Here is a 115,343-nt window from a genome sequence, read left to right as displayed (position 1 = left end):
TATCGGTAGGGGAAGTCATATACGAACCTAATATTACAATTAGCTATGTTTATTTTCCCACGAGCTGCATTGTTGCCCGGATATATCAACTTGAATCCGGTCTCTGGAGGCAGGTTTCCATGATTGGCAAGGAAGGCGTAACCGGAACGTCTCTCTTGTTGGGTTGCGATAGTACTCCTGCTACGGTCATAGTACAAAGCCCGGGTTATGCTTATCGTATTAAAGCGAACATTCTGAAGAAGGAGCTCAAGCCGGGAGGGACCTTGCAGCGGCTGCTGTTGAGTTTTACCCAGGCTTTGCTCCTTCAAACAGAACAGTCCGCGGTTGACCACCGTCAAACTATCATGAACCAATTGTGCCGGTTCTTATTGATGACCGAAGACCGGTCATCGGGCAGTTCATTTCCCATGACACATGAATTGGTGGGTAATATGTTAGGAGTGCGCCGCGAGAGCGTGACGACAGCCGCGCTAACGCTACAAGCGGAGGGGGCAATTACATATAGACGCGGGCATATAACGGTGGTAAATCGGGAACTGATGGAAGACCGCGTGAGCGAGGCTTACGCAGGACTTAAAAAAGAATACCATCGTTTGTTGTCGAACAAGCCTGAGACAGAAGACCGTTATGTAGCCAATGTCATTCCAATCAATAAAAACCCGAAGCCCATCTACGGGAACGAAAGCGGATAATGGAAGGAATTTATGGGGTGCATGAAAATCAGAACCCGCCAGGGTTGCCTCTGCCACCATAGCTTGCGGTTATGCCAAATAATGATTCCGGCAACTCTATTCCACTACCCATATTGGGATTCTATACAGAAGAACTCGTGATTTCATATGTTTGCTTCCGTATAGAGGTTTTTAATTTTACAACGTACCATGCGCTCATCTCTGGTTCTTAATTCCAATAAATTGGGATAAGAATCCAAAATAGTCGATAGAAATCACCTAACGCATTTCAAGTTTTTGGAGAAAATATTAGATATTTGTCATAAGGAGGTTTGTAGCTTCAAACAATGATCCAAAGTAATGAACAAAAGCAGGGTAGCCCCGGCGCTCATGACCCGGATAATCATATGAGCGGAATAACTTCATCCTTCAAGTTAAGCTTAACGTCCAATCCTCGAAAATATTAGTTCTTTCTGACTAGTCTTATTGACAATAATTCTCATTTACATAAAATGCAAATTCGTATCGCGTAGTTTCCTCGCTCATTCAAGTCACCTGCTTAGGTGACTGAAACAGACGAGTAAATCGCTATATCGGTTTCCCGCCAGCGGTCGGATATTCTCATCTGACCCGCCAGCTGCCCATGAAGTCTTTTGAAAGAGAGACTTCAGAATCATCCAGCCAGCCAATCCTCACGATTTAAGCCAGCTCAATAAAAGACGCAAGTGCGCGCTCGGTTATGTACCGCATCGATATGTTGCAGGTATGTGCCGGGTTACGCAACGAGCGTAGGCATATTTAATTCATTCATACTTGGAGGGTTTTAACGTGAAATTGAAAACGATAAGTTTAATTGCCGGTCTGCTGCTTGCGGGCCCGGCCCTTGCCGATATCGCCAACGGGCCTGATCCTTATGCTGCGGGTTTTGGTTTCGACAAGCCTGATGACGCCACTGCTGCATGGGGCGGTTGGACACGCGGCGACACGGGCACTGCGTATGCGGAGTGGGACAATTTTCTGGGCGGTACGCCCGGTACGCCATATTCCACGGTTTATGGCTCATCTGGCGTGAGCAGCAGCACATTCACCTGGAATGTCGGCACCTTTGCCGCAAGCTCGGGGAATCTGTACAGCTTCTCCGGTACCGAGATATTTGATCTCGATATCACTCCTTCTGTCGCGTTCAGCGGCCCCGTTACCGTGGCGTTGCAGTTCGAGACCTGGGGCACCGCAATGGATTACAGCACCATTCAGCTGAATGGTGTAGCGCCAACCAGCGGTGCCATAACTTATACCGACCCAGCGTTTTCCAGCTCCATGGGTCCGGTCGAGCTGAATCAATATCTCGCGGTGTGGACACTGGATACAGCGCCCACTAATTTCCACATCGATCTGCAAAGCACCGGCCCACACCAGAGCTTCGCGCAGGTTGCCGTGGATATCGCCGCTCCCATACCGGAGCCCGGCGAATGGGCCATGCTGCTAGCCGGACTTGGCTTGATGGGCACCATTGTTCGGCGACGGAATACCCCGAAAAGCGCCTAAGGCATAGCAAAGAGTGATTGCGTGCGGCCCAGCCAGATGCTACACGAATGTAAAGTTCGCCTTCTGGCGGCTGCGTTACTGATGCTTGCGTGTGCAGCATACGCCGAGACGACTATTCAGCCGGGCTCTACTTCTTCTCCATGCGGGGGACGTGAATCTCAAAGTCCAGTCGTTCCCGTACCCCCGAAATCCACCCCCGAGACCGGTTCCCAACCGGTCTCGGGGGCTCCGTGTGCTGATTCACTACCAGGAGAGGCAGGCGATACCGGGAATGTGCTCCGCACGATCTCGGTATCCGCTCCTCGAGCGGAGCGGGATATGAAAAACGTGCCCGTCACGCTAAACGTCATTTCTGCCGAAACGATCAAGGAGCAGATGGTCACGTCCATCAAGGATCTGATCCGCTATGAGCCAGGCATTTCTGTTGGCAACAATCCGTCCCGGTTCGGCATAAGCGGCTTCAACATCCGTGGATTGGATGGCAATCGCATATTGATCCAGATGGATGGCATCCGCCAGCCGGATAACTTTGTTATTGGTGGTTTTTCGAATGCCGGCCGCAACATGGTCGATGTCGGCATGCTTTCTGGTGTTGAAATCCAGCGGGGGGCCGGTTCTGCATTGCAAGGGTCAGAGGGGTTGGGCGGGGTCGTCTCTTATCGCTCGCCTGAACCGGAAGACTTCCTTAAAGGCCGCTCGTTTGCTGTGAGTCCTGAAACCATCTACCAGAGCGTGGACGGGTCGCTGGGGCTTATCGGCACCGTTGCCGCTGGAAATGAGTATCTCAAACTGATGCTGCGAGGAGTCCAGCGCAACGGTCACGAAACCGCCAACATGGGGACGGTGGGGGGTGCCGGCATCAATCGCACGAAACCAAATCCCCAGGAGATCGACACCATGAATGGACTCGCCAAGCTTGTCTTCACACCGTTTGCCAGCTACAGGGCGACCTTTGCCGCAGAAGGTTTCGAACGCATTGTGGACACCGATATCTTATCGCTTCCAAGAGGCCTGACGGTAGGAATCACGGCAAAAGATACCTATGAGCGCAATCGTATTTCACTCGACCAGCGCATAGCGAATACACCGCTGGGCACGATCAATCTTAAACTCTACCAACAAACAAGCAGAACCGGTCAGCATACGTTTGATGACCGCCTGCTGCGATTCGCCAACGGTACCCAGAGTCTTCGGGTTGAGCGCTTATTCGATTTCAAGCAAGAGCTTACCGGCGCGAAGCTGCAAAACGAATCGATATTTGAAATGTGGGGCGCCCACAGCCTGACCTGGGGAGGTGAGGCCTTTCGAACGGATACAAAGCAGGAACGTGACGGCATGGAAAGTAATCTCACGCTCGGCACACAATCCAAACAGATTGGTCCGGATTTGCTGCCGACGCGTGATTTTCCTCCATCAAGCGCCACCCAGCTGGCAGCATTTTTTCAGGATGAATGGTGGTTGTCTGACCGGATCACTATTATCGCCGGCCTGCGCTACGACAATTATTTCCTCAACCCCAAGCCCGACGCACTCTTCATACAGCGCAATCCTGGCGTGGACACAGCGGATGTCAGGCTGAGCGCATTTTCACCCAAGCTTTCCGGCATCCTGCACATGGGTTATGGCTTATCGTTTGTTGCCCAATATTCACAAGGTTTCCGGCCTCCTCCATACAATGATGTGAATATCGGTTTTACCAATTTAGGCGCAGCGTACACAGCGGTCGCCAACCCCAATCTCAAGCCTGAAGTCGTGCGTGGTGTCGAACTATCGTTACGTCATAGCAGCGATAGGGGCACCGTATCTTTTACCGCCTACGATAACCGGTATGAGGATTTTATCGACTCTTCGCGCCCACTTGTCTGTCCGGGCGATCCTCTCTGTGTGCCGGGATTGCAAACATTCCAGTCTCGTAACCTGCCAAAGGTCCGCATCTATGGCTTTGAAGGCAGACTGGACCAGCAGCTTTACCCGGGCTGGCGTTTGCGGGCCAGCTTCGCCTGGACAAAGGGACGCGATCTGGAAACCGGGCTTCCGATTATTCAAGTCAATCCGGCGACTGGCGTGCTTGGCTTGTCCTATGAACGAGGATCATTACGCATTGAATCACTGGTAACTGCCGCGATGCGCAAAACCGCCCATGAATCAAGGGGGGTGGAACGTCTGTTATTGCCGCCAGGTTATGCTGTGGTGGATCTGCTCGCTCATTGGAAATTCGCGCGAACCGGCAGGCTGTCCGTAGGGATATTCAATCTGCTGGACGAGAAATACTGGCAATGGGCAGATGTGCCGGTTAGAGATATACACACGGCAGATTCGATCGGCGGACCTGATCGCTATACGCGGCCCGGTCGCAACTTCTCCGCGAGCTTAAGTTATCAATTCTAGATTATGGAAATTCCACGGACCAAAACGGTATACCCTCGGTGTGGCTGTTAGTAACAGCTTTGTGGTTCTAACAGACCGCGTCATTCCGGTTCCGCAACGCAAATGGCCATTCCCAGCGTACTCATATGCCTGCCCTTCACCGGGCATCCGACAGCGTCGATGTTCGTCGGCGTTCGACATGGCCTGCGAGACAGGAATGGACGCAGACGGACTCCCCCGCACGTATTCCTGCCATAGCGGCAAATTACCTATCCTGCATTAGCGCTGACGGCAAAGAATGACGTATCCGGTCAGGATTTTTTTTGCACGGCTTCAGCAATAACGCGGAGCTACCCGGCTCCGCCCTCCTTACTGCAAGCCCGGTGAACGAAGGCGTAACCGGAACGTCTCTCCAATTTGGGCTGCGATAGCCCTCCCGCTACGGGGGCAACATGTTAGGAGTGTGCCGTCAAAGTGTTGCCGGCGCCGCACTAATGCTACAAGCGGAGGGGGCAATTACCAAGTTGCCATAACTGCACTCCGGGTTCCGTACAAATTTTTACCGCATCCGATAGTGATGGCAGATAATACCTTGTACGGAACGTTGTTTTATTGGCAGAGTTTTATTTCATACACGCAGGATAACGCGATGCAGCCTTCTTCTCCTCCCGTCACGTCATCCATCGACGCCGCGCGTTTCCGGCTGTTCATCGATAGCGTGAAGGATTATGCCCTCTACATCCTGAGCCCGGAAGGCTTTGTCAACAGCTGGAACGCAGGCGCCCAGCGGTTCAAGGGTTATACGGCCGACGAGATCCTCGGGCAGCATTTCTCCCGGTTTTATACGGAAGAAGACAGAGCAAGCAATCTTCCATTCCGGGCGCTGCAAATCGCGCTTGAAGAAGGCAAGTTTGAAGATGAAGGCTGGCGCGTGCGCAAGGATGGTAGTCGTTTCTGGGCGAGCGTCGTCATTGACCCGATTAGGGATCAGGAGGGTACGCTGCTAGGTTTTGCTAAGATCACCCGCGATATTACGGAACGTAAGCAGGCAGCCGAGGCCCTGCATGGCAGCGAAGAGCAGTTCCGATTACTGGTCCAAAGCGTAACCGACTATGCGATCTACATGTTGTCGTCCGATGGCATAATCACCAACTGGAATACCGGTGCGCAGCGCATTAAAGGCTTTTCTCGTGACGACGTCGTGGGCACACATTTTTCCCGGTTTTATACAGAGGAGGACAGGAATACCGGATTGCCCATGACCGCATTAAAGATTGCGTCGACGGAAGGCCGCTTTGAGGGAGAAGGCTGGCGCATTCGCAAGGACGGATCCAGGTTCTGGGCGCATGTGATAATCGATCCAATTAAAAACGAGCTCGGTGAATTGATCGCCTATGCCAAAATCACGCGTGATATCACGGAAAAGCGTCAGGCAGCGGAGAATCTACGGCGCGCCCAGGAAGCCTTGTTTCAATCCCAGAAACTGGAAGCAATCGGCCAGTTGACCGGGGGCATCGCCCATGACTTTAATAACCTGCTTAGTGTCATCATAAGTGGCATTGGAATTCTAGCCCAGGAAATACAAACGCCCACCTCTGCCAAGATTCTTGAAGGCATGGAGCGTGCCACCACACAGGGTGCGGACTTAACGAGGCAGTTATTGACGTTTGCCCGCAAACAGCCGTTAAAGCAGGATAAATACAACCTAAATCACATCATAAATTCTTTTGAAGTGGTACTTCACCAAGCTCAGACAGGCTCGGTGATCTTTGACATTAAACTCGACCCGCGATTGCCGCCCGCCATGGTCGATGCCTCGAAATTTGAGGCCGCATTATTAAACTTGGTGGTGAATGCGCGTGATGCCATGCCCGAGGGGGGAACCATCACGCTGAGCACTGAAAAAGTCGAGGTGTACCAGAACAATATCGATGGATTGCCTGCAGGATGCTATGCGAAAGTCACCATCAGGGACACTGGTACGGGTATGCCGCCTGACGTGGCCAAGAGGGCAACAGAGCCTTTCTATACCACGAAAGAGGTTGGCAAAGGTACCGGCATGGGATTGAGCCAAGTGTACGGCACAATCAAGCAATTCGGCGGTGAGCTGATTATTGAAACGGAAGTGGGGAAGGGCACAGCTATTTCCCTTTTTCTGCCCGCACAGGAAGGCGACGCGAATGAAGAATTGGCGTCGAAGTCCGAAGGGCAGTGAAAAAGCGCTGGGAGTCGACGATCAGTCGGAGGCTTTCAACGTCGCCATCGAGCTGTTTCGCAGCATGGGACCGGATGTCGATGTGCTTTTCAGCGGTATCATGATGCCGGGGATGAGCGACATTGACCAAGCCCGAGATGCGTGCAGCCTCAATCCCAATATTAAAGTGGTCTTGGTTTCGGGCTATGCCGCATCGGCCCGACAAAGGGAAATAGCAGCACGGAAGATTTTAAATTCATACAGAAACCGTATCGCATGTCGGGAATAGCCAAACTCCGCGAATGGCAGCTTAGTCATCCGTCAACGGCGTTCTACCCCTCTCCTTAGGGAACCATTGACAGGATAAGCTGGTGGGTTGGGGTTACGGACTGAAAGTCCAGATACGCGTCAGCTGAACGGTGCGTCTTAATCGGATTCCATTTTGAAATCATCGTCCGACTTCGGCTCAAAATGATGCTCCAAATACTGCTTGATCATATCTTCCGTCATTTGCCCTACCGTGGCACAAAAATATCCTCTCGCCCAAAAATACTTCCCCCAATATCTCTTCTTCAGGTGCGCAAACTCTTCAAACAGCTTGCTCAATGTGCGACCCTTGATTCGTCTCATGATCTCGCTTGGCGAGGATGTCATGCTCGGGCGGTGACTCTTTGATGATTTTGAAGGGCCGTGCGTTAACCGAAAGCATGGCCGACAATTCCATCTGGCGCGCCAAGATTTCTCATTCCTGTGTCGTTGGGACCGGTAATGAAGGCGTGGCCACAAACAAACGCTCATTGATGAGGTTGGAACCACCTGGCATATAAGCACTAAGCAAACTGCTTTTTGCGGCGTCCCATGCAAACGATCAGTCCCAATCCAGCCAGCATCAAGATATAGGCTTCCGGTTCGGGAACTTGGGGAATTGCTCTATCGGTTAGTGCAATTACTTGTCCCTTGTTATTGATTCCATAAGCGGCGTTCGCATGGGGGTCCGTAATGAAATAAAGATCGGTCAATCCCATACTGCCGGGACTCGTTATGAAGGCATGGATGGAATTATTTGAGGTTTCACTCCATCCTACGACTGCTCCGGCATCATTGATCCCATGAGCTACGCTGTAATCCCCGCCGAGCGTGCCAAGATCCGTCATCCCCCTACCATTGGGTCCGGTGACGAAGGCATGGGTAGATCCATCGATAGTTGTGGAAAACCCTACGACCTGTCCCGAATTGTTGATGTCGTAGGCATGGCTTTCCCGTCCGCCCAGCGTGCCAAGGTCGTTCATACCCTTCCCGTCTGGACCCGTGATGAAGGCATGGTAAGAACCATCTGGCAGATCACTTTCTCCCACCACTTGCCCGGAATCGTTGACGCTGGCGGCGTTGCTGTAGGATCCTCCCAGGGTGCCCAAATCCCTCATCCCCATGCCGTTGGGACCCGTTATGAAGGCGTGACCATATCCATTACCTGGAACCACACCACTGCCTCCCACTACCTGTCCGGAAGCGTTAATGGCCTGAGCTGCGCTAGAATCCCCACCCAGCATGCCAAGGTCGCTCATTCCTGTTTTGTTGGACCTGATAATGAAGGCATGAGTATATAAACTGGCGTCTGGGGTGAAGCTACTGCCGCCCACTATTTGTCCGGAATTGTTGATGCCCCGAGCGTAGCTATAATCTCCACGCAGCGTGCCAAGATCAGTTATCCCGATCCCGTTGGGACCTGTTGTGAAAGCATGGTCAGAAATGTAAGCAGGGTCAGAACCACTGGGGAGTTCACTTTCTCCCACCACTTGTCCGGAATCGTTTATGTCGGAAGCGAAGGAGGAGTATCCGCGCAGCGTATCAAGAAACCTCGTCGTGCCGTCAGGATTTATGATGATGGGGGCATTACCCAAAGTCTGGGATAAAGCCGGCGATGCAACGCTAACGCCAAGGGCTATCGCAAGGATTAAACTGCTGGTTCCCACGAGACGGGTCGTTTTCATAAGAGAGTGCTATGAAGAGGGGTGGAGGCAGGTCAATTCACAATTACTGGCGATTCTCGTGAATATGTTGAAATTGAATATTCGTTTCAGCGCATTCTTGCTGGGCCCTGCTGCTGTTTTTTCCGCTGATCAACGGGCTCCTCTTCCTCGCCGTCAAGAAAGCCCGATAATGGGTTCAGCGCGGAGGATTAGTTAATGTACAGCCAGTACGCCAAGAGCCCTTCCAAAAACGTAGCGGCAAATTGTCCATTTATCCTTCTTCCAATACAGGATGGGAAAAAAAATAAGTCCCGAGGCTAAATAAATGGGCTGATGAAGTGTTGATTTTTTTTAATCGGTGCCGGGTGAATAAGAAAAATTCAAGGGGGACGAAAAAATCATACTCCTTCCGAATAGCTGTTTTCAAGTTATTCTTGACTAAAGCATAAATAATTTTGATAACAATGTCCCAATAAAAACAGTAATATAGATAAAAGAGGACTCAATTTCTTGTCAATACGTTACGAACCATTTTCGTACGCACACTAACATCCTTACATCTACCATTCATTGGCGTCATTTAGGGTTGGCAATAATAGTTATTTAGATAAAGAAAGCCGCCAAGGCAGCATTTGCAACCAGACTGCTAATCGGGTCTCAACGCGCCCAGGGTATTCGAACAGATTCCGCAAGAACCGCGCCGTATCCTCCCCACTTTGGAGACCGGAGTGGCGTTTCTCCTTATGCATCTTCAGCCCGGCGTTTGAACGTGGCACCATCCATGTTGTATCGTCATATTCCTCATGCATGAAGTGCAAATCTGAAAGAGGAAACGAGCGCGTGAGAATTTCTCCCACAGCACCACCTCACTATTATTTCGGCAGAGAAAGCATATTCACGGGACGCTAGATCAGAGAACCGGCAGTCAAACCGGCGGGGAGAACGCAGCTATCGCGCATGAAGGCAGTGAACGACCCTCCAGCTAACGCATCGCGTTATTATTGATAAAAGACGTTATCATGGGTAAAAATAGCAAAAGGGGAGAGGCAATTTTCTTTGTGATCGCGGGATAATTATCCAGCTCAAAAATCAGGGCGATTCAACAGGTGCTTACAATCTATAATAAGGCCAAGTGCTCAAACAGTCGCGCGACCGCTTCAGCACCTGGATCAGCGTGACCGACCAAATGCTTGGCATTGACATAGGAAGCGCGGCCCGCATTCGCCTTGCTCATTTGAGCGCTGCGATCGGCGCCCGCACGCGCGGCTTTCGCTGCCTCGGTCATGCTCTCATCCAGCACATCAAGGGCTGGCGCAAGAGCATCGACCATGGTGCGGTCACCCGGACGTGCCCCGCCGATCTCCTGCATTCTCCGCAACCCGGCCTGCAACGCTTCGCGCATTGGCAAGCCGCTTGAGGCGGCGTCGCCCGCTGCGGCGAAGAAGATCGCGAGGAGCACACCGCACGAGCCTCCCATGGTTTGGGAAAGCTCCAAGCCAATGGCTCGATAGAGCTGGGTATGGTCGGCAAGTGGCAATCGGTCCACGGCACTGATCAGGGCGCGTGCCGCGCCGGCTAGCGTGCTGCCGGTGTCGCCATCGCCTGACTTCGCGTCGAGCGCGTTGAGGTCGTTCTCGGCGGCAATCAGAACCTCGCAGCAACTGGTCAGGAACTCCCTGGTCGGCTTGTGCATCGAGGGCATCGGAACGACAGGCGTCAGGCCGTCCGGAAGTGCCTGAATCGAGACCTGGCCTAGCCGGGAGACCCGCGGCCATGCTGCCAGCGGCGTATGCTGCTTGAGCAGGGCGATCTCGGCATCGTCGGCAGGATAGGCTGAAATCGAGAAGCCATGCATGTCGAGAGATGTCATCATGGCCGCCGGCCCGATGACGTGGGTTATTCGCTCGCCAATCGCTGACCGCCGGATTTCGTTGAGGATGATCGACATCTCGATGACCGACGTGCCGCCGAGATTGTTGATCATAGCGACATGCGGCTTTTCTTCCATTGCAGCTGACAGGCGCTCGACCATGGTAGCGACAGCTTTACTCGCGTCCTTGAACTCGATCTGCTCAACCCCGGCTTCACCGTGGATGCCAAGCCCAAGCTCGGCCATGCCGGGCGGAATGCGATCCTCCTTTGGCGAACCTGGGATGGTGCAGGTGCTTAGCGAGATGCCGATGCTTTTTGTCTTTGACACGACCTTGCGCGCGGCCGCGGCGATGTGCGCCAAGTCGGCACCATTCTCGGCCAACGCGCCGGCTATCTTGTGCACAAAAAGCGTGCCGGCGACGCCGCGGGCTTGGGGCAAGTCGGGCAACGCCACATCATCGGCGACGATGACTAGCTCGACATTCAAGCCGAACTGGCGAGCGCGTTCGGCCGCCAGCCCGAAATTCAATCGGTCCCCAGTATAATTCTTGACGATGAGCAAGCAGCCGGACGATCCCGTCACGGCAAGGATGCCTGCCAGTACCGCGTCGACTGTCGGCGAGGCGAAGATGTCACCGCACACCGCAGCCGTCAGCATCCCTTCCCCGACGAAACCCGCATGTGCCGGTTCGTGGCCCGATCCGCCTCCCGAGATCAACGCGACCCTGGACTTGTCCCAGTCATTACGTACGACCACCCGTATGTGCGGATAGCCGTCGAGCCGCGCCAGCTTACCGCCAGACGCCGCGACCAGACCATCGACTGCTTCGGTGACGATGTTTTCTTTGGTGTTGATGAACTGGGCCATGTTTTCTCCTATCTGACTGAATTTTTGCTGGATCAAAAAGCTGCGCATGCAACATTCGTTGCTCCAAATTCGATGACCCCGTTCTTCCTTCTTATCGGATGTATTGATAAAGGGTTTTCCGGCTTATCCCAAACTCCTTCGTCAGCTTTGTCCGGTTTGTGCCAGCTGTAACCTGTGCTCGCAGCCGAGGATTTAAGAAGTCCTCAGGATGGGGTTCCTGCCAATTACCATACCCATCTTGTATACCCCCCATCTTGCTTTCCCTGGAGATACTTGATAAACATATCAATGTTATTTCCGTCATAATCGCGGGCTTGGGCCTTAAGTCATACTCTCCAAGTAGCTTAATGGTCGATTCGCGAACACTCCAGGGCTTTAAATCCGCATTGTTACGAAGAGTAAACCACGCCGATTCATACTGTTTATTGAGCGCAGCAGCCTGTTTCGCCGCTTGCTTTAAATCGTTGGTTTTGAGGTTTACCTTGATGTGTTGCTTACCCCCATAGCGGTCCAGTAGGGCTAGGGGTATTTTCCTCTGGTAATAGTAGGTGTTACCGCGCGGATAGATACTTTAAATACGCTTCCAAGGAATAGTCGCGCGTGCGGTACCACCAAAGTACCAACACAAGGACAAGATCGGCTAGATAAGGTATTGAACAGAAATAAGTAAATTCCTTATCACTGGTGCCGGGAGGGGGAATCGAACCCCCATGACCTCACAGTCGCGGGATTTTGAGTCCCGTGCGTCTACCAATTCCGCCATCCCGGCAATGCCTTTTCAGGAGGGGGCATTATTACTGAAAACACAGCTTGCGGCAACCAAGGCAGGTGAAGCCAAGACACATCGGTATAATACGCGCGATGAAAGTTCAGGATTTCGATTTCAATCTTCCCTCCGAGTTGATCGCGCAATTTCCAGCCAAGGAGCGGGGCAGTAGTCGTATGCTGCATCTGGAGGGTTCGAGCGGTCTGCTGCGGGATGCAATGTTTTCCGATTTACCCCGATATTTGCGCGCCGGCGACGTGATGGTATTCAACGACACCCGCGTCATCAAGGCGCGATTATTTGGGGTAAAGGGCAGCGGCGGCAGGGTGGAGGTGATGGTGGGGCGGGTGCTGGACGCGCATTGCGTGCTGGCGGTCATCCGGGCCAGCCACTCACCTAAACCTGGCTCCAGGTTTCTTCTTGAGGATACAATCGAGGTGACGGTGTTGGAGCGCGAGCAGGAGCTCTATACCTTGCGCTTCGATCATGAATGGTCAGCGATCGAGTTACTGGAGCGCTACGGCAGTTTGCCGCTGCCGCCATACATCTCGCGCACGGCGACAGAAACGGATGAAGCACGCTACCAGACCGTCTATGCGAAACAGGCGGGTGCTGTTGCAGCGCCTACGGCCGGGCTCCATTTCGATAAAAGCATGCTGGCTACATTAAGCGGAATGGGTGTGGTGATTGCGCATGTGACGCTGCATGTCGGCTTGGGTACATTCCAGCCCGTCCGGGTGGTAAATATTGCCGATCACCAAATGCACAAAGAGATTTTTCATGTCCCGCCAGAAACGGTGGAATCAATCCGGCGTGCGAAAGCTGCCGGTGGACGTGTACTGGCAGTCGGAACAACATCGCTGCGAGCGCTGGAGGCGGCGGCTGTGGCAGGTAAAGGTGAACTGCGATCGGGTCATGGCGATACGGATATTTTTATCACACCGGGTTACCGTTTGCGCGTGGTGGAGCGTTTGATAACCAATTTTCACCTGCCTCGCTCAACCCTGCTCATGCTTGTGTCCGCCTTTGGCGGGATGGAGAATATCCACCGCGCTTATCAACACGCGATAAATGAGCGCTACCGCTTTTTCAGCTATGGCGATGCCATGCTGATCGAAAGGGAGCCATAGAGCAGAATCCTCTTGTATGATCCGGGGGCGAACAATAAACATCATGCGGGCGGAACCCGGATGCAGTAGCGTGCAAAGCAGGCCACTGCTGGTTTAGCCTGGATTTTTGGTCAAAGTCTGGAATGGGGAGACATGAGGAGACTTAAGGTATTTTCCCGCCAGATAAAATAGTCCCCCATGCTCATCAATCATCACTTATAAAATCACTTCACTCAATTGCCCGTTTAACATGAAATTTCAACTGCATCGCAGTGATGGCATGGCCCGTCGCGGCACCCTGACGCTGACGCATGGTGTGGTGGAGACGCCAGCGTTCATGCCGGTGGGGACTTATGGCGCGGTAAAAACGATGTCGCCTGCGGAATTGCAGGAAGTTAACGCGCATATCGTGCTTGGCAACACCTTCCATTTGTGGCTGCGTCCCGGCCTTGAAGTGATCGAGGCGCATGGCGGGCTCCACCGCTTCATGGGTTGGAACGGGCCGATACTGACGGACTCCGGTGGTTTTCAGGTATTCAGCCTGGGAGTGTTGAACAAGATTACCGAAGAGGGAGTCAAATTTCGTTCGCCGGTGAATGGCGATGCGTGTTTTCTTACGCCGGAGGAATCGATGCGCATCCAGCGCATACTCAATTCGGACATCGTAATGATATTCGACGAGTGCACGCCTTACCCGGCGGACGAGCGCATAGCGGGTGAGTCCATGGAATTGAGCTTGCGCTGGGCGGAACGCTCAAAACGCGCGCATGATAACGATGGCGGCAATTCCAATGCATTGTTTGGCATCGTCCAGGGGGGAATGCACGAGAATCTGCGCGACAAATCACTGGCGGGGTTACGGAATATCGGTTTCGACGGCTATGCCATCGGCGGGCTTTCGGTGGGCGAGCCCAAGGAGGACATGCAGCGCATTCTTAAGCATGTCGCCCCCCAGCTACCCGCCGAACGGCCACGTTACCTGATGGGTGTCGGAACGCCGGCGGATATCGTCAATGCGGTAGCCCAGGGGGTGGATATGTTCGACTGCGTGCTCCCTACGCGCAATGCGCGTAATGGCTGGCTATTTACGCGCAACGGCATAATCAAGCTGCGCAACAGTCAATACCGCCTGGACACGGCGCCGCCGGATGCCCAGTGCGGCTGTTATACGTGCCGTCATTTTACTCGCGCTTATCTGCACCATCTGCAACGGATCAATGAAATCCTCGGTGCCCGTCTCAACACGCTGCACAATCTGTATTACTACCAGCAGTTGATGAGTGAAATTCGTGCCGCAATCGAGAGGGGCAAGTTCGAAGAATATGCGCAAGAATTTCAAGCCCGCGCCGCATCATGCTAAAATCGCATTTTTTTAACCCGGATAATCTATTAGAAAGAGAAAGCGAGATGCTGGCGGGCAGGTCGTGAAGCAGTTTTGCCGGTTGGGAAGAGTCCATGGCTTGATCCACGGACGCCGGGCAAGCGGCAAGAATGGACGCAAACTGACTGTCAGCACTCGATAGGCTCGGAGAGTCGTCTAATGGATTACCGGGTTTAACTATCATCGGAGAATGTCATGCTGATTAATGAAGCTTTCGCCCAGGCCGCCGCTTCCGCCCCGACCGGTGCGGATTTTATGAGCCTGCTTCCGCTGATTGGCATCTTCGCCGTATTTTATCTTCTGCTCATTCGTCCTCAGGCAAAACGTGCCAAGGAACAGAAGCTGATGATAGAGGCGCTGCAAAAAGGCGATGAGGTAGCGACCACAGGTGGTCAGTTAGGACGCGTGAGCAAAGTCAGTGGTAATTACGTAATACTCCAGATTGCCGAAAATGTACAGATCGTCATTCAAAAGGCAGCCATACAGACCCTGTTGCCCAAGGGAACGTTGAACAGCATCGAGAAGGAATAATCACGTTCCGGTAAGGCAAGACATGAGGGTGCGGCATCGTCCTTTTGTACCTTCTTTTCCTTAGTATCCATCCCAAAACCATGAACCGCTACCCTGCCTGGAAATACCTGATTATCGCGGTTACGATACTGCTGGGACTGCTCTATACCCTGCCGAATTTTTATGGTGAGTCGCCCGCAGTACAGATATCCCCCTTACGCACTGCCGCCAAAGCCGATACTGCGTTGCTGCAGCGCGTTGAGGACGCGTTAAAGAAAGCTAATCTCACCACTACTGGAATGTTCCTTGAAACGGGTGGTGTCAAAGTTCGCTTCACCGACACCGATACGCAGATCAAGGCCAAGGATATGCTGCAGTCAGTGCTGGGTAACAGTTATATGGTAGCGCTGAATCTTCTCCCCAATTCTCCCCAGTGGTTGACGCACATCGGCGCATTGCCCATGTATCTGGGGCTCGATCTGCGGGGTGGCGTACATTTCATGTTGCAGGTGGATATGCACGGGGCGCTTTCCAAAGCGCTTGACCGTTTCAGCGCCGATATACGCAGCAGCTTGCGTGAGCAGAAAATCCAGTATATCGGGCTCGAGAAGGATAGCTCGATGATCACCGTCAAGTTCCGTGATCCCGAGTCGCGCGCCAGGGCTGAGGCCGAGATCAAGAAGGCATATGCCGATCTGAGCTTGCGCGAGCGCAGTGTGAGGGATGAGTTTCATCTCACCGCTACCCTCAAGCCGGAAGCACAGAAACTCATCCAGGATACCGCCGTGCAGCAGAACATCACCACGCTGCGCAATCGTGTCAATGAACTGGGTGTGGCCGAACCCATTATTCAGCAAGCCGGCGCTGACCGCGTGGTCGTGCAATTGCCCGGTGTACAGGACACCGCCAAAGCCAAGGACATTCTGGGACGCACCGCCACGCTGGAAGTGCGAATGGTGGACGAGGAGCGTGATCTGGCCGCAGCATTGCGCGGGCAGGTTCCGTTTGGAACCGAGCTCTACAACGAGCGTGGCGGGGGTCCGTTGCTGGTCAAAAAGCAAGTGGTGTTGACGGGTGACCGCATCAACGACGCGCAGGCGGGTTTCGATAGCAACAATCAGCCAGCGGTGCATCTTAACCTCGACAACAATGGCGCGCGAATTTTCAGACAGCTGACGCACGATAATGTCGGCAAGCGCATGGCTATTTTGCTGATCGAGAAGAATCAGGCGGAAGTCGTGACGGCACCGGTAATCCGCGAGGAGATCGGCGGCGGGAGGGTACAGATCAGCGGACGCATGAGTACCGAGGAAGCCAGGGATGTGGCGCTGTTATTGCGTGCCGGGGCGCTGGCCGCACCGATGGATATCATCGAGGAGCGCACGGTGGGGCCGAGTCTCGGTGCGGACAACATCGCACGCGGATTTAATTCCACGTTGTATGGCTTTCTGACGATCGCCATTTTCATGATGGTCTATTATCTGATGTTTGGTGTCATTTCCGTAGTGGCGCTGGGCGTGAATCTGCTGCTTTTGATAGGCCTTCTCTCTATCTTACAGGCTACCCTGACGCTTCCGGGCATGGCGGCGATTGCGCTTACCATAGGCATGGCAATCGATGCAAATGTGCTGATCAACGAACGTGTTCGCGACGAACTTCGCAACGGCATGTCGCCGCAAGCCGCGATTAATGCGGGATATGAACGGGCATTTGGCACCATACTTGATTCCAACGTTACCACCCTGATCGCCGGCATCGCTTTATTTGCATTCGGTAGCGGCCCTATCAAGGGATTTGCCGTGGTGTTGTGTCTGGGTATTTTGACTTCAGTATTCAGTGCCGTGATGGTTTCGCGCGGTCTGGTCAATTTGACATATGGCGGCCGTCGCAAATTGGACGCGGTTTCCATTGGACAGGTTTGGAAGCCGGAAGTGACAAGCGCTGATGCAGGAATGAGTAGGCCGGAGCGGCCTGCCCGACTGAAAAAATAAGTGAAGAATAAGTAAAAAAATAAGTAGAAAACAGGCAGAAACGAGCGGGAGATAGGACCGGATGGAATTTTTCAGGATCAAGCGCGATATCCCCTTCATGAGCTGGGGGAAATATACCACCACCATTTCGTTACTGACTTTTATTGTGTCGGTATTTTTTCTCTTTACCAAGGGCCTGAATCTGGGTGTGGATTTTACCGGTGGCACGGTAATGGAAGTTGGCTATACCCACTCGGCGGACATCAACAAGGTGCGGAACGTGCTCGTGAAACTGGGGATGCCGGATGTCAGCGTACAGAATTTCGGCACATCCCGGGATGTGTTGATAAGACTGCCAGCCAAGCCGGATATGTCCAGCGCCAAGTTGTCCGAAACAGTGATCGCCGCCCTGCGTCAGGATGACGAGACCGCGGAGATACGCCGGGTAGAGTTTGTCGGCCCACAAGTGGGCAAAGAACTGGTGGAGAATGGTGCGTTGGCATTATTGATCGTATCGCTTGGCATCGTGGCCTATCTGGCAGTACGTTTCGAGTGGAAATTCGGTGTCTCCGGGATCATTGCCAACCTTCATGACGTCGTGATCATTCTCGGTTTCTTTGCCTTTTTCCAATGGGAGTTCTCACTTACCGTACTGGCGGCCATATTGGCGATCCTTGGCTATTCGGTAAATGAATCGGTGGTGATATTCGACCGGATACGGGAAAATTTTCGCAAGATGCGCAAGGCCCCCGTGACACAGGTCATAGATAATGCGATTACCCGTACCATATCGCGCACTATCATCACCCATGGCAGTACACAGATGGTCGTGGTCTCCATGCTGCTGTTCGGTGGCGAGGCACTGCATTACTTTGCGTTGGCGCTGACCATCGGCATCCTGTTTGGCATTTATTCCTCGGTGCTGGTGGCAAGCCCGCTCCTCATGTTGCTGGGTGTCTCACGCGAGGATATTGTCAAGCCTGAAAAGAAGAAGGAAGAGGCAGAAGCGATACCTTGATTTAGCCTTGATTTTTTAGGCACTTACCAGTTTCGTCGCAGCTCCGGTCCCGTTTTGCCTAAGGCTCGTTTTGGAACTTCTCACCACTTTTATCGATATCATCCTGCATCTGGATCAGCATCTCATCTGGCTGGTTCAGAATTACGGCAACTGGATTTATCTCATTCTGTTCCTGATTATCTTCTGTGAAACCGGGTTGGTGGTGACACCATTCCTGCCGGGAGACTCGCTCCTGTTCGTTGCAGGCGCGATTGCCGCAAGCGGCGCCATGGATGTTCAATGGCTGGCGGCCCTGCTCATGCTGGCCGCATTTTGCGGCGACAATACGAATTACTGGATTGGACGTTATTTCGGTCCCAGGATATTCAGCCGCGCGGATTCACGTCTATTAAATCGCGCCCATCTGGAAAAAACTCACCGATTCTATGAAAAGCATGGCGGCAAGACCATTATCTTCGCACGCTTTTTGCCCATCGTGCGTACCTTTGCACCTTTCGTGGCTGGCGTTGGGCGCATGGTCTATCCGTATTTCATGGCGTACAGCGCCTTCGGCAGTATTTTCTGGATCAGCTTTTTTGTATTTGGCGGCTTTTTCTTCGGCAACGTACCGATAGTGAAAAACAATCTGACCTTTTTCATTTTTGGCATCATCATTATTTCGATTTTGCCAGGCATTATCCAATTTGTACGCAGCCGCTTGGGCAATCGCGGCCAGAAAGCCTAGCATCCTGCCGGACTCTACTTTGCCGCTCCCATCTCCAGCGCCCGCCGCTGCGATTGAGTCAATTGTTCTTCTGAATGTTCCAGACCCAGCCATCCCTGCAAATTAGCAAGCGCGATGTCGGCCAGGGCCTGTATCCAGTCGTCACGTTCGTTAAGACAGGGAATATAATGAAACTCCTGACCGCCAGCCTGGATGAAAATGGCTTTGCCTTCCATGGCGATTTCTTCCAGGGTTTCAAGACAATCGGAAACGAAACCGGGACAGACGACATCAACGCGCCGGATATTTTGTTTACCGAGTTGTTCCAGCGTTTTTGCAGTGTAGGGTGTTAGCCATTCTGTTCGCCCAAACCGCGACTGGAAACAAATCTGGTATTCATCCGCTTGGAGTTCCAGTGCCTCGGCCAACAATCGCCCCGTTTTCTGGCACTCGCAATGGTAGGGGTCGCCTTTGTCCAGGGTGAAGCGCGGCACGCCGTGAAAACTTATCACCAGCTTGTCGGGTTTACCGGCTTTCATCCAGTAATCCTGCACATTTTGCGCCAACGCGGCAATGTAACCCGGATGGTCGTGATAATGCTTCACGGTGCGTATGGCAGGGGTGTTGCGCATCTTTCCCAGCTGCGCGAAGACCTCGTCGAAGGCTGAAGCGGTACTGCTGGAGGCATACTGGGGGTAGAGCGGCAGCACCAGGATACGTTCACAGCCTTGCTGCTTCATCTGCCCCAGCACTTCCGCGATGGAAGGGCTCCCAATGCTCATTGCATATTCGACCATCGGTGCGGGATGAGTGTGATCCACCAGGGCATTACGCAGCAGCTGAGTCTGGCGCTCGGTATGGACTTTGAGCGGCGAGCCCTCCGGCATCCATACTTGTGCGTATTTTTCCGCCGATTTTTTCGGACGGGTATTGAGTATGATACCGTTCAGAATCGGCCACCATGCCCATTGCGGCATTTCAATGACTCGCGGGTTGCTCAGAAATTGCTTGAGATAAGGTCGTAGCGCCTGGGCGGTGGGGGCATCAGGCGTGCCAAGATTGACCAGCAAAATACCTGTCCGGCTTTGGGTGCCATGCTCGTGAGCGGGTTCGGGGGAAATCAAGTTATTCCAATCCTCATTATTGATCAGGCAAAGAAATTACCATGAATTTCTTTGTTCCGGGCCTCACCCGCAACCCAGTCCGACCCCGCAATGGAATGCCTGGAACGCCACTGGATACCGGCTTTCGCCGGCAGGGCGCTTATACTGTGTAATCGCCGGATTAATGGAAGCGACAAGCTTTTAAATCTATAGATACTGTCCTCATCGCCTTGTTCGGTTTTCTGACGAGAAATAGCATTGGATAGCGGGCTCAGGAGGTAGGAACGGGTCGCTGGTTCAAGGGCGAATGCGGGATAATCAATGCTGCGATAGCGCGCTGGAAAGCAGTCTGGCGGTGGCATCCACAATCGGGATGATCCGTTCGTAAGCCATGCGAGTGGGGCCGACCACCCCAACGGTCCCCACAATTTTTCCCTCTACCTCGTAAGGTGCGGTAACGACGCTGAATTCATCCAGCGACAACACACCCGACTCATCGCCGATGAAAATTTGTACACCTTCCGCCTTCCGGCTGAATTCCAGCAACTGCAGCAATACGGTTTTACGTTCGAACAGGTCGAATAGCTTCTTCAGGCTGGTCATGTTGCTGGCTAGATCATGCACATCGAGCAGCTTGCGCTCACCCGCGACCACCACCGCTTCGCTGTTTGCCTGGACCGCTTCGTTACCCAGTTCTATGGCCGCGGTCATAAGGTTGGTCATATCGTGGCGCAGTTGTTTCAATTCGCTTTGAAGGCGAACGCGAATTTCATCAAAGGTACAACCGGCGTAATTCTGATTAATGAAATTGGCGGCTTCAATCAACTCCGCCGGACTGTAAGGTCTGTCGGTGAAAAGCACGCGATTCTGAACATCGCCCTCCGGCGTTACGATGATCAGCAGGATGCGTTTCTCCGACAAGGCCATGAACTCGATATAGCGGAATACCGCACTGCTCCGCTTGGGAGTTACCACCACGCCGGCAAAACGCGTCAATTCCGACAGCAACTGCGAAGCGGAGTTGATCAACCGTGAGGGATGATCCGGGTACAACTGATCTTGAAGCTGGTGGATTTCGAAAACGTCCAGGGGCTTGACCACCAGCAGTGTATCGATAAAAAAGCGGTAGCCCCGATGAGTCGGGACGCGTCCGGCTGAAGTATGGGGGCTGGCTACAAAACCCATTTCCTCAAGATCGGCCATCACATTGCGTATGGTAGCCGGGCTCAGATCCAGGCCGGAAAATTTGGAAAGCGAGCGGGAGCCCACGGGCTGACCTTCACTGATATATCGTTCTACCAGTGTCTTGAGCAGAATTTTTGCGCGTTGATTAAGCATGAGTTTATTTTACACCAGGATTCAGCTTGCCGGCTTTGGGATTGCGTTATTCGGCCCAAGGCAACAAGTAGCAACAAGTCAGTGTATCAAAGCAATTGCCATCTTTAGGTCGTTACTGCTCACTTTATTTGACCTGTAGCAAAAAATTCTGTTCAATCAGAAAGTGGCAATGGACAGGTGGGTCATGATGCTATTTTTGTTTTCATCGAGAAACTTGTTTCCATCCAAATCGGGCAGGGGGTCAACCCGCGGATTAGCGTGCAATTTATCTCACTGTGCTGGAATCTTTTGTCACCCGAAGCCCGATATGGTTTAATCTTGAAAACAACGATCAGAGAATCTTTGAGCAAATTTTTTTTAGACCAGCTATTCAGACGTTCTTAAACAGCGGGTCGTTCCCGGCAGTGTGGCGGAGTTCCCATCTTAAATTCATTAATGAATTCCTCGTTCAAAACAATAGCTCTGATCGGCAAGCACAAGAATCCAGAAATCGTGACTCCGTTATTGCGCCTGGGCCGATATCTGGAAAGCCGTGATGTGGAAGTATTGTTGGATTGCCTGACCGACGCCAATGTGGCAGAAAAGAAATATCCCGCTGTCACGATGGACGAGATTGGTGTACGCGCTGATTTGGCTATCGTGCTGGGGGGAGATGGCACCATGCTCAATATCGCCCGGAAGCTCGCGCCTTTTAACGTGCCATTGGTTGGCATCAATCAGGGCAGGCTCGGATTCCTGACGGATCTTTCCATCGATTCCATGGTGGAGACGCTGGGCGCTATGCTCGATGGCCGATATGTCATGGAGCGGCGCATGCTGCTATATGTTGAAGTAACGCGCAATAATTCCAGCATATTCAGTGCCTTGGCACTGAATGACGTGGCAGTGAACCGAGGAATCGGCGGCAACATGATAGAGTTCGAGGTGCGTATCAATGGTGAATACGTTTACTCACTGCGTTCCGATGGCCTGATCGTGGCCACCCCGACCGGCTCGACCGCGTATGCATTGTCGGCGGGCGGTCCGATCCTTCATCCCAGCCTGGACTTGATCGCGCTGGTACCTGTTAGTCCGCACACGCTGAGCAATCGGCCTATCGTGGTGGAACCCGATGCCGTCGTGGAAATCCTGATGCATCGCACCGCGGTTGCTCGTGTGCACTCCGACAGCCATTCCCATTTCGACCTGCAGGAACATGACAAGGTGGTAGTACGCCGCTCTCCCCATGAAGCAACGTTGCTGCATTCTTCGGACCATAGCTATTACCGTATGTTGCGCGAGAAGCTTGGCTGGAGCGGCTTACCCAGAAATCCGATGTGAATCTTTTATCATGCTAAAGTTTTTAAGCATTCGGGATTTTGTCATTGTCGATCGCATGGAGCTGGAGTTCGTACCCGGCTTTACGGTGCTTACGGGCGAAACCGGGGCGGGAAAGTCTATTCTGATTGATGCGCTTTCACTTGTTCTGGGTGAACGCAGCGATCCTGCCGAGGTACGCAATGGGCGCGAACGCGCTGAAATCAGCGCGGAGTTCGATATTAGGGGACTGCCGGGGATGGAAGACTGGGTGCGCGAGAACGGATTTGAAAGTAATGATGACGGCGGCGTATGTCTGATGCGCAGGATAGTGGATATTAGTGGAAGGTCGCGTGGTTTCATCAATGGATACTCCGCCACCTTGCAGCAATTACGCGCAGCAGGAGAAAGACTCGTGAACATCCATGGTCAGCATGCGCATCAGTCTATGCTGCGCAGCGATGCGCAACGTGAACTGCTTGACGCTTTCTCAGGCAACCATGGATTGCCGCAAAGTACGGCGGAAGTTTATCGTCGTTGGCAGGGCTTGCAGCAGCGGCGGCTGGCCTGGGAGCAGAATGCCACCGCTTTCCTGCAAGAGCGTGAGCAACTGGAGTGGCAAGTCAATGAACTCACCGCATTGAATTTCTCGTTTGATGAGTGGCAAACATTGCAAGCCGATCACAGCCGTTTATCGCATGCAGCAAGCTTGCTCGAAGCGGTGCAGATGGGGCTGGAAGCGCTGTCGGAAGGAGAATCGGCTGCGCTCGCGCAAATCAATTCGGTTATTTCGCGTCTGCACAACTTGCTTGATTGCGACACTGATCTTAGTACTGCTCTTGATTTGCTGGAATCGGCGCAGATTCAGCTACAGGAAGGCGTATACGAACTAGGGCGCTATCAACAGCGCCTGGATCTTGACCCGCAACGTTTGCAGGAGATGGAGGAACGGTTGTCGGCGATTCACGCTACCGCCAGAAAATATCGTGTTACCCCCGCCGAATTGCCGGATCTATCGAGAACTGCGACCGACCGGTTGAAAGAGCTCGATCAGGGGGACGACGGCGAAACGCTGGCGAAGGAAGAGGCGGCAGCGCGAAACGAATATTTCAGGCTTGCAAAGAGACTAAGTGAGGCGAGGCAAGAAGCGGCCATAACGCTTGCCCAACAAGTTACCGCGGCCATGCAAACCCTGGCGATGGCGGGTGGAGAGTTTTCGGTGGCGTTACTCCCGCTTGAACAAGGCAATGCACACGGTATGGAGCAAATCGAATTTCAGGTTTCGTCTCATCAGGGACTGCCGCTACGGCCGTTGGCAAAAGTCGCATCGGGCGGCGAGCTGTCGCGGATCAGCCTGGCAATACAGGTTATCACGAGCAAGCTCGGTGCGGCACCCACACTCATATTCGATGAAGTAGACGCAGGCATAGGCGGACGCGTGGCGGAGATCGTGGGAGGGTTACTGAAAAAACTGGGTACCGAACGGCAAGTTATGTGCATCACTCATCTGGCACAAGTCGCATCGGCGGGAGACCATCAATGGCAAGTCACCAAATCCGTCGATCCCGGTAATGGAGGGAAAGTATCGAGCCGCATCACTGTGCTTGAAAAGCAGGAGCGAGTTGAGGAGATTGCCAGGATGCTGGGCGGCGAGAAGATCACCGAAACCACGCGTAAGCACGCGGCTGAAATGTTGCGTGGCGGGAGGGATACCGGATTAAGGATATAGTGCGGCGAGCATTCCTATCCGTTATGGATTGCCTTTCAGGCTTTGCAGTAAGAGGGAATCCAGCTGCGTTCAATCATATGATCGGGCAGTTTATTAAAATCGAAAGCGATGCCATCCTCAATCATCTGACCTACATTGAACAATTGTTTGATTTCGGGAATATCATTGAAAAACAGCGTATAAAAAGGTCTAACCAGCGCTTTTGAAACCTTCATGCCCAGTGGGCCGATGAAATTTCTTCGTTGTCCTACATGGGCGACTTCATCAATCGTAATTTCATCCAGAAGTTCTTTTAAACGGCCGCAGACTTCCGGCTCGTCAACCAATATGTCGTCAAACAGGCGGTTCAGATGACAGTAGTAAGTGACACCCATCAACTCAGTTACAAACGCGGGCGAGTCCATTAGAAACCCAGGAAATTTGGGAAACTGTTCGTAGATTTTTTCCTTGATGGGTCCTAGAGGCACCCATTCGATCCTGTCCAGGCCACATGTCACCAGCATTTCATGGAATAGGCGTATGTGACAGAATTCTTCGGCTAAATGCACACGGCTGATTTTATCTTCCACCCTATATGAATTCGCCATATCGGGAACCGAATCCCATGCGCCCTTTATCCCTACCCACTCGTGCCGGGCAAATTTGTACATTCCCGTCAACATCAGTGTCATGCGATCGAGGGAATTAGGATCATCCCGCATTTCAACGTAGTTTCGATAAAAGCTCTCGGGATCAGCCAGCGGCCGCCGTAATTTTACCGGGTTGTCCTGAAAATACTTAAGGCGAGTCCGTTTCTTGGCCAAATCTCTATCATCTTCAAAGAGTTCGCCACCATGATGCTGAGTAAATTCCCAGTAATTTTCGAAATTCTCTTTTCTTTGCTGTTTCGTCGCGGGAGAAAAAATAGAACGATATTTGCCTAACTTCATAAGCTTCTGCCTCTCAATGGGTTAGTAATTTAGTTCTTTCGCGCTTCACTTGAGAATAAAACGGGCGAGAAGAGTTATGGTTGACAAAATATGCTTGTGATATTCCAGTGGGATAGGTATTGAATCCGCATGTCCAATGTTTAATCTTGGATATAGATGAGCAAGTTTATTTGTATATTATTGCAAACGGATGTAAGGGTACCGTATTGGGGCTTAATAAGTGGGAGGTTCTGGGGGATCAGCGGGCTGTCTGTTGCTCTGCCAATGCCAGGAACTCCGCTCGCTGAGCGGCATTGGTTTTTAGATCGCCGAGCATTGCGGATGTGACTGTTTCTTCACCCGCAACTGCGATTCCTCGTGACTCCATGCACATATGACGACAGCGAAGAATTACCCCAACCGCCTTGGGTTGCAGATGCTCGAGCAGGGATTGCGCAATCTGCTGGGTTAGGCGTTCCTGCACTTGTAGTCGAGCAGCAAAGCAGTTGACCAGCCGTGTCAATTTTGATAGCCCGACAATATGTCCGCTTGGGAGATAGCCCACCGTGGCATGGCCGAAGAAAGGTGCCAGGTGATGTTCGCAATGCGAGTAAACCGGTATCTCTCTGACAACGATCAATTCATCGTAGCATTCGCCCCCATCGGCGAACGTCTTGAGAATCGTGGCCGGATCCTGCTTATAACCACGTGTCCAATGTGCCCAGGCTCGGGCAACCCGGTTCGGGGTCTCGACCAGGCCTTGACGCGTGGGATCTTCGCCAACCGAACGCAACAGCCGTTGCCAATCAGCTACGCCAAATTCTGAGTCATGTGAAGTGGTCATCGTTACTATACCTTTGTTTAGATATAAAGGATTGTCCCAAGTATCGAAGGGACTTACTCACATCGGCACCGTCCCGGTTAAAGGGTCTATTCAGGTGCTGGCAGGAAACCAACGCAATGATTAATAGCGGCGCAGGGGATTATGGATGATCCCCCTATGTCTCCGTGAGACGAAAGACGTATTTTGCCATACGTCCATATCCATAATAGCACAACATAAATATGTAACTATTCAGTATTAGTAATGTGGTGTTACCGGAAAGATGGGTTTAGGGGAAAGAAACGTGATAATTCCCGGAATGAAAGTTAAAATAAGCATCGGTTTTCTCGCATTACCTGGGTGTCCAGAAGAACTGCATGCTCAGAATTTAGTGGCTAGGACAAAATTATTGCATTCGGTTTGTTCAGCTGTAACGGTGTCAATGAATCCGCCGGCGAGAACGACATCGATGAAACGTTCTTGGTAGGGAGATGGTAAATAATGGAACTAATTATCGGGATCAATCGCGACTAGCGAATTCAAGCTTAAGCAGTTTGTGTCAATCCAGCGAAGAAATTACAGATAATGAAAATTGCCACATGGAATGTCAATTCCCTTAAGGTTCGCCTCCCTCAGGTTCTTGATTGGCTGGCGATAAATCAGCCAGATGTGCTGTGTCTGCAGGAAACCAAGCTGCAAGATGAGAATTTTCCCATAGCGGCAATCGCGGAAGGGGGTTATCACACCATTTATGCCGGTCAAAAGACTTATAACGGTGTTGCCTTGCTCAGCAAGCAACCGGGAAGTGAAGTTATTACGGCGATGCCCGGTTTCGATGATCCTCAGAAACGCGTCCTCTCGGCTATCTACGAGGATGTGCGGGTAATTTGCATTTATGTGCCCAATGGGGAAAACATCGAGTCGGAAAAATATCAATATAAGTTGAAGTGGCTGGCCGCACTCAATGGATGGCTGCGGAATATGCTGAACCAACACCAGAAATTGGTGCTGCTGGGTGACTTCAACATCGCGCCGGAAGACTGCGATGTGCATGATCCGAAATTATGGGAAGGACAAGTTCTGTTCAGTTTGCCGGAGCGCGAGGCATTCCGCGACGTACTCAATCTGGGTCTTCTGGACAGCTTTCGCTTGTTCGATCAGGCGGAAAAATCCTATACGTGGTGGGACTATCGCATGATGGCCTTTCGTCGTAATATGGGTTTGCGGATAGACCATATTTTGTTGAGTAATGAGCTAGCAAAAATATGCACCGCATGCGTCATAGATAAAGCGACACGCAAGCTTGAGCGGCCTTCCGATCATGCGCCGGTAATGGTGGAACTAAGGACTAAGCCACTGGGGCTCAACGCGGATGTTTCATAAATTTATGCGCGTCTCCCTGAAATGCCATGCTTATTTATTTGCACGGGGCTGATGTCCACGCTAGCCGCTCACGAAATACTGCAGGGCGCGATAGGTCCCATGGAGAGGGCGCGCGAGATTGCCTGCTGACGGTTGACCACGCCCATTTTTTGCGCCGCATTCTGGAGATGAAAAGTCACCGTTCGTTCCGAAATGTGGACAATGTTGGCGATTTCCCAACCCGTTTTGCCCTCCGCCGCCCATAGTAAGCACTCTCTTTCCCGTTCCGTCAAACTGATTTTCTTCAGGGGCAAGGGACCCTGGCTAAGTACAATACGCTGTACCGCCTCGTGCAGATAACAGGTTAACAGCTGAGCGTGGCCCATCATCGCCAAAATGTCATTCTGCGCTTCGCGGGACTCCCGTGAAGTGGCAAGACTAAGCATTGCGGCTTCACCGCGCCCTCCATGAACAGAGAAGCTGGCACCGCTCACCAGGCCGGAATCCTTTGCTTCGCTCCTTACCCTGGCTTCCTTGCGTCCTTTGAAAACCTCGTTCTTCCAGATAACCGGAATAGTGGTTCTGGCGCAGTGTGATACGGTAGGATCGATATTGGCATAACCCTCCTCATCATAATGCTTACGCCATTCTTCCGGATAACAACTGAGGATGAATCGATAGGGACGGGTGAGCGAAGTATTTACCTGCACTCCATAAAGAAAATGTTCAAATCCCATCTGGCCAATAATGGCAGTTGTATTGCTATGCAGTTCTTCCACAGTGTTGCAATTTAGCAACGATTCGAGCAGGCTTAGATCATTCATGATTTTTCCCTTTCATGATTTATTCCCTTTGTTTCCCCAGAGGGCCCCAATAAACCATTATTTTAGTCAGGATGATTTATAAAAGATTCATATATTACAATATGTTATTTACAGATCTGTGGAGACTTTTTCAATGGCTCAACAATCTGTTTGTTAATCATACCGCGATTCAGGGCTTCCACAATATGACTATTCGCCTGTATGGACTAATTTAATTGGTCCAAAGTAGCTATTTACGCAAAACATTTATTGTGATTGATATTCCGGAAAATCAGGGAGGGATGATTATGAGCGATAGAGAAATGTTTTAATGGATTTATAGGAAAGATTCGATCGTTCTTTTCATCCGCTAATCTTATTGAGCATAGCTGGAAAATGATTGCGTTCTACGCCAGAATTTTCTCGTATCGCTCTTTCTCAAGACGAAATTCTGGGTTTTGCGATGACTGATACTCGTGAGTGTCAACTGATCGAGCTTGCCTTGTCTCGACATTGACCATAAGGGCGCGAACCAATTCCGTTCCAGTTCTTTTAAACTTTCCCGCCAACCATAAGCGTCCGCATACTGGGCCCTGCCATGCAGCGAATCAAGTACGATAAAATGATCGCCAGGTACGGCAGATTCACGCCATGCGGTCGCATCCAAGGGTAACCGCATGTGGGTTATACCTGATGCTAGCGCGAGAGCGGCGGCAAGCACATCATCGCTCCATACATGGGTATAGGGAGAGGTCATAGACTGCGGCATGACTCCACCCCCCCAAAACCAGGTACCGTTAATGGCAGGTTCGCCGCGTGCTTCGCGTGATTGGTTAAGAGGATGTTCGTGCAGCACCATCTGAACTTCGTTGAAGAGAGCATGCCAGGATGTATTGTTGGTACCGAATGGCAATAGCTCATTGATACCCTTGTTGACAACCTCGCTAAGCAAATGGGTTTCCGCCGGAGGTATTGCCGTTGCGCGTAAATACCAGCGATCGGGCCGTATCGGAACAAATACCATCTCCTGGCCACTCCCGGCAAAGTGCTGGTTAAGCAAACGAGTGAATTGTTCCGCCTCTTCCATCGAGATCCGGAACACACGGCTATCGCCCAGCAGGATCTGATCACGCTCGATGCGCAGATGCACAGGGTCGGCGCGAACCCAGTAATCGCCCCCAACCTTTATGCTTCCCGCGCCATCGGTATCGAGGGTAATTGGCGCTACTGGCCAGTCCCGTTGTTTCGGTACCCCGAAAGCCCGGCAAAGCCACGCCTCGACGGGTACTGGTTTATCCTCAGTCCGCAAACTTTTGGCTAGTAGACTTTCCAGTCCGGGCAGCGGCAAATCCCGGTAAATCTCAGGTAGGGACGCATCTGGCCAAAAGAGGGAAGGAATAAGCAAGTGTAGATTTAGGATCATCCTGAATCCGCAGTTGGGAAAGGGTGGGTACGGAAGCGGACGTAGCCGGATACGATGGTTACCGGATCAATACAAGAAACCGGACGAGCTAACGGTGGAAATAACCGGGGGAAGCAGCACTATTCTGCGGTGAGCCTTTTTAACCGCCCGCCACTGTCATCCTGTCTATCAGCAGCGACCCGCATTGTTTAGAGCCACGTATTATCACATCGCTACCCACCGCGGAAATACCGAGCAACATGTCCTTGAGGTTACCGGCGATCGTGATTTCCTCAACCGCATAACAGATCTCCCCACCTTCTACCCAATAACCGGCGGCTCCACGAGAGTAGTCTCCGGTAACAGCGTTCACACCGTGCCCGAGCAACTCGGTTACCAACAATCCTTTCCCCATTTTCTTGAGCAGTGCAGAAAATTCGAGGGCCGCACCATTATCCAGAATCAGATTGTGATTGCCCCCGGCATTGCCGGTGGTGCGCAACCCAAGCTTGCGCGCGGAATAGCTGCTGAGAAAATAGCCTTGTAAGACGCCATTTTCTATCAACCTGCGTTCATGAGTGGCGACACCCTCATCATCGAATGCTCCGCTCGCCAAACCTTTTTTCAGATGAGGCAGCTCCCGCATCTGTATATCCGGCGCAAATACCTGTGTGCCTACACTGTCCAGCAGAAATGACGACTTTCTGTAAAGACTACCACCGCTCACGGCGCTAACAAGATGCCCTATCAGGCTGGAGGCGATTGGTGCTTCAAACAATACCGGTACTTCACAGGTAGCGATTTTTCTTGCGCCCAGGCGCGCGACACTGCGCATCCCAGCTTTTTTGCCGACACTATCGGCCTGCTCCAGATCAGCGGCGTCACGTACCGTGCTATACCAATAATCACGCTGCATGGCCTCATCCTGGCTCGCGATCATCGCACAACTGATGCTGTGGCGAGAGGAAGGATAACCACCCATGAAACCGAGACTGTTGGCGTGAACGAACTGCGATTCGCTCAATGACACACTCGCCCCCTCGGAGTTGCTAATACGTTTGTCAACCGCAAACGCGGCCGCTTCACAAGCCTGAGCAAGCTCGATTGCCTGTTCCACAGGCAATTCCCAAGGGAAGTACAAATCGAGATCGGGAAATTCCCGCGCCAGTAAATCAGCATCGGCCAATCCCGCGCAATCATCGGCGGCGGTGTGTCCGGCGATGGAGAGCGCTGCCGCCACGGTATCACTCACAGCCTGGGGAGAAAAATCAGAAGTGCTCGCATGACCGCGCTTCTGGCCGATATAAACGGTCACCGAGAGGCCTTTGTCCCGATTGTATTCAATGGTCTCCACCTCACCCCGGCGCACTGTGACATTCTGGCCGAATCCATCCGAGACATCGGTTTCACAAGCGGAGGCGCCGGCCTTCTTGGCATGGTCCAGCACATCCCGTGCAATATTCTGGAGTACTGTAAAAGGATAGGAAAAACGTGGCGAAGACTTTGCGCTTTCGTTCATGGCAGCTTTATGGAAATAATAGTGGATTGGTTATTGAATGACCCCTAGTTTTCTAAGCAAGGGTCAAGTTCGGCAGGATCAAATTACATTATGGTTAAATGACGCTATGATAGCAGTTTCTTAACGTTGCATTAACCAATGCCGCCATGCAAAAAAACCGGGTAAACATTTTGGGGCAGCCCGAGCTGGAACCATCCCCCAGCAAGACCCGCCGCAAGCAAGAAATGCACGCCCTGCAGGATATTGGCGAACAGTTGGTGCAACTCGATCTCAAACGGCTGACGGAGCTGGATTTGCCGGAGGCGCTAACGGACGCCATACTCGAAGCCAGGCGGATACATAAACATGAAGCCCGCCGCCGGCAGATGCAATATATTGGCAAGTTGATGCGCGACGTTGACGCGGCGCCAATTTTGGAAAAATTTGACTTATGGAGCGGCGTAACCCTGCAAAATACCGCACGATTGCATCTGCTGGAACGCTGGCGCGATCGGCTGCTGGCGGATGAACAGGCTTTCGCTGAATTTGCGCAGAAACATCCAGATGCTGACTTGCAGCATCTGCGTGCACTCGCACGCAACGTGCGCAAGGAGAAGCTTGCGAATAAGCCACCCAGGAGCTTTCGCGCGTTGTTCCACGAATTACAGAAGATTATTCCGGAAGAGTCCAGGAAGATCGACGCAGACGACCTGGCGGAAAATGAATGACGGATATTCCAAGCGCGCAGCGGATAGGGCGAGCAACGGGTGTCAGTTTGAGCAGGGTGGATGGATGAAGCCTAGCGTATACATCCTACGTTGCGACTAGAATTTGACGCCGGTGCCGACCAATTCCGATGAAACTATTTTATAAATGAATTCCGCTGGCTCCAGGCTGTCCTGTAAATGACCGGCGACCTCAGCCTGGGGGTACATAAAAAACGGGAGCTCGCCCAATATGCTATCTTTCGCCAAGTTAATATCTCTGCCATGATTGAAGGCCACCCAATTCATTTCCCAGGCACCGAACAATTTCTCGCGCAGCGCGGCCACGCGCGGATTACTGATGGGTAAATCCTCGTCCAATGCCAGTTGGCGCACATCAGCGGGGTCCACGGGTACCCACCCCAGGCCGGCAAGATAAAATTCGGGACGGCAGTGCTGGGCGCTGGACACATCGCCTGATTGACCTAGCGTTTTATGCGCGGCGGACTCATCGATGCGAATTCCATAATTATCCCGGGCGGGCACACCGGCGGCCCGAGTGAGGCCTACAAACAGGGCATTGAGGTCGGCGCATTTTCCGCCTAGATTGCCGGATTCCAGCATGGATTTGATGTCGCCCCGTCCGCAGCCCCGCGTTGCCGGGTCGCGATAGGAATTTTCTACGACCCAATCGTATACCGCCTGGGCTTTCTTCAGAGGTGTTTGGGCATTGGCCTCTTTGACGATGGACAACGCGGTCTTGCGCACGATGCCATCCAGCGGAATATGTTTGGTCGGTTGCAGATAACGTTTCACTTCCGCCGGGATGCTGGCCGCGCCACTCTCGGTATAGTGACGCAAATCGACGACGCGATCGGTAGTCTTTATAATGCTGCTTACCGCGACGCTGCGCGGACCCGTGCCGCGCCACTCGGCATAAAACATGGGCGACGTCGTTCCCGGAATGTTGTCAAACCGGGCGATATCTGCGTTACCGCTCCATACGCTACCCTGGGAAAACTGATGGGCGGTATCGTTGGTGTCCGGTAACGGCAACCATAGACGCGCCTTTTTCCCCTCGTTGGGAAGGTCGACTTTATAGGTCAGACGGTAGCTGCGCGATCGCGGCCGGACAGCCTGTTGACCGAATACGGATGATGGAACCGGAAATAATACGGCGCTCATCCCACCGATCCCCGCTAGTTTGATAAAATCCCTACGCTTCATGATCTTCCCCCGCTATTCTGGTGCATCTTAACAATCGAAAGCGCGAATCTAATCCCGCCTTTCGGCTAAGTCAACCCCACATTTTCAACTCTTATTTCAAATCCCTTTTTTATCAATGACTACTTCTCCCACAGGGTTGCTTCCCGCCGTCGAACTTGAAACCGGAGTTCGTCCCACATACGCGGTCTTGTGGATGCATGGTCTCGGAGCCGATGGCAACGATTTTGTTCCCATTGTGGATGAGCTTGCATTGCCGTCCAGTCTCCACATCCGTTTTGTGTTCCCGCATGCACCCATGAGGCCGGTGAGCATTAACCGGGGCTTGGTGATGCGGGCATGGCACGACTATGACATGATCGATCCAGACTCCGGCGTTCATGAAGATATGATGAGCTTGCGCGATTCGCAACGGGCAATCGAAGCGCTGATAGGCCGTGAGAAGCACCGTGGTATCGAACCGGGAAATATCGTCCTGGCAGGTTTTTCCCAAGGTGGGGCCATCGCACTGCAAACCGGCTTGCGTTACCCGGAAAAACTTGCCGGCATCATGGCATTATCGTGTTACTTGCCGGCGTCGCAAATGCTCGCGGCGGAGGCGCATCGAGCTAATTCCGGCATATCGATTTTCATGGCACATGGCAGCGCCGACAACATCGTACCCAGGACGCTGGCAGCGGATTCAAGCCGGCAATTGCTTGAATCCGGCTATGCGGTGGAGTGGCATGAATATCCGATGGCACACTCTGTTTGTGCAAAGGAAATAGCCGATATCAGTGATTGGCTGAAGCGAATTTTGATGTAGCTCCGCGGAAAGCAGGACGTAGGGTGTAATAAGCGAGGCGCGTTATGCCATCTGCCGTCCCAATTTAATCCCTATTCAAACGTACCTTCATCGCACCCTCCCCAATCTGCTACGCCATATGGCGCAATGGGTTGCGCCCTGCGGTGTCGCCAATACGCGGAAAAAGGGAAGACTGCCTCAATACGGCACACGGCACAGCAGCCCCTGACATCATTTTAATCCCCGCCCAACTGCAATCTTAACGAATTCTTAACTTGCGCCTGACGCTGCCTTCACACATACTATATTACCCTCCTAACAATAGGGTATTTCCATACATATATAACAGAAACGGAGGAGACTAAAATGCATGCCACTCTTCAACACTCAGAACCGGGCAAACTGGCGGGTCAGCGGTCGAATCCGGTACTTGCAGAAGAAGATTCTGCGAAACAACGGATTGCTCATGTCGATGACGATCCGGATATCCGGGATACGGTAAAGCGTATTCTGAGCGCCAATGGATATATAGTCGATAGCTACCAGACAATGGGAGATTTCTTGGAATCCCTGCGGGAATCGGAAAATCCGCCGGATCTGGCAATTCTCGATGTGATGGTCGAAACCATGGATGCCGGTTTGGAAGCTTTTGTCGAAATCCGCAAACGCCTTCCACAGCTTCATATGATATTCATGACTTCTCTCGGGGAAGAGATCCGTCCGTATTTCACAGGCGTATCCGACGAATGGATTCTGATCGTGGAGAAGCCGGTTGAGCCCGCCAGTTTCCTATCGATTATTCGCAGCCGCCTTGAGAAGGCGAATGCGGAAATCTAAAGTGGGCGCCGTCTAGAGAACCCAGCCATGGCCATTGCCGAATTTTCCTGGGGTGAATCCAGGAGTCGCTTTGCATTCTCCGGGGTAACCGGCTCGAAGCTCAGCGATGAAGTATTAATCGGCAACGCCCGATGGTTTATTATTTTTCGATGGGGTGTGATCGGCATTCTCATCCTTTTTCAGATAGTAGCGGTAATTGCTTCAGATACGCTTACCGAAGCGGGCATCACTCATCAACAAGGATGGCCGCTCGCTATCACGCTGGTATTGTGCATCGCGAATATTGTCTGCATCTATGCCCTGGATTCCCGCCGGCAATCCAGTTATAACTCCCCGTCGATAAATATCTGGGCACAAATCATTATCGACCTTTTATGCTTGTCGGTTGTCGTCCACTATGTTGGCAGCATCGCAACACCTGCTCCGTTTTTTTATGTGCTGCACATTGCCCTATCGTGTATTTTCTTCTCGGCAATGGAAAGCCTGATAGTGACGATCCTGGTTTGCATCATGTATGCAATCGTTTTAGTGATAGAAACCCCGCTTCTTTTTCTCTCTCCCCAATCCGTGCTGATTGGTTCCGGCACATCCGGCATAAATCCGCATAAAATTGATATCCTTTCATGGATGTTTACCCTTGACGTACTGTTTGTCATTGTCTGGTATGTGGTTTCACGGCTTGCTATCGTGGTACGTACACGCGAACGCCAGCTCCTCGATGCTTACGAACAGATCAGCCGAGCCCAAGTTGAGAAAGATCGGTACGCAGTTCTGATGACACACCAGCTTAAAGCGCCGCTCGATGCGATTCGCAGCAAAATCAATCTGATAAAGGGCGATTATTGCGGAGAAGTTTCACCTGAAATAAAAGATGTCATAGCAAAAATCGATTACCGTGCTTCCGGTATGGCAGGCCTGATTCTGGATGTACTCAAACTTGAACGATTGAAAGCGGCTGCCCGAAGTGAAAATGCGCGAGAACATGTCAATATCGAAGCGGTGATCCGCAAGTGTGTCGACAAATTACACCCTATCGCCAATTCACGGCACATCGACATCAAAGTATCCGTTGAGGACTTTGTGGTTGAAGGCATTCGCAATCAGCTGGAAATTCTCTTCGAAAATATCATTTCAAATGCCATTGCCTATTCATACGATGGTGCATCGGTGGAGATTGCATCGATTATCGACAGGCAAAGTTTATCCACCATGGTAACGGTCACCGATCACGGGATTGGGATCGGAGAAAAAGACTTGCCGCATATTTTCGATGAATATTTTTATACACCCAGAGCCGTACTCCACAATAGAACATCAAGCGGAATAGGGTTATCGATAGTAAAAACCGTTGCGGAAAATAACAAACTGCAAATCAAGGTTTCCAGCGAGCCCAATAAGGGGACAGCCTTTTCCGTTGTCTTTCAGGGCGAGAAAAGTGCCTCGGTTGCGGAAAAGGGCGTGCAAGAACCTGGAAGTCCGGTTGCGCATCCAGCGAGCCCGCAGGCGGGGTCGCTGGAACCAACCGGATAGAAAGGGGAATGTTCACTCGGCGCCACCCACCCATTCGCGGCACAAATTGCCTGCCTGCTCCGTCATGAGCCATCCGAGCCAGGTTCGGTCGATAATTTTTTTCTCGACGTCTTAAGCTGTCCCCGCTGTATTTTGCTGCCGAGCCTCCTTGCCTGCGAGCTACGGGTCGGTTTGGTCGGTTTACGTATCCGGAGTGCCTGGGTTACGCTATCGATGAGTTCATATAGACGCTCCAATGCCTCCTCGCGGTTCTTCTCCTGGCTGCGATACCGTTGCGCCTTGATAACGACAACGCCTTCCTTGGTAATACGCTGATCCTTCAGTTTCAGCAGCCGTTCTTTGTAAATATCGACTAGCGATGAAGCCTGAATATCGAAGCGTAAATGAATCGCGCTGGAAACTTTGTTTACATTTTGTCCGCCAGACCCCTGCGCCCGAATTGCAGTTATCTCGATCTCGTTTTCGGGAATGATAATAGCCATATAGATTTTTTTCGCAACTTCCCGGTAATCTGAAATATCTACACTTGTTGAAACTTGGAGAGACTCACTTCCCTGGATCCTCCCAACGCGGCAAAAACGGCCTCGGTGAAAATCCAAAATCACGCGTCGCATCGGTGTGATCGAAACACAGATCGACATTCATGCGCATCGCCATTTCCGGCGTCATGTTCCGCTTACCGGGCAGTAGCATGATGACACGTATCGCACCTCGAAACAGCCACGCGGGAATGATCAGAAAACGCGCAGACTTACCAAGCGAATTAAAAATTCTTTCAACCATTTGACGGTAACTTAACGTCTCCCCGCCACTTACGTTATATGCCCGACAGAACGTAACAGGCTGACCAAGCGCGATGATGCATGCCTCCGCCAAGTCATCGGCATGTACCGGTTGCCGTAATCCCGAGGCTTCCCCCAATAATGGGAAGAAACCATAGCGCTGAATAAAGCGTGCAATTACCGCGATATTCTTATCGTGCACACAATCGTAAACCAACGTTGGACGAAATATTGTCCAATTTATTTCCAGACCACCGCCAAGCTGCGTAATAGATTCTTCCGCTGCAACAAAACGCGCTACCAGCTGTTGTTCACCGGCATCGGCAGATTTGATTTTGCTAAACAGGCTGGTTGAACCAAAGCCGATCACCCGCGTGATCCGTAGCGAACTCAAAACGGGCAGCAACGGCGGCAGCAGCCAAAGCGGAGCGAGATGAATAAGCGCCTGCGCGTTGACCCCGGGCAATTGCTCCGGATGCGTAATATCCAAGGGATACCAGAACATCCTCTTATCGATTTCGTCTGGATTCTCACGGTAATTGCGGCTGATGGCATGTACTTCGTAACCCGCATCAACGAGCCGGGGCAGCAAGAAACGTCCAATGATACTGGTTGCTCCAGTGACAATAATTTTGGGAGGAGAGGCAAGATCAGACATTGAGACATTAAACGCCAGGTTTGAGTTGAGAAAGCCCGTTCGCGGGAGGCGGTCCAGGAAGGCAGAAAGTTTGGCTTATTCCTGCCTGGATCCGGCAATGCGGCGGGCGGAGTAATATGCCGCCACAGCCGTAAAGCGCAACCATACCCCCAGCGCCACCAGCCACATCAAAACACCGGGATATTGAGATTGGAAGAATTTGCGATAGAACCGCATCATCCCTTTATGCTTGTGCCATTCCACAAAGATGGGACGAGACCGGCTGCATACTCCCTTATGATGCATAACCGGAGCATCGGGTACAAATAGAATTTTCCAGCCTTTCTGCCGAAAGCGCATGCACCAGTCGAAATCTTCACAATGCAGAAAGTAACCTTCATCCCACAGACCTACATTATCGATTGCCTCTCGCCGCACCAGCATCAGCGCACCGGAAATCGCTTCCACCTCAATCGGGTTATCGGGCAGAGCGTGTTTGTGCAGATGAAAATCAAAAAACAAACGAGGCCAATATTCCGCAAACCGATGCAGCCCAAAGGCACGAACAAAGGAGCGCCATGGGGTGGGTACCGCACGACGCCCTCCTGCCTGCTCGGTACCGTCCTCGTTGGTTAATAGCCCACCCACCATCCCGGCGTCCGGGCTGGTCTCAAGCACCTGGATCATCCGCCGCAATGAACCTGCACTCAAAACACAGTCCGGGTTCAGGAACAGCGCATAAGCGCCCATAGCCTGCGCGATACCGATGTTGCAGGCCGCGGCAAAACCGAGATTGGTCGTATTGCGAATGATCTTGAGTTTCGGTTCCTGAGGAAAGTGTTCTGTACAAAGCTCAAGACTTAAATCTGTAGAGGCATTGTCCACCACTAGCACCTCATTCACCTCGGACAATGCCGAACCAATGCATGCTGTCAGGAATTGACCAGCGTTGTAATTGACGATGATGACTGAGATTGAGGACTTATCTGAGTGAGTACCTATCTCAATAACCATTGGTATCTTTCATTTGTCTTCGCGACTCTTTTTAAGAAGAAGCAGGTGCTTATCCAGCAATCGCGATTTTCAGCACCGTAGCAACTCATGCCTTGCGTGCGGCCGTGCATTATGTAAATGCCAATCAAAAGATTTCCCTTCAACTGGTCAAGCTATCACGAAGATTTTGTATCTGTATTGTACGCCCGCATCTTTTCTCTCAATAACTCACTACTGGCAAGGATCAGATCCGTATAATGGCTATTTTCAACGCCCCAGATGGTGGATTGTTGAGATTCTTTGTGCCCCACAAGAAAGGGCTCAACAGTCAATACTTTTATGGATCCGTGTCTCTCAAGGTAGCGATCAATAGTGTTGGTTATTACATCATGGTTGGTTTCATCCCACCGTACGATAGTGTCGAATACTCGTTGGTGGTAGACGTTGAAAACTGTGCTGATTAATTTATCAATACTGGCAAAGTTGTGGCCTTGATAGATATGCGTCTCCAAGATACGCACATCCTTATCAAGATTGGCCATCAGCCCCGAAAAGATATCCCAATTCGAATTCTCATCGTTCAAGTGATGCTGTATGTCTCGCCATCGCGAGGCGAAATCGGGTGGAAACTCGACGTCATCTTCGCAGATGGTTACTTGTGGCAAACACTGTTGGCGTGCCAGCATGATTATCAACTTATAACTCATTGCGCAACCGAGCCAGCTTTGAGTGTGCCGCAGTCCTGGAAAACATGAAAAACTGAAGTGATTATCTTTGTTAAACTCATCCGTGCGTTCAACATATTCAGGCAATGTGAGGCAAATTTTGTCACTGGGTAATTTAACTTTGTGACCAGCTTGGTGCCAAAAATCTTTAAAGGTGATGTTGCCTGTTGCCAATAGAAATCTGTAGAAAAAGTAATCGAATCGATTGGGTTGCTCTTGGAGCAAAAGGCGATTCTCAGAAATACGCTGCTGACGTAAGCTGTCGTTGTCTAGCCAATAGCGTACACGTGCAACCATACCTGATATATCATCAATATCCACGAAATCAATGATCTGCAGCAACTCCCCATGTTGATCCATGTCGCTGGAACGTTCTGAGATAATGAGCTTATTCAATGATAGGCATTCCCAAATTCGGGTCGTTTCCAACAACGCCCCAGCATAGTAGTGAATGTTCACAACTATGCGAGCGCGCGCCAAGGCAGCATGAAGCGATTTCCCAAAGAGATCATTAACTATTTCTACGCGAAAATGTTTTTTAAGTTCGCGCAGAAATCCCTGCCGCCGCTTGTTTTTTACATCCCCATAAAAAATTACATCACAATCTTCCAACGTATGATCCGGCTCGGGCCCATAATTAGCGATGTAACCTATGGGAAGATAGTAGATTTGGCGCGGGCTCAAGCCCTTAAGCGTGAGGAAGCTGATATTGATCGTAGAGTAGTCGAGGATGGCGGCAGAATTTTCTAAGATACGCAGATACTCATCATTAAACCAGCGTGAACTGACCGATTGCTCCATCTGTAATGCGATGTATAAGGGCGGCAGTGATGCAAACATTTGGGGACAAATGACAAAGTAAAGCTCATCGTTGTAGCCGTGACCAGGGCGCTCATTGATGATTTGAGTTTCGACCCCAATTCGAGACAAGGCAGCCGAGATGGCATGGGCCAAGTAGAGACAATGTGGAGTGGTAAGAATGATTGTAGGCGCCACCGAATTCGATCGCAAGAGAAGTTTGGGTGTGGTGCCGGTGGGCATGGGTCCCTGACGCAGTTCTCCTCGTTTGACAATTTCAATTGCGCGACGTAATGAGTTTAGCATACCCAATTTCCGCGCGTGTAAGGCGTAACCGCGCAGAATTTCAGGGTGCTTCAGCAAGTATTTTATTGTCCCAGCCTTACGAGAAAATTCAATCCACACCTTTCGCATCAATCCACCCAAAATGTGTAGTGATCTAGTCTTGGCAGGCTCATTTCGTCAGGTCTTGCAGTACGACAAGAACAGTTTCAGCGGAAAACAGAAATCCTGAATCGTATCAGCATGATCAGAACATGGTTTTGGCAGGCGTCCCCACATCCCGGTTACTAGAAGGAGATGGAAATGTTATCTGTTTACGATTGCACTAAGCTGAAAGCGGCTCTATATGTCCCTTTAAGAGCGTCGGTTTAATTCATTTCATAAAGACCGCGACTTGTTTGAAATATATTAATAATACGCCATAACTCATAACGACTATTTATGTGATTGCGACGAAGGAACTCATAATATGCACCATTTGACTGATCGATATTCTTTCCATGATGCACAATTATGTCATCAATAACGCCAACAGTGAGTTCATGGGTCGATGCCAGCTTGCCCATGAGAAGATCGAGACCAAAGCCGCTGACACTGTAGAGGAAATACGGTAAAAAGATATCTCTTGCACGTCTAGACAATGCTGGCATCATGATTTCAACACTATTTGTTTTCCGACTCCCGGTCTTCTGGACATTGAAAAATGCTTGCCATATACACTGCGATTCAGCCGATAGTGAGGGCTGCGCTAAATCAAGCATTGCATCTTCCATTTTCTTGAAAAATGTTGAGATATCCTTAAAATTGAAAACAAGATCGTCATCGATAAAAAGAATATTGTCGTATAGATTGAATATCTCAGGCCAATGTAGCCAGCAGTTAAACATTCCTGTGAACTTTGTGCCGGCCTGCTCGCAAACATGTTCCGCGTTTCTTGTTTCGGGGAAATCGCCAGCATAGCAATTTAGAAAAATATCCCAATCACGTTTCTTTTTTGCATCAAACCACGACCAAAATTCCGTGTTTTTGGCGCACTGAACAAATACTAAATTTCGACCTTGCAGGGGCTGGGTACGACTTTTTAAAAGAGATGGTTTGATTTTGCGACGAAATTCCCGTTGGCGGCGTACTAGATCCGTATCATCGTTGGTAACAGCATTGACCATACGGCAATCAATATGTCCGGCAGCAAGCAAATGCGTTAGGATGGTTCCGTCACCCAAGTGCCCATGAACTCGGGAGAGGGCAGTCATGTCGACCTGTGGACATGGGTCTCGGTACTGTTTCCCACCGATTTCGAGATAATGGAGGAGTCCACAGCCCGTCTCGCTAAAATCAGGATTTTGCCATTCATACCAATCCAGATCAAAAAAGCGAGAAGGGCGGCTTTTCCTACCAGCTGAGTCTGTAACAAAGTGCTGGAGACTTGATTTGTCGGCGCCAAGCTTTATCTGTTGCCGGTAAAAGCCTGGATCAAAAAGAGGATTAGGCCAATCACCGCGGGCCTCACCTTCACGCACATAGTAAGCTGCAGCATCAGCTCCGGAAGAAAAGCGGCGACCTGATATTTTTCGATACCACGGCAGGTCGATGTAGCGAATCAGGATGCCAGGATTGGAGCTCATCCGCGTAGAATTCGCCTACAATATCGAACAAAACTAATAATCAGCGGTGGGACTCGATCATGAAATGCTTGCAGTTCACCGTGTCTTATTGTCGCCATAGCTTCCCCGATAGCACGTTCACCAGCTAGACGAAAAAAATTATCGAATGACTTCTTGCAAGTTTCAGAAGAGTTTATGATTTGTAATAAGCGGATTATTGGGTTTTCTAAAGCAGAGCCGAGCGCAATAATGCCCAGTCCATGCGTATGAGTAAAGTTGAAACTTACATAGTCATCCTTGATTTCATCCCAGAGTTTCCAAACTCCAAAACCTCTCTCCCTTACGTCAGTATCATGAAATAGGATAACGCTATTTTCAGATGCTTTTGGGAGCCACGTTTCATAGTCGTTCTTAACAGCCTCATAGGTATGCAGCCCATCTATATGGATGAGATCAAGGGTATGATTCTTGAACTCGGCTGCCGCTTCATTAAAATCTTTTCTAATTGCATGACCAATGCCAGTATATTTATTCTCAAGTATCCATTTAAACCGTTTATAGACATCTTCATCGTACTGCCCAACATGCTCATCTCCCAACCAGAGATCGACAGCGGTCGGCGAACAATCTATTTCAAATTTTCGTATCGCCTGGCATACGGCAAAAAAGCTAGCCCCATAGTGTGTACCGAGCTCTAGATATGTGCGTGGACGCATATAGTTCATGAGGCAAAACATGAATGGTATGTGTCCACCCCATGCGGTCGGTGTTAGCGTTTCAATTGTTGTTCCGGACGGCTCCAAAAATTTCAGCAGTTCCCCAGGCTCTTCACTCATATATGTCCAATATGCTTATATAAATTATTATTGGCTTTGCTACCTGCTAAATCGTAACGTATGTGTTACAGGATCCAAACTAATTTTCTTGGAGCCTTCTGATTCGCTCGTCGTATAGGTGGAAGAAACCGTTTCTTCCTTAATTTCGTTATCGAGGGCGAGTTTAATATCGCAAAATGAAGTCATGAGTTGTGTAAAACAAACATCCATTCGCATTTCGCTATAGCCCTTCTCCCTTAATTCATCTATATCTCTTTCATAAGGTGGGCTTAATGAATCGCCGTATCTAGATGCAATTCCCGCCATCATCTCATTCGTAAGGCTGCTGGTCTCAATGATTTGATTAATTTCGTCCCAATGAAAACCGAGATCAGTCGTGCGATCCTTACCCATGCGACGATATGACTCGACACCATGCGAAATTTTTTCGCGTAGCTGGTGTTTTGTTCTTATCGGTAGATGGTAGATGGGGAAGGCGTTTTCCACGGGGAGCCTTTGCGAGAACTTGTCTCCCATGAGGAGGGCATGGTTACCCTGCGCAACAATGTAATCGTCTAAAGGGATAAGACTAGGCTGGAAAGCAATCTTGCAGTTGAAGGAAGGCGTTGGTGGTTTCAGGAATAGCTCGTCAATTACTCGACCAGATTCCATGTCTAAAGGAACAAGATTGAGCCATGGCATTGAAATAATTGGAAAGGATCTGAATTTAGAAAGCATATGATCAAACTCTTCCCTTGACCTAAAGGGCAAGAATTCGTCCGCATCGAGAAAGAACACCCATCCTGGCACTTCGTTATCCACAACATTTCTGGCAATCCAGGTCATCAACTCCGATTGATAGTAGCCGGGTTCTTCGAAATAAAAATACTCAATACTTGGGTGTTTTTCCGAAAGGAGTTTTATGTACTCTCTAGTGCCATCAGATGAGAGGTGATCGATAAGAATAACTTGATCGAACAACGATAACGCGTGCGCACAAAAGGCCTCCACAATACTTTTCTCATTCCTGATCATTGAAATGAGTGTTATTTTCTTTCTAGTCTGATCTATAGGCTGGTTAAGCGTTTTTGGCAATTGAGCCGTAGACCGAGCACCTGAGGTAGTGATCCACGATTCATCTACGCGTGCGCTTATCGCGGTCATGACCTTCAATCGGGCGGCTATCTTAGAGACGGTCTCGTTAAGCCCTCTTTCTCGCAAAGAGGTAGCCAGAATTTTGAAATTATTGCTTATCCTATTTGGAGGCGACTGCCGCCAATGTACTGCTCGATTTAATACCCTTAAAGGCCGGGTAATTTTCCATGATCTACTTGAAAATACGCGTGCGAGAGTATTTCGAATATCACCTAACTCGCCACGGGTTTCACCTAATTCACGCTGAGTTTCTATAATCGTCTGGTTGAGGCTTGTGATCTGCTCTTTCTGCGTAGCTAGAATCTGGCTAAAGCTAGTGATTTGTTCGTTGTGTGCCGCTATAGCATTATTTGAAGAGTTGCTAATCAATAATATTGATAAATTGCGACTATAAGCCTTAATTAAATCAATTTCGAAAAAGTCCTCAGCCGGAATAATTTTCTTCTGATAATCAGCACTTTGATTTAGTAGTATTAGTAGTTGATCATTTAATAAGAAACGCTTGAGTTGATCATTACTCAGGTTCTGCACAAAATTTCTAGCATCAAGATAATTTGTTATGATTTCATCGGCGATTTGTTCACCTGTCTTTTTTTCGTTGTGCCGTCCCGAAAAATTGTAGTACTCGTTTTCTTGAAAATTATCTTTTGACAGATAGCCGCTGCCGCCAAAATGGTCATAAATATAAATGGGCTTTTTTATAGCTAGCCCATATTGCACTGTTTTTCCAATAGTAATAACCGCATCATAATTGTTCAAAAGATTCGGAGTAACTCGCACCGTTAAATGCTGATCCGTCCCAATAAAATTCACCAATACATTATTTTTTTGCAACAACGATGCTGCTTCTTTCAATTCAGCGGGTGAATGATTAGAAACGATAACTACTCGACTTAATCTTTCCGAATGTGTCCTATCACATTCCTGGGCTGCTTCATAGAAATCGACAGGTGCTGGATTTTGAAATAACTTAATCTTATCTATAGAGTCGCTGAAGTAGTTTCTTAATACATCCAATGTCTCTTGAGAATTGCATAAAATAATATCTGCTAATTTCTCTTCTGCTGCTGACACGACAGGATATTCCAGCTGTTCATAGGGCGACATATGATTAAATGTCATCCACGGCTTTTTGCCACCATGGGCAAGAAAATCAATAAAGCTTTCCGGTAAATGCTGATGATGAATCCAACAGAAATCGAGGTTGGGATAGATATCAATCAATTCTGAATCAGTTTGATCGGTAAAAACCACAACATTAGAGCCTAATGCTAGAAATTCCTGCGCAATAGGATCCTCAAATTCCGATGTAAAAATAGAGACTTTCCAATTCTGTTTGGCAAACCACGACGCAACCTCATACGTCACGATCTCGCTGCCTCTAAAACCTCTGAGCCAGAGAGTACAAATTAAAATATTTTTTTGGTGCATATCCTTTGAGTTATCCAGCGGACTAAGCGAAGAATCACTCTTGTAAAGAGATTCACTGAGATTGAATAAGTTTTCTGTTTCAATAATTTGATGTAAAGGCTTATTAGGAAACGAAAATACCGCCGGATATCGCCAAGATGTTAAGCTATTCCTCGCCTGTTTAATAAAATTTTCATCGGCGGCGCTGCTGGTATTAAGTAATTTGGAGATAAAATCTCTACGTACAAAATTCATATGGTGCATGCATATTTCATGCTCATCAAAGAATTTAAACTTGCCCCCTGGAACCGAAATCCTTCGGGTCGGATCAACAGATTCGGCAGGGAATTCACCAGCAAAATCAAATGCTAATTTATCGGTAATTTTTGCGATGAAACAAACGTTCGTTGTATCTACATCCAAGGATCTGTAAGTTGGCTTATGCACATAGAAATAAGAATGCACGCAACTATAATCGATATTTTTTTCTTCGATAACATTTTTTGCACTTTCAAATTCGGATGGAAGATAGAATTCATCAGCATCCATTAGTAGAAAATGCGTGGCCTCCTCGTCTCGAGCAATTCGCAAACCCTCACGCCGTTTTAAGAACTCATTTTTAGTTGCTGGAAGACTGAGATCTGGCTGGTATTTAATCCAGTCATCCACTAGATTGTGAATTTTTAGCTGTTCTAAAATATTAAGAGCTTCCGTACTTATCGGATGCCCGTAGTTGGAAACTTCCTGGTATATGATGGATAAATGGTCAACATAAGGGCGTATGCATTGCACTGCTTGAAATAAGGTTTCCTCGCTGTTAAAAAAATTGATGCTAGCCGATAATTTCAATTGCAATTTCCTCAGGTAAAATGTCCTGCGAGTCCGAGCGGTTTTTTATTTAATGGATAACACATATATGGGCTTATCGTTAAAATTGCTGGATATTAATCGTCTATTTGACTCCAGTAATGCTTGCTCCATAGGATTCCTTCACTAATTGGTATACCTTTTGTATTTTTTGGCGTTTCGAGATTGAGTTCTGCGCAATAGTCGGCCTTATCGTAACTAAACATCCCATGTTTATCTGAAATGCTGACTGTAATAAAGTAGCGACCCTGTAAAAAATTATTTTCGGGAATAATCAAATTAAAACAGCCTTTATTTCTTTCAACATCCATATCATCTCTTATTGTATTAAACAAAGTGACCAAATGACCCTTCTCATCAAAGATCAATACACCAAACGCAAAATCGCGAATGTCTTTATTGAAACCGAACTGAACCGTTAGTTTTATTTCTTCACCTGTTTGATATCGTTCTTTACTGAGTTCTACATTCGAAATATAGATGCTTTTTGATTTTTGTTTGTTAGCCTCTAATGATCCTTTGCTTAACTTGATATTTGATATTGATTTTTTGTTAAATTCATCATATTTCTCGCAAATGGCATGTGCATCACCTTCGTCAATAATCTTTCCTCCATCAATCCAGATTGCACGGTTACAAAAATTACGAATGCTGGGCAAGCTGTGACTAACAAAGAGAATCGCGCGCTTTTGTGAAACCATTTCTTTCATCTTTGTAATGGATTTCTCCTGGAAAGCCATATCGCCGACGCTTAGAGCCTCGTCAACAATGAGCACATCAGGTTCAACATTAATAGCAACAGAAAAAGCCAAGCGAGCGAACATACCACTGCTATAGACTCTTATGGGCTGATGAATGAATGCACCGATATCAGCAAATGCCACAATGTCATCCACACATGCGGCCATTTGTTCGCGAGAAAACCCCATCAAAGCACCTTGGAAAAAAATATTTTCAATCCCGGTGTATTCGGGGTTAAATCCTGCCCCCAACTCTAAGAGAGAAGCAATACTTCCATTGACTTGTACAGTACCTGCCGACGGTGTGAGTACACCTGCAATTATCTTAAGTAAGGTACTTTTGCCGGCGCCGTTCTTTCCCAATATTCCAATGGTTTCTCCCCGTTTCACGCTGAAATTGATATCACTCAAAGCATGAAAGTCTTGATGATATCTTTTTGCTCCTGGATGCAAAGCCTCTTTAAGCCGATCTATAGGCTTCTCATAGAGTTTAAATATTTTGCTGATTTGTTGTACACAAATAGCCACATTGTTGTAACTGTCATTTGCTTTTGGCATCAAATGACATCCGAAAAATGAGGGCGCAATTTTTTAAAAACAGTCGCTCCTGTTACCAACATTACCAGCGTAATACCCCAAAAAATCATGGTCTCGAATGGTTTTTCCCAGAACCATATTGGTTGAATAAGAGCTTCCCGGAAACCATTAACAATATAATAGATAGGATTAAACATAAATAACCAGCGCAGTCCTTCTGGGACGAGATCTATTTGCCAAAAAATTGGAGTAAGCCAGAATCCAAATTGTGTTGCCATGGCAATGAGCTGGCTCAAATCATTAAAGAAAATTACGACGCTACTTGTTAACCAGGCTAATCCAACTAGAAAAATGCTCGCGCATAAAATGTAGTAAACCAGTTGTAACCAATGCCAAGACGGTGAATAACCATATAAAACAAGTATCAGCAACATAAAAGACACAAAAAATAAATGAATAATCAGTGCCGAGCTCTGCTTTACAATTGGCAGCAAGCTCACTTTGAATACAATCTTTTTAACTAGAAAAGAGTTTTCTTTTACTGCTCCGTACGTACTAGACATGCTTTCAGAAAAATAAAACCAAGGAATTAGTCCGGTAATTAACCATAAAATAAATGGCACATCATTCACCGGTCTAGCTCTAAAGCCCACCTCGAAGACAAACCATAGAATTAGAACGGTAGCGACGGGTTGTATAAATGCCCAAAATATCCCTAGAAAGTTATTTAGATATTTAGTACGAAGATCATTCTTCACTAATGTAAATAAGAGTTGTTTATTGCTTGTCAGTGCAATTAGCAGTTCAAGAAATTGTTTAATCATTATTTCTTTTCTTGGTATTTGCTAAATACAGCCAATCAAGCTGGTGAGTAGCCGGGCAGGCAGACGTTGGGCAATATGCGTAATTAACGCTAAAGAGAGTGGTTCCGCATGGTTTGACTTCCAACGACATGTCCTTGCATTGGTATTTGTAACACTTGGTCATGCGGCTTATTAAGTAAAAGGAGTGTTCTCGCAGTTTTTTTATCTGATAGGGATTCCAAGGATGTCTATCCTCGAGCCGCGATAGGTCAAGTAAATAACTACATACATGTTAATCAGCGCGATAATCAGGTTTGATTGCGCCAGAAGTTGGCGGTCATTTCTGCCGCGATACGGAAAACGGTCTCTATGATCGGCTCAGTTAGTCAAAAATCAGCTGTTTGAGGGTACCAGATTTCTCGACACCGCCGATTATTCCACATAACACTTTTCGCGTACATTCCGCCGGGTCCTCAATAGATGTGTCAATCGTCATATAAGGCTGACCAGGCGGTGCATGAGGCGCGCTCACGCGGGTAATTCGAGGATTTCCCCTGCCTTCACATATAAGCGATCCGCGTCAATGATTAGCTGCGCCAGCCCTCAGTCGCCATGATAGGGGGAAAGCCATGATGATCACTACCCCGCATCTTTATCAAATGTGCCACTCCTGCTATGTGGTAAATGTTCCCAGCGCGTACTTGATAAGACCCCTGAACCCTTGCTCGACAAATGCCGGATACTACTCTCCGTCAAGTACATAGCGGCTATGACCTCAGATTGGTCAAATCATGTTTCAGCGCGAATGCCAGCGTAGATTTGTCGAGTGCGCGTTCTGTTCAATATGTACCTTGATTTTACGTTGACTGTTAGCCAGATAAGCCGCCTATACTTGCCTGATGCTTTCGCCGTCGCAGTGCCTTTTCAAATTTTTTTTATTTGATCTTGCATTTCCCCTAAAAGTGAATATAATTACGAATCATTCTCATTAATAATCGCGGAAGGAGCACCGAATGGAAAAGTCAGGCGTAGTTCCGGAAGTAGATGTTAATAAAAGGAATTTTGTCATGCTGGAGCAGAATGAGCGGATTTACAGTGATACCTTGTTTCAGCATGGCGACGAAGTGTTTATTCAGCATCAGGGTGAGCAATACCGTTTGCGCCGCACCCGTAACGGCAAGTTGATCTTAACTAAATAGTAGACTTGGGTCGCTTATCATGTATATTTGTGTCTGCAAAGGTGTAACCGATTCTGCAATCCGCGAGGCTGTTCACAACGGCGCTGACCGGATGCGGGATTTGAAGACCTGCCTGGGTGTGAGTGGGCAATGTGGAATATGCGCCTGCCACGCGAAGGAGGTGTTGGAACAAACGCTGATGCAGAAAACGCTGGCGCAATACCAGCCCACATAAACCCACTCGCACATGCGAGATCTCGCCTGAGGAGGCAAACATGAAAAGCAACGCAGATATCATCCAGTGGCTGAATCGCCAACTGCAGCACGAGTTGACAGCCATCAATCAGTATTTTCTCCATGCCCGTATGTACAAAAGCTGGGGCTTCAATAGCCTGGGCAAGCATGAATACGAAGAATCCATCGAGGAAATGAAGCATGCCGACGCATTGATCGAGCGGATCCTTTTTCTGGAAGGGCTGCCTAATCTGCAAGAGCTCGGCAAGCTCATGATTGGCGAAAAGGCGGAAGAATGCGTCGCTTGTGACCTCAAGCTTGAAATAATTTCCCGTGAAACCCTACTCGGCGCCGTTGCCGCGTGCGAAACCGCCAAGGACTATGTGTCGAGAGAGATTTTCGAGGACATTCTGGTAGATACCGAAGAGCACATCGACTGGCTGGAGACACAGTTGGATGTAATGCAGAAAGTAGGTATTCAGAACTGGCTACAGAGCCAGATGTAATTTATTCGTCGCTGCCGGCTTCCCTAAATCCGGCGGCGCTTTGCCAGCCAGCCCTCTCCCGGGCAAGCCAGCTATTTTTATCGGATTTGCCGGGGAACGGGCTGTGATGCAGCTTAAAAAAATAATTTCAGGCGCTATCGCCCCTTTTCCGATTGCGGCAGGATCGCGCGACGAGAAAATCCTGCTGGCTCATCTTCATGGCTTGGAAGCCATGTCCATGCATTCGCTACCTGGGTTGCTACGTGACACCATCAGTGCGGCCTGGCGCCTTGACTTCCCCACCGTTTGTATCCAGACGTTGCTGGGAAAGAAAATTGCCCATATCAAACAATTCTTAACGACCAGCTGGATCAATGGCATCCGGTCATGGGCTGAGGTACCGTTTGTCCGGCAAATTCGTACAGTAATGCGTCATTGTAAATGAGAGAGAGTTAATCGGGTGGGAGCATGAATTCCAATTACGCAGGCAGGATCACCGCGCTGATAGCTTTTGTTATGGGCTGTTGGATGTCGTTTCCGACGCAGGCGGCAGTGAGGGAGTACTGGATCGCCGCGGAAAAGACGACATGGAATTACGCGCCTTCCGGACGAAATCTGATCAAGCCTGATGCCGGGCTTGGTGTTTGGGGAGAAACTCCCGCATATACCAAGTACCGTTATATAGGTTATACGGACGGCAGCTATGCCAAGCCGCTGGCACAGCCCGAGTGGATGGGGATTCTGGGTCCTCAACTTCGGGCCGTGGTGGGGGATACCCTCAAGATTCATTTTCTGAACAAGACAGACAGACCGCTTTCCATGCATCCGCATGGGATGCTTTACGATAAAAACAGCGAAGGGGCGGATGGGTCCGGCGCGGGAGCAAGCGTCCCACCGGGCAAATCCTACACTTACACATGGGTTGCGGATGAGGACGCCGGCCCCGGACCTGCTGATCCCTCATCGATTGTCTGGCTTTATCATTCTCATGTAATGGAAGAAGAGGAGCCGAATCTGGGGCTGATCGGCACCATCGTCATTACACGCAAAGGAATGGCCCGTTCCGCCTCCAATCCCGCGCCTAGCGACGTGGATCAGGAATTTACTTCCCTATACATGATTTTTAATGAAGAAGAGGGGAAAGAAGGTGGGATGAAGCATGCGATCAACGGCCGCATTTTTGGCAATCTGGATGGTTATGAAACCCGGCTTGGCAAGCGCGTTCGCTGGCACATCGTTGCATTGGGTAACGAAACGGATAATCATACCGTCCACTGGCATGGACAAACGGTGCTAGACCATGGACGCCGGACCGATGTGATTGAGGTACTGCCCGCCAGCATGACTTCGGTCGATATGGTTCCCCGCTCCGCTGGCCACTGGCTTTTCCACTGTCACGTTGACGACCATATGATGGCCGGGATGGCCACCCGCTGGCGCGTCCTGCCGTAAAAGATACGTATGAATCATTCTCGGCATGATGTCTACGTGGCGGATGTAGATGGGGGAAAGCGTAGCGTACTCACAATAATCCAAATCGGGAGGGAACGATGGATTGCGCTTCGCTCCACTCATCCCGCTAATATTGGAGCATAAAATGCATTGAGCCTGGATAAAATAGAAAGAACGCATAGAAAAAATACAGGATGGGTGGAGTGAAGCCCACCCCATCAAAACCCATTGAGAAGGAAAAGCGTTATGAAGTCCACACACATTATATTTACTGCCATCGCCGCCATCGTTGGCGGTCTCTTTAGCTTCAATGCCTCGGCCCATGCGCTTTGGCTGGAAGGGGATGCCAAATCAACCAAGCTTTATTTTGGTGAATACAGCGAGAATTTGCGTGAAGCTTCGCCCGGCAGGCTTGACAGCATTGTCGAACCGGTGGCGGTGGTGATCGAAGCGACAGGGAAGGAAAACGCGGTCGCACCCATCCGCGAAAATGGTTACTTTGCGATTCCCACAGGCCCTACGGGTGCTGTGGGCGCCACAGTGCTGGTGCAGGCGCTTAAACAGCCTATACGTGAACCACAGGGAGAGAATCCCGGCCCTGTTTCAAAACGCTTTATGTATGCGCGTCTTGGCAAGGGCGGCAGTTTGCCTCTGGATATAGAGAACGCCGGCGATATCCTGCGCTTAAGTTTTATGGGAAAGCCTGCAGCCAAAGCCGAGATTATTATTATCGCGCCAAATGGCTGGGAGAAGCATTTGAAGACGGACGAGAAAGGAGAGGTTTCTTTTCCGCTGCCCGAATCCGGTCTTTATGTGGTTGAGGCGAAATATGAGCTGAAGAACCCAGGGGAATTCGAGGGTAAGTCCTACGCCATCGAGAGCCACAAGGTCACCCTTAGCATTTACAAATGAGTACGTTGCAATCCGGAACAGGCGAGCCCGGGTTACGGCCAACCGGAGCACGTTTAACCGAGTCCCATATAGCCGAGCCGCGCGCAGCTGATCTACCCCCGCCGCCTCCCACTGAGCCGCGCGGCTACCTTTTTCTGTCGCAAGGCATGAAGCGCGGCCGCTTTCTTGTCTGGCTGCGCCGTATGCATGCCTGGATGGGGCTATGGGGGGCGGCGATGGGTTTGCTGTTCGGCGTGTCCGGTATTCTGCTCAATCATCGCACCGAGATGAAAATTCCGCTGGCCAAGCAGGAAGAAACTCGCCAGGTGCTTACCCCACCCGCTGCCAGTCTGCAAACCCCCGAAGCATTGGAAGCATGGTTACGGGCGGAATTCAAGCTGCCCGATGCGAAATCCCGCGTGCAGAAAAAGCCTGCCGGCCCCGTTCCCTGGGGGGGCGGGCAAATCGAGCAACCGGAGAACTGGCGCATCACGCTCATCGCGCCCAATCTGAATGTGACTTCAGAGTACTGGAAAGGGGACGCGGAGACACATATTGAGCAGAAGGAAGCCAATCTTTGGGCGACTCTCGCCAACTTTCACAAAGGCAGCGGGATGTCCAACGTGTGGATATTACTCACCGATACATTGGCCGGCGCACTGCTTATTCTGGCGATAACCGGGACACTGTTGTGGAGCCGCCTGCACGGCCCGCGCCTTCTGGCGGCGGGCCTGGTAGGTACCACGCTTACTGCGTTATTGGTTCTCATGCTGAATGCACTCTCATTATCGTGAGGCTGCAGTTTCTTATCGATCGAAGCATTACCATGAAGTATCTATACAAGTTTCATCCTTCCGCTTTTCACATCCGCCAGGGGGCGTCCACAGCCAGCCAGTAGTCTTGCAGCTTCTAGTCTGCAGCTTTAGCCAGCCAATAACATTAAAAAAATAGAGACCTATCAATGAAACATCTGTCTGGATTCAGATTGAGACATATCCATTTGGGCAAATATCCTTGTTATTAGTATGGATATTATTGCCATTGCCTGCGGCGGCCCAGGAGAATGCCGGCAAGCAGGCAATAAGCGACGGGAAAAGTGAAGCAAAAGCCGCGGCATTGCCCGAAATCAAGATAACCACCGGCCGGGTTCGTCCCGGTACACTGGAGGATATAGCCCGAACGGGAAGCAAGACCGATACGCCATTACGCGATATTCCCGCCAGCATTGCGGTCGTACCGGCCTCCGTGCTGCAAGAGCAAGGCGTAACCGACATGAATGATGCCATGCGCAACGTCAGCAGTGTTCAGCCTCTGATGGGCGGCGGTTACGGATTCGGCAACAGCTTCACCTCGCGGGGGCTGGCGTTGAGCTATTTGCGCGACGATTTGCCCGACGGGGGGGCGCAAAACAGCTATTTCCGCACTATGTACGATGTCGACCGCATCGAAGTATTAAAAGGTCCGGGCTCCGCGCTATTCGGCGTTGCCGGCCCCGGCGGCAGTATCAACATGATTACCAAGAAACCGCAATATAATTTTGATTTATCAGTGGGTACCATGCTCGGCAGTTTTGGTACGCGTAATGGATATCTGGACCTGACCGGCGCTATCCCGTATATGCCAAACATGGCTGGACGTGTGATTGCCAATATGGAGCATACCGATGGTTTCCGCGGGCTTGAGCGTAATATCGTCGAGGCCTCTCCCAGCTTTATCTGGCGTTTGGCACCCAACAGAACTCTCTTGATAGACTTCGATCATCGGGAGATGAAAATCAAACCGGATAATTACGGGATACTTTTTGATTTCAATTCCAATATCGCCAACGTTTCCCGGGAAAGCCGCTATTACAGTCCCTTTAATAAAACGGATCATACGATCAATCGTCTCGGTCTTATCCATAACTGGGCGATATCCGACGTTCTAAGTATGCGTACGGCATTTACATTCGATGCCCGGACACTTGAGATAGTAAGAAATGGGGGAGGCAATCAGGGCAATGCGGCAGGTATCAGTACCGGACGCGATGCACGCTCGCAATTCGATATTGCGGGTTACACGCAGCTGCAAAACGAGTTTATCTGGAAAACGAATACCGGCCCGGTCAAACACACATTTCTCGGAGGGTTCGAATACAAGAATACAGACATCACCACCACCCGCAGTGACTTTACTTTAGCTAACGTCAATATTTTCAACCCGGTCAATATGGAGACTTCATTAAACGGACTTACCCGCAGGCCAATTTTTGACCGCAGAATCAGCAGCGACCAGACTTCTTTCTATGCCCAGGATCAGATTGATTTAACAGACAAATTCAAGCTTCGTCTCGGCATCCGCAACGACTTGGTCAAGTACAGCGACAAGGGTTTTCAATTCGTTTCAGGCAATTATGGGTATCGGGAAATCGTGCAGACGAAATCGTTGACCACCTATTCGACAGGGGGGGTATATCAGCCCACCAAGAATTTGGCTTTTTACGCGGGCTATAGCACGGGTGCTTTCATTAACCTGGCAACCGAAGGTCAAGCGGTATCCACGGCGCCCGAGACTTCGGATCAAATAGAGGTGGGAGCCAAAACCACGCTGCTGGATGGCAAAGCCGATTTTAACGTGGCACTGTTCCAAACCAGCCGCAGCAACTATTTCATCACGTTGCCCGGTTCCGGGGGGCAAGCCACCCAGGATGGCAATGACCGGTCGCGCGGGGTGGAAATGTCTCTCGGTGTGCGTCCGATGCCCGGCCTGAATATTATCGGTAACGGGGTGTGGATGGATCCTGAAACATTATCACGCAATGTGGCCACCAATGCTGTACTTGGCATAACGAGAAGCGTTTTTGGAACCCGTCCTGCTGGCGTTGCAACCCATATGGGCAGTTTGTGGGGCACCTATACGCTGCAAAGTGGCCTGGCACGTGGCTTAATGCTTGGTTTCGGGGTCACCTACAAGGGTGATAGTTATGCCGACACCTTGAATCTTCTGAAGATACCGTCTTATGTCGTGCTTGACGCCGCCGTTTCTTATCGCGTCAAAAGGGTGGATCTTGCCGTCAATATAAAGAATTTGACGGATGCAACTTATTATACCAACCCCACATTTGCCGGGGCATTACCGGGTAATCCACTTAGCGCATTCGGCTCTATCCGCTTTAATTTTAATTAGAAATCACGTTCGACAGGGATTAAATACAGGTATCGTCGCTCGCCCCGCCGCTGGCGGGCGGCGAGCATACGCTTGCCTGCAATCGACCCGCATAAGGCATGGATGTAGCAGGTGTGTAGGGCGTAATGCGCTTCGCTTGTTACGCCCTACGGTTTATGACACCTTATGCGCGTGGAGATCTTTGACGCAAAAGGTAGGATAAACCTAAACATCATCTTATCCGAGCCTCCTTTCCCCCACAATTTCAGCAAAAATCCGGCTCGATATGGCTCTTGTGCAAAAGCCGGTAACCCGCTACAGATCGTGCTTACAGCAGGTATCTTCCGTTTTTTCCTGTAAGATTCTACAGCTATCCGGGGCCTTCATTCCGTTGTCTCATAGCACCGTCATTAACAACCTAGACGGGGCAAAAAATGGGACAGATCATGCTAGCACGGCACGGAAACGGTTCACTGGATCAACGGGCGGTGATGGGAATGTATCGGCTGAGACACGAGGTCTTCCATGATCGGCTGGGGTGGGAGGTAACCAACGACAATGGCATGGAGCATGATGAGTTCGATCATGCAAACCCGGTCTATGTCCTGGCAAAAAGCGATGAGGATGAGGTATTGGGCTGCTGGCGGCTGCTTCCTACTATGGGTCCCAATATGCTGAGGGATACGTTTCCACAATTATTGCATGGGCAACCGGCGCCTCGGCAGGTGGACGTGTGGGAATTGAGCCGGTTTGCTGTGACCGTTCCAAAGTATGAAAGCGCGGGATTCGGGTTTAGCGATATTCCTGTACAAATGATGCGGACCTTGTTTCTTTTTGCGCAAAACAATGGGATAAAGCGCTATGTAACCGTAACTACCGTTGCCGTGGAAAGGCTGATACGCAAACTTGGCGTCAACGTCTCCAGATTGGGGGCGCCCATCAAGATTGGGCGGGTTCTAACCGTTGCCTGTTACATTGAGATCGACGCGACTACGGAATTTGCGCTGTTTGGTACGCTTCCCGAGAACGCGCAAAGGAAGGCCGCATGAATATTCTTCTGGTTGGAGAGAGACAGGACACACGGCGGATCGTGCAACTGTTGCTTGAGAAATCAAAACACAGGCTGGAACGAAAATCGCTGGAAAGCTTCCCTGAGCCGGACCTGGAAGCTTACGACATGGTCCTCGTGGATGGAAATGTATACGATTGCGCTCAACAGGCAACTCTATTGCAATGGATTCGGGAAGCCCGGCGACGCTATCCCCATTTACCCGTGGCAGTCATGAATGATGTGGGGTCAGACGGAGCACCCAAAAGTTATGGGGCGGGGAGCGAAACCTTGCGTACCTGTGGTGTTTTTGAATCCAGCGATGGCGTATTGAATATGCGCTGCCGCCTGCAGGAGATGGCCTTGGGTGAGACGGCCGCGTTGATGCGTGATGGATGCGAACGAACCCCGATGGAGCCGGTTACTTTTGAATATTCAGGCCCCAAGTGGAATATGATGGAAATTTCAAAGAAGCAGAGTTAGACGGATTTAATGGGCAGGACAGGGGATGCCGCGAGCGCGTTCAAGGTCCGATCCCGCTTCGGATCACATCTTCCTGCGGAGGCACTGCTCCGCCTGCGTGGCTGCACCATTCCGCGTCGTTGTATCCTGCCCTGCACTCCAAAAACCGCACATTTCATCCTTCCACTGCGGCTGGACTTAGGACTATTTTGGTTGTTTGTAAAACCTTCATAAAACTTTCATTGAAACGCCATCTCTGCCGGTTAGGCTTAACGTGCAATCAAATTTACGAATAGATCCTGGTTTAGCTTTGTATATCACAGGAGGTGACATGAAACCCGAACTATCCGCATTGGTGATGCCCGTATTATCCGCGAGTCAGGCTGATCAACCTTTGCTTAACGGGGGGCCCGGACAGGACTCACCGGCTATGAGAAATGAAGTCGGCTGCTTGAATGATACCAGTAGTACATTCAATGATCCCGATAACTTCAAGGATTCGTATCCTGGTAGGGCCCTCGGCATACGGAATTCCAACAGTTTTAACCGGCGCATTGATCATGCCGCGTGCTCCGTTATGACCAAGAAAAAGCGCTTCGGCTAGGTTTTGTGGGATATGCGCCCATATGACGAACGCCAAGCTGATGCATTATATGTACATAACCGGTTTTTGATGATTATCCGCACTAAAAAGAGGCGGGCATGAACCCTGTTGAAATCACCTTACAGTCGTCTGAGTCCGCTGACATCTTTGATGCGAGTCCTGTCGGTGCACTGCACGCGCTAATGAAACTCTACGAATCCGACGAGATCCTTGATGAAGAGGAAAGCGAGGTAGATTTGATGATTCAATTAAGCGGCATGGTGATGGTATACAACGATTTGCGAAGCGACGAGTAACTCTGCTTCATATCAGGGAACCCGGGATGGATGCCTGAGAACCCGGGTCCGCGTTGAAAAAAGCGGCTATTTGGCGGGCTCGTATACTCCTGTCTTACCCGTCCGGCGCAGCATCTTGTTGACCTCGTCGGCGTGCATTTCTTCTTCGACGATAAGTCCTCGCGCATAATCTTCCAGCAGTACCGATTTGCCTTCAGTGAGTTTCAATAGCTGATAGTAGGCCGCGCAGGCTTCGCCTTCGTGCGCAAGGGATTCCCTGAGGATGTCGCCGATGTCGTGATGATGTGTCTCCAGCAGTGGACCAATGGAAAGAGAAGGATATCCTCCTAGCAATGTAACCAGCTCGCCCGCCTTGTGGGCATGCACCAACCCCTCTTCGGCCTCTTTTTTGAGCCATTCCACGACAGGAATACGGTTGTAGCCGAACACCATCAAAGAATAGTGCGTGTAACGCACCACACCGGCCAGTTCAAGTTCCATGATTTTGTTCAGCAATGCAATGACTTTGTCTTTATCGAAGTTCATATTTTCCTCCTTTTGATTGCAAATAATCCGCGCGCGGCAGCATATTCATGGAGATAGTTCGTCATTTCCCGAGCAAAGCAGAATCCAGGGACTTCTTCCAGGCATTTGACGGTCTCTATAATAGCTTTCGGATTGCCGCGCTTAATTGGGTCATTAGATCAAAGTGCTTCTGCGTGCGCGCCCAGATATTCGGCTACGCCCTCGGGAGATGCCTTCATGCCAGGATCTCCCGTTTTCCAGCCGGCAGGGCAGAGTTCGCCGTGGCTTTCGTAGAATTGCAAAGCATCCACCATACGCAGCATTTCATCCACGTCACGTCCCAGCGGCAGGTCGTTGACTACCTGGTGACGCACGATGCCATGCTTATCGATCAGGAAGGACGCACGTAGGGCGACGTGGTCTGGGTGATCGACGCCATAAGCATGCATCACCTCGCCGCCCACGTCCGCCACCAAGGTGATGCCCACGGGACCGATGCCTCCTTTGTCCACGGTGGTGTTGCGCCACGCATAATGAGTGAACTGGGAATCCACCGAAACCCCGATTACTTCCACATTACGTTTGCGGAACTCTTCAACCCTGTGAGAGTGAGCAATGATTTCCGAAGGGCAGACGAAAGTGAAATCCAGCGGATAAAAAAACAGCACGGCATATTTTCCGGAAATCTCGGTATGAAGATTGAAAGCTTCATTGAAGTTTCCATCCGGCAGGACAGCGGGTTTGGTGAAGTCGGGTGCGAGGCGTGTGACAAGTACGGACATCGATATCTCTCCTTGTGATAACTTTAAAAATTAGGTTTGACTCAGATTTTTATACTATACATGTAAAAAACTATCGCATCTGTGCGGTGTCGCGCATGAGATGAAGTTTGTACGAAGATAGCTTATGGGCAATAAATGCCCAGATATTCCGCGATTGGCGGGTCCATTAATTCAATCTGGAATCCATCTGGTTGCTTCCGTGCCCCTTTCTCTAAAAGTCGGCGGCCAGGAATACGAGCGGGAATTGGATTTGGTCCGGCGTATGGACAGGACACGTCCGTCATCTGCAGTGCCGACCAGATGGCACAAGCCCTGTACTATAAGACCGATGTCGAGCTATTCGGGAACGAAGCCGCGCACATTGCCTCAACGGCATAGCACAATGGGTGCCGCAGGTTTTGAGATCTTAAGTTTTCTTTGGCGACAAGGTCAGGCCCGAATGAGCGTGTGCCTTTTTGTGCTGCCGACGACGACAGTGCAATATCCAATTTCTCTCCACCGGCCCTCAAGAATCGTGGATCCACTGATTCAACAGGTAGCGTGCAGCATGCGGGATTTCCGAGGCGGTCATTCCCACCGGTCCGCCCTGTTGTTTGAGCAGCATATCCGCCGCGGCTCCGTGCAGATAAACCGCCAGCAATAGTGCATTGTCCGAACTTAGTCCCTGCGCCAGTAAAGCACCTATGATGCCGGACAATACATCGCCCGTTCCCGCACTGCTTAAGCCAGGATTGCCGCTGGTATTGATATAGCGTTTGCCGCCGGATACAGCGCAAATGCTGCCCGAGCCTTTCAATACCGTTCGGCAGTTGAAGCTCTTCGCCAGATTCGCCGCAGCGGCCATGCGGTCATTCTGAATCGTCGGGGTATCCGTATTCAGAAGCCGTGCAGCTTCGGCAGGATGGGGTGTGAGAATGGATGGACCTTTGCGCTCCCGTAGCAGAGTGGCAATTCTGGAATGGGTGGCGATAAGATTCAGCGCGTCGGCATCCAGTACCAGAGGCAAGGTGGACTCCAACGCTGAACTCAGCCAGAAACAGGCATCGGCTTGCATTCCCAGCCCTGGGCCGACAACCAGGCAGCTCAGTTGATCGAGCTTGAACATTTCATGTACCGGGCGCAGCATCAGCTCAGGCTGCGCAGTGTCCACCCCGAGCGCGTTGCCGGCAATCAGACCGAGATAAACGCGCCCCGCGCCCAATTTCAATGCCGCTGCGCCCGCCAGAAGTGCGGCACCCATCATCCCTGGTGACCCGCCAATTATGCCGATGCTGCCATATGTGCCTTTGTGGCTGCTGGCGAGGCGGGGCGGCGGCAATAACTTTTGAGCCAGAATCTGATCTATCATCCATGAGCCGGGTTCTTTCAGCGAAAGTGTATTGAGATCGAGATCGTGCAGGCAAATTTCCCCGCAATATTCGGGACCCTGATGAGTCACGAGGCCGGGTTTGAGGCCGATGAACGTAACCGTCACGACTGCCCGGATCGCCGCGCCGCGTACTAGACCGCTGTCGCTGCCCAGGCCGCTGGGAATATCAATGGCCAGCACAGGCAGGTTCATGCGATTGACGGCATTGACCAGAGCAAGGTATCCACCCTCAAGTTCTCGTCCTTCATGGCGATCGAGGCCAATGCCAAATAATCCATCTATCACCGCATCCCATTTTTCATTTTCCGGGATTTCGGTATATATCTTGCCGCCTGAAGCGACCCAAGCATCCAGCATGTGCCGCGCATCGCTGGACAAGGTTGAGCGTTCGCCGGTGAACACAAGCGTTACCTTGAACCACCACCCTTGCAAATGGCGTGCCGCCGCGAAAGCGTCACCCCCATTATTACCCGGTCCGGCGAGTACCAGTACCCGGATTCGCCCGTGGATCAGCAATCTGTCCCGCGCTTCTTCGGCTGCGGCAAGACCGGCTTTCTCCATCAAGGCGGGGGGGTTAGGCAAGGTAGCCACAAGTTGCTCGATCCCGCGGATCTCGGCAGTGGTATAAATGGCGGTGGAGTAGTTACGCATATTATCGTTTATCAAACGTTTATCGGGCTGCGGCCAGCTTGTCTTCTCGTGTAAAATTATATTTTCAACTTATTGATACATTTCGCCGGATGCTTCGACTTCGTGGTGGCAGTGCGCTTTCTCCATTCCGCCTGGAAAAATTAGCGAGCGCACTTAAAATTGCTGCTCCGCAAGTTTCCCACATTTACGCAGAATATTGGCATTTTTGCGCACTCAAGCGCGCTCTGGGGCCAAACGAAATTGCCATTCTTGAAAGGCTACTCAAGGTCGCTCCAAGGGAAGTTCCCCCAGGGAGAAGTACCGGGCAGCAGGCCGATCCTCCCGCGGGGGAACTGCTGCTGGTGCTGCCTCGCCCCGGCACCATCTCGCCATGGTCATCCAAAGCCACCGATATCGCGCATCATTGCGGACTGGAAGCGATAGAGCGGCTGGAGCGCGGCGTGGCATTTTATATTCGGATGGCAGATAAGCCAGTTGCCGGACTCTCGGCCGATGGCAGGACTGCGCTGGCTGCACTGATACACGATCGCATGACTGAAGCGGTGTTCAGCTCATTCGACGATGCGGAAAAGTTATTCAGCCATTTCGAGCCCGCACCGCTCACCACTGTGGATGTGCTGGAGGGTGGATGCGATGCATTGCAAAATGCCAATAACGCGATGGGGCTTGCATTGTCGCAGGACGAGATTGACTATTTTGCGGCCTATTTCGCACGGATCGGGCGCAATCCCACCGATGTGGAATTGATGATGTTTGCCCAGGCCAATTCCGAGCATTGTCGTCACAAGATTTTCAACGCTGACTGGATGATAGACGGTGAGGCCCGGGCGAAATCGCTATTTTCGATGATACGCAATACTCATCAGCAGAATCCGCAAGGCACAGTGGTGGCGTATGCGGATAATTCTTCCATTATCGAAGGAGCGAAGGTCGTCCGCTTTTACCCCGGCGAGAATAATGCTTACGGTTATGCCGAGGAGGAAACGCACATCCTGATGAAGGTGGAAACACATAATCATCCCACTGCGATTTCGCCTTATCCGGGGGCCGCTACCGGCGTGGGCGGGGAAATCCGCGATGAGGGTGCTACCGGGCGTGGCGCCAAACCCAGAGCGGGCCTTAGCGGTTTCTCGGTTTCCAATTTGAACATTCCCGGATTTGTTCAGCCTTGGGAAGCGTACCAGCCGTCGGGGAAGGAGTCGTCCTACGGCAAGCCATTGCGCATCGCATCGGCCCTGCAAATCATGCTGGAGGGTCCTATCGGCGGCGCGGCATTCAACAATGAGTTCGGGCGGCCTAATCTGGCGGGGTATTTCCGCACCTTCGAGGAACTCGTTGCCGGCGAAATGCGCGGTTATCACAAGCCCATCATGCTGGCCGGAGGCATCGGCCATATCGCCGAACGCCATTCGTTCAAGGAGGAGTTTTCAGCCGGTGCATTGCTGGTTCAATTGGGCGGACCGGGGATGTTGATAGGTCTCGGCGGCGGTGCGGCTTCCAGCATGGATACCGGGGTGAATACGGAGAGCCTCGATTTCGATTCGGTACAACGCGGCAATGCGGAGATGGAACGGCGCGCGCAAGAAGTCATCGACTATTGCTGGCAGATGGAAAGGCAAGGCAAGGCTAATCCGATTCTTTCGATTCACGATGTTGGCGCCGGGGGTTTGTCGAATGCGCTGCCTGAGCTGCTGCATGGTTCCGGCCGAGGGGGGTGTTTCAATTTGCGCGATATTCCCTCGGAAGAATCGGGCATGTCGCCGATGCAAATCTGGAGCAACGAAGCGCAAGAGCGCTATGTGCTTGCAATCAGACCGGAGGCGCTAGCGCTGTTCCAGTCGATTTGTGAGCGTGAACGCTGTCCGTTCGCGGTGGTAGGCACAGCGACAGCGCAACAGCAGCTTACCGTGACCGACCCGATATTTGGCAATCAGCCGGTTGATATGGATCTCTCGATATTGTTGGGCAAGCCGCCAAAAATGATCCGCGATGTGAGCCATATCGAGAGAACGCTGTTGCCGTTCGACACGGCGGGGCTGAACTTGCGAGAAGCCGCCTATCGGGTGTTGCGGTTGCCCGCGGTGGCGGACAAGACTTTTCTCATAAGCATCGGCGATCGTACCGTCGGCGGTATGACCGCACGCGACCAGATGGTGGGGCCGTGGCAGATACCGGTAGCGGATGTGGCGGTGACGCTGATGGGTTACCGGACTTGTCGGGGTGAAGCCTTCGCCGTGGGTGAGCGCACGCCGGTGGCACTGATAGATCCCGCTGCTTCAGCACGCATGGCGGTAGGCGAGGCGATCACCAACATTGCGGCCGCACGGATTGAACATATCGGGGAGATCAAGCTTTCCGCCAACTGGATGGCTGCGGCTGGACACCCAGGTGAAGACGCGGCGCTGTTCGACGCCGTGCATGCGGTAGGCATGGAATTCTGCCCCCGATTGGGAATCAGTATTCCGGTGGGTAAGGATTCCATGTCGATGAAGACTGTGTGGGAATCGGAATACAGCCATGGCGGAGCGGGAATCAGAAAAGAGGTCACGGCGCCACTGTCGCTGATTGTTTCCGCCTTTGCCAGGGTAGGGGATGCGCGCAAGACCCTCACGCCGCAGCTACGCAAGGATTGTGGCGCGACGGAACTCATCCTGATCGATCTGGGTGCCGGCAGGAACCGTCTGGGCGGTTCCGCGCTCGCGCAAGTTTATAAACAGGTGGGAGATGACGCGCCGGACTTGGAGGGTCTGGAGGGCGCGGAGAAACTAAAGAGTTTCTTCGCCGCGATGCAGCGTATGAATCATGAGAACAAGATCATTGCTTATCATGACCGCTCCGATGGAGGTGTATTCGCGACATTATGTGAAATGGCATTCGCTGGCCACGTCGGTGTGACCATCAATCTCGATCAGCTGTGCTTCGATATGCTCGCGAACGACGTCGATGGCAATGAATTACGGCCGGAAGCTCTGGGTGGGAGATTCCTGGAGCGCATCATATCCGTTCTGTTCAATGAGGAACTCGGGGCGGTGGTCCAGATAAAAACTGAACACCACCGTGATGCGATGGCTATCTTGTCGGAGGCGGGCCTGCGCGATGCGTGTTTTGTTATCGGTGAGCTTAACGATAAGGATGAAATTCAGTTTCTGCGCAACAATAAGCCGGTATTCGCCGAGAAGCGCGTTGACTTGCACCGCGCCTGGTCGTCCACTACTTACGAGATGCAGAAGCTGCGCGACAATCCTGAATGCGCGCAGCAGGAATACGATCGCATTCTCGATGTCGCCGATCCCGGTTTGCATGCACAACTGAGTTTCGATGTGGATGACGATATTTCCGCACCTTACATCAATAGCGGCATCCGGCCCCGAATCGCCATTTTGCGCGAGCAAGGCGTGAATGGTCATGTGGAAATGGCTGCCGCCTTTGATCGGGCGGGGTTCCTGGCAACCGATGTGCATATGAGCGATATCGTCGCGGGACGCGTTTCTCTCAGGGACTATAAGGGATTTGCCGCATGTGGCGGATTCTCGTACGGCGACGTGCTGGGGGCGGGAGAAGGCTGGGCCAGCTCCATCCTGTTCAACCCTCGCGCACGCGACGAATTTGAAGCGTTTTTCCAGCAAGCCGATAGTTTTGCGCTGGGTGTCTGCAACGGATGTCAGATGATGAGTAATCTGCATGAAATTATTCCTGGCGCCGAGCACTGGCCGCGTTTTGTGCGTAACAAATCGGAGCAGTTCGAGGCGCGATTCGTCATGGTGGAAGTCCAGGAAAGCCCATCGCTTTTTTTTAGCGGCATGAGTGGAAGCCGAATGCCTGTCGTTGTTGCACATGGCGAAGGTTATGCTGAATTTACCGGCCAGAACAAGGTCTCATCTGTTGCGTCACCGGTTACGTTACGTTTTATCGATAATCGGGGCCAGCTCACCGAGGTTTATCCGCTCAACCCCAGCGGCTCCCCCCGAGGTATTGCCGGCGTGACGACTGAAGATGGGCGTTTCAGCATACTCATGCCGCATCCGGAGCGCGGATTTCGTGCCGTCCAGCATTCGTGGCATCCCGGTTGGCGAGACGATGCGCCGTGGATACGAATGTTCAGGAACGCACGAAAATGGCTGGGGTGATGTGTCGGTACAGCGGTGGTGTGGTGCGACTATAATTATCCAGATACGGATGAGATGAGTTCGATAATTCATGATAAGGGAGTGTCCGGCTTGACAATATTTCAAAGTGCTCTGTCCAGGCGTGCTCTGTACAAAGGGGGATTCCTGGCGGCCATGCTATTTGCGTTCGCCGCCGGTCCGCACGTCGCTTGGGCTCAAACCAAAGCGGGCAACAAGGAAAATGTGGACTGTGTGCCGATGGGAAGCTGGATCACGCCTGGCGGGGGAAAAATATCCGGTGCCGACGTCATTGCTCGCGCGGCAAAGAACTCGGTGGTGCTGCTGGGTGAAATGCACGATAACCCTGAACATCACCGGTGGCAATTACAAGTGCTGGCTGCGCTGCATGCAATGCGTCCCGACATGGTTATCGGTTTCGAGATGTTCCCGCGCAGAGTGCAGAAGGCACTTGATCAGTGGGTAGCGGGGGAACTCTCGGAAGCGCAGTTTCTTGCTGCCGCGGACTGGAACGCCGTCTGGAGTACAGATGCGAGTCTTTATTTGCCCTTGTTTCATTTTGCGCGCATGAATCGGGTGCCAATGGTGGCACTCAATATCGACACGCGTTTGCGGCGGGCGATCTCCCAGAAGGGTTTCGATGGCGTTCCGGAGAATGAGCGCGAAGGCGTGATGCCTCCCGCTGCGCCAAGCACCGCTTATCTTGATTATCTGCTGCCGTTCTACAGTGAGCATGACCGTGGTGGCAGGAAGAAAGGGGGGAGCGGCCGGGATGATCCGGATTTCCGGCGCTTCGTGGAAAGCCAGCAACTCTGGGACAGGGCAATGGCGCAAGCCATACACTCGGCGCTGGATCGGCCGGGGCGCCCCCTTGTCGTGGGGATCATGGGCTCGGGACATATCAAATATGGTTATGGGGTTCCCCATCAGTTGAAGGACCTCCGTGTTACCGATATCGGCACGTTGTTACCATGGAATAGCGGCACCCATTGCGCACAGGTGATCGGGGGGCTGGCCGATGCGGTATTTGGAGTTAACTCGTCTTCGTTCGTTTCGCACGAGCCGCCGCGCCAGCGTCTGGGTATCCGCTTTGAACTGGCGCAGGACGGCGGTGCCCGCGTGCTGCAGGTGGAGAAGGGCAGCATCGCCGAATTAGCCGGTATCCGCGACAGTGATCTCATCACGGAGGCCGCAAGTGTCACGATCAAGCGCATGAATGATATTGTGGACATCGTCAAACGCCAGGCCCCGGGAACGTGGCTGCCCCTCAAGCTAAAACGTGGCGGGGAAACGATGGAGATTATCGCCAGATTTCCAGCGGTGCCGGAATGAGTCCGGTGATGGACGGGGTGCGTATCCGCCGTATCTGGAGAAATACCGCATGGTTTTTGCTCCCGCTTTTTGTTGCAACCGTCGCGTCGGCCGCATCCACCCCGCCTCCCGTGGCGGAGGCCGCGGAAATCGACTATGACATTACGGTGCGGATTGATCCGGTTAAGCGCACCATTGAAGGGCGCAGCATCATCACGGCGAAGACATCGGAGGAGTTGACTCTGGTGCTGGGCCGCCGTTTCGAGGTGCCGCGCGGGCGTGTCGATGACTCACCGCTGGGCCCGTCCGCGATTACCGGCAAGATGCGCGCCTGGCGGATCTCGGGCGACAAGCAGATCCCGCGCCGTATCGAAGTCCATTGGCGTGGCGAACTTTCAGCGCTTGATACTTCGCTTGATCATCCGCAGACACTGGGAAGGAATGAACCGGCAAGTGGGAGTGCGGGTACTTTCTTGCCCGACTCGAGCGGCTGGTATCCCTACATAGCGGAAAAACTTGCAAGCTATCGTGTGAACATCGAACTTCCGAGCGGACAACGGGGTCTTGTCGCAGGCCGTCTTGTCGAGGAATCCGAGTCGGATGACGAATATCGTGCACGTTTCGAGTTTCTCGCGCCAACCGGCGGTATCGATCTCATGGCCGGTCCCTACAAAGTGGAAACAAACACGATGCGCGGCGCGGGTGGCAAGCCAATCGAGTTGCGAACCTACTTTCATCCGCAGATTGCGGATCTTGCACCCGACTATCTCAGTTCGGTCAAGGGTTATATCGAACTCTACGAGGCGTGGATCGGAGAGTATCCGTTTACTGAATTCAGTGTGGTATCGAGTCCGACGCCGACAGGTTTCGGTATGCCGACACTCACTTATCTTGGCATCGAGGTGCTGCGTCTGCCGTTCATCCGTGCCACTTCGCTGGGCCATGAAGTATTGCATAACTGGTGGGGAAATGGCGTATATCCCGATTACGCGCTGGGCAACTGGTCAGAGGGGCTGACCACGTTCATGGCGGATTACGCATACAAGGAGCGTGAAAGCCCGGGAGCCGCGCGCGAAATGCGTCGTGGCTGGCTGCGCGATTTCGCTGCGCTGTCACCTGGTCAGGATGCGCCGCTTACCACTTTCACTTCGCGTACTCATGGGGCTTCGCAGATCGTGGGCTACAATAAGGCCGCGATGATGTTTCTCATGTTGCGCGATTTGCTCGGGCGCGAGACCTTCGATCGCGCCCTCCAGGCATTCTGGCGCGAGCAGCGCTTTCATATTGCCTCGTGGGTGGATCTGCGGGGTGCGTTCCAGGCAGTATCCAAACAAGAGCTAAATAGTTTCTTCGACCAGTGGCTCACGCGCGCGGGAGCCCCTGTCGTGCGCATTGCGGAAGCCGGGCGTACGAAATTGGATTCCGGTCATCGTGTTACCGTTACGCTTGAGCAGACGGCGCCCGAGTACCGGTTGCGGGTCCCCATGGCGATTCGCACCGAAGAAGGTGAAGAAATGCATACGCTCGATTTGGAGCGCGGGCGTCAGACTTTTACGCTTGATGTGCGCACTCTCCCGCTGGAGGTGACCCTTGATCCGGATCTGCGGTTATTCCGGCGCCTGATGTCCGACGAGGCGCCGCCGATCCTGCGCCAGATCATGGTTGACCGGACAGCAATAGCCATTCTACTGCCGGAAAGCGGTGAAGTGCGTGGTACTGCCGAGACGCTTGCCGGCAAACTTCAGAATCGTTCCCTGAAATTGGTCCCACCGACCGATAGCCTGCCGCCCGCGCCTGCACTGGTGATTGGTTTGGAGGAGCAAGTCGATGCGTGGCTCACGCGGCATCAGTTGCCTGGCCGGCCGGAGATCGTGCGGGGCAAGGGTTCGGCCCAGGCATGGACGGTAAGTCGATCCGATGGCGTGACGCTTGCGGTAGTGTCCGCACGCGATGCGGCCTCGCTCGCAGCGCTGATACGGCCCCTGCCGCACTATGGCCGCCAGAGCTATGTCATTTTCGATGGAGCCAAGGCGATTGGCCGGGGCGCGTGGCCTACGCGCGTGCAGGCAGTGAAGCTTAATTGAAACGAATGGTCTGTATTTCCCGGATCGAAGCCCGGTCAACTACCGGGCTTTTTGCTTTTTTCCGACTTCGGGACGGGTTTTTTTGTTAAAATACAAAAAGGAACCTCTGAATAAGTCCATGTGGGCGTCCCTTCGATTGCGGCAAAATTGGCGCTCATTGCGTTGCACGCCTTGGTATCGTAGGTCAAGTTACGATTCCTGCTATCTTGGTAGTGCGCCTTGTGATCATTCCGATTTTGCTGCTATGCGCTCTACGAAGGATTTATTCAGAGGTTTTTTCATTTCTTAATTTAGTGGAGTATTTGATGGCTGTGGAAAGAACGTTGTCTATTATCAAGCCGGATGCGGTGGCTAAAAATGTCATTGGAGAAATCTATTCCCATTTCGAAACCAATGGATTGAAAATAATCGCGGCCCGCATGCTGCACCTGTCGCAGGCGGAAGCCGAGGGCTTTTACGCCGTGCATCGCAGCCGCCCGTTTTTTAATGATCTGGTGAAATTCATGATTTCGGGGCCTGTCATGGTACAGGTACTCGAAGGCGAAGATGCGATCAGAAAGAACCGGGATCTAATGGGCGCTACAGATCCAAAAAAGGCAGAAAAAGGAACCATTCGCGCGGATTTTGCCGAAAGTATCGATGCCAACGCCGTGCATGGTTCCGATGCACCTGAAACCGCGGCGGTTGAAATTGCTTATTATTTTCCGGCCCTGAACATTTATTCCAGATAGAAATGATTTTTAGCTCAACATCATGAGCGTCAATCTGCTTGATTTCGATGCAAAAGCGCTTGCCGGTTTCTGTGTGGAAATCGGCGAGAAATCCTTCCGTGCCAAGCAACTGCTGCGCTGGATACACCGGTCTGGCGAGGTCGATTTCGCTGGCATGAGTGATTTGGCGAAGGCACTGCGGGATAAGCTTTCCGCAACCGCTGTAATTGAGCCCCCCAGGGTTATCAGCGATCATGCCGCCATGGATGGCACCCGCAAGTGGCTATTGTCGGTAGGTGAGGGCAATGGCATCGAGACGGTTTTCATACCCGAAGCCAGCCGTGGCACGCTATGCGTTTCCAGCCAGGTGGGTTGTGCGCTGGCATGTACATTTTGCTCTACCGGCAGACAAGGCTTTAACCGCAATCTGACGGTAGCCGAAATTATTGGGCAGTTGTGGTGGGCGAATAAAGCGCTGGCGGAAGAGTTCGATGGCGGGGGTATCCGTAGCCGTGCGGTTACGAATGTTGTCATGATGGGCATGGGCGAGCCGCTGGCCAATTTTGAAAATGTGGTGACTGCTCTCGATTTGATGCTGGACGATAATGCTTATGGACTGTCGCGGCGGCGCGTGACGGTGAGTACTTCGGGCCTGGTTCCAGCCATGGATCGGCTGCGCGAACGTTGCCCGGTAGCGCTTGCGGTATCGCTGCATGCGCCCAACGATGCGCTGCGGAACGAGTTGGTGCCCATCAACAAAAAATATCCGATCAAGGAGTTGCTGGCGGCCTGCCGGCGTTATCTTCAGTCGGCGCCGCGAGATTTCATCACTTTTGAATATGTCATGCTGGATGGCGTCAATGATAGCGCGGCGCATGCGCATGAATTGGTACAACTGGTACGGGAAACGCCTTGTAAATTCAATCTGATTCCATTCAATCCATTTCCCAATTCGGGATACAGACGGTCCTCGCCGGAGGCGGTGCATCGTTTCCGCGATGTGCTGATGCAGGCTGAATTGATAACGACCGTGCGCAAGACCCGTGGCGATGATATTGCCGCCGCCTGCGGGCAACTTGCCGGAAAAGTACATGACAAGACCCGGCGGGTAAGCCGCGGGATTGTGGAAGCGGCAAGATGAGGCGAAGTCGGATGGGTATCTTCATAGTGCAATTGGCACCATGCAGGTCATGGACACCATTTCGGAATTCCAGGCAAGCACGAGTGCTGTGCGATCGTGGATTCGAGTCATGAACGCCACTGATAGGAACGGCGACATCGGTCATGAAGCGGACGCCAGCCCGGCCGAGATGGAAACAGGCGTGGGCCGCGAATTTCGCGCTGCGCGGTTGGCCCGTGGCATGAATATCGAGGACGTGGCGCGACAGCTGCGGTTATCGGTGCGGCAGGTTACAGCGCTGGAGGAGGATGACTACGACAATTTGGCAAGCGGAACATTTCTGCGCGGCTTCGTACGGAACTACGCCAAGCTGTTGCAGATGGATGCGGCGCCGTTATTACAGCGTTTGGAGCAAGCGCTTCCGCCTACTCCCGCGCCAACCATCTCTTATCAGACCGAGGGAATCCCCTTTCCGTCCAATCAGGGAGGAGGAAAGCGCAATCTGATCATTGCGGGGGCCGCCGTTCTGGCGCTGCTGCTGATCTTTGGAATTTATGATGGCAGTGACAAAGGAAAGCAACCGGCCGTGAAGACGGAAACGAGAACCGGGGCTGAGCGAGCAAACGTGTCACCACCCGCAAACTCGACCGGCGGGACAGTGTCATCCGCGGAAGAAGCCATGGTAGCTGAACAAAAACACGAGGTACCTCCTCCTCTTCCAGCTCCTGTTCCTATTCCTGCTGCACCGCCGGACGTTGCCACTGAATCTGGGAATACCGTGCGTGAATCGGCGAATGTTGTTGCCCCGGAACCGGCGGGTGGCGGAGATGTTCTTCGCCTTATATTTGAGGGAGAGTCATGGACTGAAGTCAAGGATAGTGGAGGCAGGTTGCTGCTTTCGCGTGTCAATCCCCGCGGGACAGAGCAGGTGTTACGCGGCAAGCCGCCCTTCTCCCTGACAATCGGTAACGCCGTTGCAGTCAAGCTGGTCTACAATAACAATCCCGTGAACCTGGCACCTTATATCAATGCTTATGGAGGGACGGCACGTCTGTCGCTCAAATGAAACTTTTACATTTATAAGATTCTCATACCTATTATGACTATGTCACAGAATATTTTTCCGCCGCGCCGAAACAGCGTCGGTGTCCGTGTAGGTCCCATCACAGTTGGCGGCGGTGCGCCGATAGTGGTGCAATCCATGACCAATACCGATACGGAAAATGAAATTGCCACCACGGTCCAGGTCGCCCAACTCGCGCGCGCCGGATCCGAACTGGTACGTATTACCGTCAATACCGCCGCTGCCGCTAAAGCGGTGGCGGGCATACGCGCGCGTCTTGATGACATGGACTGCCACGTGCCGCTGATAGGTGATTTTCATTTTAACGGTCATAAACTCGTGACCGAATATCCCGATTGTGCGAAGGCGCTTGCCAAATACCGTATCAATCCGGGTAATGTGGGACACGGCAAGAAACGCGACGAGCAATTCTCCATCCTGATAGAAGCGGCCTGTAAGTATGGCAAGCCGGTGCGTATTGGCGTCAACTGGGGTAGTCTCGATCCAGAACTGCTGGCGCGCATTATGGATGAGAACGCCCGATCCGGGGATCCGAAGGATGCGGCGCTTGTCATGCGGGAAGCATTGATTACCTCCGCACTGGAAAGCGCCGCCAGGGCGGAGGAGATTGGACTGGGACGCGACAGAATCATATTGTCCTGCAAGGTAAGCGGCGTACAGGACTTGATTGGTGTTTATCGGGACCTGGCATCGCGCTGCGACTATGCCTTGCATCTTGGCTTGACCGAAGCCGGCATGGGCTCGAAAGGGATCGTTGCCTCTACCGCTGCGCTGTCAGTGCTCCTTCTTGACGGTATAGGCGACACCATCCGTATCTCGCTTACGCCGGAGCCAGGTGGTGACCGTTCTCGCGAAGTGGTGGTGGCGCAGGAGATTCTGCAAACCACGGGTCTGCGCGCGTTTGTCCCGCTGGTCGCGGCATGTCCGGGTTGCGGGCGTACCACCAGCACTTATTTTCAGGAGCTGGCGGAAAGTATTCAGGGCTATGTACGTACGCAGATGCTGGTGTGGCGCGAGGAATACGAAGGCGTGGAAAACATGACATTGGCGGTGATGGGGTGCGTGGTCAACGGACCTGGGGAAAGCAAGCACGCCAATATCGGCATCAGCCTGCCCGGTTCGGGGGAGAGGCCGGTGGCGCCAGTCTATGTGGATGGGCAGAAATCGGTGACCTTGAAAGGCGACAATATCGCAGGAGAATTTCGCCAGATCGTCGATGAGTATGTGCAGATGAAATACCCGAAGAAGTCAGGCACCGCAGAAATCAGGCAATGACCAGATCCATCCAGGCCATTCGCGGGATGAATGACATCCTGCCTGACCAGATATACCTTTGGGATTTCTTTGAACAGACCGTGCGGGAGTGGATGACGGCTTATGGCTACCGTAACATCCGCATGCCGATTGTCGAGCAGACTGATCTGTTCGTGCGTTCCATAGGCGCGGTGACCGATATCGTCGAGAAGGAGATGTATTCCTTTCAGGATAGTCTCAACGGTGACAGTTTGACATTACGCCCGGAAGGAACCGCTTCCTGCGTGCGCGCGGTGCTGGAACACAATCTGCTTTATCCGGGACCGCAGAGACTGTACTATTCCGGTCCAATGTTCCGCCATGAGCGTCCGCAGAAGGGGCGGTACCGTCAGTTCCATCAGGTAGGCGTCGAAGCGCTGGGTTACCCCGGCCCGGATATTGACGCCGAGCTCATCGTCATGTGCGCGGAATTATGGAAGAAGCTGGGTATTTCGGATGTGCGCCTGGAAATTGGCACGCTGGGTAGCGCCGAATCGCGCGCCTTGCATCGGGCGCGATTGATCGGGTATCTGGAGCGGCATCTGGGTGGACTCGATGACGATGCCTGCCGGCGGTTGCACAGCAATCCATTACGGATACTTGATAGCAAGAATTCCGAGATGAGGGAGATTATTGACGGCGCACCACGGTTGCTGGATGACCTGGATGAAGACTCGCTGGTACATTTCGAGACATTGCAACGACTCCTGCGTGACCAGGGAGTAGACTTTGAGATCAACCCGCGGCTGGTAAGAGGGCTGGATTATTACAATCGCACGGTATTCGAATGGATTACCGGGAAGCTCGGTGCACAAGGCGCCATATGCGCCGGCGGACGTTATGACGGATTGGTGGAGCAGATTGGCGGCAAGCCGTCATCGGCGGCGCCAGCATGCGGCTTCGCCATGGGCGTGGAGCGTGTGCTGGCGCTGATGGTGGAATGTGGCGGGGATATACCGCGCCCCGTACCGGATGTATATGTGTTACACCAGGGCGAGACTGCGAATGGGGCGGCCTGGAAAGCCGTGAGATATTTGCGCGATAGCGGACTCAAAGCAATTTTGCACTGTGGCGATGGCGGTTTCAAGGCACAAATGAAGAAAGCGGATGCCAGTGGCGCGCGTTTCGCCGTTATTATCGGCGATGATGAAGCGCAAGCGGGCGAGATAAGCATCAAGCCGCTGCGTGAGGCGGCGGAGCAGGTTAGAGTGGGATTGACCGAAGCGGTCGATCTACTTAAGAGAACTTGAATCAGTAATTCTTACAGGAAGTTAAATGGCAACCTATGATCTGGAAGAACAGGAAAAAATAGATGGGCTGAAATCCTGGTGGGAAGCCTATGGTACGCTGGTGATTGTAATTGTGGCAACCTTGATTGCCGGGATAGCAGGCCAGCAGGCATGGAAATACTATCAGGCGCAACAGACCACGCAGGCAGCTGAGCTGTATTCTTCATTGTTGCAGATCGACGCGAATGGTGATCCCAAGAAAATTAGTGACGCCGCGCGTTTGCTGATGGAAGGCTTTCCCGCCAGCGGCTATGCGGCGCGCGCGGCATTGATCTCAGCGCGGGCCAGTCTCGATGCGGGTGACGTCCAGACCGCCAAAAGCCGCCTGCAATGGACGCTGGATAACGCCAAGGAAGAAGAATTGAAAGATCTCGTGCGATTGCGGCTGGCAGGCATATTGCTGGATGAGAGAAAATACGAGGATGCCGTGAGGCTGCTGGATACCAAGCATGGTGAATCCTTTGATGGTCTGTATGCGGATCTCAAAGGGGATGTTCTTACTTCGGCGGGGAAGGTTCCCGAGGCACGTGCCGCCTATCAAATGGCGCTCGGCAAGCTGGGCAAGAAAGGCACCTATCATAGCATCGTTCAAATGAAGCTCGATGCCTTGGCGGAAGGCAAATAGATCATTGCGGTAACGTGTAACAAGCCCGCGAATCAAGCGTGGTCGGCGGATTCCACCGAGGGTTTATTCGGAGATTCGCCAGGATTATTCGCACGATCCCGCATCCGGCATTGATCGCTTTTTTTGTTTAACGTCATGACCCATAATAAATTTATTCACCATTTGGATCCCACTTTCTTGGTGAGCTCGCTACGACTGCCGGCTTCAGGATGATTCAGCGGTATATCCTGCTGCTGGTGCCGCTATTGGCATTTTCCGGATGCGTGAGTCTTGTCGATATGACGCGGGACCTCGCGCGCGACTTGGCGGATATCGATGTGGCGGGTCTCACCGGTGGACTCCTTGGCGGAGAGACTTTTGAGCTGAGTCCGGAACAGACAGCTCAATTAAAGCCGGTTCCAGCGGCGCGTCCATTGTGGCAGAACGGCATTGAAGAAAATAAAGCAATGGGATTTATGCCTGCATTCCAGAACGGCGCCGTTTATGCCGCAGGTTTGAATGGATTCCTTGTGCGTTTTGATCCCGCCACCGGTAAGTTAGCGGGAAGTGTCAATACCAAACGTAGTTTGTCGGGCGGAGTGGGTGCGGGTGAGGGGATGCTGCTGGTTGGAACCTTCAAAGGTGAAGTTCTGGCCTATGACGACAAGGACGGTAAAGCGCTGTGGACGGCCCAGGTATCAACCGAGGTGTTAAGTCCGCCGCGGGCAGCTAACGGCACCGTGGTGGTTCGCACTGGAGATGGCAGGATTTTCAGTCTGGATGCGGCTACCGGCAAACGTAAATGGATATACCAGGGAGCAACCCCGTCGCTGACGGTTCGGAGTTTTGCGGGTGTATTGATCTCGCGAGACATGGTGTTCGCCGGGTTTGCAGGCGGGAAACTGGTGGCGATAAATTTGGCGAACGGAGGCGTAGCCTGGGAAGCGGTCGTATCGCGGCCACGCGGCGCGACTGAGCTGGAACGGATGGCGGACGTCACCAGTTTGCCGGTAGCTGATGAACAGCAGATATGCGCTGTCGCTTATCAAGGACGTGTTGCCTGCTTTGAGATCGCTAATGGAAATCAGATCTGGGCGCGAGACGTATCGAGCAGCGCAGGCCTTGCCATGAATAACGATTATATCTATGTAAGCGACGCTCAAGGTGCGGTAGTGGCTTACAATAAAAGAGACGGTACCAGTATCTGGAAGCAGGATTTGCTCAACGGCGTCCAATTATCTCCACCGCTTATTCAGGACACGCATGTGGTGGTGGGCGATTCTCTAGGTTTTGTGAATCTCATCAGAAATGATACCGGTAGTATTGTCGCCCGCTCCGCTACTGACGGGAGCGCCATCATTGCTCGTCCCGTAGCTCTGCCGAATGGTTTCGTGGTGCAGACCATGAAAGGCGGTCTCTATGCTTTTAGCATGTAGCAGGCAAAGTTGGCCTAATCCATTTATTCTAGAAAGCGCCTCTCCTCGTCCTTGCGAGACGAAGGATAGGCGATATTCACATAAGAAGAAGCCATGAAACCCACCCTGGTACTGGTCGGGCGGCCCAATGTCGGGAAATCAACGCTCTTTAATCGCCTGACCCGCAGCCGTGACGCGATTGTGGCGGATATACCGGGATTGACGCGGGATCGCCACTACGGCCATGGCAGGCTGGGTGATAAGCCCTATCTGGTGGTCGACACCGGCGGGTTCGAGCCGATGGTGAAGGACGGTATTTTACATGAGATGGCCAAGCAGACTCGACAAGCAGTGGATGAAGCAGATAGGGTGCTGTTCATTGTCGATGGCAGAAATGGTTTGGCGCCGCACGATAAGGTAATTGCGGAGCAATTGCGTAAAACCGGACGCAGAATCATGCTGGTGGTGAACAAAACGGAAGGCATGGCATTATCCGTTGTCACGGCCGAATTTCACGAACTGGGTCTGGGAGAGCCCTGTGCGATCTCCGCCGCCCACGGCGACAACGTGAACGAGCTGGTGGGGCTGGCGTTAGCGGATTTTCCACCGCCCCAAGAAGAAGAAAAAGAAGACAGGCATCCAAAGATTGCTATTGTTGGGCGTCCCAATGTTGGCAAATCCACGCTGGTGAATACGCTGCTGGGTGAGGAGCGCGTCATCGCGTTTGATCAACCGGGGACCACTCGCGATAGTATCTATGTTGATTTTCTTCGCAACGGCCGTCCGTATACGCTGATAGACACCGCCGGTTTGCGCCGCCGCGGCAAGGTATTTGAGACCGTGGAAAAATTCTCGGTGGTAAAGACTTTGCAGTCGGTGGAAGACGCAAACGTGGTGGTACTGGTCTTGGATGCGGGAAACGAAATTTCCGACCAGGATACACATATCGCCGGATTCATTCTGGAAACAGGGCGCGCGCTGGTGGTGGCGGTTAACAAATGGGATGGTCTGGATGTTTACCAGCGCGAAACCATCAAGAGCGATATCGCCCGGAAACTTGCTTTTTTGCTGAGTTTTGCCAAATTTCACTATATCTCGGCGCTGCGAGGCAATGGCATGAAAGGACTTCTTCCATCGATTGATGCGGCTTATGCCGCAGCGATGGCAAATCTATCCACTCCCAAGCTTACCCGCACCCTGATGGCGGCGGTAGAAAAGCAGCCGCCGCCGCATGCCGGCATATCACGTCCCAAGCTCCGTTATGCCCATCAGGGTGGCTCCAATCCACCCCTGATCGTGATCCATGGCAGTGGCGTTGATAAAGTTTCCGAAACGTATCGGCGTTATCTTGAGAATACGTTCCGCGAAGCCTTCCAGCTCGAGGGTACGCCGTTGCGCGTGGTGTTCAGATCGGGCCGTAATCCCTATGCCGAAAAAGGGCCGGCCCCCCTCAGCGAAGCGGAAGCAAAACGCGCTCACCGCCGCCGCATGGTTGGCAGGAAGAAATATGGTTAAGCATGAATCGCCCTGACAGGCATGGAAGGAAGTTGGCAGCCAGTTCCTGTCCGGCATTGCCGGCATAACGCGCTAATGCAATACCCTTGGAACGCTCAAGATGAACTCAGGAATAGCGGCGTCGAAGCGGAGTCCGTCTTCAGCCACCATTTGATAGCTGCCTTTCATCGATCCAACCGGTGTGGAAATGGCGGTGCCACTTGTATACTCGAAACTGTCGCCGGGTTTTAGCAGCGGCTGTTCTCCGACCACCCCCAGCCCTCGCACTTCCTGTACACCGCCGGTCCCATCAGCAATAATCCAATGGCGGCTGATGAGTTGCGCCGAGACCGTGCCCGTGTTGGCAAGCATGATGGTATAGGCGAAAACGTAACGGTCGAGCGCTTCGTCCGACTGTTCGGGGAGGTAGGTAGTCTGAACCGTTACAATAACCTCATATTTTTTACTTTCAGCCATCCACGCATTGCACACTATTTTTTGAGCCACGGCAAGGGTGCCGACCACAAAATGTATGGAGTCATGTCATAAAAGTGAGCGGCAAGCGCTTACTACGGTTAAAATGACACTTTTAATTAAAGGAAGCCGTCATGGCTAATTATCGCATTGCTCCCAGCATCCTTTCCGCAAATTTTGCCAAACTGGGCGAGGAGATCACCGCCGTTATCGATTCAGGGGCGGATATCATCCATTTTGATGTGATGGATAACCATTACGTGCCCAATCTTACTATTGGCCCCCTCGTGTGTGAGGCGATCCGCCCCTTGACTCAGGCGATAATCGATGTGCACCTGATGGTCGAGCCGGTTGACCGCATCGTTCCAGACTTTGCCAAGGCTGGAGCCAATATTATTTCCTTTCATCCCGAGGCATCGAGGCATATTGATCGCACCATCGGGCTGATTAAGGAACAGGGCTGCAAGGCAGGTCTGGTATTCAATCCCGCGACGCCTTTATATTATCTCGATCACGTGCTCGATAAGCTGGACCTGGTGCTGATCATGTCGGTAAACCCTGGTTTCGGTGGACAGAAATTCATCCCTGAAGCACTAGAAAAATTAAAGGCGGTGCGTAAGCGGATTAATGCAACGGGCAAAGACATCATGCTGGAGATTGATGGCGGCGTAAAAGTGGATAACATTGCCGAGATTGCTCGTGCGGGAGCCGACACTTTTGTTGCCGGGTCCGCCATTTACGGTGCAGGCAAGGACAGCGATCCGCATCGCTATGATAGTGTGGTTGCGGCGTTGCGGTCGGAGCTGGCGAAAGCTTAGTTAGTTTTCAATAAAAAGATATCTCTAAATCCAGGTTCGCGACCCCTCGTAGGGTTGCTGAACTTTATTTTGATCGTTAGGAACACTCCGTGAACAAAAGCGTTTCACAGCTCGCGAATGCCCCTGCGGCCGACGTTAAATTTCCCCTGTTGATCAAAGCGGTGATGATTGATCTGGACGGGACGCTTCTCGATACAGCATGCGATCTTGCTGCAGCGGCCAATATGATGTTACGGGAATTGGGTAGGGAGGAGCTGCCGCTGGAGACCATCCAATCCTATATCGGCAAGGGCATACAGAAGCTCGTGAAGCGCTCGCTAACCGGCAGTCTCGATGATGAGCCCGATATTGAATTATTCGAGCGGGCGATGCCGATCTACGAGCGCGATTATGCTAAAACGCTCAGCATCAATACACGACCCTATCCAGGCGTAATAGAGGGATTGAACGCATTGCGGGAAGTGGATTTTCGCCTGGCGTGCGTTACCAACAAGGCCGAGGCGTTCACGTTGCCGCTACTTCGTGACACTGGCCTGTTGGGTTATTTCGATATTGTCCTGTCAGGCGACAGTCTCCCGAAAAAGAAGCCTGATCCGATGCCCTTGCTGCATGCTTGCAAGCATTTCGGCATTCCATCCCACGAAATGCTGCTGATCGGGGACTCGCTCAATGACGCTGAAGCGGCACGGGCGGCGGGTTGCCATGTCTTTTGCGTACCCTATGGGTACAATGAGGGACGCGATGTGCGCGAACTGGACTGCGATGCCATCGTTGAGTCCGTATACGATGCGACGAAACTGATTCAGAAATTGTCATGATCCGCGAAAACACCGGAATCGAGGAATACGCGATAAATGCCTGGCGTCCCTGGCGCCCTGGCCTTGATCGCTGGCGTGCCTAGCACTCGCACGCCGCTGTACTTCCTTTCCTGTTTTTTTGTGGAGTCAAATCATGACTGAAACTGAATTCAATGACCTTGTGACGCAAGGCTACAACCGTATCCCGGTCGTCTTGCAGACGTTTGCCGATCTCGATACTCCCCTCTCGGTTTATCTCAAACTTGCCAGCCGGCCTTATTCGTATTTACTCGAGTCGGTACAAGGTGGCGAGCGCTTCGGGCGCTACTCCTTTATCGGCCTGCCCGCCACGACCCGCATCGAGGCGTGGGGTAATCTTGTCAGAATTACCAATGGTGCGGAATCGCAGGAAATTGCGGTGGAAGATCCGCTGGCTTTAGTGGAATCCTATCTATCGCGCTTCAAGGTAGCGGCATATCCCGGTTTGCCCCGTTTCTGCGGGGGGCTTGTGGGCTATTTCGCCTACGATGCCGTGCGGTATATCGAACATAAACTTGCCGGTCATGCTCGCCCGGATACTCTCAATACCCCCGATATATTGTTGCTGCTGTCCGAAGAACTCGCGGTGGTCGATAATCTTTCCGGCAAACTCTATCTCATCGTTTATGCCGCCCCTGGCAACACCGGTCCAACGGAAGCAGGGGAGGCGTATAAAGCCGCAAAAAAACGCCTGAAAGAGTTGCTCGTCAATCTCCGTAAGCCGGTAGAAATTCCGCTTGAAGCGCCAGGCAAATCGGCCGAGGCTGTTTCTGAATTCAATGAGGCAGATTTCATTGAGGCGGTAGAACGCGCCAAGCGTTATATTTTTGAGGGCGACATCATGCAGGTCGTCTTATCGCAGCGCACCAGCAAGCCTTATGACGCGTCGCCGCTGGCGCTTTACCGCGCGCTGCGCAGTCTCAATCCTTCGCCGTACATGTTTTATTACCACTTTGGCGAGTTTCACGTAGTCGGCGCGTCGCCGGAAATCCTGGTGCGCCTGGAAGGCGGCACCGTGACGGTGCGCCCCATCGCCGGCACTCGTCCGCGCGGCAAGACCATCCAGGAAGATTCCGCGCTGGCGGACGATCTGCTGGCCGATCCGAAGGAGCGTGCGGAACATTTGATGCTGATGGACCTCGGACGCAACGATGTCGGCCGCGTTGCGCAGACCGGAACGGTCAAGGTCACGGAGAACATGCAGATCGAGCACTATTCTCATGTCATGCACATCGTTTCCAATGTGGACGGCAAGCTCAAGCCTGGCCTGAATGCGATGGATGTGCTGCGCGCCACTTTCCCGGCGGGCACCGTGAGCGGCGCTCCAAAGGTACGGGCGATGGAAATCATCGATGAACTGGAAGTCTCCAAACGTGGTATCTACGCGGGCGCGGTCGGCTATCTGGGATTCAATGGCGATATGGATCTGGCCATTGCCATCCGTACCGGTGTCATCAAAGACGGCAAGCTGCATGTACAGGCGGGCGCGGGCATCGTGGCCGATTCCGTGCCGCAAAGCGAATGGATCGAGACTCAGAATAAGGCCAAGGCGCTGCTGCGTGCAGCGGAGATTGCGGAAGGTGGGTTGGATAGCAAGATCGAGTAGAGGATGATTCCAGGGGGCTCCTCGTTTCCCATGCGATGGGTCAGGTTAGACCATGCGGGAACCCACGGATTCTATGACTTTGACCTTGTTTGTTCTTGCCTGACTGGACGAACCCCATCTTGGGTGGATCCTGGCAATCGGGCTTGTTCCACCAGGAAATCGACGAACGCTCGTACGCGCGACGGCAGCAGGCGGCCGTGAGGATAAATTAGACTGACCGGACGCGATCGCCCGGAGAAGTCTTGCAGAACCTCGACCAGAGCGCCTTCGGCTAGATCTTTCTCGACGATGAGCCGGTAAGTCTGGAACAGTCCCGCACTCGCCCTGGCCAGCGTCACTCCGGCAAGTACATCCTCCGCGCAACTGTAGTTTCCCGTCGAGAGAACTTCCTTTTCGTGGCCATTCTCCTTGAACAGCTAGGCGATCCGCCGCCCGCTACTCGGTAGATCGAACTGGATGCACTCGTGCTGTTCCAGGTCTGACAATGTTCGCGGCAAGCCCGCCCGCTTCAGATAAGCGGGACTCGCGATCATCACCAGTGCGGCATCTTCGAGGTGCCGGGAAACCATCATCGAATCTGGCTGTGCGCGGAAGCGGATCGCCACATCGAAGTTCTCGTCGTGAAAGTCGATGTTGCGATTGCTGATGTGCGTTTCCACTTTGATCAGCGGGTACTTTGCACGAAACCTGGGCAGCAGCGGTAGCAGACGATAGTGTCCGTAAGTCGTGGGCGCGCTGATGCGGATCGTGCCTGACGGCTGCACCTGCTCCCCGGTGACCTTGCGCTCGGCCTCGATGAGTTGATTGAGCGCGGCGCGGCTTTGCTCGAAGTAGAGCCTGCCGCCTTCGGTCAGGCGGATGCTGCGCGTGGAGCGCACGAACAAACGTACTCCCAGGCGCTTTTCCAAACGTGAAATCGAGCGGCTGACTGCCGCGGGCGTGACACCCGCCGTATTGGCGGCCGCGGTGAAGCTGCCGGCCTCAGCAGCCAGGCAGAACAGCTCGATGCTTCCAAGCAGGACATCGTCGAATTGCCGGCGCATATTCATTACATCATGTAATAAGATAGGTGTAGCATACCCAATTTTTCTTACCCTGTGTATCTAATATAGTGCCTCCACACCGGTGACAGCTTTCTGGCTCGACACCGGTAGTTAAAAACTAACCTATGGAGGTACATCATGAATAATTCAGACAACACCGTCATCATCACCGGCGCCACCAGTGGCATCGGCTTAGGCCTGGCCGAAGCTTTCCTCAAGGAAGGCTATAACGTCGTCGGCACCGGCCGTTCCACCGAGCGCTTGCAGGCCACCGCCGCACAGCTGAATGCGGGTGAGCGCTTCCTCGGTGTCGCGGGCGATGCCGGCAAACCCGAATCCGCCCGCGAGGTGTTCGAACAGGCGATCGCCAAGTACGGCAAGGTCGATGTGCTGGTGAACAACGCCGGCATCTTTACCGCTAAGCCGTTTGTTCAGTTTACGCCGGAGGAGATCGAGGAACAGATTTCTACCAACCTGAAGAGTGTGTTGTACGCATCGCAGGAAGCGGCGAAGCACATGGTTGGGCGCAAACGCGGCAAGATCATCAATATCACCGCTTCCCTTGCGCTTCAGCCGCACGGCAGCGTTCCGGCGCTGCTGGCGGTAACCCTCAAGGGTGGCATCAACCAGGCCACGAGGGCCCTTGCGCTGGAATTGGCACCCTATGGCGTGACGGTCAACGCGGTCGCTCCGGGGGTCGTCGATACCCCGATGCATGCACCAGAAAACCATGCGGCACTTGGCAGCCTGCACCCCCTGGGCCGCATCGCGAGCATCGATGAGATCAGCGCAGCCGCACTTTACCTCGTCAAGGCCGATTTCGTAACCGGCACCGTGTTGCCGGTGGATGGGGGCTTCAGCGCCGGGCGCTGAGATATGTCGCATCCTCGGTCTCCGGCAAGCGGGCAGCAACGCAGAGATCGCGGGGATTATCGACGCGTTGCCCCTGTGCCCCTGGATGACAATAGAAACCATTCCATTGACGCCACATCCCAACGACCCGATGGGGCCGTTGAGGACGTGGCACATGAACAAGGAGAGAGCCATGCCTTTCATCAGTATCCGCATCACCCGCGAGGGCGCCACCGCCCAACAAAAAGCACAGATCATCAGGGAAGTCACCGAGACTCTTGAACGCGTGCTACACAAGCCGCCCGAATGGACGCACGTCGTAATCGAGGAGATCGATACCGACAACTGGGGGGTTGGTGGCCGTACGATCACCGAGATCCGCAAGAGCCAACGCGAGCATGACGACCCATAAGCCACTGCGGCAGGACTCACCCTCGATACGGAGGTCCCAAATGAAGAATACGAAGAAGTTATTCCTGATCACCGGTGCCAATGGGGGCCTGGGCCTCGCTTTCGCCGAGGCGGCCCTGCAGGCTGGGCACCATGTGATCGGCACCGCGCGGCGCGAGGATGATCGCACCGCCTTTGAATCTCAGCATCGGACGAAGGCCAAGGCGGTGATCCTGGATGTCAGCTGCTTTGACACTATCGAGCCTGTTGTTCGCCGGATCGAAAAGGAGTGGGGTGCGATCGATGTGTTGGTCAATAATGCGGGCTATGGCCACGAAGGCATTCTTGAAGAGTCACCGCTCCTTGAGCTGATTCGTCAGTTCGAGGTCAACGTATTCGGCGCGGTGGCTATGATCAAGGCTGTGCTGCCGGGCATGCGCCAGCGGCACCGCGGCCATATCGTCAACATCACGTCGATGGCAGGCTACATGGGCTTACCCGGCATTGCATACTACAGCGGCAGCAAATTCGCGCTCGAAGGCATCAGCGATGCACTGTCTCGAGAAGTCATGGGTCTCGGCATCAAGGTCACAGCAGTGGCACCAGGGTCCTTCCGCACCGAACGGGCGGGACGCTCGATGGTCCGCTCCGGACGCTTGATCGCAGATTATGACGCGGTGTTCGATTCAGTGCGCAAGCACCGGCAGGAATACAGCGGCCGCCAAGCCGATGATCCGGCCAAGGCCGCTCAGGCTTTGCTTCGCATCGTCGATGCACCCAACCCGCCAGCGCACCTGTTGCTGGGCAACGATGCACGTCGCCTCGTGGAGGGGCAGTTGTCCGAATTGGGCAAGGAGATCAAGGCCTGGGAATCCATCACGCGCTCGACCGATTTTGGTTGATCGGCCGCCGCGCTTTTTCTAGTTCAACCAACTGTGCCCACACGGGCTTAACAAGGAGAAATGACATGACTCAACTCAGTAAGGTTCTTTACACCGCCAAGACACACACCAGGGGAGGCCGCGAAGGCGGGTCCCGCAGCTCCGACGGCCATCTCGAGGTAAAGTTTTCGCGCCCAGGCGGCCGGGACAACGGTACCAATCCGGAGCAGCTGTTTGCCGCGGGCTGGTCGGCTTGCTTCCTCAGCTCCATCGAACTCGCCGCCATGCGGCAAAAGGTGACACTACCCGAGGATCGCTCCATCGATGCTGAAGTGGACTTGGGGATGAACGGTGACGCCTACCTGCTGCGGGCGTCGCTGAAGGTCAGCTTGCCGGGAATCGAGCGCAAAGTTGCCCAGGCTCTGGTTGACGCCGCACACCAGATCTGCCCGTACTCAGGGGCGACGCGCGGAAACATCGACGTCAACATTACCCTGGCATGATGGGACGCGCAAGTGCGGGCGGATGGTCTGGGTTCGCCTGGGACCTAAACCCGCACGACGCGATGCCGAGCTCCACCCCAATATTACTGTACCACTATCCACCCTATGGGGTTATCTTTGCCGACTGAAAGGAATTGATATGAATCTGAACGGAAATACCATTTTCATTTATGAATGATAAAAGATGCTATCAACAGTAAATTGTCTTGAACTTGCTAACGGGCGACCTTGTTCGGTGCATGCTTGCAGCCATTGCCATTGCAGCCATATCATGATCTTTCGTAAGCCCAATGCAGCAACGCATCCATCGCTGGCTGCGCAATTCCCGATTTTGGATGATTGACAAAAAAGATTACGACCACGCGCTTGCCTGATTTATCGAGCACGTAACCCGCCATGGTTTTTACGCCATCCAGCAAGCCGGTCTTGATATGGGCCTGGCCAGCGGTGGCACTGCCGTTCAACCGCTTCTTCATGGTTCCATCCACCCCGACGATCGGCAAGGATGAAATGAACTCGGGCATGACCGGGCTTTGGAATGCCGCCAGCAAAAGCTTTCCCAGGTGACCGGTACTGATGCGCTCGTTGCGTGATAATCCCGAGCCGTTTTCAATGATCAGCTCCGGGAAACTGAGTTGTTTGGATGCCAGCCATCGCCGGAGGGCCATATCCGATTTGGCGAGCGTTGCGGGGGGCTTATCATGATCACTCGCTGCGTCGTGGATAGTGCCGCTGATCCCACTGGCAGGCACCTCCAGGGGGATGCCCGCCGCCGCCGGGGCTGTAGTGGGCCCCGCAGTCAGCCCGGTTGTGAGCCCCGCAGTCAGCGCGCTAGTCAGTCCCAACGCAAGATATAGCTGCCGCGCTGCGGTGTTGTTACTGAACTTATTGATGTCGCGTACGATGTCCGCGAGCGGGGGGGATTGATGGATTTCCAACGGCGCTACTCCTTCCGGGGCCACGCCGGTGCGTACCTTGCCGCGCAATACTCCCCCCTGTTCTTCCCATAATTGCCTGAACAGGCCGAAGATATAATCGGCGGTATCGTGCACGCTGAGATACAGGGTCTTTTCACCGCAATCAATGGAATAGCTGCCATTGAGCGCAATCGATACGCGGACATTGCCATTGCTGACGGTACGAATATCGGCGGCGAGCGCATCGCGCCATTCGTTGCAAGGGCCATTGGTAAGCGTCAGACTGTTCTTGAGATCCAGTGATGGCAGGGGCGGGTCGGCTACGATGCGAACAGCCTTGCTTCCGGACTGCGGGATCAGGCGCAGCGCCAGGGTTCGGTAATTCACCAGCAGCGCTTCGGGAAGGACATTGTATGCACGGTGGGGTTTGCCGTCGAAGGCGGCCGGATTGCCGTTGGGCAAATCGAAATAGCTGCTATCCAGTACCAGGTCACCGGTAATTTCGCGTAACCCGGTCTGGCGCAGGCGTCGCGTAAGCAGCCAGAAATTTTCCAGATTCAGTTTCGGGTCGCCGTAACCCTTGATCACCAGATCGCCCCGCAGCGTACCATTTTCCAGCATGCCATTGGCGTATAACTCGGTTTTCCAGGTATACGCTGGCCCCAGTAGTTCCAGTCCGGCAAAAGTCGTGACCAGTTTCATTACTGATGCGGGATTCATTGCCGTGCCGGCGTTGACGGCGAGCAACGGCTTGGCCGCACCGATCTCCTGAACGTAAATACCTACCGCGGATTGTGGGATACCCGCCTGTTTAAGCGCCTGACTGACGGCGACCGGCATATTGTGCGAAAAGGCAGGGAGCGATGCAGCGGCAAGCACAGAACAACAGAGGACAATTGCCGCGCTGAAGCGCCAGAGGGTCTTCAAGCGGCGCTCCGGCAAGTATTTATGCCTCATACTACTTGAAACTCCCGGTCATAAGCCCTATTATTAGCACTCGTTAGCAGTGAGTGCTAACAGATTTTTGTGGCAAATCCGGAAATCTGAGCACAAAAATATCAGTTTTCCCATAGATTTCATTGTGTTAATTCTAAAACAGGAGAAAGAAACATGCAGATTCGTCCGTTACACGACCGCGTTATTGTCAAGCGACTGGAAGAAGAACGCAAGACCGCATCCGGTATTGTCATTCCTGACAGCGCGGCGGAAAAGCCCGATCAAGGCGAAATTATTGCCGTAGGCAAAGGCAAGGTCGGCGACGACGGCAAGGTTCGTCCGCTGGACGTAAAGGTTGGCGACAAGGTGCTATTCGGCAAATATTCCGGGCAGACGGTGAAAGTGTCGGGGGAAGAGCTGCTGGTGATGCGTGAAGAAGACCTCATGGGAGTCATCGAGGGTTAATTTGCCAACTACGGTTAAACAACATTTTCTGGAAATTAGGAGAAAGAGATTATGGCAGCGAAAGAAGTGAAATTTGGCGATTCAGCCCGCCACAAAATGGTGGCCGGCGTCAACATTCTGGCCGATGCGGTTAAGGTTACTTTAGGTCCCAAGGGCCGCAATGTTGTGCTGGAGCGTTCTTATGGCGCCCCCACCATTACCAAGGACGGTGTTTCGGTAGCGAAGGAAATCGAACTGAAGGACAAGTTCGAGAATATGGGCGCGCAAATGGTGAAGGAAGTGGCAAGCAAGACGTCCGACGTCGCGGGCGACGGTACGACCACGGCCACTGTTCTGGCACAGTCCATCGTCAAGGAAGGCATGAAGTATGTCGCCGCTGGGATGAATCCAATGGATTTGAAACGTGGCATCGATAAGGCCGTTGCCGCGACCGTTGACGAACTCAAGAAATTGTCCAAGCCCTGCACCACTGGCAAGGAAATCGCGCAGGTGGGAAGCATATCCGCCAATTCGGATCCGGAAATCGGCAAGATCATTGCGGACGCGATGGAAAAAGTGGGCAAGGAAGGTGTCATTACGGTGGAAGACGGCTCGGGTCTGCAAAATGAGCTGGAAGTCGTCGAAGGCATGCAATTTGATCGCGGCTACCTTTCCCCGTATTTCATCAACAACGCGGACAGGCAGATCGCGTTGCTGGAGAATCCCTTTGTTTTACTGCACGACAAGAAGATTTCCAACATCCGCGAATTGCTCCCCGTACTGGAGCTCGTAGCCAAAGCCGGTAAGCCGCTGTTGATCATTGCTGAAGATGTGGACGGAGAGGCGCTTGCAACCCTGGTGGTGAATAATATCCGCGGCATCCTGAAAACCTGCGCGGTCAAAGCGCCAGGCTTCGGCGACCGCCGTAAAGCCATGCTGGAAGACATCGCTATCCTCACAGGCGGCACAGTGATTGCCGAGGAAGTTGGACTGTCACTCGAGAAGGCAACCCTGAAGGAGTTGGGACAAGCCAAGCGCATTGAAGTCGGCAAGGAAGAAACCACTGTTATCGACGGCGCTGGAGATGCCGCAAACATTGAGAGCCGCGTCAAGCAGGTTCGCAATCAAATCGAAGAAGCCACGAGCGACTACGACAAGGAAAAACTGCAGGAGCGCGTAGCGAAGCTGGCAGGCGGGGTAGCACTGATCAAAGTGGGCGCAGCGACCGAAGTGGAGATGAAAGAGAAGAAAGCGCGTGTGGAAGACGCGCTCCATGCCACTCGCGCCGCAGTGGAGGAAGGTATCGTTCCGGGTGGCGGCGTGGCATTGTTGCGCACCCTTAGCGCGGTGTCCAGTCTCAAAGGCGACAACCATGATCAGGATGCCGGCATCAAGATTGTTTTGCGTGCGCTGGAAGAGCCTCTGCGCCAGATTGTCGCCAACTGCGGCGATGAGCCTTCGGTAGTCATCAACAAAGTGCTGGAAGGCAAGGGTAACTTTGGTTACAACGCCGCCAGCAGTGAATATGGCGACATGGTGGAAATGGGTGTTCTGGATCCTACCAAGGTTACGCGTTATGCATTGCAACATGCAGCTTCTGTGGCGAGCTTGATGCTGACTACCGACGCGCTGGTGGCGGAAATACCGAAGGAAGAGTCCGGCGGTGCCGGCGGCATGGGTGGTATGGGCGGCATGGGTGGCATGGGCGGTATGGGTGGCATGGATATGTAAGGCTGGCCGTATCTGTTTTATTGGAAATGAAGTACGATAGAAAACCCCGCCCCGGTGGGGTTTTTTATTATCGCAACCAGCCTGACTCGCGCAAGCCGGGATCCATTTTGCGATGTACGGTATGCCCCTTATAATTGCCCATTATAAGAATTTTTTTTCGTCTATGTCAGAAGCGCGAAAGGTTACGCGCACGCGCTAGCGTCACGGGCATCTCCTCTCATAAACTCCGGACTGTGGCGGCCAAATGTTTTTCTCATAATAAATTATGACCCCAGATCAGTATTGTCAGGAAAAAGCGATTCAGAGCGGTTCCAGTTTTTATTACAGCTTTCTCTATCTGCCATCGGAAAAGCGCCGCGCCATTACCGCCTTATATGCTTTCTGCCGCGAGGTGGATGATGTGGTGGATGAGTGCACCGATGCGTCGGTAGCGCGAACCAAGCTTGCATGGTGGCGGCAGGAGGTTGCAGCCATATTTGATGCCGGACAGGGAAATGAACCCAGCCACCCGGTGGCGAAAGCACTGGTCAGCGTGTCGAAAACGTTCAATCTCACAGCTGAGCGATTGAATGAAATCATTGATGGCATGGAAATGGATCTTAATTATAATCGCTATGCTGATTTCGACACCCTGAGGCTTTATTGCTACCATGTGGCGAGCGTGGTGGGGTTATGTTCGGCGGAGATTTTTGGCTATCGCAATCCCGACACCCTGAAATATGCGCAGGATCTGGGGCTCGCTTTCCAACTCACTAATATCATCCGCGACGTCGGCGAAGATGCGCGCCGCGACCGTATCTATCTGCCCCAGGATGAGCTGGTTCGTTTTGGAGTATCCAATGAGGACATTCTCCATTCGCGCGAGACGGACAATTTCAGGCGGCTGATGGAATTTCAGATTGAACGTGCGGAAAGTTATTACACGCGAGCCTTCGCTGCATTACCTGCGGAAGACCGTAAGAACCAGCGGCCTGGCATCGTCATGGCAGCGATTTATCAAACCCTGCTAAAAGAAATCAAGCAGGATGGGTGCCATATTATGCGGCAACGCGTAAGCCTCACGCCGATGCGTAAATTATGGATCGCATGGACGACCTGGATCAAAGGGTAAGCTACGGCTTTACCGGCATGTTCTCCTACTGGCCATCTGCCAACCATCGGATTCGGGATGAATAATTTTAGAGATTACCGTGCGTCGCCGGATCTGCTCAAGGATCGTGTGATTCTTGTTACCGGAGCGGGCCAAGGCATAGGGCGTGTTGCGGCCCTCGCCTATGCCGCTCACGGCGCCACCGTAATTCTGCATGGGCGCCGGGTTGAGAAACTGGAAAGCGTGTACGACGAGATCGAGGCCAGCGGGGGGGTTCAGCCCACAATTTTCCCGCTTGACCTGGAGAAGGCGGGAGACAAGGATTTTCAGGCGATTGCTCAAGCCATCAAGATGCAGTTGGGCAGACTGGATGGCATTCTTCATAACGCGGCATTGATATTCAGCCTGACCCCGCTGCAGAATCAGACACTGGAACAATGGCTATCGCTGCTACGTGTCAATTTGATTGCGCCATTTGCCCTGACACGAGCCTGTTTGCCGCTGCTGAAGGCCTCGCCGGATGCTAGCGTGATCATGACTTCGGAAATGCATGGTCACGATCCCGCAGCCTATTGGGGCGGTTTTGCGGTGGCCAAGGCCGCGCTGGAGGCGCTGGCCAAAATTCAGGCGCAAGAATGGCAAATGCTTCCGAATCTGCGCGTCAACGTGATAATTCCGGGACCGGTCCATACCCCGCAACGGACGAGAACTCATCCCGGTGAGGTCAAGCAGGATTTGCCCCGGCCGGAGCACCTAATGCCAAGTTACTTATATCTGATGGGTCCGGATAGCAAAGCTGTAAGCGGCCAGACCGTGTTTTGCTAGATCGTCCGAAGTATGGGCTGCCGCAGCAGGGAGAAATAGGTATAATTGGCTTGAGCGGCGCGCGAAAGTGGCGGAATTGGTAGACGCACCAGATTTAGGTTCTGGCGCCGAAAGGTGTGGGGGTTCGAGTCCCCCCTTTCGCACCAGGGAACTGTAATAGGTGCGGAGAATGTTGCGATGTAGCGCCGCATGAATGTTATCAACCAGTCGGGAAATGGTATGCAATCGAATGTCGAAGACCTGGGTGCGCTGGAGCGTCGCCTTAACGTTTCGATTCCTCAGGAAAAAATCGAAACGGAAGTTGAAAGCCGCCTGAAGCGTTTGGCGCGCACGGCAAAAATACACGGTTTCCGGCCAGGCAAAGTCCCGCTGAAAATTGTTACGCAGCAATACGGCCCGCAGGTGCGTCAGGAGGTCATGGGTGACGTACTGCAGAGAAATTTCAGCGAGGCTGTGCGCGAACAAAAGCTGCGAGTTGCGGGTTATCCGCGTTTCGAACCGAAGCAAGTGACGGAAGACGCCTCTCAGTTTGAATTCAGCGCAACATTTGAGGTCTATCCAGATGTGGTTCTGGGTGACTTGAGTGGAACTCGAGTCGATCAGCCTGTGGTCAACGTGGTCGACTCTGACGTCGATAAGACGCTGGAGATTCTGCGCAAGCAGCGAGTTCAGTACGAACCGGCGGAGCGGCCTGCAGTAACAGGCGACCGCGTGACCATCGATTATCGTGGCTTGATCGATGGGGAGGAATTTGCGGGCGGCAAGGCGGAGAATTTTGCCCTTGTACTGGGCGAAGGCCGACTGCTCAAGGATTTTGAGGAACCTCTTGGGGGGATGAGCACGGGGGAGAGCAAAACGTTTGAAGTAACCTTTCCGGCAGATTATCATGGGAAAGAGGTCGCCGGAAAGACGGCAACGTTTGAAGTGAAGTTAAATAATGTAGAAGCATCGAGGCTGCCGGATGTGGATGCTGAATTCGCCAAGTCACTGGGTGTTGCGGATGGCAGCATCGAAAAAATGCGCGAGGAAATTCGGGCCAACCTGGAGCGGGAAGTATCGAAACGGGTAAAAGCGAAAATCAAGGAACAAGTCATGCAGTCATTGCTTGATGCGACTGTGATTCAGGCACCTAAGGCATTGGTGGAGCGGGAACTGGAGCGGCTCATGCAGGATGCGCAAAATGACCTTGAGTCGCGCGGCATGAGTGCCAAGAACGTGCCGCTTCCCAGGGATTTGTTTCATGAGCGGGCACAACGCCGGGTGAGCCTTGGTTTGATCCTGGCCGAAGTGGTAAAGATAAATGGCCTGCATGCAAAGCCGGAGCAGGTGCGAACAGTGGTGGAGGATCTCGCACAGAGTTATGAGAATCCGGCTGAAGTAGTTAAGTGGCACTATGCCTCAAAGGATCGCCTCAACGAGGCGGAGTCGGCGGTACTGGAAGATAATGTGGTGACATGGGTGCTGGAGAAGGCTGCGGTAGTGGATAAGCCCATGACGCTGGATGAATTGATGGGAAAATCATGACATGATGCAACAACTTGATTGGAAACAGCGCAACCTCGATCCGAACAATCTAGGGTTGATTCCCATGGTGATCGAGACGAGCGGGAGGGGTGAACGCGCCTACGACATATACTCACGCCTACTGAAGGAGAGGGTGATATTTCTCGTGGGACCGGTAACCGAGGCTTCCGCCAATCTGATCGTGGCGCAGCTGCTGTTCCTGGAATCGGAAAATGCGGACAAGGATATTCATTTCTATATCAATTCTCCCGGGGGTGTGGTATCCGCCGGAATGGCGATATACGATACCATGCAGTTTATTAAACCTGATGTCAGTACGCTCTGCATAGGTCAGGCCGCGAGTATGGGGTCGCTGTTATTGACAGCCGGCGCAAACGGCAAGCGTTTTTGCCTTCCGAATTCACGTGTTATGATTCATCAGCCGATGGGTGGCTTTCAGGGCCAAGCTTCGGATATCGAGATCCACGCCAAAGAAATTCTGTTTCTTAAAGGCCGATTGAATGCACTCATGGCAAAGCATACGGGCCAGAGCATCGAGACCATCGAGAAAGACACCGACCGCGATAACTTCCTCAGCGCGGAGGAGTCAGTAAAATACGGCTTGGTGGATGCTGTGCTCACTGCCAGAAATGAGAGTGCGGGCTGAATGATCCAGAGTGATCTATAATGACCATGGATGGAGATAGATTTAATTTTTAGCGACGAGCGTACCGGCTCGGATAATGCGGGATAAAACTATGTCAGAGAAAACTGGCGGCGAAAAACTGCTTTATTGTTCCTTCTGCGGCAAAAGCCAGCACGAAGTAAAGAAGCTCATTGCGGGCCCATCGGTATTCATTTGCGATGAATGTATAGAACTCTGCAATGACATTATTCGTGAGGAAATACAAGGTGCTGAAGCTGCCAAGCTCACCAAGTCGGATTTGCCGGTACCGCACGAAATCTGCCAAATTCTCGATCAATACGTCATTGGTCAGGAACCGGCCAAAAAGATTCTGTCGGTGGCGGTATACAATCATTACAAACGTCTAAGGAATCTGGCAAAAAGCGCAGATGCCGACGACATCGAGTTGGCGAAAAGCAACATACTGCTTATCGGCCCGACCGGTTCGGGCAAGACATTGCTTGCGCAGACGCTGGCCCGTCTGCTGGATGTGCCCTTCGTCATGGCCGACGCGACAACGCTAACCGAAGCGGGTTATGTCGGCGAGGATGTGGAAAACATCATCCAGAAGTTACTGCAAAAATGTAATTACGACGCGGAAAAAGCGCAGCAGGGCATTGTTTATATCGACGAGATCGATAAGATCTCCCGTAAATCGGATAACCCGTCAATTACCCGGGATGTATCGGGGGAAGGGGTGCAGCAGGCTTTGCTGAAACTGATTGAGGGAACGATTGCCTCGGTGCCTCCTCAGGGCGGAAGAAAACACCCTAATCAGGAATTTGTCCAGGTAGACACCACCAATATTCTTTTCATTTGCGGCGGTGCGTTCGACGGTCTCGACAAGGTCATACGCGCCCGCTCCGAGAAAGGCGGGATAGGTTTCAGTGCCAATGTGAGGAGCCGCGAGAATCGCAAGAACTTTGGTGCCGTATTGCGGGGAGTGGAGCCGGAAGATCTTGTCAAGTATGGGTTGATTCCGGAATTTGTCGGGCGTTTGCCGGTGGTTGCCACCCTCGAAGAGCTGGACGAATCGGCGCTGATTCAAATCCTGACCGAACCCAAAAACGCGCTTATCAAACAATATCAAAAAATGTTTCACATGGAAGGCGGCGTCGATCTCGAGTTCCGCGAGCAAGCACTCAAGGCGATTGCCAAAAAAGCGTTGGCGCGCAAGACAGGCGCGCGCGGTTTGCGCTCCATACTGGAGAGTACACTGCTGGACACCATGTTCGATCTGCCATCGCTGGAAAACGTCGCTAAGGTGGTCATTGATCATGGTTCCGTGGGTGGCGATATCAAACCCATTCTGATTTACTCGGATAAGCCGAAAGTGGCCAAAAGTTTTTGACCCGGGTCCTGTTGCTTGGTCCGTTGCCTTGAATTTTCTCGCGGCGTCCCCATAACCTTTGTTTGACCTTTATAGGTGAGCCGATATGTCTTCCCCAGTTAATAACCCCAGTCAGGTGTCACTGCCGTTATTGCCATTGCGCGATGTCGTAGTATTTCCGCATATGGTGATTCCGTTATTCGTCGGACGGCCCAAGTCTATCAAGGCACTCGAAATCGCCATGGAGTCCGGCAAGAGTATTCTCCTGGTTGCGCAAAAGTTTGCCGCCAAGGATGAACCGGCTCCTGACGACCTCTACGGTGTATGCAGCGTTGCAAATCTGCTGCAAATGCTTAAGCTGCCCGATGGCACCGTCAAGGTGCTGGTTGAGGGAAGCCGCCGCGCGCGGATCATAAAGGTGGTTGATGATGGCAACTACTTCTCCGGCCAAGCGGCGTTACTGCCTCCGGATGCCGTAGATAACCACGAAGTTGAGGCAATGCGGCGTGCGATGCTGGCCCAATTCGATCAGTATGTAAAACTCAACAAGAAAATACCGCCCGAGATCCTGACTTCGCTCAGCGGCATCGATGAAGCAGGACGTCTGGCCGATACGATCGCCGCCCACCTGCCATTGAAACTTGAGCAAAAGCAGGAAGTGCTGGAAATTTTCGATGTTCCAAAACGTTTGGAACACCTGCTGGGGCTGCTCGAAACTGAGCTTGACATACTGCAGGTGGAAAAGCGTATTCGTGGAAGAGTGAAGCGCCAGATGGAGAAAAGCCAACGCGACTACTATCTCAATGAGCAGGTGAAGGCCATTCAGAAGGAGCTCGGCGAGGGCGAAGACGGTGCTGACCTGGAGGAGATCGACAGGAAGATCAAGGCCGCGCAGATGTCCAAGGAGGGGCGCGCAAAGGCGGAAGCGGAATTGAAGAAATTGCGTTTGATGTCTCCCATGTCGGCTGAAGCCACTGTGGTCCGCAATTACATTGATGCGCTGGTAGCGTTGCCATGGAAGAAAAAGAATAAGATCAGCAAGGATCTCAATGCCGCTGAAGTGGTGCTGGAGCAGGATCATTACGGTCTTGATAAGGTCAAGGAACGCATCGTCGAATATTTGGCCGTGCAGCAGCGCGTCGATAAGCTGAAAGCGCCCATTCTTTGCCTGGTGGGACCGCCTGGCGTGGGCAAGACGTCATTGGGACAATCCATCGCCCGTGCTACCAACCGTAAGTTCGTGCGCATGTCCTTGGGTGGCGTGCGCGACGAGGCCGAGATACGCGGCCATCGCCGTACCTACATTGGGTCGATGCCTGGCAAGATCTTGCAAAACATGACTAAGGTGGGTGTCAAGAATCCATTATTTCTGCTCGACGAGGTGGACAAAATGGGCATGGATTTCCGTGGCGACCCATCATCCGCGCTGCTGGAAGTGCTGGACCCGGAGCAGAATCACTCATTCGTGGATCACTATATCGAGGTTGAGTATGATTTGTCGGACGTCATGTTTGTTGCTACCGCCAACACCCTGAATATCCCTCCGGCATTGCTGGACCGCATGGAGGTGATCAGGCTATCGGGTTATACCGAAGATGAGAAACTCAATATCGCAACGCGCTACTTATTGCCTAAACAGATAAAAAATCACGGACTCAAGGAAGAGGAACTGGCGGTATCTGAATCCGCCCTGCGTGATATTACCCGTTATTACACACGAGAGGCAGGTGTACGGGCGATGGAACGGGAAATCTCGAAAATATGCCGTAAAGTGGTCAAGGCATTGCTGCTCAAGAGTGATCAGAAAAAAATTACCATCAGCGGACGGAATCTGGATAAATACCTGGGGGTGAGACGTTATACCTATGGGGTGGCGGAAGAGAAAAATCAGGTAGGGCAAGTTACCGGTCTGGCATGGACGGAGGTAGGTGGAGAGTTACTCACCATTGAGGCGGTAGTATTACCGGGCAAGGGAAAAACCATTACTACCGGAAAATTGGGGGAAGTAATGCAGGAATCGGTTCAGGCCGCGCTGTCGGTGGTACGCAGCCGTTCAAGAACGTTGGGTATTGCCGATGATTTTTATCAGAAGAACGACATTCATATTCATTTGCCAGAAGGCGCGACGCCCAAAGATGGGCCTAGCGCGGGGATTGGAATTTGCATTGCGATGGTCTCGGCGCTAACAGGCATCGCGGCCCGGGCAAATGTGGCAATGACGGGAGAAATTACCCTGCGTGGCGAGGTGCTGCCCATCGGCGGGCTCAAGGAAAAGCTTTTGGCGGCGCACCGCGGCGGCATAAAGATAGTGCTGATTCCGGAAGACAACGTCAAGGATCTGACCGAAATCCCGGAGAATATCAAGAATCGCTTGGATATTCATCCGGTTAAGTGGATAGATCAGGTGCTGGATCTGGCATTGGAACGCAAGCCGGAAGCGCTTCCCGTTACGCCGTCGTCCGTGCCCGCCCCCGTTGGAGTTGATGGGGATACCGCTACCACCACTACGGTTATCAAGCATTAAACTCCGAGAAGGTTTATTTGAATTTTTATTTTTCAGTCGCTGGTTTATTCCATTTCAAGAAATTGGACTTGGTTGCTGAAGAAAACAAGGTTTTCCCGTGACAAGTTTGTGTACGAAATGTTTCCGAAATATTTTCACAATTGCTTGACCAAGCACAAACGGCTTGATATAAAACCAATTGCAAGGGTTTTTCTGTAACTAAAATAACGAAAGGGGAATCACCGTGAATAAATCTGAACTCATCGATGCCATCGCCAAGTCTTCCGATATTTCCAAGGCCTCTGCAGGTAACGCGCTGGATGGTGCATTATCCGCAATTAAAGCCGCTCTAAAAAAAGGTCAAAGTGTAACGCTCGTCGGATTTGGAACCTTCAAAGTAGGTAAGCGCGCGGCCCGTACCGGCCGCAATCCCCGTACGGGTGCGGCAATCAAAATAAAGGCCGCAAAAGTTCCGAAATTCAGCGCTGGCAAGGCGCTTAAGGATGCAGTAAACTAGCGTCCTTCGGACGGGGGTGCTTAGCTCAGTTGGTAGAGCGTCGCCCTTACAAGGCGAATGTCGGCGGTTCGACCCCGTCAGCACCCACCAGCAGAAACTTACAGATCATTGGAGTGGTAGTTCAGTTGGTTAGAATACCGGCCTGTCACGCCGGGGGTCGCGGGTTCGAGTCCCGTCCACTCCGCCAGATTTTGTGCTAAACCAGGGCGAACGCGAGTTCGCCTTTTTTATGCGTTTCCTAAATTTTTAATAATGTTTGATTTTGTTCACAGAAAAAAACGTATCGTCCAGGCTATCCTGGCGCTCGCCGCATTACCGTTTCTGTTTTGGGGAATCGAGTCATATAACAGCAGTGACGGCGGAGACTATCTCGCATTGGCGGCGGGTGAAAAGATCCCGCGTCAGGAATTCGAGCAGGCTTTGCGCAATCAGCAGGAAAGCATGCGGGCAACCATGGGAGAAAATTTTAACGATGCGATGCTGGAGAATCCGGAATTGCGGTCTGCGGTATTGGAGGGACTGATCCAGCAACGGTTGCTAAAGCACGAAGCCGCTCGCGTTGGGCTGATGGTGCCGGATTCACAGTTGATAGCAGTTATACAAGATATTTCCGCCTTTCAGGAAGATGGCAAATTTTCCAAACAACGCTATGAAGAGTTGCTGCGTGGCCAGGGAATGAATCCGCGAGCATTCGAAGCGCGTGTACGCCAGGAAATGATGCGGCAGCAACTGACGGACGCATATACCGGGAATGGTTTCGTTCCTGTTTCGGTGGCGGAAAGAATTATGCAGCTGGGTGGGGAGAAGCGCGAAATCAGCGTGGTTCAGGTACAACCGGAGCAATTCCTGTCGCAGATAAAACCCGATGATGCGGCAATCAAGTCATATTATGAGAGTCACCAAGCCGAGTTTCAGCTGCCGGAGCAGGTACGTGTCGAATATCTGGTGTTGTCTCTGGACAATTTGACAAAAGAGCAGCAGGTGAGTACCGACGAAGCAATAAAGTATTTTGAAGAACATCGGAGTGAGTTTGAGCAACCCGAGGAGCGCCGCGCGAGCCACATCCTGATAACGGTTTCCGCTGCGGCATCCGATGCAGAGAAGGCCGCGGCGCGCGCCAAGGCTGAACAATTGCTTATCCAGGTAAGACAGGCTCCGCAAAACTTTGCTGAACTTGCCAAGCAGCATTCCCAGGATCCGGGTTCGGCGATCAATGGCGGTGATCTCGGCTTCTTCGCCCGCGGCATGATGGTCAAGACATTTGAAGATGCGGTTTTCCAGATGAAACTGGATGAGATCAGTAATCTGGTCGAAACAAATCACGGTTTCCACATCATCAAGCTCTCGACGATTAAACCCCCTAAACTGGTCAGTTTTGATGAAGTAAAGAGCCAGGTCGAGGAGGAACTGAAGAAGCAGAAAGCCGGGAAAATTTTTGGTGAAATGGCTGAAGGTTTCAGCAATATGGTATATGAGCAGAGCGATAGCTTGCAGCCCGCCGCAGAGAAATTCGGCTTACGCATCCAGCAAAGTGAGTGGATTGCAAAAAGTGCGGGTACTCCTCCTTATTTCAATAATGGAAGATTGCTGCAGGCGATATTTTCCGAAGACGCGCTTAAGAACAAGCGTAACACCGAGGCGGTGGAGACTACGCCAAATACGCTTGTTTCAGCCAGGGTTCTGGACCACAGGCCAGCGACGACACCGCCGATTGCAGCATTGCGGGATAAAATCAGCGAACTGCTGGCCCGCAAGGGAGCGGCGGAGGCTGCCATAAAGTCAGGCAGGGAGAAACTTGCACAGTTACAGGAAGGAAAAAATGGAATCGTTGCGTGGGGCGCTACCCAGCAAGTTTCCAGAAAGGAGCCCCAAGGTCTGGATAATGAAACCCTGCGGGCGGTTTTCAAGGCTGAGGTAACCAAACTTCCATCTTATGCCGGTGTGGAAAATTCTCAGGGGGGCTTTACATTAATCCGCGTCAGCCGTGCCATTGAACCGGCTCCGGCGGAGGCGTCCGAACGCAAGACCTTTGCCCGGCAATTGCAGCAGGTGCATGCCCAGGAGGAACTTACATCTTATCTTGCCGGAGTCAGAAAGCAGTATGACGTGACGGTCAGGAATGAGGCTTTGGAGAAGAAATAAGAACCCTGTATTTAGTGTGTCAGAAACCTCTGAATCAGCTCTTCGTAGAGCGCTTTGCCGGCAAAACCTAGGAAGTTGTTCAGAGGTTCTTCAAGATTAGGGTTCACTGATATCAAAAGCGACCGTATTAAATCCTGCGTCGACATGGGTAACTTCACCGGTAATGCCGCTGGCCAGATCGCTACACAAGAAGGCCGCGACGTTACCCACCTCTGCAATGGACACATTACGTCGTAACGGCGCGACTTTCTCCGTATAGCCCAGCAATTTTCCAAAATTGCCGATTCCCGCCGCTGCCAGGGTTTTAATCGGACCGGCGGAAATCGCGTTGACACGGATTCCCTTGGGCCCCAGGCTCGATGCCATGAAGCGCACATTGGCCTCAAGGCTTGCCTTAGCCAAGCCCATTACGTTGTAGTTCGGCATAACCCGTACCGCTCCGAGATAGGTAAGCGTTAGCAGCGAACCATTCCTGCCCTGCATGAGGGGCATTCCCGCTTTTGCCAGGGCCGCGAAACTGTAGGAACTGATATCGTGAGCGATGCGGAAGGCTTCGCGGTTTACACTGTCGAGGTAGTCTCCGCTCAAGGCTTCTCGCGGTGCAAAGGCGATCGAGTGAACGATGCCATCAAGGCCGTCCCAATGTTTTCCTAAACTATCAAAACAACGGGCAATTTCCTCATCGTTCGAAACATCGCAGGGAAACAGCAGGTCACTTTCAAATTCGGTGATTATTTTTTCAACTCGTCCGCGTACGACTTCTCCTTGATAGGTAAAGGCCAATTGCGCGCCTTCGCGATGCATGGCTTTTGCAATGCCGTAGGCAATGGAGCGATTACTAAGCAGTCCAGTGATGAGGATGCGTTTATCGGCGAGAAGTGTCATGTCATATCCTTGGAAGGTGGAAAATTTGAGGAATTATCCTAAATCTGGCAATTTGGCCGGAGCGTATGGTTTCTGAGGATCGGGCACCTTGAACGGGGTGGCGGCATTCCGTACGCTGCTCGATTTTCGCGTCGGGAGCTCGGCGAAGCGTCCGGGCGCTCCATTCCCAGGAATTGCAACGCAGCCGTGTGCCGCAAAACCATGCAATCCATCCGTAGCGAACTCACCCAAAAGGGGAGGGTCAAATGGCGCAAAAAGTCATTGTGGATCATGGCGCCCAGCTTGAAAAATGAGTGAGAAATGAGTGATTAGCTGCCGGATTTGGAATTATAGCCTCAAGTCTTTCCCGCTTGTAGAATCATGAACGTCGCCGGAGCTCGAGCGACGTTTCCGTTTTTAGTATTTACGTTACACTATCGCTCAATGAAGGCACTATCCAAATATCTGCTGGTATCGCTTGTGGTCTTCATTTGCGCCTGTAGCGGCAATTCATGGAACAGTCCCTATCCGGCAGCCGATACGGGTAAAAATATTCTCTATACTCCGTTTGCCGAGCGCCCAAAGCATCTTGACCCCGTGCAATCCTATAGCTCCAACGAAATTCTGTTGACAGCGCAGATCTATGAACCGCCGCTGCAATACCATTACCTGAAACGTCCCTATACACTCATCCCATCAGCAGCCGCGGAAATGCCGGTTGCGCAATATTTTGACGAAAACGGAAAGCGCCTGCATGACAGCGCGGATGCCAAGCAAATCGCCTATACGATTTATGAAATTTCCATCAAGCCCGGTATCCGATATCAGCCTCACCCGGCGTTCGCCACAAATGAGCGGGGAGAATTTCTCTATCATGATCTCACCCCGGATGATATAGCCAACGTCTACAAGCTGTCCGATTTTAGCCACACGGGTTCCCGAGAATTGACGGCCGAAGATTATGTTTTCGAGATCAAGCGATTGGCGCACCCCAAATTGCATTCACCAATCTTCGGCCTGATGGCGGATTACATTGTAGGTCTTAAGGAGTACTCCATGACGCTTCAGACCGCTGTCGTGGCGCAGTTCAACGGGCAGGGCAGCGATGCCTATCTGGATTTGAACAATTATCCGCTGGAAGGCGCGGAAGCAGTGAGCCGTTACACTTATCGCATCAAGATCAGGGGTAAATATCCCCAGTTCATGTATTGGCTGGCAATGCCTTTTTTTGCGCCTATTCCATGGGAAGCGGAACGTTTTTATACTCAGAAAGGGTTGGCGGAAAAAAATATCACCTTTGATTGGTATCCCGTGGGCACCGGACCTTATATGCTCACCGAGAACGACCCCAATCGTATGATGATACTGGAAAGAAATCCCAATTTTCACGGTGAGGCTTATCCGTCCGAGGGCATGCCGGATGATGTGGAGGCGGGCATGCTTGCAGATGCGGGCAGGCCGCTGCCCTTTATCGATAAAGTGATATCCAGCCGCGATAAGGAAAGTATTCCGCGCTGGAACAAATTCCTTCAGGGCTACTATGACGCCTCGGCCATTGGCTCTGACAGTTTCGATCAGGCGGTGCAACTGACAGGCCAGGGGGAGGCCACCGTGACCGAAGCGATGAAGCGTCAGGGCATCCGATTGGAAACCGCTGTGGCGGCTTCCACGAACTACATGGGCTTCAATATGTTTGACCCGGTGGTCGGTGGAGTCACCAAGCAAGGGCGCGAGTCCGCCAGAAAATTGCGCCAGGCCATTTCGATCGCGGTGGATTACGAAGAATATGTATCGATATTTGCCAATGGCCGTGGCATCCCGGCCCAAGGTCCCATTCCCCCGGGCATTTCCGGTCATCGAGAGGGCGAGAAGGGGACTAACCCGATAGTCTACGATTGGGTGAACGGACGGGCACGGCGCAAACCGATTGAAGCCGCCAAGGCGCTGTTGGCGGAGGCGGGTTATCCCAACGGGATGGACGCGAAAACCGGCGCGCCGCTGGTGCTGTATTTCGATGTGACTGCCCGCGGCATCGATGACAAATCGAGTCTCGACTGGATGCGCAAACAATTCCAGAAACTCAACATCCAGCTGGTGGTTCGCAGTACCGACTACAATCGCTTTCAGGACAAAATACGCAAGGGCAATGCACAAATCTTCGAGTGGGGTTGGAACGCCGATTATCCTGATCCGGAGAATTTCCTGTTCCTGTTGCATGGCCCCCAGCAAAAAGTCGGCAACGAAGGCGAGAATGCCTCCAATTACTCCAATCCGGAGTACGACCGGCTGTTCGAGCAAATGAAGAACATGGAAAACAGCCCCGAACGCCAGCAGATCATCGATCGCATGATCGACATCCTGCGTCATGATGCGCCCTGGCTTTGGGGATATCATCCCAAGGATTATGGGTTGTATCATGCCTGGTACGGCAACGTTAAGCCGAACAGACTATCGCACAATAACATCAAGTACTTCCGGATAGACACGGAGCTGCGCGAGCGGAAGCGCCAAGAATGGAACGAGCCGGTGCTGTGGCCAATCGGGCTCGGATTGATCGTGCTGGCGGCGGGCCTGGCCCCAGCCGTGGCCGTTTATCGCCGCAGGGAGCGAGGAGCGGGGATCAGGAAGCGGGAACCCGAAACCGGAAAGCCGCATCAGAGAGGCGGCATTGCTTAATTACATCATCCGGCGCGTGCTTTATGCCATTCCCATTTTGATCGGTGTGAACCTGATCACTTTTACCTTATTCTTTGTGGTTAACAGCCCCGATGACATGGCACGGATGCAATTGGGCATCAAACGTGTCACGCCCGAGGCCATTACCAAATGGAAGCAGGAACGTGGCTATGATAAGCCCCTCATGTTTAACGATGCGGTGGAGGGTACCGAAAAATTCACGCGTACTATTTTTTTCGAGAAATCGGTGGCCATGTTTGCCTTTGATTTTGGACGGGCCGATGACGGGCGCGACATTGCTCACGAAATCAAGACACGCATGCTGCCCAGCCTCGCCATTGCGCTGCCCGTGTTCCTGCTGGGATTGTTTGTCTACATTTTTTTTGCGCTGACAATGGTATTTTTTCGCGCCACCTACGTGGATTTCTGGGGTGTGGTACTATGCGTCGCCCTTATGTCCATCTCCAGTTTGTTCTATATCATTGGCGGTCAATTTTTGATAAGCAAGATGTGGCACCTGGTACCCATTTCGGGGTATGGAAGCGGATGGAATGCCGCCAAATTCCTGGTATTGCCGGTTATTATCGGCGTGATTAGCGGCGCGGGTGCCAGCACCCGGTGGTATCGCACCATTTTCCTCGAAGAAATGGGTAAAGATTACGTGCGCACTGCTCGCGCCAAAGGATTGTCTGAAAGCCTTGTGCTATTCAGGCATGTGCTCAGAAACGCGATGATTCCGATACTGACCGGTGCGGTCGTGCTGATTCCGCTGCTATTTCTGGGAAGCCTTATTGCCGAATCCTTTTTTGGTATTCCTGGATTGGGCAGCTATACCATCGATGCGATCAACTCACAGGACTTTGCCGTGGTGCGCGCCATGGTTTTCCTGGGATCCCTGCTTTACATCATCGGACTGATATTAACGGACATCTCCTATACGCTGGTGGATCCAAGAGTAAGGCTGGAATGATGATCCCGATCCGGCCGACCGCCCATTCTCAGCGCGGGGTGCATTGCGCCTTCTTGTCATCCCGCCATCCAGTCACTGCAATCACCGGTTTCGGGATAGCGGCTGAACAAGAATAGTTATGTCTTTCAAACCCATCATTCTCTGGACAGATGCGCTCGTCTACTTGCTGGTGATAGTCATAATCGCCTTTGTCTGGTATGTGCGGCGCAACGAGTATCTTCTGGCGCCATGGCGGCGTGTGGGGCACAGTGCGAGTGGAATGGCGGCACTCACGGTTTTGACATTTTTTATTGCTATCGGGTTACTTGATACCGTGCATATACGTCCCGCCATTGAGAATAGTAATGGTAGCAGCGGTGAAAAGGCGTACAGCGTGGAGGTATTAAGCCTGCTTGATATCATTGCAACTCCTTTACGGACGCGCGTGGAAAAGACTTATTCGGCACCCTTTGCCGCATTTCTTTACACCAAAGAAACAGCAGAGCTTCCGGATGGACGGCAGATACGGGAATTCCCCCGGTTGCAGTTCGGTGGCGCCCATCTGCAGAATCCTGAAACCGAGCTTGCCGCCGACGTAGCCTGGAAAGCAGGGGTGGGTGGAGGCCTGGGGCTTCTGCTGTGGGGCCTGGTAGTGGTTTCTTTAACAGGGTTGCTGGCGAACCGCAGGGATGAAAAATTCCTGTCAGCGTTTTCCGCCATCTGGCGCGGCTCCACCCAGGTTCCATGGAATGCGATATGCATCACGCTTGCACTCTTATTGCTATTTTGCGGTGCCGCGCTGGCATTATCCGGCAGTTATCATATATTTGGCACCGATAAGGTAGGCCAGGACGTATTTTACCAGTCGCTCAAGAGCATCCGCACGGGTCTGGTGATTGGCACGCTTACCACGCTGATGATGCTGCCATTTGCGCTGCTCCTGGGCATCACGGCCGGTTATTTTCGTGGCTGGGTGGACGATGCCATTCAATATCTGTACACCACGCTGAGTTCGATCCCGAGTGTCCTGCTGATTGCGGCAACGGTATTGATGATGCAGGTTTATATAGAAAGCCGTCCCGAATTGTTCGATACCATCGCCGCGCGTGCCGACCTGCGTCTGCTGTTTCTTTGCATCATACTCGGGGTCACCAGTTGGACTGGTTTATGCCGGTTGCTGCGCGGCGAGACCTTGAAGCTGCGCGAGATGGAATATATTCAGGCAGCCCATGCCTTCGGTGTTTCGCATTGGCGCATCATCAGTCGCCATATTCTGCCGAATGTGATGCATATCGTGCTGATTGCTACCGTGATGGATTTCAGCGGATTGGTTCTGGCAGAGGCTGTACTGTCTTATGTAGGCGTCGGTGTTGATCCTTCCATGATCAGTTTTGGCACCATGATTAACGCTGCACGCTTGGAAATGGCGCGTGAACCGATGGTATGGTGGGCGTTGCTTGCCGCCTTCAGCTTCATGTTCGCGCTGGTGTTGAGCGCCAATCTTTTCGCGGATGCGGTACAGAATGCCTTTGATCCGCGAGCAAGAACGTTATCGGCGAAAGCGATTATATTGCGTCGCCGGAGACATGAAGAAAACCCGCAAGCCCAATCCGTTTCGCCTACGGTTGAGGGTTCCTCCAAGCCATGAATCCTCTGCTGCAAATTGACAATCTTGCAACCGTTCTCCATACCGGAGCAGCGCCGGTATGGGCGGTGGATGGACTTACGCTGCAAATCCTGAAAGGTGAGACCTTCGCGTTACTGGGTGAATCCGGTTGCGGCAAGTCCATGACGGCCCTCTCGATCATGCGATTGTTGCCAGAGGCGGGGGAGATTGTCTCGGGATCCGTCAGAATTGGCGAAGAGGACCTGCTTTTGCTTCCGGAAGCCGCTATGCGTAACGTTCGCGGGCGGCGCATCAGCATGATATTTCAGGAGCCGATGCTAAGCTTGAATCCGGTAATGACGGTGGCGGACCAGATTGGCGAGGTATTGCGGCGGCATTTTAATTTAAGCGGTGCGGCGGCACAGGAACGCGTACTGGAAATATTGAATCAGGTGGGTATACCGGATGCGGCACGCCGCATGAATGAGTATCCCTTCCAGTTTTCGGGCGGAATGAAGCAACGGATGATGATCGCCATGGCGCTGGCTGGGGAGCCTGAGCTACTCATCGCCGATGAGCCGACCACCGCACTGGATGTCACCATCCAAGCCCAGGTGCTGGATCTCATGCGAGGCTTGCAGCAACGAGGCGGCATGGCGATTCTACTCATCACTCATGACCTTGCGGTGGCGGCGGAGATGGCGCATCGGGTGGCGGTGATGTACGCGGGTGAGATTGTGGAGACGGCGACGCGCGAGAATTTTTTTAGCGGCCCGGCGCACCCTTATTCCCAGAAATTGTTTGCTTCCCTGCCAGGGAAAGCCATGCGCAAGCAGGGACTGCGGCTGGCGGCAATCGGCGGAAATGTTCCCGCGCTGTCACGCGAATTCGTTGGCTGCCGTTTTGCCGACCGCTGCGATCACGCTTGGGAATTGTGCCACGAGATCGCGCCAAGGTGGAACGTCGTGGCCGGCGGACATCAGGTGAGATGTCATCTCTTTAATAAGGATACCAGCCCCAGCGTTCAGGATCCGGAACTCGGCAGTCAGCGCCTTGAAGCCACGGTTGCGGACTCTGAAGGATCAATGAAGTCGGGTTCTCGGACCCCATTGACTTCCGAATCAGGAGATTCCAGCCCTTATCTGCTGTCCGTCACCGGTCTCAAAGTTTACTTCCCGATACATAAGGGACTGATGAAAAGCATCACCGGGTATGTCAAGGCGGTGGATGGCGTATCGCTGACGATTGGGCAGGGCAAGACGCTGGCACTGGTGGGAGAATCCGGCTGCGGCAAGACAACCGCCGGCAAGGGTATTCTACAATTGATTCCGCCCTCCGCAGGCAGCGTACGTTACAACGGGCTTGAACTCGTGGGGATGGAACGCAAGCGCTTGCGCAAGATGCGCGCTGAATTCCAGCTCATATTTCAGGATCCCTATTCATCCCTCAACCCGCGTATGCGTATTGTGGACATCATTGAAGAGGGCATGGATGCCCTGAGCGTCGGAGGCAGGGGTGAAGCCAGTCATGCGGGGCCTCATTCCGCCGGCAAGAAAGGAAGAGTGGATACGCTCCTGGAAAGTGTCGGGTTGCCGCCGGAAACCAAATGGCGCTATCCGCATGAATTCTCCGGTGGTCAACGCCAACGTGTCGCCATTGCCCGTGCCCTGGCGGTCAGCCCCAGGCTGATCGTTTGCGACGAGCCCACCAGTGCGCTGGATGTATCGGTACAGGCGCAGATCCTGAATCTGCTGAAGGATTTGCAGAGCAGTCTGGGCCTGGCTTATTTATTTATTACGCATAATATCTCGGTGGTGGAGTATATCGCCGATGAAGTGGCGGTGATGTATCTGGGAAGAATCGTGGAACAGGGGCGCGTGGAGGAGGTATTGGATCATCCCAGGCATCCCTATACTCAGGCGCTGCTGTCGGCGGTACCTGTCATAGATCTCGCATCAAAGCGCCCGATCATCCATTTGCATGGGGATCTGCCCTCTCCCGCCAATCCGCCCTCCGGCTGCCATTTCCATCCCCGCTGTCCCCACGCCATGCCGATATGTCGAGAGCGTTACCCCGAAACAAGCGCATTCAGTTCTACGCACACGGCGCGGTGCTACCTTTACCCACAGGAACAAGATTCAGCATAAGGGCTATTTTGATGACGGTCGATCAAGAAGTGGCGCGTCGCCGCACGTTTGCCATAATCTCACATCCGGATGCGGGAAAAACCACATTGACGGAAAAGCTGTTGCTGTTTGCCGGCGCCATTCATATCGCCGGCAGCGTCAAGGCGCGGAAAGCGAGCCGTCACGCCACGTCGGACTGGATGGAGATCGAGAAGCAAAGGGGGATTTCAGTAGCCAGCTCCGTGATGCAGATGGAATACCGGGGTTGCATCATCAACCTGCTGGATACGCCGGGTCACCAGGATTTTTCCGAAGACACCTACCGGGTGCTGACCGCGGTAGATGCGGCATTGATGGTGATCGACGCCGCCAATGGCGTGGAGGCCCAGACGTTGCGTTTGCTGGAAGTGTGCCGGGCGCGTAATACGCCCATCCTCACTTTCGTGAACAAAATGGATCGAGAAGTACGTGAACCGCTCGATCTCATTGACGAAATCGAACGAACGTTGAACATGACGGCGGTGCCTTTTACCTGGCCACTGGGCATGGGCCGTGGTTTTCATGGTGTATTCGACTTGCGACGGGACCGCATGCGCGTTTTTCGCCCCGGTGCGGATAGACTGGATGAGCAGGACGAAATCATTGAAGGCCTGGATAATCCCGAAATCGCGCTGCGTTTCGCAGCGGATGCCGCCCACACCCGTCAGGAAATCGAATTGATACGTGGCGCCTCGCCAGAATTCAGCCATGCAGCTTTTCTCGCCGGCCTGCAGACCCCGATCTTTTTTGGCTCGGCCATCAACAATTTTGGCGTACGCGAGGTACTTGACGCACTGGTCGATCTGGCGCCATCACCCACATCGCGGCAAGCGCTTCAGCGCCAGGTGCAACCTGCAGAAGCGATGTTTTCCGGCGTCGTGTTCAAGATTCAGGCGAACATGAATCCCGCCCACCGGGATCGCATCGCGTTCGTGCGGATCTGTTCGGGCCGCTTCGAGCGCGGAATGAACCTCAGGGTCGTGCGTAACGATAAGGATATCCGCACCAATGGCGTAGTATCCTTTCTGTCACAGCGGCGAGAGTTGCTTGATATCGCCTACTCCGGGGATATCATCGGCATACCCAATCATGGAACATTACAATTAGGGGACACACTGACGCAAGGCGAACGCTTGCAGTTTACGGGCTTGCCGTTTTTCGCACCTGAAATTTTCCAGACAGTGGAGATTGCCGATCCCATGCGCAGCAAGCAGCTCAAATTGGGACTTACCCAGTTAGGTGAAGAGGGAGCAATCCAGGTATTTCGGCCCCATGCCGGAGGCGCTTTGCTGCTGGGTGCGGTGGGCACGTTGCAGTTCGAAGTGGTGGCGCACCGGCTCAAGCATGAGTATGGCGTGGATGCCCGCCTCGCGTCGGCGAAGTATCAGATGGCGCGCTGGGTCACATCCGATGATCCACGCGAACTGAAGCGATTCATCGACACCAATGCGCATCGGGTAGCCTACGATGCAGTGGGCGCGCCCACTTTCCTGGCCTCATTCGGAGCGGAATTGAGCGTCGCTCAGGAAAGCTGGAAGCATATTCAGTTTCATAGGCTGCGAGAGCATGCTGGATTGGTATTCCAGACCCATATGGAGGGATAATTCACCCTCTGTCCGTGGATGTTTTTGAACGGAACGCCGTAAATGGCCCCTTCCATGCGGAAATTCCACGGGGCATGAGGAAGCTGTTTTGATTTATACTCGTCCTTCGATCCAACTCCGCGGCTGGCGTCCTGTAGCGCATTGCCTGAAAAAGAAGCCCGGTGGGGCGTAATATATGATGTGTGGATGATGCCGGGTTGAAAACGAATAAAAAATAAGCGGCATAAGCAGCAACTGCAGCAACTGCCGGATTTAGGTTATGGCAACTTCAAAAAATAAAAGTACATCGACCAAAAAAAATGGAAACACTTGGTCCGGGCGGTTCGATGAGCCGGTTTCGGAACTGGTGCAGCGTTATACCGCATCGGTTGGCTTTGACCGCAAGCTCGCGGAATACGACATTGAGGGATCGCTTGCTCACGCATGGATGCTCTCTGGCGCGGGTATTATCAATGCGGATGACCTGGCTGCCATCGAATCCGGCTTGGGTCGAATTCGCGACGAAATCCGCAGCGGTGAATTCATCTGGCTTCTGGAACTGGAAGATGTGCATCTCAATATCGAGAAACGCCTCACCACACTGATCGGCGATGCCGGCAAACGGTTGCATACCGCGCGATCGCGCAACGATCAGGTCGCCACTGACGTGCGACTTTATTTGCGTGCCGCGATAGACAATATTATCAGGCTTATCCATGGACTGCAGCGCGCGTTGTTGGACCTTGCCGAACAGCATGTGGATACCGTGATGCCAGGCTTCACGCATTTGCAGGTGGCGCAGCCGGTTGTCTTCGGTCATCATCTCATGGCGTATTTTGAAATGCTGAGACGCGATGTCGAACGATTATCCGATTGCCGGAAGCGCGTGAACAAACTGCCGCTGGGCGCGGCGGCGCTGGCGGGGACCAGTTATCCTATCGATCGCAAGGCGGTGGCGCAGCGACTGGGGTTTGAAGGTATTTGCGAAAATTCGCTGGATGCGGTTTCCGACCGGGATTTTGCCATCGAGTTCTGCGCAGACGCGGCACTGATCATGACGCATCTTTCCCGGCTGTCCGAAGAATTAATTTTATGGATGAATCCATCGTTTGGCTTCATTGATCTCGCCGACCGGTTCTGTACCGGCTCATCCATCATGCCACAAAAAAAGAATCCGGATGTACCGGAACTGGTACGTGGTAAAACCGGGCGCGTCAATGGCCACCTGGTTGCATTGCTGACGCTGATGAAAGGTCAGCCGCTCGCTTACAATAAAGACAATCAGGAAGACAAGGAGCCACTTTTTGACACGGTGGAAACGCTCACTGACACGCTGCGTATCTACGCCGATATGCTCACCGGCGTGCGCGTCAACCAGGATGCAATGCGCAACGCGGCGATGCGGGGTTACGCCACGGCCACGGACTTGGCCGATTACCTCACGAAAAAAGGGTTGCCTTTTCGCGAAGCGCATGAGGCCGTAGCCACAGCGGTGCGCTTCGCTGACAGGAGCGGCAGGGACCTGAGCGCGCTTACCCTCTCGGAATTGCAAGAATTCTCTCGATTGATCGACAGTGATGTCTATGCTGTACTGACCCTGGAAGGCTCGATAAGTAGCCGTGGCCATATTGGCGGAACAGCGCCGGCACAGGTAAGGGCAGCCATCAGGCGGGCAAGGAAGTGGCTGTCCTGAAGCGGTGATCGGGCATTCGTTTATGCGACCCTGGGCAGATATCGCGGCACAAATCTCCAGCTCCGCCGGCTTTTCGTTCGACGTGGAAAAAACCGTTTCCATCGGTGGCGGCTGTATCAACGAAACTTATCGGATTGAAGGCACCGGCCGGCAATTTTTCCTCAAACTGAATGATGCGGACAACCTGCCGATGTTTGAGGCTGAAGCCGCGGGTCTGCAAGAAATCCGGCGCTCCCGTACACTGCGCGTTCCAGCACCCGTTTGCTGGGGGAGAAATGATTCCCAGGCATGGCTGGTGCTGGAGTATCTGGAAATGGGTAACCTTTCCAGTAGCGGCGCCACGGCCATGGGCGAAGGATTGGCTGCGATGCATCGTGTTTATTCCGAAAAATTCGGATGGATGCGCGATAACACCATCGGTGCCACGCCGCAAATCAATAGTTATTCTTCCAACTGGATACAATTCTGGCGCGAGCAGCGTTTGGGCTACCAATTACAGCTTGCCCAAGTTAATGGCTATACTGGGAAATTACGGACACAGGGCGAACAATTGATGGCGCAGCTGGAATTATTTTTTCCGGAAGCGAAGCCGGTTGCTTCATTACTGCACGGTGACCTGTGGAGCGGCAACTATGGTTTTGACCGTGCGGGGCAGCCGGTACTATTTGACCCGGCCGTATATTATGGCGATCGCGAGGCGGATATCGCCATGACCGAACTTTTTGGCGGATTTCCTGCTGCTTTTTATGCGGCTTACCGGGAAGCCTATCCGCTCGACCCTGGTTACGCTACACGAAAAACGCTTTATAACTTGTATCATATCCTGAATCATCTCAATTTATTCGGCAGTGGGTATCTTCGCCAAGCGGAACAAATGACAAGCAGGTTACTCGCCGAAATTCGCTAAGAAGGAAATAGGCGGCCACGGAAAAAAAGAGCGGTCAACTGATGGATTCATGCTCATGGATCCTGGGTCAAAACTCAAGCGGATCTACATCCAATACCCATCGCACCCTTTGTGCCGAAAGCGTGTCGAGTTTGGCTCGCCATACAGAGAGAAATTCCTGTAATTGCTTGCGCGAGCCGGACTGTATAAGCAGGTATGCGCGCTCCATTCCTTTTAACCGTGCCATTTGCGCGGGAACCGGATCGAATATCTCAATGCGCTGCGGCGCCTTCGCCATGGCTGCCGCTCTGGCAAGAAAATCCAGTACGGTGTCAATCTGGAGTCCCTCTGCCCGCAATAATGCTTGGTAGACATACGGAGGAAATCCCGCCGACTTCCTTTCCGCCAGGAGTGTTTGCGCAAGTGAGCCATAATCCTGCCGCCGCAGTGCCTGATAGAGCGGATGGTCCGGAAATTCGGTTTGAATCAGCACTTCCCCTGAAATAGTGGCGCGTCCAGCTCGGCCCGCCACCTGCATCAATTGGGCAAACAAGCGCTCGGATGCGCGAAAATCAGTACTGAACAGTGATGCATCGGAATTCAGGATGCTAACCAGCGACAGATTTGGAAAATCATGTCCTTTCGCGAGGATCTGTGTCCCAACCAGAATATCCACACGCTGTTCCTGGATATCCTTCAGTATTTTTTGCCACGCATTTTTTCGGCGCGTACTGTCGCGATCGATGCGCACAATTCGTGCCTCGGGGAAACGGTCGGCCAATGCAGCCTCCACCCGCTGCGTGCCGTGGCCAAAGGGTGCGATGTCTTGGTCGCCGCATTCAGGGCAGATAGAGGGAAAACGCTCCTGATGACCGCAATAGTGGCATCGCAATTTTTTCTCACGCAGATGTACTACCAGACGGCTGGCGCAACGGTGACAGGTCGCTGTCCATGCGCATGATTTGCACAGCAGCACAGGTGCATAACCACGCCGATTAATGAAGACCAGGCTTTGCTGGTTTAAAGTGAGACACTTCTCCAGTGCGGTGATCAATGGAGCCGAAAAACCTTCTTTCGTTTTGGCGGCGCGGGTATCGATACAACGCACGGCTGGCAGCGTGGCGTTCTTCACCGCACGGGATGACAGATGCAATCTGAGGTAGCGGCCGCGTAGCGCATTGTAGTAACTTTCGAGCGAAGGGGTGGCGGAACCCAGTATCACCGGTGCATTGGCATGCTTGGCGCGAAAGATTGCCACGTCCCGGGCCGAATAACGCAAGCCCTCCTGTTGTTTGAACGAGATATCCTGTTCCTCGTCCACAATGATCAGGCCAAGTTTTGGCAGTGGTGTGAATACTGCCAGGCGCGTACCCAGTATTATCATGGCTTCGCCCCGCTGCGCCTGCAGCCAGGCATTCACGCGTTCACCAGGATTGAGTCCGCTGTGAAGACTGACCAATTGTGTGGCGGGAAAGCGCGAGCGAAAGATTGCTTCCAGTTGCGGTGTCAGATTGATTTCGGGCACCAGCACCAGTGTTTGCCGCCCCTGACGCAACAGCAATGAAATCAATTGCAGGTATACCTCTGTTTTGCCGCTGCCGGTAATGCCATGTAACAGCCAGGTGTTGAAGTCGCTTATTTTGGCGGCCACGTTATTGACGGCGCTTTCCTGATCCGCGGTAAGGACGGGGCCTGGCGAAGTTACTTCACTCCGCGAGGCCGCACTGGAAGGAAGCGTGGCCACTGTTTCCTCGACCCAGCTCAGCATCATGAATTCCTTTAATACAGCGGGTGCACGCCGCGAAAGCTGTTTCACCTCCTCAATATGCATGATGCCGGATTCTTTCAGTCCCGCCAGCAAACGACGCTTGACGATATTACGGGCAGGAATGGTCGATAGGCTGATGGCATATCCCATGGGTGTAAGGCGATATTGAGAGGCGGCAGGGTCCGCCACGATGGGTTTAATACTGCGTAGCCTGCCGGGGAGTCCGTTCATTACCACCTCACCCAGCGGATGATGATAGTAAGTACTGCAGAATCGAAACAGATCGAGCAATGACGAGGATAGCGGGGGGATATCCCGGAATATGTGGGTGGCATGCCTGAGTTTGGAGGACGGAATCAGGGACCGGGTAGACACTCCCATAATTACCCCTGTCATTTGCTTTTTTCCAAATGGGACGCACACACGGACGCCGATATCCTGCGCCGTTGTATCCAACGCAAGATAGTCGAACAAGGTATTGACAGGAACGTCGAGCGCGACGTGAATAACAGGCATCTTGGAATGAAGACTGAAACCGGATTTATGGAAAATTCGAGGATATTATCCTCTGAAAGCCCGCCGTTGATTTACCTTATGCTGATCCGAGCCATAAACAATATCGATGGCGCCGATAGAGATTTGCCTGGAGAGCCGGTAACAAATGACATGTGATTTATCATCGGAACCGGAAATCGAGAGCTTCCGTTGCGCATGCCACCCTCGAGCAAGTTTTGCAAAACAATAGCGGTGAGTAGCGGTGAGCTTATGAAAGAATAATTTATCTGCTCAACATTCGGTGGCGGTTTTAGTATACGGGTTTAGGATGTCGGATTTCTTTACATATCTTTGTTTAATGAGCCAGAAGTTATATTCAACCTGCTGATTTAAAGAATATCTATATTTTGGCATGAGATATGCTTGCAATTGAAACGATGCGCGGTCCGCAATGGATGCCGAATTGGCATGTCGGGTTTGTTTCGAAAAGAAAGAACAGGAGATACACTCTATAATTTCATCTTGGAATCATAAGTTTATCGACATTCAAGGCAAGAACCGGGCGGACTGT

Annotated in this window: 91 protein-coding genes, 4 tRNA genes and 4 pseudogenes (1 of these 99 running past the window's edge); 68 read left to right on the top strand and 31 right to left on the bottom strand. The window is 52.4% G+C overall.

Annotation, left to right across the window (positions count from 1 at the left end; all coding sequences use genetic code 11):
• The 5 genes from SQ11_RS06375 to SQ11_RS17530 form a co-directional block, all read left to right on the top strand.
• Window positions 1-692: the 3' portion of a Crp/Fnr family transcriptional regulator gene (locus SQ11_RS06375; RefSeq protein ID WP_084226755.1), read on the top strand. 97 nt of this gene lie to the left of the window's left edge; 692 of the gene's 789 nt are visible here — the last part of the coding sequence; its start codon lies off the left edge, out of view; its stop codon occupies window positions 690-692.
• An 807-nt stretch (window positions 693-1,499) separates the two neighbouring features.
• Window positions 1,500-2,216, top strand: a complete 717-nt coding sequence (locus tag SQ11_RS06370; protein ID WP_052494032.1) for a PEP-CTERM sorting domain-containing protein — start codon at window positions 1,500-1,502, stop codon at window positions 2,214-2,216.
• Window positions 2,217-2,252: 36 nt separating this feature from the next.
• The gene (locus tag SQ11_RS06365) at window positions 2,253-4,604 is read left to right on the top strand and encodes a TonB-dependent hemoglobin/transferrin/lactoferrin family receptor (RefSeq protein ID WP_084226754.1); all 2,352 of its coding nucleotides are present in this window, start codon (window positions 2,253-2,255) and stop codon (window positions 4,602-4,604) included.
• 628 nt (window positions 4,605-5,232) lie between these two features.
• On the top strand, window positions 5,233-6,798 hold the full coding sequence (locus tag SQ11_RS06360; RefSeq protein ID WP_198140811.1) for a PAS domain-containing sensor histidine kinase: 1,566 nt from the start codon (window positions 5,233-5,235) through the stop codon (window positions 6,796-6,798).
• Window positions 6,764-7,066, top strand: a complete 303-nt coding sequence (locus SQ11_RS17530; protein WP_198140810.1) for a hypothetical protein — start codon at window positions 6,764-6,766, stop codon at window positions 7,064-7,066. Before SQ11_RS06360 ends, SQ11_RS17530 begins: the two co-directional genes overlap by 35 nt.
• 137 nt (window positions 7,067-7,203) lie before the next feature.
• Here the strand turns inward: SQ11_RS17530 and tnpA are convergent.
• The 6 genes and pseudogenes from tnpA to SQ11_RS06335 form a co-directional block, all read right to left on the bottom strand.
• Window positions 7,204-7,422, bottom strand: a pseudogene (gene tnpA, locus SQ11_RS06355) (IS200/IS605 family transposase); the annotation flags it as partial.
• A gap of 185 nt (window positions 7,423-7,607) precedes the next feature.
• On the bottom strand, window positions 7,608-8,768 hold the full coding sequence (locus tag SQ11_RS06350; RefSeq protein WP_084226753.1) for an HAF repeat-containing PEP-CTERM protein: 1,161 nt from the start codon (window positions 8,766-8,768) through the stop codon (window positions 7,608-7,610).
• A gap of 1,096 nt (window positions 8,769-9,864) precedes the next feature.
• Complete coding sequence (locus tag SQ11_RS06340; protein WP_232297915.1) at window positions 9,865-11,535, bottom strand: dihydroxyacetone kinase subunit DhaK; 1,671 nt, start codon at window positions 11,533-11,535, stop codon at window positions 9,865-9,867.
• Between the two features lie 43 nt (window positions 11,536-11,578).
• Window positions 11,579-11,671 (bottom strand): annotated as a pseudogene (locus tag SQ11_RS17845) (helix-turn-helix domain-containing protein); the annotation flags it as partial.
• A gap of 219 nt (window positions 11,672-11,890) precedes the next feature.
• Window positions 11,891-12,055, bottom strand: a pseudogene (locus SQ11_RS18230) (DUF6538 domain-containing protein); the annotation flags it as partial.
• Window positions 12,056-12,169: 114 nt separating this feature from the next.
• A tRNA-Leu gene (locus tag SQ11_RS06335) sits at window positions 12,170-12,256 on the bottom strand.
• A gap of 92 nt (window positions 12,257-12,348) precedes the next feature.
• On the opposite strand from SQ11_RS06335, the gene queA reads away from it, so the two are divergent.
• The 6 genes from queA (at window position 12,349) to SQ11_RS06305 (ending at window position 18,965) form a co-directional block, all read left to right on the top strand.
• Window positions 12,349-13,383, top strand: a complete 1,035-nt coding sequence (gene queA / locus SQ11_RS06330) for a tRNA preQ1(34) S-adenosylmethionine ribosyltransferase-isomerase QueA (RefSeq protein WP_041513316.1) — start codon at window positions 12,349-12,351, stop codon at window positions 13,381-13,383.
• Window positions 13,384-13,612: 229 nt separating this feature from the next.
• The gene (gene tgt, locus SQ11_RS06325; protein ID WP_041513315.1) at window positions 13,613-14,722 is read left to right on the top strand and encodes a tRNA guanosine(34) transglycosylase Tgt; all 1,110 of its coding nucleotides are present in this window, start codon (window positions 13,613-13,615) and stop codon (window positions 14,720-14,722) included.
• A 216-nt stretch (window positions 14,723-14,938) separates the two neighbouring features.
• Window positions 14,939-15,274 (top strand): preprotein translocase subunit YajC, encoded by a 336-nt coding sequence (gene yajC, locus SQ11_RS06320; protein WP_041513314.1) that lies wholly within the window; start codon window positions 14,939-14,941, stop codon window positions 15,272-15,274.
• 80 nt (window positions 15,275-15,354) lie between these two features.
• On the top strand, window positions 15,355-17,244 hold the full coding sequence (gene secD, locus SQ11_RS06315) for a protein translocase subunit SecD (protein ID WP_041513313.1): 1,890 nt from the start codon (window positions 15,355-15,357) through the stop codon (window positions 17,242-17,244).
• A gap of 61 nt (window positions 17,245-17,305) precedes the next feature.
• A complete protein-coding gene (gene secF, locus SQ11_RS06310; RefSeq protein ID WP_041513312.1) occupies window positions 17,306-18,241 on the top strand; it encodes a protein translocase subunit SecF in 936 nt (311 codons plus the stop codon).
• A 70-nt stretch (window positions 18,242-18,311) separates the two neighbouring features.
• Window positions 18,312-18,965: a DedA family protein gene (locus tag SQ11_RS06305; protein ID WP_041513311.1), complete on the top strand. Its 654-nt coding sequence runs from the start codon at window positions 18,312-18,314 to the stop codon at window positions 18,963-18,965.
• Window positions 18,966-18,979: 14 nt separating this feature from the next.
• Here the strand turns inward: SQ11_RS06305 and hemH are convergent, their stop codons facing one another.
• Complete coding sequence (gene hemH, locus SQ11_RS06300) at window positions 18,980-20,065, bottom strand: ferrochelatase (RefSeq protein ID WP_041513461.1); 1,086 nt, start codon at window positions 20,063-20,065, stop codon at window positions 18,980-18,982.
• A 300-nt stretch (window positions 20,066-20,365) separates the two neighbouring features.
• Window positions 20,366-21,385, bottom strand: coding sequence for a heat-inducible transcriptional repressor HrcA (gene hrcA / locus SQ11_RS06290; protein ID WP_041513309.1), 1,020 nt, complete (start codon window positions 21,383-21,385; stop codon window positions 20,366-20,368).
• Between the two features lie 435 nt (window positions 21,386-21,820).
• Here hrcA and SQ11_RS06285 point away from each other — a divergent pair, with 435 nt between their 5' ends.
• Both SQ11_RS06285 and recN read left to right on the top strand, forming a co-directional pair.
• The gene (locus tag SQ11_RS06285; protein ID WP_041513308.1) at window positions 21,821-22,705 is read left to right on the top strand and encodes an NAD kinase; all 885 of its coding nucleotides are present in this window, start codon (window positions 21,821-21,823) and stop codon (window positions 22,703-22,705) included.
• Window positions 22,706-22,715: 10 nt separating this feature from the next.
• Window positions 22,716-24,410, top strand: a complete 1,695-nt coding sequence (recN, locus tag SQ11_RS06280) for a DNA repair protein RecN (RefSeq protein ID WP_041513307.1) — start codon at window positions 22,716-22,718, stop codon at window positions 24,408-24,410.
• 35 nt (window positions 24,411-24,445) lie between these two features.
• On the opposite strand, the gene SQ11_RS06275 is transcribed toward recN, so the two are convergent.
• A complete protein-coding gene (locus SQ11_RS06275) occupies window positions 24,446-25,339 on the bottom strand; it encodes a hypothetical protein (RefSeq protein ID WP_041513306.1) in 894 nt (297 codons plus the stop codon).
• A gap of 238 nt (window positions 25,340-25,577) precedes the next feature.
• A complete protein-coding gene (gene folE, locus SQ11_RS06270) occupies window positions 25,578-26,162 on the bottom strand; it encodes a GTP cyclohydrolase I FolE (RefSeq protein WP_041513305.1) in 585 nt (194 codons plus the stop codon).
• 564 nt (window positions 26,163-26,726) lie between these two features.
• On the opposite strand from folE, the gene xth reads away from it, so the two are divergent.
• Entirely contained in the window at window positions 26,727-27,524 is a 798-nt protein-coding gene (gene xth, locus SQ11_RS06265) for an exodeoxyribonuclease III (protein ID WP_041513304.1), read from the top strand.
• Window positions 27,525-27,592: 68 nt separating this feature from the next.
• On the opposite strand, the gene SQ11_RS06260 is transcribed toward xth, so the two are convergent.
• The 3 genes from SQ11_RS06260 to pmbA form a co-directional block, all read right to left on the bottom strand.
• Window positions 27,593-28,327, bottom strand: a complete 735-nt coding sequence (locus tag SQ11_RS06260; RefSeq protein ID WP_041513303.1) for a LuxR family transcriptional regulator — start codon at window positions 28,325-28,327, stop codon at window positions 27,593-27,595.
• Between the two features lie 355 nt (window positions 28,328-28,682).
• A complete protein-coding gene (locus tag SQ11_RS06255) occupies window positions 28,683-29,729 on the bottom strand; it encodes a phosphoglycerate mutase (RefSeq protein WP_041513302.1) in 1,047 nt (348 codons plus the stop codon).
• A 139-nt stretch (window positions 29,730-29,868) separates the two neighbouring features.
• Window positions 29,869-31,227 (bottom strand): metalloprotease PmbA, encoded by a 1,359-nt coding sequence (pmbA, locus tag SQ11_RS06250; RefSeq protein ID WP_041513301.1) that lies wholly within the window; start codon window positions 31,225-31,227, stop codon window positions 29,869-29,871.
• Window positions 31,228-31,373: 146 nt separating this feature from the next.
• Here pmbA and yjgA point away from each other — a divergent pair, with 146 nt between their 5' ends.
• The gene (gene yjgA / locus SQ11_RS06245) at window positions 31,374-31,934 is read left to right on the top strand and encodes a ribosome biogenesis factor YjgA (RefSeq protein WP_041513300.1); all 561 of its coding nucleotides are present in this window, start codon (window positions 31,374-31,376) and stop codon (window positions 31,932-31,934) included.
• A 96-nt stretch (window positions 31,935-32,030) separates the two neighbouring features.
• Here the strand turns inward: yjgA and SQ11_RS06240 are convergent, their stop codons facing one another.
• Window positions 32,031-33,095, bottom strand: a complete 1,065-nt coding sequence (locus tag SQ11_RS06240; RefSeq protein ID WP_232297914.1) for a transglutaminase-like domain-containing protein — start codon at window positions 33,093-33,095, stop codon at window positions 32,031-32,033.
• 157 nt (window positions 33,096-33,252) lie between these two features.
• On the opposite strand from SQ11_RS06240, the gene SQ11_RS06235 reads away from it, so the two are divergent.
• From SQ11_RS06235 to SQ11_RS06225, 3 genes are all read left to right on the top strand, one after another.
• Complete coding sequence (locus SQ11_RS06235; protein ID WP_041513298.1) at window positions 33,253-33,939, top strand: alpha/beta hydrolase; 687 nt, start codon at window positions 33,253-33,255, stop codon at window positions 33,937-33,939.
• A 345-nt stretch (window positions 33,940-34,284) separates the two neighbouring features.
• Window positions 34,285-34,755, top strand: coding sequence for a response regulator transcription factor (locus tag SQ11_RS06230; protein ID WP_041513297.1), 471 nt, complete (start codon window positions 34,285-34,287; stop codon window positions 34,753-34,755).
• Between the two features lie 27 nt (window positions 34,756-34,782).
• Window positions 34,783-36,285 (top strand): HAMP domain-containing sensor histidine kinase, encoded by a 1,503-nt coding sequence (locus tag SQ11_RS06225; protein ID WP_041513296.1) that lies wholly within the window; start codon window positions 34,783-34,785, stop codon window positions 36,283-36,285.
• 62 nt (window positions 36,286-36,347) lie between these two features.
• On the opposite strand, the gene arfB is transcribed toward SQ11_RS06225, so the two are convergent.
• The 9 genes from arfB to SQ11_RS06180 form a co-directional block, all read right to left on the bottom strand.
• Complete coding sequence (gene arfB / locus SQ11_RS06220) at window positions 36,348-36,767, bottom strand: alternative ribosome rescue aminoacyl-tRNA hydrolase ArfB (protein WP_041513295.1); 420 nt, start codon at window positions 36,765-36,767, stop codon at window positions 36,348-36,350.
• A 64-nt stretch (window positions 36,768-36,831) separates the two neighbouring features.
• On the bottom strand, window positions 36,832-37,725 hold the full coding sequence (locus SQ11_RS06215) for an NAD-dependent epimerase/dehydratase family protein (RefSeq protein WP_041513294.1): 894 nt from the start codon (window positions 37,723-37,725) through the stop codon (window positions 36,832-36,834).
• A 75-nt stretch (window positions 37,726-37,800) separates the two neighbouring features.
• Window positions 37,801-38,718 (bottom strand): glycosyltransferase family 2 protein, encoded by a 918-nt coding sequence (locus SQ11_RS06210; RefSeq protein WP_041513293.1) that lies wholly within the window; start codon window positions 38,716-38,718, stop codon window positions 37,801-37,803.
• A 155-nt stretch (window positions 38,719-38,873) separates the two neighbouring features.
• Window positions 38,874-40,526 (bottom strand): hypothetical protein, encoded by a 1,653-nt coding sequence (locus SQ11_RS06205; RefSeq protein ID WP_052494029.1) that lies wholly within the window; start codon window positions 40,524-40,526, stop codon window positions 38,874-38,876.
• Between the two features lie 344 nt (window positions 40,527-40,870).
• Window positions 40,871-42,127: a DUF707 domain-containing protein gene (locus SQ11_RS06200; RefSeq protein ID WP_041513292.1), complete on the bottom strand. Its 1,257-nt coding sequence runs from the start codon at window positions 42,125-42,127 to the stop codon at window positions 40,871-40,873.
• On the bottom strand, window positions 42,124-42,942 hold the full coding sequence (locus SQ11_RS06195; RefSeq protein ID WP_052494028.1) for a class I SAM-dependent methyltransferase: 819 nt from the start codon (window positions 42,940-42,942) through the stop codon (window positions 42,124-42,126). Before SQ11_RS06195 ends, SQ11_RS06200 begins: the two co-directional genes overlap by 4 nt.
• 39 nt (window positions 42,943-42,981) lie before the next feature.
• Complete coding sequence (locus tag SQ11_RS06190) at window positions 42,982-46,335, bottom strand: glycosyltransferase family 2 protein (RefSeq protein WP_041513291.1); 3,354 nt, start codon at window positions 46,333-46,335, stop codon at window positions 42,982-42,984.
• 95 nt (window positions 46,336-46,430) lie between these two features.
• Window positions 46,431-47,651: an ABC transporter ATP-binding protein gene (locus SQ11_RS17525; RefSeq protein WP_041513290.1), complete on the bottom strand. Its 1,221-nt coding sequence runs from the start codon at window positions 47,649-47,651 to the stop codon at window positions 46,431-46,433.
• Complete coding sequence (locus SQ11_RS06180) at window positions 47,651-48,454, bottom strand: ABC transporter permease (protein ID WP_041513289.1); 804 nt, start codon at window positions 48,452-48,454, stop codon at window positions 47,651-47,653. The genes SQ11_RS17525 and SQ11_RS06180 overlap by 1 nt, the downstream gene beginning before the upstream one ends.
• Before the next feature lie 1,046 nt (window positions 48,455-49,500).
• Here SQ11_RS06180 and hemP point away from each other — a divergent pair.
• The 12 genes from hemP (at window position 49,501) to SQ11_RS06120 (ending at window position 58,227) form a co-directional block, all read left to right on the top strand.
• Window positions 49,501-49,632, top strand: coding sequence for a hemin uptake protein HemP (hemP, locus tag SQ11_RS16375; protein ID WP_198140818.1), 132 nt, complete (start codon window positions 49,501-49,503; stop codon window positions 49,630-49,632).
• 19 nt (window positions 49,633-49,651) lie between these two features.
• Window positions 49,652-49,846: a (2Fe-2S)-binding protein gene (locus tag SQ11_RS16755; RefSeq protein WP_074630277.1), complete on the top strand. Its 195-nt coding sequence runs from the start codon at window positions 49,652-49,654 to the stop codon at window positions 49,844-49,846.
• A 40-nt stretch (window positions 49,847-49,886) separates the two neighbouring features.
• Window positions 49,887-50,351: a bacterioferritin gene (bfr, locus tag SQ11_RS06165; protein ID WP_041513287.1), complete on the top strand. Its 465-nt coding sequence runs from the start codon at window positions 49,887-49,889 to the stop codon at window positions 50,349-50,351.
• A 40-nt stretch (window positions 50,352-50,391) separates the two neighbouring features.
• Window positions 50,392-50,775, top strand: a complete 384-nt coding sequence (locus tag SQ11_RS06160) for a hypothetical protein (protein ID WP_156972424.1) — start codon at window positions 50,392-50,394, stop codon at window positions 50,773-50,775.
• Window positions 50,776-50,798: 23 nt separating this feature from the next.
• The gene (locus SQ11_RS06155; protein WP_041513285.1) at window positions 50,799-51,782 is read left to right on the top strand and encodes a multicopper oxidase domain-containing protein; all 984 of its coding nucleotides are present in this window, start codon (window positions 50,799-50,801) and stop codon (window positions 51,780-51,782) included.
• A gap of 246 nt (window positions 51,783-52,028) precedes the next feature.
• Window positions 52,029-52,694 carry a hypothetical protein gene (locus tag SQ11_RS06150; RefSeq protein WP_041513284.1) on the top strand — a complete coding sequence of 222 codons (666 nt, stop codon included), beginning with the start codon at window positions 52,029-52,031 and terminating at the stop codon, window positions 52,692-52,694.
• Entirely contained in the window at window positions 52,691-53,467 is a 777-nt protein-coding gene (locus tag SQ11_RS06145; RefSeq protein WP_041513283.1) for a PepSY-associated TM helix domain-containing protein, read from the top strand. Before SQ11_RS06150 ends, SQ11_RS06145 begins: the two co-directional genes overlap by 4 nt.
• Before the next feature lie 220 nt (window positions 53,468-53,687).
• Window positions 53,688-55,838, top strand: a complete 2,151-nt coding sequence (locus SQ11_RS06140; RefSeq protein WP_232297913.1) for a TonB-dependent siderophore receptor — start codon at window positions 53,688-53,690, stop codon at window positions 55,836-55,838.
• Between the two features lie 425 nt (window positions 55,839-56,263).
• Window positions 56,264-56,866: an acyl-homoserine-lactone synthase gene (locus SQ11_RS06135; protein WP_041513457.1), complete on the top strand. Its 603-nt coding sequence runs from the start codon at window positions 56,264-56,266 to the stop codon at window positions 56,864-56,866.
• A complete protein-coding gene (locus SQ11_RS06130) occupies window positions 56,863-57,348 on the top strand; it encodes a hypothetical protein (RefSeq protein WP_041513281.1) in 486 nt (161 codons plus the stop codon). Before SQ11_RS06135 ends, SQ11_RS06130 begins: the two co-directional genes overlap by 4 nt.
• Before the next feature lie 310 nt (window positions 57,349-57,658).
• Window positions 57,659-57,931: a hypothetical protein gene (locus SQ11_RS06125; RefSeq protein ID WP_041513280.1), complete on the top strand. Its 273-nt coding sequence runs from the start codon at window positions 57,659-57,661 to the stop codon at window positions 57,929-57,931.
• 98 nt (window positions 57,932-58,029) lie between these two features.
• Window positions 58,030-58,227 (top strand): hypothetical protein, encoded by a 198-nt coding sequence (locus SQ11_RS06120; RefSeq protein ID WP_041513279.1) that lies wholly within the window; start codon window positions 58,030-58,032, stop codon window positions 58,225-58,227.
• Between the two features lie 66 nt (window positions 58,228-58,293).
• On the opposite strand, the gene SQ11_RS06115 is transcribed toward SQ11_RS06120, so the two are convergent.
• The 3 genes from SQ11_RS06115 to SQ11_RS06105 form a co-directional block, all read right to left on the bottom strand.
• Window positions 58,294-58,752, bottom strand: coding sequence for a bacterioferritin (locus tag SQ11_RS06115; RefSeq protein ID WP_041513278.1), 459 nt, complete (start codon window positions 58,750-58,752; stop codon window positions 58,294-58,296).
• A gap of 158 nt (window positions 58,753-58,910) precedes the next feature.
• On the bottom strand, window positions 58,911-59,513 hold the full coding sequence (locus SQ11_RS06110) for a peroxiredoxin (protein ID WP_041513277.1): 603 nt from the start codon (window positions 59,511-59,513) through the stop codon (window positions 58,911-58,913).
• 505 nt (window positions 59,514-60,018) lie between these two features.
• Window positions 60,019-61,533 carry a bifunctional ADP-dependent NAD(P)H-hydrate dehydratase/NAD(P)H-hydrate epimerase gene (locus SQ11_RS06105; protein WP_041513276.1) on the bottom strand — a complete coding sequence of 505 codons (1,515 nt, stop codon included), beginning with the start codon at window positions 61,531-61,533 and terminating at the stop codon, window positions 60,019-60,021.
• An 89-nt stretch (window positions 61,534-61,622) separates the two neighbouring features.
• Between SQ11_RS06105 and purL the strand changes: the two genes are divergently transcribed.
• The 11 genes from purL (at window position 61,623) to der (ending at window position 78,082) form a co-directional block, all read left to right on the top strand.
• On the top strand, window positions 61,623-65,660 hold the full coding sequence (gene purL / locus SQ11_RS06100; protein ID WP_041513275.1) for a phosphoribosylformylglycinamidine synthase: 4,038 nt from the start codon (window positions 61,623-61,625) through the stop codon (window positions 65,658-65,660).
• 81 nt (window positions 65,661-65,741) lie between these two features.
• Window positions 65,742-66,989, top strand: a complete 1,248-nt coding sequence (locus tag SQ11_RS06095) for a ChaN family lipoprotein (protein WP_306463966.1) — start codon at window positions 65,742-65,744, stop codon at window positions 66,987-66,989.
• The gene (locus SQ11_RS06090; RefSeq protein WP_232297912.1) at window positions 66,914-69,052 is read left to right on the top strand and encodes a M1 family metallopeptidase; all 2,139 of its coding nucleotides are present in this window, start codon (window positions 66,914-66,916) and stop codon (window positions 69,050-69,052) included. The genes SQ11_RS06095 and SQ11_RS06090 overlap by 76 nt, the downstream gene beginning before the upstream one ends.
• 305 nt (window positions 69,053-69,357) lie before the next feature.
• Complete coding sequence (ndk, locus tag SQ11_RS06085) at window positions 69,358-69,783, top strand: nucleoside-diphosphate kinase (RefSeq protein WP_041513272.1); 426 nt, start codon at window positions 69,358-69,360, stop codon at window positions 69,781-69,783.
• A 22-nt stretch (window positions 69,784-69,805) separates the two neighbouring features.
• Window positions 69,806-70,903, top strand: coding sequence for a 23S rRNA (adenine(2503)-C(2))-methyltransferase RlmN (gene rlmN, locus SQ11_RS06080; protein WP_041513271.1), 1,098 nt, complete (start codon window positions 69,806-69,808; stop codon window positions 70,901-70,903).
• Between the two features lie 109 nt (window positions 70,904-71,012).
• The gene (locus tag SQ11_RS06075; protein ID WP_198140808.1) at window positions 71,013-71,948 is read left to right on the top strand and encodes a RodZ domain-containing protein; all 936 of its coding nucleotides are present in this window, start codon (window positions 71,013-71,015) and stop codon (window positions 71,946-71,948) included.
• A 39-nt stretch (window positions 71,949-71,987) separates the two neighbouring features.
• Window positions 71,988-73,241, top strand: coding sequence for a flavodoxin-dependent (E)-4-hydroxy-3-methylbut-2-enyl-diphosphate synthase (ispG, locus tag SQ11_RS06070; protein ID WP_041513456.1), 1,254 nt, complete (start codon window positions 71,988-71,990; stop codon window positions 73,239-73,241).
• The gene (gene hisS / locus SQ11_RS06065; RefSeq protein ID WP_041513269.1) at window positions 73,238-74,509 is read left to right on the top strand and encodes a histidine--tRNA ligase; all 1,272 of its coding nucleotides are present in this window, start codon (window positions 73,238-73,240) and stop codon (window positions 74,507-74,509) included. Before ispG ends, hisS begins: the two co-directional genes overlap by 4 nt.
• A 25-nt stretch (window positions 74,510-74,534) precedes the next feature.
• Complete coding sequence (locus SQ11_RS06060) at window positions 74,535-75,173, top strand: tetratricopeptide repeat protein (RefSeq protein ID WP_041513268.1); 639 nt, start codon at window positions 74,535-74,537, stop codon at window positions 75,171-75,173.
• Window positions 75,174-75,382: 209 nt separating this feature from the next.
• On the top strand, window positions 75,383-76,588 hold the full coding sequence (gene bamB, locus SQ11_RS06055) for an outer membrane protein assembly factor BamB (protein ID WP_041513267.1): 1,206 nt from the start codon (window positions 75,383-75,385) through the stop codon (window positions 76,586-76,588).
• Window positions 76,589-76,681: 93 nt separating this feature from the next.
• The gene (gene der / locus SQ11_RS06050; RefSeq protein ID WP_041513266.1) at window positions 76,682-78,082 is read left to right on the top strand and encodes a ribosome biogenesis GTPase Der; all 1,401 of its coding nucleotides are present in this window, start codon (window positions 76,682-76,684) and stop codon (window positions 78,080-78,082) included.
• A gap of 72 nt (window positions 78,083-78,154) precedes the next feature.
• Here the strand turns inward: der and apaG are convergent, their stop codons facing one another.
• A complete protein-coding gene (gene apaG / locus SQ11_RS06045) occupies window positions 78,155-78,538 on the bottom strand; it encodes a Co2+/Mg2+ efflux protein ApaG (RefSeq protein ID WP_041513265.1) in 384 nt (127 codons plus the stop codon).
• Window positions 78,539-78,669: 131 nt separating this feature from the next.
• Here apaG and rpe point away from each other — a divergent pair, with 131 nt between their 5' ends.
• The 3 genes from rpe to trpE all read left to right on the top strand — a co-directional run bounded on the left by rpe (window position 78,670) and on the right by trpE (window position 81,795).
• The gene (gene rpe / locus SQ11_RS06040) at window positions 78,670-79,353 is read left to right on the top strand and encodes a ribulose-phosphate 3-epimerase (RefSeq protein ID WP_041513264.1); all 684 of its coding nucleotides are present in this window, start codon (window positions 78,670-78,672) and stop codon (window positions 79,351-79,353) included.
• Between the two features lie 164 nt (window positions 79,354-79,517).
• Entirely contained in the window at window positions 79,518-80,171 is a 654-nt protein-coding gene (locus SQ11_RS06035; RefSeq protein WP_156972431.1) for a phosphoglycolate phosphatase, read from the top strand.
• A gap of 133 nt (window positions 80,172-80,304) precedes the next feature.
• Window positions 80,305-81,795: an anthranilate synthase component I gene (gene trpE, locus SQ11_RS06030; RefSeq protein WP_041513262.1), complete on the top strand. Its 1,491-nt coding sequence runs from the start codon at window positions 80,305-80,307 to the stop codon at window positions 81,793-81,795.
• Between the two features lie 71 nt (window positions 81,796-81,866).
• Here the strand turns inward: trpE and SQ11_RS17840 are convergent.
• Window positions 81,867-82,838: pseudogene (locus SQ11_RS17840) on the bottom strand (LysR substrate-binding domain-containing protein).
• Between the two features lie 138 nt (window positions 82,839-82,976).
• Here SQ11_RS17840 and SQ11_RS06020 point away from each other — a divergent pair.
• The 4 genes from SQ11_RS06020 (at window position 82,977) to SQ11_RS06005 (ending at window position 85,464) form a co-directional block, all read left to right on the top strand.
• The gene (locus SQ11_RS06020; protein ID WP_041513261.1) at window positions 82,977-83,711 is read left to right on the top strand and encodes an SDR family NAD(P)-dependent oxidoreductase; all 735 of its coding nucleotides are present in this window, start codon (window positions 82,977-82,979) and stop codon (window positions 83,709-83,711) included.
• Window positions 83,686-84,102, top strand: coding sequence for a muconolactone Delta-isomerase family protein (locus tag SQ11_RS18090; protein ID WP_084226752.1), 417 nt, complete (start codon window positions 83,686-83,688; stop codon window positions 84,100-84,102). The genes SQ11_RS06020 and SQ11_RS18090 overlap by 26 nt, the downstream gene beginning before the upstream one ends.
• A gap of 40 nt (window positions 84,103-84,142) precedes the next feature.
• On the top strand, window positions 84,143-84,982 hold the full coding sequence (locus SQ11_RS06010) for an oxidoreductase (RefSeq protein ID WP_041513260.1): 840 nt from the start codon (window positions 84,143-84,145) through the stop codon (window positions 84,980-84,982).
• A 65-nt stretch (window positions 84,983-85,047) separates the two neighbouring features.
• Window positions 85,048-85,464 (top strand): organic hydroperoxide resistance protein, encoded by a 417-nt coding sequence (locus tag SQ11_RS06005; RefSeq protein ID WP_041513259.1) that lies wholly within the window; start codon window positions 85,048-85,050, stop codon window positions 85,462-85,464.
• 269 nt (window positions 85,465-85,733) lie between these two features.
• On the opposite strand, the gene dacB is transcribed toward SQ11_RS06005, so the two are convergent.
• Window positions 85,734-87,338, bottom strand: a complete 1,605-nt coding sequence (dacB, locus tag SQ11_RS06000) for a D-alanyl-D-alanine carboxypeptidase/D-alanyl-D-alanine-endopeptidase (RefSeq protein WP_306463964.1) — start codon at window positions 87,336-87,338, stop codon at window positions 85,734-85,736.
• A 153-nt stretch (window positions 87,339-87,491) separates the two neighbouring features.
• Here dacB and groES point away from each other — a divergent pair, with 153 nt between their 5' ends.
• The 13 genes from groES (at window position 87,492) to SQ11_RS05935 (ending at window position 100,087) form a co-directional block, all read left to right on the top strand.
• Window positions 87,492-87,782, top strand: a complete 291-nt coding sequence (gene groES, locus SQ11_RS05995) for a co-chaperone GroES (protein ID WP_041513258.1) — start codon at window positions 87,492-87,494, stop codon at window positions 87,780-87,782.
• A gap of 51 nt (window positions 87,783-87,833) precedes the next feature.
• On the top strand, window positions 87,834-89,492 hold the full coding sequence (gene groL, locus SQ11_RS05990) for a chaperonin GroEL (RefSeq protein ID WP_041513257.1): 1,659 nt from the start codon (window positions 87,834-87,836) through the stop codon (window positions 89,490-89,492).
• 265 nt (window positions 89,493-89,757) lie between these two features.
• On the top strand, window positions 89,758-90,603 hold the full coding sequence (hpnD, locus tag SQ11_RS05985) for a presqualene diphosphate synthase HpnD (RefSeq protein ID WP_041513256.1): 846 nt from the start codon (window positions 89,758-89,760) through the stop codon (window positions 90,601-90,603).
• Between the two features lie 57 nt (window positions 90,604-90,660).
• Window positions 90,661-91,407, top strand: a complete 747-nt coding sequence (locus SQ11_RS05980) for a YciK family oxidoreductase (protein WP_041513255.1) — start codon at window positions 90,661-90,663, stop codon at window positions 91,405-91,407.
• A 61-nt stretch (window positions 91,408-91,468) separates the two neighbouring features.
• Window positions 91,469-91,553, top strand: a tRNA-Leu gene (locus tag SQ11_RS05975).
• Between the two features lie 73 nt (window positions 91,554-91,626).
• Window positions 91,627-92,931 (top strand): trigger factor, encoded by a 1,305-nt coding sequence (tig, locus tag SQ11_RS05970; RefSeq protein WP_041513453.1) that lies wholly within the window; start codon window positions 91,627-91,629, stop codon window positions 92,929-92,931.
• A 1-nt stretch (window position 92,932) separates the two neighbouring features.
• The gene (gene clpP / locus SQ11_RS05965) at window positions 92,933-93,577 is read left to right on the top strand and encodes an ATP-dependent Clp endopeptidase proteolytic subunit ClpP (RefSeq protein WP_041513254.1); all 645 of its coding nucleotides are present in this window, start codon (window positions 92,933-92,935) and stop codon (window positions 93,575-93,577) included.
• A 91-nt stretch (window positions 93,578-93,668) separates the two neighbouring features.
• Window positions 93,669-94,946 (top strand): ATP-dependent Clp protease ATP-binding subunit ClpX, encoded by a 1,278-nt coding sequence (gene clpX / locus SQ11_RS05960; RefSeq protein ID WP_041513253.1) that lies wholly within the window; start codon window positions 93,669-93,671, stop codon window positions 94,944-94,946.
• An 85-nt stretch (window positions 94,947-95,031) separates the two neighbouring features.
• Window positions 95,032-97,449, top strand: coding sequence for an endopeptidase La (lon, locus tag SQ11_RS05955; RefSeq protein ID WP_041513252.1), 2,418 nt, complete (start codon window positions 95,032-95,034; stop codon window positions 97,447-97,449).
• Between the two features lie 223 nt (window positions 97,450-97,672).
• Window positions 97,673-97,945, top strand: a complete 273-nt coding sequence (locus SQ11_RS05950; RefSeq protein WP_004180321.1) for an HU family DNA-binding protein — start codon at window positions 97,673-97,675, stop codon at window positions 97,943-97,945.
• 14 nt (window positions 97,946-97,959) lie between these two features.
• Window positions 97,960-98,035: transfer RNA gene (locus SQ11_RS05945), tRNA-Val, on the top strand.
• Between the two features lie 20 nt (window positions 98,036-98,055).
• Window positions 98,056-98,132: transfer RNA gene (locus SQ11_RS05940), tRNA-Asp, on the top strand.
• A 65-nt stretch (window positions 98,133-98,197) separates the two neighbouring features.
• Window positions 98,198-100,087, top strand: coding sequence for a SurA N-terminal domain-containing protein (locus SQ11_RS05935; protein WP_041513251.1), 1,890 nt, complete (start codon window positions 98,198-98,200; stop codon window positions 100,085-100,087).
• Window positions 100,088-100,183: 96 nt separating this feature from the next.
• On the opposite strand, the gene SQ11_RS05930 is transcribed toward SQ11_RS05935, so the two are convergent.
• On the bottom strand, window positions 100,184-100,972 hold the full coding sequence (locus SQ11_RS05930) for an enoyl-ACP reductase (RefSeq protein WP_041513250.1): 789 nt from the start codon (window positions 100,970-100,972) through the stop codon (window positions 100,184-100,186).
• Between the two features lie 423 nt (window positions 100,973-101,395).
• Between SQ11_RS05930 and SQ11_RS05925 the strand changes: the two genes are divergently transcribed.
• The 7 genes from SQ11_RS05925 (at window position 101,396) to SQ11_RS05895 (ending at window position 112,530) form a co-directional block, all read left to right on the top strand.
• The gene (locus SQ11_RS05925) at window positions 101,396-103,627 is read left to right on the top strand and encodes an ABC transporter substrate-binding protein (protein WP_052494043.1); all 2,232 of its coding nucleotides are present in this window, start codon (window positions 101,396-101,398) and stop codon (window positions 103,625-103,627) included.
• On the top strand, window positions 103,620-104,597 hold the full coding sequence (locus SQ11_RS05920) for an ABC transporter permease (RefSeq protein WP_041513249.1): 978 nt from the start codon (window positions 103,620-103,622) through the stop codon (window positions 104,595-104,597). Before SQ11_RS05925 ends, SQ11_RS05920 begins: the two co-directional genes overlap by 8 nt.
• Before the next feature lie 118 nt (window positions 104,598-104,715).
• Window positions 104,716-106,224, top strand: a complete 1,509-nt coding sequence (locus SQ11_RS05915) for an ABC transporter permease (protein ID WP_041513248.1) — start codon at window positions 104,716-104,718, stop codon at window positions 106,222-106,224.
• On the top strand, window positions 106,221-108,329 hold the full coding sequence (locus SQ11_RS05910) for an ABC transporter ATP-binding protein (RefSeq protein WP_041513247.1): 2,109 nt from the start codon (window positions 106,221-106,223) through the stop codon (window positions 108,327-108,329). Before SQ11_RS05915 ends, SQ11_RS05910 begins: the two co-directional genes overlap by 4 nt.
• 11 nt (window positions 108,330-108,340) lie before the next feature.
• On the top strand, window positions 108,341-109,951 hold the full coding sequence (locus tag SQ11_RS05905) for a peptide chain release factor 3 (RefSeq protein ID WP_041513246.1): 1,611 nt from the start codon (window positions 108,341-108,343) through the stop codon (window positions 109,949-109,951).
• Between the two features lie 259 nt (window positions 109,952-110,210).
• Window positions 110,211-111,623: an argininosuccinate lyase gene (gene argH, locus SQ11_RS05900; protein ID WP_041513245.1), complete on the top strand. Its 1,413-nt coding sequence runs from the start codon at window positions 110,211-110,213 to the stop codon at window positions 111,621-111,623.
• 22 nt (window positions 111,624-111,645) lie between these two features.
• Entirely contained in the window at window positions 111,646-112,530 is an 885-nt protein-coding gene (locus tag SQ11_RS05895) for a fructosamine kinase family protein (RefSeq protein WP_041513244.1), read from the top strand.
• A gap of 67 nt (window positions 112,531-112,597) precedes the next feature.
• Here the strand turns inward: SQ11_RS05895 and SQ11_RS05890 are convergent, their stop codons facing one another.
• Window positions 112,598-114,793 (bottom strand): primosomal protein N', encoded by a 2,196-nt coding sequence (locus SQ11_RS05890; RefSeq protein WP_041513243.1) that lies wholly within the window; start codon window positions 114,791-114,793, stop codon window positions 112,598-112,600.
• Between the last annotated feature and the right edge of the window lie 550 nt (window positions 114,794-115,343).

Source organism: Nitrosospira sp. NpAV, assembly GCF_000832065.1.
Lineage (GTDB): Bacteria > Pseudomonadota > Gammaproteobacteria > Burkholderiales > Nitrosomonadaceae > Nitrosospira.
This window is presented reverse-complemented; position numbering and strand designations above follow the sequence as displayed.

Bases quoted from the DNA above. Each gene is read 5' to 3' on its own strand.
- SQ11_RS05935 (WP_041513251.1), top strand. From the start codon at position 98,198: ATGTTTGATTTTGTTCACAGAAAAAAACGTATCGTCCAGGCTATCCTG.
- clpP (WP_041513254.1), top strand. From the start codon at position 92,933: ATGATGCAACAACTTGATTGGAAACAGCGCAACCTCGATCCGAACAAT.
- SQ11_RS06255 (WP_041513302.1), bottom strand. From the start codon at position 29,729: ATGATCCTAAATCTACACTTGCTTATTCCTTCCCTCTTTTGGCCAGAT.
- SQ11_RS06365 (WP_084226754.1), top strand. From the start codon at position 2,253: ATGCTACACGAATGTAAAGTTCGCCTTCTGGCGGCTGCGTTACTGATG.
- SQ11_RS06145 (WP_041513283.1), top strand. From the start codon at position 52,691: ATGAGTACGTTGCAATCCGGAACAGGCGAGCCCGGGTTACGGCCAACC.
- arfB (WP_041513295.1), bottom strand. From the start codon at position 36,767: ATGGCTATTATCATTCCCGAAAACGAGATCGAGATAACTGCAATTCGG.
- clpX (WP_041513253.1), top strand. From the start codon at position 93,669: ATGTCAGAGAAAACTGGCGGCGAAAAACTGCTTTATTGTTCCTTCTGC.
- SQ11_RS06200 (WP_041513292.1), bottom strand. From the start codon at position 42,127: ATGAGCTCCAATCCTGGCATCCTGATTCGCTACATCGACCTGCCGTGG.
- SQ11_RS06120 (WP_041513279.1), top strand. From the start codon at position 58,030: ATGAACCCTGTTGAAATCACCTTACAGTCGTCTGAGTCCGCTGACATC.
- SQ11_RS06180 (WP_041513289.1), bottom strand. From the start codon at position 48,454: ATGATTAAACAATTTCTTGAACTGCTAATTGCACTGACAAGCAATAAA.
- groES (WP_041513258.1), top strand. From the start codon at position 87,492: ATGCAGATTCGTCCGTTACACGACCGCGTTATTGTCAAGCGACTGGAA.
- SQ11_RS06260 (WP_041513303.1), bottom strand. From the start codon at position 28,327: ATGAATGATCTAAGCCTGCTCGAATCGTTGCTAAATTGCAACACTGTG.
- SQ11_RS06010 (WP_041513260.1), top strand. From the start codon at position 84,143: ATGAAGAATACGAAGAAGTTATTCCTGATCACCGGTGCCAATGGGGGC.
- bamB (WP_041513267.1), top strand. From the start codon at position 75,383: ATGATTCAGCGGTATATCCTGCTGCTGGTGCCGCTATTGGCATTTTCC.
- hemP (WP_198140818.1), top strand. From the start codon at position 49,501: ATGCTGGAGCAGAATGAGCGGATTTACAGTGATACCTTGTTTCAGCAT.
- SQ11_RS06035 (WP_156972431.1), top strand. From the start codon at position 79,518: ATGATTGATCTGGACGGGACGCTTCTCGATACAGCATGCGATCTTGCT.
- tgt (WP_041513315.1), top strand. From the start codon at position 13,613: ATGAAATTTCAACTGCATCGCAGTGATGGCATGGCCCGTCGCGGCACC.
- SQ11_RS06350 (WP_084226753.1), bottom strand. From the start codon at position 8,768: ATGAAAACGACCCGTCTCGTGGGAACCAGCAGTTTAATCCTTGCGATA.
- pmbA (WP_041513301.1), bottom strand. From the start codon at position 31,227: ATGAACGAAAGCGCAAAGTCTTCGCCACGTTTTTCCTATCCTTTTACA.
- hpnD (WP_041513256.1), top strand. From the start codon at position 89,758: ATGACCCCAGATCAGTATTGTCAGGAAAAAGCGATTCAGAGCGGTTCC.
- SQ11_RS06135 (WP_041513457.1), top strand. From the start codon at position 56,264: ATGCTAGCACGGCACGGAAACGGTTCACTGGATCAACGGGCGGTGATG.
- recN (WP_041513307.1), top strand. From the start codon at position 22,716: ATGCTAAAGTTTTTAAGCATTCGGGATTTTGTCATTGTCGATCGCATG.
- SQ11_RS06110 (WP_041513277.1), bottom strand. From the start codon at position 59,513: ATGTCCGTACTTGTCACACGCCTCGCACCCGACTTCACCAAACCCGCT.
- SQ11_RS06005 (WP_041513259.1), top strand. From the start codon at position 85,048: ATGACTCAACTCAGTAAGGTTCTTTACACCGCCAAGACACACACCAGG.
- der (WP_041513266.1), top strand. From the start codon at position 76,682: ATGAAACCCACCCTGGTACTGGTCGGGCGGCCCAATGTCGGGAAATCA.
- SQ11_RS06215 (WP_041513294.1), bottom strand. From the start codon at position 37,725: ATGTCTGATCTTGCCTCTCCTCCCAAAATTATTGTCACTGGAGCAACC.
- SQ11_RS05890 (WP_041513243.1), bottom strand. From the start codon at position 114,793: ATGCCTGTTATTCACGTCGCGCTCGACGTTCCTGTCAATACCTTGTTC.
- SQ11_RS06360 (WP_198140811.1), top strand. From the start codon at position 5,233: ATGCAGCCTTCTTCTCCTCCCGTCACGTCATCCATCGACGCCGCGCGT.
- SQ11_RS06150 (WP_041513284.1), top strand. From the start codon at position 52,029: ATGAAGTCCACACACATTATATTTACTGCCATCGCCGCCATCGTTGGC.
- rlmN (WP_041513271.1), top strand. From the start codon at position 69,806: ATGAGCGTCAATCTGCTTGATTTCGATGCAAAAGCGCTTGCCGGTTTC.
- SQ11_RS05910 (WP_041513247.1), top strand. From the start codon at position 106,221: ATGAATCCTCTGCTGCAAATTGACAATCTTGCAACCGTTCTCCATACC.
- groL (WP_041513257.1), top strand. From the start codon at position 87,834: ATGGCAGCGAAAGAAGTGAAATTTGGCGATTCAGCCCGCCACAAAATG.
- SQ11_RS06125 (WP_041513280.1), top strand. From the start codon at position 57,659: ATGAAACCCGAACTATCCGCATTGGTGATGCCCGTATTATCCGCGAGT.
- SQ11_RS06285 (WP_041513308.1), top strand. From the start codon at position 21,821: ATGAATTCCTCGTTCAAAACAATAGCTCTGATCGGCAAGCACAAGAAT.
- trpE (WP_041513262.1), top strand. From the start codon at position 80,305: ATGACTGAAACTGAATTCAATGACCTTGTGACGCAAGGCTACAACCGT.
- SQ11_RS05925 (WP_052494043.1), top strand. From the start codon at position 101,396: ATGAAGGCACTATCCAAATATCTGCTGGTATCGCTTGTGGTCTTCATT.
- SQ11_RS06275 (WP_041513306.1), bottom strand. From the start codon at position 25,339: ATGAAGTTAGGCAAATATCGTTCTATTTTTTCTCCCGCGACGAAACAG.
- yajC (WP_041513314.1), top strand. From the start codon at position 14,939: ATGCTGATTAATGAAGCTTTCGCCCAGGCCGCCGCTTCCGCCCCGACC.
- ndk (WP_041513272.1), top strand. From the start codon at position 69,358: ATGGCTGTGGAAAGAACGTTGTCTATTATCAAGCCGGATGCGGTGGCT.
- SQ11_RS06195 (WP_052494028.1), bottom strand. From the start codon at position 42,942: ATGAGTGAAGAGCCTGGGGAACTGCTGAAATTTTTGGAGCCGTCCGGA.
- hrcA (WP_041513309.1), bottom strand. From the start codon at position 21,385: ATGCTTAATCAACGCGCAAAAATTCTGCTCAAGACACTGGTAGAACGA.
- yjgA (WP_041513300.1), top strand. From the start codon at position 31,374: ATGCAAAAAAACCGGGTAAACATTTTGGGGCAGCCCGAGCTGGAACCA.
- SQ11_RS05930 (WP_041513250.1), bottom strand. From the start codon at position 100,972: ATGACACTTCTCGCCGATAAACGCATCCTCATCACTGGACTGCTTAGT.
- SQ11_RS18090 (WP_084226752.1), top strand. From the start codon at position 83,686: ATGGGGGCTTCAGCGCCGGGCGCTGAGATATGTCGCATCCTCGGTCTC.
- rpe (WP_041513264.1), top strand. From the start codon at position 78,670: ATGGCTAATTATCGCATTGCTCCCAGCATCCTTTCCGCAAATTTTGCC.
- ispG (WP_041513456.1), top strand. From the start codon at position 71,988: ATGTCACAGAATATTTTTCCGCCGCGCCGAAACAGCGTCGGTGTCCGT.
- SQ11_RS06235 (WP_041513298.1), top strand. From the start codon at position 33,253: ATGACTACTTCTCCCACAGGGTTGCTTCCCGCCGTCGAACTTGAAACC.
- SQ11_RS06230 (WP_041513297.1), top strand. From the start codon at position 34,285: ATGCATGCCACTCTTCAACACTCAGAACCGGGCAAACTGGCGGGTCAG.
- apaG (WP_041513265.1), bottom strand. From the start codon at position 78,538: ATGGCTGAAAGTAAAAAATATGAGGTTATTGTAACGGTTCAGACTACC.
- SQ11_RS06210 (WP_041513293.1), bottom strand. From the start codon at position 38,718: ATGGTTATTGAGATAGGTACTCACTCAGATAAGTCCTCAATCTCAGTC.
- SQ11_RS05895 (WP_041513244.1), top strand. From the start codon at position 111,646: ATGCGACCCTGGGCAGATATCGCGGCACAAATCTCCAGCTCCGCCGGC.
- tig (WP_041513453.1), top strand. From the start codon at position 91,627: ATGCAATCGAATGTCGAAGACCTGGGTGCGCTGGAGCGTCGCCTTAAC.
- folE (WP_041513305.1), bottom strand. From the start codon at position 26,162: ATGACCACTTCACATGACTCAGAATTTGGCGTAGCTGATTGGCAACGG.
- secF (WP_041513312.1), top strand. From the start codon at position 17,306: ATGGAATTTTTCAGGATCAAGCGCGATATCCCCTTCATGAGCTGGGGG.
- SQ11_RS06115 (WP_041513278.1), bottom strand. From the start codon at position 58,752: ATGAACTTCGATAAAGACAAAGTCATTGCATTGCTGAACAAAATCATG.
- hisS (WP_041513269.1), top strand. From the start codon at position 73,238: ATGACCAGATCCATCCAGGCCATTCGCGGGATGAATGACATCCTGCCT.
- SQ11_RS06020 (WP_041513261.1), top strand. From the start codon at position 82,977: ATGAATAATTCAGACAACACCGTCATCATCACCGGCGCCACCAGTGGC.
- SQ11_RS17525 (WP_041513290.1), bottom strand. From the start codon at position 47,651: ATGCCAAAAGCAAATGACAGTTACAACAATGTGGCTATTTGTGTACAA.
- queA (WP_041513316.1), top strand. From the start codon at position 12,349: ATGAAAGTTCAGGATTTCGATTTCAATCTTCCCTCCGAGTTGATCGCG.
- SQ11_RS16755 (WP_074630277.1), top strand. From the start codon at position 49,652: ATGTATATTTGTGTCTGCAAAGGTGTAACCGATTCTGCAATCCGCGAG.
- SQ11_RS06240 (WP_232297914.1), bottom strand. From the start codon at position 33,095: ATGAGCGCCGTATTATTTCCGGTTCCATCATCCGTATTCGGTCAACAG.
- secD (WP_041513313.1), top strand. From the start codon at position 15,355: ATGAACCGCTACCCTGCCTGGAAATACCTGATTATCGCGGTTACGATA.
- argH (WP_041513245.1), top strand. From the start codon at position 110,211: ATGGCAACTTCAAAAAATAAAAGTACATCGACCAAAAAAAATGGAAAC.
- SQ11_RS06105 (WP_041513276.1), bottom strand. From the start codon at position 61,533: ATGCGTAACTACTCCACCGCCATTTATACCACTGCCGAGATCCGCGGG.
- bfr (WP_041513287.1), top strand. From the start codon at position 49,887: ATGAAAAGCAACGCAGATATCATCCAGTGGCTGAATCGCCAACTGCAG.
- SQ11_RS06060 (WP_041513268.1), top strand. From the start codon at position 74,535: ATGGCAACCTATGATCTGGAAGAACAGGAAAAAATAGATGGGCTGAAA.
- SQ11_RS06155 (WP_041513285.1), top strand. From the start codon at position 50,799: ATGAATTCCAATTACGCAGGCAGGATCACCGCGCTGATAGCTTTTGTT.
- xth (WP_041513304.1), top strand. From the start codon at position 26,727: ATGAAAATTGCCACATGGAATGTCAATTCCCTTAAGGTTCGCCTCCCT.
- lon (WP_041513252.1), top strand. From the start codon at position 95,032: ATGTCTTCCCCAGTTAATAACCCCAGTCAGGTGTCACTGCCGTTATTG.
- SQ11_RS06130 (WP_041513281.1), top strand. From the start codon at position 56,863: ATGAATATTCTTCTGGTTGGAGAGAGACAGGACACACGGCGGATCGTG.
- SQ11_RS17530 (WP_198140810.1), top strand. From the start codon at position 6,764: ATGAAGAATTGGCGTCGAAGTCCGAAGGGCAGTGAAAAAGCGCTGGGA.
- purL (WP_041513275.1), top strand. From the start codon at position 61,623: ATGCTTCGACTTCGTGGTGGCAGTGCGCTTTCTCCATTCCGCCTGGAA.
- SQ11_RS05915 (WP_041513248.1), top strand. From the start codon at position 104,716: ATGTCTTTCAAACCCATCATTCTCTGGACAGATGCGCTCGTCTACTTG.
- SQ11_RS06075 (WP_198140808.1), top strand. From the start codon at position 71,013: ATGAACGCCACTGATAGGAACGGCGACATCGGTCATGAAGCGGACGCC.
- SQ11_RS06340 (WP_232297915.1), bottom strand. From the start codon at position 11,535: ATGCGCAGCTTTTTGATCCAGCAAAAATTCAGTCAGATAGGAGAAAAC.
- SQ11_RS05980 (WP_041513255.1), top strand. From the start codon at position 90,661: ATGAATAATTTTAGAGATTACCGTGCGTCGCCGGATCTGCTCAAGGAT.
- SQ11_RS05905 (WP_041513246.1), top strand. From the start codon at position 108,341: ATGACGGTCGATCAAGAAGTGGCGCGTCGCCGCACGTTTGCCATAATC.
- SQ11_RS06225 (WP_041513296.1), top strand. From the start codon at position 34,783: ATGGCCATTGCCGAATTTTCCTGGGGTGAATCCAGGAGTCGCTTTGCA.
- dacB (WP_306463964.1), bottom strand. From the start codon at position 87,338: ATGAGGCATAAATACTTGCCGGAGCGCCGCTTGAAGACCCTCTGGCGC.
- SQ11_RS06205 (WP_052494029.1), bottom strand. From the start codon at position 40,526: ATGCTAAACTCATTACGTCGCGCAATTGAAATTGTCAAACGAGGAGAA.